The following is a 115,343-nucleotide window of genomic DNA, read 5'->3' as shown; positions in this document are numbered from 1 at the left end:
GCAGAGACGCAAGTTGCTTTAACATCGACGGGGATGGGAATGGGCACACCGCAGTACATGGCTCCAGAGCAATTGCGCAGTGCGGCGACAGTCGATATTCGCGCCGACATTTATTCGCTCGGTTGTACTCTATATTTTTTGCTGGCTGGTAAACCACCGTTTACCGGTACGCAATACGAAGTCTATCACGCGCACCAGTCGCAAGAGGCGAAATGGCTGAACCTTGTGCGAACCGATGTCCCTGCGGAACTAGCGGCCGTGGTGGCCAAGATGATGGCGAAGGAACCCTCAACACGATTCCAGTGTCCCAAAGACGTTGGCACCGCGCTAGCACCGTTCCTAGAACTCAAAGGTCCGGTACCTGCAAATATCGCGGGAACAGAGGCGAGAGTTATTGCTGCCGCCAGTGTTCCATCGGTACGGCTAGCCACGCAGTTTGAATCGGTGTCTCAAGTATTACCTTTGACACCACGGCCAGTCGTATCGCCGCAAGTGCAACCCTTAGTCCAGACTCACGCGCAACGTCCAAAGCCAGTTTCCTGGAAAAAGATCGGGGGTGGTGTCCTGGTCGCCTGTGTCGTGTTTGGTTTCATTGCCGCCGTGGTGATGCTCTCGATCCGCACGCCGAACGGCACGATTGTGTTCCAACAGTTGCCAGCGGATGCGGAAGTGATGGTCGATGGCGAATTGGTGACGGTCTCGTGGGATGGCAATCGAGAATGCGCCACGGTGGCTGTGCAGCCTGGTTCACACAATGTGGAGGTGCATCGTGGCGGGATCAAAGTTGAAGGAACCACGGTGACTGTTTCGTCAGGGGAAAACACACAACTTGTCGTGCGAGCGGAACCGCCAACACCTTCTCCGTCGGTTGCAAACACGCCGTCTGTATCACCACCTTCAAAGCCGATCATCGCGCCCGTCGTTCCATCACCCTCTTCAAGTCCGATGCGTGCTGACGCATTTACAAGTCGATCCACCGGGATGGAATTCGTGCGGGTCCGTAAAGGGACATTCACGATGGGATCGCCGGACGATGAACCCGAACGTAATACAGATGAAACGCTGCATCAAGTGACGTTGAGCCAAGACTTTTTCCTGGGCAAATATGAAGTGACGCAGGACGAGTACGAGAAGGTGATGGGTTTCAATCCCAGCCACTTCAAAGGAAAGCGACTGCCGGTCGAGACGGTCTGTTGGGTTGACGCGGCTTGGTTTTGCAATCAGTTGAGTGATCGCGACGGTCGCACCCCGTACTACTCGATTACGGAGGTGGAGAAGGACGAACAAAGCATCAAAAACGCGACGGTAACGATCCAACCGGGAGCAAACGGTTATCGTTTGCCAACGGAGGCGGAATGGGAGTACGCCTGCCGCGCTGGGGAGACGACTCCGTTCAGTTTTGGTTCGAACATTACACAGCAGCAGGTAAACTACGATCCGTACTATGGTGCGAGCACTGGAACGATTCGGCAACAGACAATTGAGGTCGATGCGCTTCCCGGCAATCGATTTGGATTGCACCAAATGCACGGCAATGTTTGGGAGTGGTGTTGGGATTGGTATGGAAATTATTCGACTGAAAGTACTGTGGATCCGATTGGTCCTGACGCCGGCCGTGGCCGCGTGAGCCGCGGCGGGGGCTGGTGGTTTAACGCCAAGACCTGCCGGTCGGCGAGCCGTTCCAGCGGTGTGCCCGACAGCCGGAGCCGGGACTTCTGTGAGGGCTTCCGCGTTGCCGTGAATGACAGCTTCACCAACAGCCTAGGTATGAAGTTTGTTTTGATACCAGCCGGGACGTTCATCATGGGTGCGCCAGAAACCGAAGCAGGTCAAAATCCCTTCTATGATAACCAACATCATGTGACACTGACCAAAGATTTTTATCTTGCGACTACGGAGGTTACGCAATCGCAATGGCAGTCATTGATGGGAACGTCGCCGTGGACCGGACTAGCCTATTTAAAGGAAGGTGCGAACTATGCGGCGACGTATGTGAGTTGGGAAGACGCGGTGGAGTTCTGCAAACGGTTGAGTGCCAAAGAGAACAAGGCATATCGATTGCCGACCGAGGCGGAATGGGAGTATGCGTGCCGAGCAGGGACGACGACGGCATACAGTTTTGGTGACGACGGGTCGCAATTGAGTGACTACGGCTGGTGGGGTGGACTTAATGGCGGAGGAAACGCAAAGTTGGAGCCATACGCACATGAAGTTGGGCTGAAACCCGCAAACGGTTATGGGCTTTTTGATATGCATGGCAATGCCTGGGAGTGGTGTTCGGACTATTATGGAAAGTACTTAAATGGAAACGTGACGGATCCTCAGGGACCATATTCAGGCTCGGACCGCGTGAACCGCGGCGGGAGCTGGTGCCGCGACGTCCAGTCCTCCCGGTCGGGGGAACGTTGGAATAATAAGCCGGACTACCGGGATACGGACCTGGGCTTCCGCGTTGCCGAAGGTCGGTAACGCTGAGCAAACAGGGATGCAATCGAAGCTGAGATCGCGCGCACAGTGGAACGTAGGCGATACCCGTAGTGACGAGGTTGCCGTAACGGAAGGCGTCGCGTTTTATTCAGTTTGGCGATATCAGTGCGCTTGCCCCGTTTGAACCAGTTTTACTTGATGTAAATATGACGATACCGGTATTCACGATCCCGGCGCACGAAATCGATGAAGTTGTGTGCAAAGGTTTCCGGCAACCGACTACAGCGATCATCGGAAAACCCTTGTTGGACTCCGATGTGATTTGGAAACACAGGTCTACACTATGTGAATTCGTCGATGATGCCACGCGCTTCGAGACGGGCGCGCCGGAGGATGCGAGATTTGGCCAACATGATCGCATTGGGGGAAAGTGCTAGATCGACCGCTACCTTCGCTAACGGCTCGTTGTTCAAGGCATACCGCTGAAACGCTAGCCATGTCTTCGCTTCAAACTCATGGCTGATAATCTCCAGGATATGCAGCATCACGAGTCGATCGTGTTCGAGATCCCATTGGCTTGCCGCAACGCTGTTCGGATCGGCGAACTCTTCGATTCGTTGTCCGATGTCAGACGCTTGACCTAATGCTTGCGGACCACGCCTGTGTTCGCGTACAGCCGTGCGCAAACGGTTGACGATCACAATGCGCAGCCACGCGCGAAACGAACCTTTGCGTTGACGCTGAAACACGGGTAGTTCGCGCATTAACACCAGCGAGACATCCTGCGCGATGTCGTCGGCTTGATCTTTCAGATCAGGATAAGTGGCAACGAGCTTTTGAATCAACGGACGGTACAACGTCAGCAATCGCCGCCAATCCGAATCCTCGCCGCCGCGTGCAAGCCGTTCCAGCAAACTAACAGATGTCGTGTTGGTCATAGGAGCATGGTTTATCTTTGTGATGGCAAAAATCGCGTCGATGAAATACGAAAGTCGCTATGACATTCACTGGCTTAATGAGATGCGACATCGAGCCCTCGCCGCTGCAATCCGCAACTCCTCACTATATCGTGCCACATACCGGCCAGTAAAGCACGAACTGCGGCGATAGCTTAATCCTCTATTAGCCCTTCGTTTTGTTTGTTGACAAACTTGCGTGACGAGTACGTTTAAAAAATGCTATGATGAGTTACCGATCGCTTGCTGCGGTTTCATCATCCTTCGTACTGCTCCTATGCGTGCGGCCCCTTCCTCCGCTACTCAACCGGCGATCCTGGGCGAATGTAGGTTGCGTCACTTCGTTCTGAATCGCTGGACCAGTGTCGAACACACTCGGATCGAGATGGGAATGGGTTTGGAACACTCTCGGTGACTTGCGTAAATCGATCGGCCTCGTCTCGGCTTGGCCGCGTTCGATGGCCTCGCCGAGCGAGTACCCCTGCTATCTTTTATATGCTGCATCGTTTGTCTATCCCCACGGGCGTTTCTAACGGATCAGATGCGATAGCTGCCGTGCTTCGCAGTGTTCATGCAGCGAACCGTGCCCGCCTGAGACAGAATCTTGTGCAAGCCTGAGTGCAAGAGAATCGGACTCGCAACGCACCTCTAGCGACGGTGGGGCAGCCAACCGACCAACTGCCGCTGCCTTCTGTTCCATTTGAACGTGGCTGTAAACGTTCATTGTCAGATTTACATCGGAATGCCGGGCAAGCGACTGAGCGATCTTTGGATTAGTGGCCGAAAGTGCCAGGTTCGTTACGAACGTATGGCGATTGCTATGGAAGTCTGCAAAGGCTCCGTCGGCATCTTGGTAGGTCAGGAAATTGGAGTCGGATCGACGCTCCTTTTCTTGGTCGGTTTCGCCTTCATCGACCCAGCGTGCACGCGCTACGGCCAGGTCTCGTTTCATCATCTTGGCGGTTTTTCGCGGGTAGCCTGCAGGCGTCGACAGGGTGAACAGGCAAGCCCCTTTGGCGATTTCCTTCTGGCTACGCCAGGACACGAACCGTTTGGCGACTTCTTCGTGCAGCGGAACGCAATCGCGCTTCCTGCGTTTGCTGTTGCGAGCGTGGATCGAAACCACTGGCGGTGTCCCGTCCAAATCAAAACTTGCATCTGTCAGTGAACTGAGTTCTTTGCGGCGGTAGCCTGTCCATGCGGCAAGGATGTAGAGCATCGCGCGATCGGCCCCGCTGAGCCCTTCGACGACGTTCCCGGTTTCGGCAGCTCGCACAAGACGCGTAAACTCGTCGGCACTCAAACCGTCGCGGGAGGAACCTGCCCGTGGCTAACTTCTACCACGAAGCCGAAGCGAAGTTTCGGCGACTGTTGCGGACCGGTAAGCCGATTGCGTTTGAAGATGCTATTTGCGACGTGAATACGCCCGAGGGTTTCGACCGCCGGGCGCTGGGGGCGATCCCTGCCCAGATGCATCGCGCCGGTGAGATTGTGAAAGCAGGCTTCCGCCAAAGCGATTCCGCAAAGCATCACTGCGGAATCAAGCAGCTTTGGCGGTTGGCCGTCCCATCGGCTGCTGGGGAGGGTGGACAATGATTGACGCCCAAACGTTAACCCCCGCCGAGCTGAATCAACTGGGGCTTGTGATCGCCGAGCGATTGGCAAAGCAACCTCTGTTGGTCGATTCGGTCGACCTGGCACCGCTGTTGAGTGTCAGCGTCGAGACCGTAAAGCGGTACACAGCCAAGGGGCAGATACCATGCGTGCGGATCGGCCGCCGTGTGCTGTATCAGCCCGAAGCGGTCATTGATGCATTGGCTCAGGCATGCAGCAATGAAAGAGGGGACGCCGATGAATGAACATCAACGCCCCCCAAGGTCTGGCGACCTGCATTCTAACATCAATTGCGATCCGGCGGGTTACATCGCCGCCGGGTTATCGATCATTCCGTTGAGGTTGGACGGATCCAAAGCCCCGGCAATCAAGAGCTGGTTGCCCTATCGCCAGCGGTTCGCCAACCCCGAAGAACTGCGGGCATGGTTCGCCCAACCCGCTGGCATCGGTTTGGTATGCGGCCTGCAATCGGGCGGACTGGAAGTGTTCGATTTTGACCACGAAGCCGACGCGACTTTTACCGCTTGGCTGGAACGCTTGCCAGCGTCAACGCGTGGCCGGTTGTGCGTTTGCGAAACCGGCGGTTATGGCTTCCATGTTGTCTATCGATGCCGGGAGGTTTGCGGAAACTGCAAGCTGGCGATGACCGATGGGAAACCGGCGAAGGTCTTAATCGAAACGCGCGGGGAGGGTGGCTATATCGTCGCTGTCGGTTCACCGGCTGAGGTCCATCCGTCCGGCAACCTGTATGCCCAAGTGTTAGGTGAGCTGCTGCCCAGCGTGCCCACATTTAGCCCCGATGAACGCAAGGCGATGTTTATTGCTGCTGCCGCTTTGGATCGCCGCGCTGATCCGTTGGCTGAGTACCGCCGCCGGGCTGATCGTCGAGACACGAGCCCCACGACGGTGGACACGTCCACGCCCTGGGGCGACTTCGACGCGCGGGCTGATTGGTTGGACATCTTGCAACCAGCGGGCTGGAACACAACCGACGGAATCACCTGGACACGACCGGGCAAGAGTTTCGGGACGTCGGCAAAGATCGTCAACGCTGAAAATGGCGTCCAGGTGTTAACCGTGTTTTCATCGTCCGCCGAGCACCTTGCCGCTGAGGGCGTTGGACATCGGACGTGGGGACCGTTTGCAGCGTATGCGGCAATCAATCACGGAGGGGACCGCCGAGCGGCTGCCCGAGCTATCAGAGCGATGGGATACGGGGGAGCCTCAAAATGAGTAACGATGCAATCGAAGTGCAAAAGCTACCGCCGCATGTAGACGCTGCGGAAGCCGAACCGCAACCCACTTGGAAACCGAGGTTATTGCGTATGTCGGATGTTGAATCGAAACCGATCAATTGGTTATGGCAAGATCGTATCGCGGCCGGTCGCATCTCATTGCTGGTCGGTCAAGCTGGCCTGGGTAAGAGTTACCTAACGACGGACATGGCCGCACGCATAACGACGGGTACAACGTGGCGTGATGGTAACCCCTGCGATCGTGGTAGCGTACTGCTACTGACCGCCGAGGATGACCCCGCCGATACGATACGACCACGGCTAGACGCCCATGGGGCGGACGTGTCCCGCGTCCACGTGCTGACCGGTGCCTATCGACCATCGGACGCTGCCGATACATCCGACGCGATGATAGGGCTTGGCGACGTCGCCTTGATTGAGGATGCGTTGCGGGAGATTCCTGACTGTCGGTTGATCGTGGTGGATCCAATCGGATCATTTATGGGCGGTCGGACCGATGCTCACCGAGACAATGAAGTACGTTCCGTGCTGGCACCAATCGGCAAGATGGCAGAAAAATATGGGCCTGCCGTCCTCTGTATCGCCCACCGCCGCAAGGCCACCGCCACGGCTGCCGATGACATGGTGTTAGGCTCTCGAGCCTTCACGGGTCTGGCTCGCAACGTGTGGCATCTGTACGCAGCCAAAGACGATGAAGACCTACGCCTATTGCTACCTGGCAAAAGTAACCTTGCCCGTCGTGCCAGCGGTCTGGCGTATCGCATCGCTGGCGACCCCGGTGCAATCTGCTGGGAGGATGCCCCGGTAGACATGAGTGCCGATGAAGCACTGGCCCAAGAGAATGCCACGACCCGAGACGGCAAACACTCCGCCGCCGATGAAGCTGAAAGCTGGCTGCAAGATACGTTGGCCGCTGGTTCGCGACTTGCAAAAGAGGTCAAAGACCTAGCCCGTCGTGATGGCATCGCTGAGCGAACGCTTGACCGAGCGGCTGGCAATCTAGGCGTCATTCGGGGACCGGATGGATTCGGTCAACCGTGGTCATGGCGATTGCCGGACGCTTCACAGTCTCGCCAAGATTCGTCCAGTATCCCCCAGTCTCGCCAAGGTGAATTTATTGGCGAGACTGACGAGACTGTGGCGAGACCGGACACGGACCACGCAAACAATGGACGGCAGAGGGTGACGATATGAACATCGACGCATTGCTAGACAACCTTGCCGAGCTGGGGGCGGTGTTGTCGATCCGTGGTAACGATCTGGACATCGACGCACCGGCCGGGGTGCTGACCGATAGGGACATTGAAGCGTTGCGTGCTGCAAAGCCCGAGCTGTTGCGGTTGCAACGGATCGCCGAGGGCTTGCCGCCGAGCGAAGCCGCTGCCGAGTGCCTGGAATGGATAGCCATAGATCCAGCTGAATGGAAAAGCGATCGCCGCACGGTCTAAACCGTGCCCAATCCAGCTTGCTCGTTCCTGACATCCAGCAATCCGAAAAAATATACTCACCCAGTATGTTCTGGAAAGTCGCCTAAGTCTGGTTGCAAGGCACGTTCAGTCGAGGCCGGTTACCCGAAGTTTCGGATTGGAACGACTCACTACTTGTGGCGTTAAAACCAAACCACAATGCAAGGATGCGGTAACATGATGCCGAAACTCACTTTCCCCACTCAGGAGACCCAAATGAATAATTCGAGTAACGACGCAACGTTTTCGCCATTATCCGAGGAAGGTGACGGCGAACGTGTGAGGACAGCAATTTCTAGCACTGGACTTAAAGCAGGTTTCCACGAAGCAAGGCTCGACAATCACCCAGTTGGCTATGCGGTGGTCGTCGAAGATATGAAATCCAAACATCAAGTCGTGGCGACGGCCTCTGTGCTGGTGGAAATTATCAACGAAGCAAACGGGGACATCAGTAGATTCCTTGACCTATGCAGGGAACGGAAACTGGAAGTCATATTGCCACCCGATACAGAATAAAACTTGAACGACTGAGCGCAATCGCTGATACATTTAGAACACGCCACGGCTAGGCTGATCCCCGAAAACCGGTCCCCCATGACCGGCCCGCCGTGGCGCTTTCATTCATCATGGGACAACTGTTGGGAGTTGGAATCAATGGCTTCTTTGCATGAACAGCGCGGCGATCGGCCCGGCTGGAAGATTCGGTTTCGTGACTGCAACGACCGGCCGCGCGTGCTGTGGCTGGGTAAGTGCTCCAAGCGATCGGCTAACGATACGTTTCGCCATGTTGAAGAACTGATCCGCGCCACGCAATTAAGCGCCGGTGCTGATCCCAAGACCGTGGCTTGGGTGAATGCGTTGGAGGACCCGCGATTGTCCAAGCGATTGTTTACGCTGGGGCTGGTCGACGATGAGAACGGCAACACGTCCCCGAAAACGGTTCTCGCGTTCATGCGTGCCTACATCGAGAGCCGCACCGATTGGAAGAAACCCGAGAACTATCAACGGTCTGTTGATCTGCTGGAAGAATACATCGGCGACGATCGACCGCTTCGGCTGCTGTCGCTTGGCGATTGTCAGCGTTGGCACCGATGGATGATGGACACGACCAAAAACGGCGACAAGCCAAACGGCAAAGCGTTGTCCCCTAACACCGCCGGGCAACACGTCAAACGTTGTCGCCAGATGATGCGGCAAGCGATGAACGATCGTCTGATCGAACGGAACCCGCTGGATGGCATCAAGGTTGATCTGAGAAGCGACACAAGCAAGAACCGCTTCATCGATGCGGCAATGGCTGCGGCGCTGCTGGAAGCTTGCCCCGATCAACAATGGCGGACTCTGTACGCCCTTGGCCGCTGGGGCGGCCTGCGTTGTCCTTCCGAAGTGCTACGGCTGCGATGGTCGGACATCCAGTGGGACCGAGGCCGGTTCAAGGTGACGGCTCCCAAGACGGAGCGATACGGCAAGGGGGAACGAATCGTGCCTCTGTGGCCTGAGTTGGCCGCCGAATTGAACACGTTGTTTGCAATAGCTGGACCTGGATTGAATTGCCCTGCTGATGCCTACGTGATCACCCGCTATCGATCGGCTGAATGCAACCTGCGGACCACGTTTCACAAGATCATGGATATTGCGGGCGTCGCGCGGTTCCCGAAGCCCTTCATGGCATTGAGAGCAAGCCGCCGGACGGAATTGGAACGATCGGGCCGCCATGCAAACCACGTCCTGAACGACTGGTTCGGGCACTCGGGGGCGGTTGCTGAAACGCACTACCTGCAAACGACCGAAGCCGACTTTGCCGAAGCGGTGAAAACACCGGAAGAACCCGGCACAAATGAAGCGAATCGACCCCCGCGCCGTGGTAACGCCGGTGGTAACAACTCTGCCGGGTCAGGAAGTGTCCCGAGGGGGCACGATGGCAAAAAGCCAATAAAAAACCCACCCGAGACGTTTCAAGACACGTCAGGAGTGGGCATTTATACACCCCAGTGGATTCGAACCACTAACCTTCGGTTCCGTAGACCGATGCTCTATCCAATTGAGCTAGGGGTGCGCTGCTGCGGTGAAGCATAGCTTTTTCGGTTTCCGCTGGCAAGCCATCCTCCCGATTCTATCGCCCAATTCTGCTTTTCTTGCAGCGCTCGTTGCCGCAATGACCGCCGTTGACGCTGCAATCGGCCGCTCCCAAACGCAGCTGCCCTGCTGGCCTGCAATTTGTTGAGACGTTGCCGCCGGTGGTGGTTCGCGGAAATCGAGCTTTTTGCTGTCGGAGCGGTTGGCGCGGCCATTCCGATGGGAGGGGGCTAAAGGCTAGCAAAAGCCTGTATTTTCAGGGGGAATCGGCGTAGATAAGTTCGCGGCGGGAATTGCTTGATTCATCGCTCCTAAACGATTTAAATAGAGCTTCGCTCTTTGCCGTTTTTGAGTTTTTGCGCGGTCCGATTTACGTCTTGCGGGGTTGTTTAAGATTACCCACTGCAGGGATGTGGTGCCGATTGCGATTCCATCGGCGAGAACGCCTCCGCTGCAAAAGCTCTCCCCGCCTCGCTCCCACCAGCCTGCCATGCATGTTCCCACGCTGTCGTTTACCGTTTCTCCTCGCGCGCACTGCATCGGTGTTGCTGCCTGCCTGGTCCTGCTGATGGCAGCGACGGGCTGCGATTCTCCCGCAGCGGCAATGAAGTCCGAACCGAAGCCGGAACCGTTGGAGACGATCGAGGCGGAGTTGATGACGGTGGCACTGCAGCCGTGGCCGACGATCGTCCGCAGCCAGGGGAGTTTGGATGCCGACGAAGAATCGGTCGTGGGAGCGAAGGTCGCCGGCCGCGTGGCCGAGGTGCATGTCGACCTGGGCGATTATGTCAACGTCGGCGATCCGTTGGTGACGCTGGACCAAGCCGAATTTCAACTGAAGGTCGACCAGACCGAAGCTCAATTGGAACAAGCCCGCGCGGCGGTTGGGTTGCGAGCTGGCGTGCCGGTCTCCGAATTGAATCCCGAAAACGCTCCGCCGGTTCGCCAGCAGCGGGCGCTGTGGGAAGAAGCGCAAAGCAGCCTCAAGCGACTCGAGAGCCTGAGAGTTCAGAAGGCTGTCTCCGAAGGGGAATACGAACTCGCCGCGGCCGCCGAACGAGTCGCCGAAGCTCGCTACGCTTCGGCACTGAACGGCGTCTACGAAAAGATCGCCGCGATCGGCAGCTACCAAGCCGAACTGTCGCTCGCTCGCAACCAGTTGACCGACGCGATCATCCGATCACCGCTGGAGGGCTTCATTCACCAGCGGCTGACCGCCCCGGGGTCCTACATCTCGGTAGGCCAGAGTATCGCTGTCGTCGTCCGCACCTCGCCGCTGCGTTTCCGCAGCTCGGTTCCCGAGCGACGCGCTCAGGCACTTTCGTTGGGCCAACAGGTGCGGCTGCAAATCGAATCGGTCCCAGAGCCGCGGACGGCAACGATCACGCGAATCAGCCCGATGCTGGATCAGCAGAGTCGTTCGTTGGTCTTCGAGGCGGAGATCGAAAACGAGGGCCAGGAGCTGCGAGGCGGGCTGTTTGCCGAAGCGGAGATCGTGGTCGACGACGACGCCACCGGCTTGGTCGTCCCGCAATCGGCGATCAACGAATTCGCGGGAGCGGAAAAGACATGGAAGGTTGTCGACGGCGAACTTGTCGAGCAGGAGGTGCTGATCGGAAAACGCCGCGACGGACAGCTGGAAGTTCTGCAGGGGCTGCAATCGGGAGATGTGATCTTGCGCGACGCGTCGCAGGGTCGGATCGCCAAGATCAAGCCTTAACGTAACAAGACGATCCACCGGCGGGCGATGTCTTTCAACGCTCTTCGGAATCCCGCCCGCCGTGTAATTTCTCTGGGGCTAATCCCCCAACTCAAAATAGTCGCTCATAGGGAACGAGAGCTTTGTATTGGCTAGCTGAAGTTTGCGTAAAGCGTCCGGTCTTCGCTTTGATGTTGATCACTGCGTTGGTCGTCGCTGGAGCTGTTGCGTTTCCACAGCTGGGCGTCGACAGGTTCCCGAACCTCGACATGCCGCAGGTCTTTGTCCGCACGACGTATCTCGGCGCGGCGGCAGAGGAGGTGGAATCGGAGGTCAGCAGCGTCATCGAAGACGCGGTGGCGACGGTCGCGGGGATCGACGAACTGCGATCGATCTCGGCCAACGGTCGCTCGTTTGTGATCGTCACCATCGAACTGGATCGCGACATCGATGCGGCGATTCAAGACGTTCGCGATGCGGTGGCGGGAGTCGCCAATCTGTTGCCGCCGGGGATCGATCCACCGATCGTGCAGAAGCGTGATCTCGATTCGTCGCCGATCATGACGCTGGCCGTCTCCGGCCCGCGGTCGGCTCGCGAGCTGTACGTGATGGCCGATCGCTACGTCAAAAACGTGATCGAGTCGTCCAGCGGCGTCGGCGAGGTGAAAATCTCCGGAGCGGCCGACCGGGCGATCCAGGTCGACATCGACGCTCGCCGGCTGGCCGCTCACCGGTTGTCGATCCTGCAGGTTCGCGACGCTTTGGTCCGTCAGAACGCCGAGGTGCCGGGCGGATTGATGAACGAAGGTCAACGCGAACGGTCGCTGCGAACGCTGGGGCGAATCTCCGAATCGCATCGTTTTCCCGATCTGACAGTCGCCACGGTCGGCGACACTGCCGTGCGGTTGAGCGAATTGGGGACGGTGACCGACGGCACCAAAGAGGTCCGCACCTTAGCTCGACTTAACGGCGAACCGGCGGTCCTGTTGGAGATCCAACGCCAGAGCGGCGAGAACACGGTCGCGGTGATCGACGCGATCAAAGAGCAACTGCCGCGCAGCCAGGAACTGCTGCCCGACGACATCCGCGTCGAAGTCATCCAGGATCAATCGCGTTACATCGTCGAAGCGTTACACGAGATCGAACGCCACCTAATCTCCGGTAGTATCTTGGCCTGTTTGACCGTGATGTTGTTCATGCGATCGTGGCGGTCGACGATCATCGCGTCGGTGGCGATCCCGGCATCGATCATCGCGACGTTTGCGTTCATGAAATGGTTCGGCTTCACGCTGAACAACGTCACGATGTTGGCTTTGGTTTTGATGGTGGGCGTGGTGATCGACGATGCGATCGTAGTTCTCGAAAACGTTTTCCACTGCATCGAAGAGAAGGGAATGGCGCCGGCGGAAGCTGCGGTGACGGGAACGAAAGAGATCGGCCTGGCGGTCCTGGCGACGACGATCTCGCTGGTGATCGTCTTCCTTCCGGTCTCCTTCCTGTCGAGCGTTACCGGGCGGTTGCTGTTCGAGTTTGGCGTGACAGCTACCGTGGCGATTCTGATCTCGATGCTTGTCAGTTTCTCGCTGACGCCGATGATGTGCAGCAAGTTGTTGCGTCCGATCGACAAGCCGACCGAAGACGAGTCCGGCAAGTCAAAAAATGGTGCGGCGGTCAAATCGCGCGGCGGCGTCTACTCCTGGATCGAGGGAGCTTATCTGTGGATGCTCGCCCGGGCGCTGCGGTTCCGTTGGCTGGTGTTGGTCGTTGTGGTGCTGGTGATCGCGTCGAACATCCCGCTGAGCCAATGGGTGCGCCGTGACTACATCCCGTTGAACGTCGACGAATCGGAATTTGAGATTCGAGCGGAGGCGAAACCGGGGGCGAGCTTGCTGGCGATGCGGGAGACGATCGATCGCGTGGAGGCGGAACTGGGGAAAATCGATGGGATCGAGACCGTGATGACGACGGTTGGAACCGGCGGCTACGGCGATGTCAATCGAGCGCAGATGTATATCCGACTGCAAGACAGTCGCGAGCGAACGTTTTCTTTCGGGCGATTGTGGGATGGCTTGTTGGCCGGCGATCCGAAAGCTGCGTTCCGTGGAAACTTCACTCAACGCGAAAAGATGGGAGAGATCCGCAAGCGATTGTCTCCGATCAAAGATCTTCGGCTATCGGTCCGCAACCTGACTTCGCTGCGGCAGGGAGCTCCCGTCGACATCGACTTCGCGATCATGGGCGCCGACGCAGAGAAGCTGCTGGAGTTCAGCGACAAGATGAAGGCTAGGGTCAAAGAGATCCCTGGGATCGTCGACGTCTATTCGACGCTCCAGATCAACAACCCAGAACTGCTGGTATCGATCGATCGCCAACGGGCGGCGGCGCTTGGGGTTGAGGTGCGTGAGATCGCCGATACGCTGCGAGTGGCCGTCGGCGGCGACGACCGCGTCTCACGATACTTGGATCAATCAGCTGGCGACGCTTACGATGTCGAACTGCGGCTTGTCGGCCTGGACCGGAACGACATCCAATCGATCTCTCAATTGTATGTGCGGACCAATCCGTTGCTGCCGACCACGTCGGCGAACGATTTAGTCGTCGCGGCGATCGAGACGGGGCTGAGTGGTTCGATGACGCGGATCGATAACGTTGTCGATTTCGAATACAGCCAGGCGGCGTCGCGGATCGATCGCTTGAGTCGCCAGCGGATGGTGTCGGTGCGAGCGAACATCGCCAACGGTTACGCGTTGGCCGACCGGATCGAAGCAATGGAGCAAGTGGCCAATGAAATCGGTCTGCCCGAAGGCTTTAATTACGAGATCCTCGGCGGCGGTCGCGAGCTGGAACGAACGATCACCGACTTCGGTTGGACGTTTGTGTTGTCGTTCATCTTCATGTACATCGTGCTGGCGGCTCAGTACGAGAACATGGTCTACCCGCTGATCATTCTCCTGTCGCTGCCGCTGGCGATCCCGTTTGGTTTGATCAGTCTGTACTGGGGCGGCGAGACGTTGAACCTGTATTCGGCGCTTGGCATCTTGGTGCTGTTTGGCGTGGTCAAGAAGGCGGCGATTTTGCAAGTCGATCACACCAACGCGCTGCGATCGCAAGGGATCGGCCGGCACGATGCGATCATGCAAGCCAACCGCGACCGCTTGCGTCCGATTCTGATGACGACGGTTTCGTTTGTCGCCGGCCTGCTGCCGCTGTTGATCGCAACGGGGCCGGGAGCTGAGGAGCGGCGTTCGATCGCCGTGCTGGCGGCCGGCGGCCAGACGCTGTCGTTGATCCTGACGCTGCTGGCGATCCCCGTGCTGTACACCTTCTTCGACGACCTGGGCAAGCTGCCCGGTTGGTTGATGAAGCCGACCAAAAGCGAACCGGCACGCGTCGACTCCGCCAGCAGCATCGCGTCGTAACATTCCTCTTCGGCGTCGTGGATCTTGTTAAAGCTGTTGATTGCCCACAAGTCGCAACCACGCCGAAGGCGTTGCAGCCATTAGCCGGTGGTTGAGCGTACGCGATACCACCGTTTTGTAGTGAGACGCGACTTTTCGACCGCGAAGGCGGTCGCAGCGCACGAGAATTGGATTCTGTGACCGTCTTCGCAGTCAGCGAGATGGTGGATTGAGGAACCGTGGGTGGCGCTTACGCTTACCTACCGCTAATTGCTTGAATCCCTTCGAGATATTTGAAGGTAATCAACAGCTTTGCCAGGATCCACGATGGGGTGAGGTCGCGTGAGATCAACCGATGATCTCGCGGCGGTTGCTGACGTAATCCCAGATGACGAAGCGGTCGAGGTCTTTGCCGCTGGTAAAGATCACGCGTCCCTTGGTGCTTTCGGCTAATCGATACGCAAACCGGATGTCCTCTTCGCTCTGCGACCAACTGGGGATCAAGAAGATGTTGATCGTAATCCCTTCGCGATGGCAGAGCATCGCTTCGCGCATCGTCGCCTGTTCGGTCTGCGGATCGGGGGGGTAGAGCATGAACAGGTGGTTGTCTTCGAAGTGAGCTGTCGGCAGGCCGTCGGTGATCAATACGATCTGACGGTTGGGCGTGTCGGTCGTCACCAGATTCTGCCGAGCCAATTGCAGCGAGCGTTGGATGTTGGTGAAGTGAGGATGGATCTGCGATTCGCTGATATCCTCGCGACTCATATCCGCCCTCAACCGCACCCAAGGATCGTGGATCGTGACCGGCTTGGGCATCAGTTCGATCAACTCACTGGCGTGCCGCATCTTGGCGAAGGTGTACATCTCGATGAACCGCAAGAAGTCGCCAGGGTATTCGCTGGTGATCAGGCCCTGCAGCGCCAATGCCATCCGTTTGACGTTGATGTATTGCCCGTCGTACCGCATCGAACCACTCATATCCATGATCACGCACGTGGCGCACTTAGGATGGTTCCGCGTCTTGTGGACTTCGATATCCTCGCTGCGCAACTGTAGCGGCCGCGTGTCGCCATGCCGCAACAGGGCGTTGATGACCGTTTGCGGGAGGTCGATGTTGGCAGCACTGTCGCCAAATTCGTAGGGCTTGGTTTGCTGTAATTCGACAGCTCCGTCCCCTTCGACCGCGTCGGGATGCCGGCCGCTGCGAGAGGCTTGCAGGTCGCTGAAGATCCGCGACAGCAGCTTCCCCTGAAACAGCTTGTAGGCCTGCGGTGTCAGCCGGTAGTTGCCGGTTTTGTTATCGCGGTCGAGCCCCTGGCGCTCGGCCTGTTCTCGCATGTAGTTCTCGACCTGCTGGCGGAGTTCTTCGAGTTGATTTAAATCGCCCGGCTCGGCGAACTCCTGTAACAGATCCATATCGATGATTCCGATCTGCGCGGTCTTGGCAGCCTCTTCCAGCTGCCGCAGCAGTTCATCGATCTTCTCCAGCTCTTCCTTGATCTCCAACGCCTTGGGGACCGACATCGGTTCGCGTCCGGTGAACTCGTATTTGCTGACCAGTTCGGCGATCTGCAGCTTGTCGTTCATCCGCTGCATCACGCCCAGCAGCCCGCGAGCAAAAGGAGAATGATCGCTGTCGGCTTGATACCACAACCGCTCCAGATCGTAGGGTTGTTCCTCCGCGATCCCGCGGCGGTACGCCTTTTCAAGATCCTTGGGCGGACGGACTTCGCTGGCACTCTGTTGGTACGCGCGGCGGGCACGCTTTTGAGCGGCCGCGGTTTCGTAGGTCTCCAGGATCTTGCGTTTCCGCTCTTCGAGCATCTGACGCAACATGTCGATGCTCGGGCCAAGGCCGGCGATCTGGCTGGGATCGAGTCGCACCGCGCGGGCCAATTCCTCTTCGGACAAATCGCGATAGTTGCCGAACATCATCGCGTGTTCAAACGCCGACGAGACCAGATCGGGAGGGGGCTGCGTCGGGCTGGGGAATTGCGCCGGATCAAATTTCTGATACGAATGGATGATCCCGCCAGGACGTTTTTTCATAATGATCTTCTTGTTGCTACAGGCCCCGTTACGGCGCAGTTGCTGACTTAAGCAGGTCGCATCGTTTGTTCGTTCATCCGCCATCGGGCCGCCCCGCCCGTAAAAAACGCGGGGCGATTCCCGCGCGGTGAAACGAGAAAACTTTGTGCTTGCTGGCTTAGATTTCGTATTCGATCGATCCGTGTCGCTGGGAGCGACTGATGTGGTCCATGCTGTACAGTCCGGCCAGGACAAATTCGACGCAGCTGGCGCGGACCGGTTCACTGGCGCTGGCGTTGACTTCAAACGCCTTCTCCCAAACCGGAGGGACTCGTTTTAGTCGCTCGGCATAGACCGACGAGGGCAACATGTCACCGACCTCGACGCGAACGCCCTTCTTGAAGATCTCGCCGATCTCGGCGGTGCCATGCTGTTCGACATACTTCTGGAAGACGACCTGAATCGCTTCGGCGACGACGGCGTCCAAGACTTGGCGTTCGCTCATTTGGTGGCTGCCCATCAGATCCAGCTCCAACTTCCCCAGAGCACTGCTGTAGATGTGACCGAGGTCGCTGATCCGCGGCACCGCGGGGGATTCGCCGAGGACGACCGAACGCTGCCGCGCCGAGGCGACCATCGTGCGGAAGTTCGCTAACGAGAACCTCGCCGACACGCCCGATTGATGATCGATGAACTTGCTGCGCCGCGCCTGGTTGGTGATCTCTTCGACCACTTCGTACATGAAATAGGGAACCTGAACGGGGAACGGTCCGCCGAGATCGTCGTTGACTTCCTGCTGCAGGATCGCAATCCCCTGGTCGCGGTCGCTGGGGTAATGCGTTTGGATGATCGACCCGATCCGATCCTTCAATTGTGGAATCACCTTGCCCGAGCGGTTGTAGGTGCTGGGGTTGGCGGAGAAGAGGATCATCACATCGAGATCGAATTTGATCGGATAGCCGCGGATCTGGACATCGCGTTCCTCGAGGATGTTGAACAGACCGACCTGCACGAGATCGTCCAGTTCGGGCAATTCGTTCATCGCAAAGATGCCGCGATGCATCCGCGGGATCAAGCCAAACGCGAGGGCCGCTTCGGCGTTCATACTGACGCCGCTTGTCAGTTTGCCCGGGTCGATCTCACCGATGATGTCGGCGAACTTTGTCCCGGGACTCAACCGTTCGCTGTACCGATCGATGCGATGCCACCAAGCGATCTTGATCTGATCCTCGGGCAGCTCCTTGATCAAACGTTTGCCCAGCGAGGTGATCGGGTCCATCGGATCTTCGTGGACCGGCAATTCGGGATGATCGATGTAAGGAGCCCACTCATCGAGAAAGCGGACCAGCATCCGCATGATGCGGCTCTTCGCTTGCCCCTTTTCGCCCAGGAACAGCATGTCGTGCCCCGCCAGGATCGCCAGATTGATCTCGGGGATGACCGTGTCGTCGTAGCCGACGATGCCGGGGAACAGTTCGTCGCCAGCCTGTAACGCCACCAGGAAGTTATCGCGCAACTCGTGTTTGACGGTCTTCGATTTCCAGCCCGATTGACGCAGTTCACTGAGATTCGAAATGGAGGGGACTTCGCTTGGGGTACTCATGCAGATCGGTGACCTGGGGATTCGATTGAGGCGGAGACGGATGACGCAGGTGGGTACTGGAACATTATACCCGGCCGACTAGGAAGGAAAGCGAGAAGGGGATTCGCCGAGGAGTCTGCCGACTGGAGTCCGCGGTGTTCGAGCCTGTCGACGACCCTCCTCGGAAACCTCGCTAAACGCTTGTTCTCCAACCCTTCCGTTTTTGCCGGGCGGGTGAAGACGGAATCGAGGCGGTGAAGCTAACTTTCACTTCACCCTCCCCCAAACGCAGTTTGCGGGGAGGGTCGAACCAGCGCAGCGAAGTTCGGGGAGGGGGGTCCGCGGGTGTCGAGCGATGATGCTTGATGGAGTTTGGAAGACCCGTCGCCGGACAACTTCCTGCTCGTCCTTTCCTACTTCGCCGGGCGGAGGAGCGAGGGCTTAGTTGGCTCGGATCACGTTGACTCGCAAGCGAGCCGGCGCGACGCTGAGGACTTGTTCCAAGAGAGCGGGCGTGTGGCGGAGCGTCAGCGGTTTCTTCGCGCGATCGTCCTCAACAACTAGGTGGCAGGTGGCGAGTTGTTTGCCGCCAAACTGCCAACGGACCATGTGGCTGCCGGCGGGCAGGTCGAGCGTACCGGCTCGACGATTTTGGAGGCCGTCAACCGATAACGCGACCGGTTGGTTGTTGACCGAAATCACCACCGCATCCGCTTTATCGGTTCCTGTGCTGGTGACAAACCGGATCGTCGAATTCTCGGGAAGATCGATCAGGCCGACAAATTCGAGCGAGATCGCTCCCGCCTGAATCCCCAGTTGGTCGAGGATCTGCGAAAAGGCGTCGTGGGTCAGGCTTAGGCCCGCGTCGTAGCGGATCAGGGCACTGACATCCAATCCGTCCGCTTTCAGCCGCCCGAGCATGCCGGTCAGGTTGCCCGCGGGCATTGCGGCGATGGGGGCCGCGGCAATCGACGGTGTCGGTGCGACGGTCCGCAAATCGGCTGGAAGCATCGCGTCGATCTCGGCTAGCTTGCGTTCGAGGTCCTTCGCTTTTAAGCCGGAACTCTCCACCATCGCTTCGGCGACCAGATCGCGTGCGTGCAACAAAATCGCTTCGCCGCTGCGACCGCGAAGGTCTGCGGAGCATTCGATCCATTGGTCGACCAACACCAACTTGCTATCGGGCACCGTGGCGGTATCGATCTCCAGTTGGGCTGTTTTAGCCAGTTTCGCTGTCGATGCCTTGGCCAGCCAAGGCAGTCCTCGTTCCCAATCACCTAAGTACAGGCAGAGATACCGTCCAACCGAATTGGCGGCCGAGGAGGAGGCGGTTGCCGCAGTCGATTCGGCCAACGTCTTGGTTGCCAGCGGCGCGATCCGCTTAGCTTGTTTGATCGCATCGGTTTGCGAAATTAGCCGCGTTCGCAGATCATTACCGCCCAGTTTGACCGCAAGTGTCGTCGCCCCACGCAGCGTGGTGGCGGCCGAATCAAAGTCCTCGCCACGCAATAATTGTTCGCTGGTCGACAACGCCCAGCCGATCACGCGCTCTTTTTGCGTGATGGTTCGGGCACTGCTGAGCACTGGATCGAGCAGTCGTTGGCGGAGCTGAAGCTCGCTGGCCTGATACTCGGTCGAAAGCTCAAATAGCGTTTGTTCCGCCTCGGCAGTGCGTCCCATCATCAACAGATGTTGCGACGATTCCAAAAGCAAGACCCATCGGTCGGCTGATCCGGGCTCGCTTTCAGTCGCTGTCTGCAGCAACTTGCGAATGTTGGTAATCAGGTCCACGTCGGTATTTGCCGCGGGCAGGTCGGCACGCAATCGTGCCAATCGTTCGGTTGCCACGGCGATCGCTTCGGGGGACGGATGCGGAAAGCGACCATCGTTGATAGCCCGATCCGGATCGGCGACCGCGGGCGCGGCAACTTGAGTCAACGAATCCATCGCCGCATCGACGGTGGGCATCCCATCGGTGTCGGAAAGGTTTGGCTGCGAAGCGGCGATCGGCGGAGTCTCTTCGCTATTGCGATTCGGCGTCGGTGCGATGGGCATCGTGGGTTCGTCCACCGTCGCGTCGTCGTCGGAGATGACGGGCGTCGGCGCCATCGGACTGGCGGGAAAGGGATCGATCAACGGCATCGGATCGGCTTCGGGAACCAGTGCCGTCGATGCGTCGGTTGCCATCGATTCGACATCGTCGATCGACGGGGTATCGAGCCCGGCGGTCGGTTCCACATTGGGTACAAAGGCGCGTGGGTCGGCTGAAATTGGAGCGGTCCCCGGCAACACGGTCGGCGTCGATGGAGCGGGTGATGCAGGATCGGAGGCTGCATCCGATGGGATGGGGGACGGTGCAAAGGCCTCTGCAAACGGACTCACCGGTGCCGCGACAGGTTCGTCGACCGTGGGGCTGGCGAAATCGGTCGTCAGCTGAGACGCCGCGTTGCCATTGCGGAGGGGGCGTGAAACGGGTTCGCCGCCTGCCGATACGGTGGTTGCCGGAGTTGTCAATTCGCCGCTGGGCGGAGGGGCGTCGGATCGCATCGCAAGCACGATTGGTAACACGATCAGCGTCGAAATGCTGGCAATGGCCGAACCCGCCCCAACGCCGCGTCGAGACAAGGGGAACAGTCCCAGACGCCGTGCTAACGCTTTCCAAGGACTTTCAGCCCGCAGTCCCATGGGTAGGTAGGTATCGTCGGCCGCCGAAGGGTCGAAGCGATCGCGGAGCTGACCTTGTGTGACGACGGTGGTATGACGCGGTTTCCACCAAGGTTTCACTTGGGCTGGCGGCGATTCCAATTGCAGTAATTGGATCCGCTGCATCAGTTCGTTGCGACCGCGGGGATCCAACAAACGATAGGTCGAGGCCGCAATCCGCGCAATCCGGTCGTCGAAGTCATCACGCTGGCCACTTGGTTCGTCCAGAGCCACCGCAGCGGTTGCATCGATGGCCGCGCGGCGAATCACACCCACACGGGCTTCGCGAACACCGATACCCAAACGAACGAAATCATCCACGCGAACACGAGGTCCGACCGAGGAGGCTTCGTCGATTCGTTCTGCGGTACGGGTGGCCATGGCGGTGTTTTCTTGACAGGCAGACATTCGCCCGTCAAACGAATCCTTCGTTGATAGGTTACGCGATGCGAGTGGCGGGGAAGTGTACAGCCTTCCCCACGATTATAGACAGCGCAATCTATCGGCAGGTTCCGCCCTCGAATAAAAGCGAGATTTTGCTTTCAGGCGAAGCTACACATCGCACACCCTTGCGGCCTCGCGAAGGGATGCGATCGGGTCCTTGCTGGTTGGGATGAACTCTTGCGCGACGTATTGAGAATATCCAGTTTCTAGAATCGCCCGCATGACAGCTGGGTAATTGATCTCTTGGTCCTCGTTTAACTCACCCCGCCCCGGAGCGCCAGCGGTGTGGTAATGACCAATAAGTGGATGATACTCTCTAATACGGCGAATGATATCCCCATTCATGATTTGCACATGATAGATGTCAAACAACAGCTTAAAGCGGGGCGAATCGAGCTGTTTTACCAGGTCGACACACAGCTCCACATCGTCGCCCCAATATCCAGGATGTCCCTTCATCGGGTGTGTGTCGTCGCGGCTGTTCAAATGTTCCAGTACCAGCGTGATCTGGTTCGCTTCGGCATAGGGAAGGACACGTTTCCAGAGGTCCAGGCAATTTTTTGTCGCCTGGCGATCGTCGATTCCCGCCTTCCGCATCCCCGTAAAAGTAATCACGCTGGGGGCGCCAAATTCAACGGCGGTATCGATCGCTTCGCGCAGCTTCGCCTCGTTCATCGCATGGTTCTCGGGATCCAACGGTCCCGCCTGGAAACCGTGGCTGCCGACCAACGAGATCTTCAAGCCGAGCTTGGTGACAGCGGGATAGTCGCTTGCGGGTATCCCTTCGATCGCTTCGATACCAATCGCTTTGCAGTGCTTGGCCAGTTCGATCGATGGCATCGGCTTGAAGCACCAGCCCATCACCGATTGGTGAATCCGTCCCTTGGTGATTGCGGGGCTCGAAGCATCGCCAGCCGTTTCCTTGGCAACATCCTCGGCATGGGAAACCGTTTGCCGCGTGGCAACCGTCGCCAGAGCCGCCCCGCCGGCGGCCAAAAGATTACGTCGCGATAGACTCATGTTCGAACTCCGATCTGGATTTATAGAAGGACAGCTCCTCCTACCAGCATCGCTGCGAGTTCGAACGATGGTCGCGATCGGCTGGTCGGACGCGTCTGTCGCTGTGCGAAAGCGCGTCCAGCCGACCGCACTTTCGCGGAGCGAAAGGCGACCCATAGAACGACCTCGGTTGCCAGCCGACGACTACTCGTCGGTGACGCAACCTTCGGAGGCACTCTTTACATTCTTAATGTACTTGTAAAGCGTGCCGCGTGTTGCCTTCAGTGGCGGCGCGACAAATTCCTCGCGTCGCTTGGCCAGTTCTTCGTCGCTGACGTCGATGTTGATCTCCAGCTTTTCCGCGTCGATCGTGATCTTGTCGCCATCGCGAGCCAGGGCGATGGGGCCGCCCTCTTGAGCTTCGGGAGTCACGTGGCCGACGATAAATCCGTGCGACCCGCCCGAGAAGCGTCCATCGGTCATCAACGCCACATCGGCGCCCAAACCGGCACCCATGATCGCGCTGGTGGGGGTCAGCATCTCCGGCATGCCGGGGCCACCCTTCGGACCTTCATAACGAATGATCACCACGTCACCCTTAACGATCTTCTTTTCTTCCAATGCCGTCAGCATCTCTTCTTCGCTGTCGAAGCAGCGGGCGGTGCCGGTGAACAGCAGTCCCTCTTTGCCAGTGATCTTGGCAACGGCTCCTTCGGGCGCCAGGTTGCCGCGCAGGATGCGGATGTGGCCGCTGGCTTTGATCGGTTTATCCAGCGGGCGAATGATCTCTTGACCGGGATCGAGATCGGGAACGTCGGCGAGGTTTTCGCCGAGTGTTTTGCCGGTGACGGTCATGCAGTCGCCGGTGATCACGCCTTCGGCCAACAGATACTTCATCAACGCGGGCGTTCCGCCAACGCTGTGCAGATCCTCTTGAACGAACTTGCCGCTCGGCTTGAGGTCGGCGATATAAGGAACGCGATCGCTGACCGATTGGAAATCATCGATCGTCAAATTGATGTCGACAGCGCGGGCCATCGCGATCAGGTGCAACACGGCGTTAGTGCTGCCGCCGACGGCCATGATCACAGCCATCGCGTTTTCGAATGCTTGGCGCGTCATGATGTCGCGCGGCTTGATATCCCGTTCCAACAGGACGCGGATCGCGGCACCGGCACGGCGGCATTCGTCTTTCTTGGCGGGATCTTCGGCGGGGATGCTGGCCGAATAAGGGAGCGTCATGCCGAGGGCTTCGATCGCGGTCGCCATCGTGTTGGCGGTATACATACCGCCGCAAGCACCGGCGCCCGGGATGCTGCACTTGACGATGTTCTGGCGTTCGGTTTCATCGATATCGCCCGACAGGTATTGGCCGTAGCACTGGAACGCGTTGACGATATCCAGCTTCTGCCCGTTCCACTTTCCGGCTCGGATCGTGCCGCCGTAGACCATGATGCTGGGGCGGTTCAAACGTCCCATCGCGATCAGACAGCCGGGCATGTTCTTATCGCAACCGGGCAGCGCAACCAACGCATCATACCACTGGCCACCCATGATGGTTTCGATGCTGTCGGCGATCAGATCGCGACTCTGCAGCGAAAAACTCATCCCCTCGGTTCCCATCGAGATCCCGTCGCTGACACCGATGGTGTTGAACCGCATCCCGACCATGTCGGCGGCGCGGACGCCTTCTTTGACTTCGCTAGCGAGGTCCAACAGATGCATGTTGCAGGTGTTGCCTTCGTACCAGACGCTGCCGATCCCCACCTGCGCCTTGTTCATGTCTTCGGAGGTCATTCCGGTGCCGTAGAGCATCGCTTGCGAGGCGCCTTGGCTCTTGGGTTGAGTGACTCGACTGCTGTACTTATTAAGGGGAGCATTCATGATCGCGGCGGTTCTTCTTCTGTGGGGGTAGTTCCGTAAGGGGCAGAGGGCATGGTGGCGATTTTGGAGATCGGTCGCCAAACCACGACAAACGCAAGGGGCTCGATTATGATCTGTGAGTATCGAATTATGAATGGGTGGGATTTGCAGAGCAATGCTGGGGCTGGCGGTGATCGATCGCTCGAATCGGCTGCGATCCCGATTCCGTCCCCCCATTGCGCCCCCAACTCTCTGGAGAAGCTCCCGATGCGCCGCGTGTTCGCCTGTTTTTTGCTAATTTTCCCAATCGTTGCTGTCGCCCAATCGCCGGCCCCCGAATCGGACTTCACGCCGCTGTTCGATGGCAAATCGCTGCAGGGGTGGGAGGGAGACGCGAACTGGTTCCGCGTCGGCGACGGTGCGATCGTCGCCGGTTCGGCCACCGAGACGATCCCGAACAACTTCTTCCTGGCGACGACCGAGCAATACGAAGACTTTGAGCTGCGGCTGGAAGCCAAGCTGGTTGGGGCGGGGCAAAACGCGGGGGTCCAGTTCCGCACCCAGCGAATCCCCAATCACCACGAGGTTTCAGGATATCAAGCCGATATGGGGACGGCGGGTGACAAGCCGATCTGGGGTTCGCTGTACGACGAATCGCGTCGCAAGACGATGTTGGCCGTCCCCGATCCCGGGGCGGTTGAAGAGGTGTTGAAATCGGACGACTGGAATCGGATCCGCGTCCGCTGCCAGGGAGCCCGCATCCAGATCTGGCTCAACGATTTGCAGACCGTCGACTACACCGAAAGCGATCCGCAGATCGAGCGGACGGGGATCATCGCGTTGCAGATCCATGGTGGTAAACCCGCAGTCGCCTCCTATCGCAACATCCGCATCCAGCGGTTGAAGTAAGCGACACGCAAACCGTTGTGCGGACGCAACGCGCCAAAACGGATGCGTTTTGCCGCGTCTGTGTTATCATGCAACGTGCGATCGGCCTCGCGTTGCCGACGGCGACGTTCATCGGCTAGCGAATGAGGTGCCGAGATGATAGCAGCCCGCAGTGCTTCTCTTTTCTTGCTCTACACGATCGGCTTCACCGCAGCGGCAGCTTTCGCTCAGGAAGAATCGCCGACACCGGACCAGGCCGCGGCGATCGCCACCGCAGCCGAAGGACTCGGTTCTCCTCGTTTCGATGTTCGCGAGCGGTCGATGCGTGAATTGTGGGAGATCGGTTTGCCGGCCCGCGCGAAACTGGAACAGCTTGCGGTCGAGGGTGGGGCCGAAGCCCAGATGCGCGCCCGCCGTGTGCTGCGAGATTTCCAGTACGGCGTGCTGCCAACGACCCCGCCGCGGCTGCGTCAATTGATCGGCAAGTTTCGCGACGGGCGAGGCAAGCAGCGTTTTGAGGCGATGGAGGGATTGCGCGGCGAAAGGGCGCTGGAGGTGATTGAAAACCTGATCTCGCTGGAACCGAACGCTCCCCTGCGAACCGCCCACCTGATCCAGTTGGTGTCCGACCCGGCGATCATCGACGACTATGCGGGTCCACAACAAATGGTCGATTTGGTCCAGCGTGTCGGCGGCGATCAAGATGCCGGTTGGCAACGCGACACGACGGCAGCGCTCGTCTTTTCACCGCTGTTGGTTTCGACGTTAGCCAAAGACGACCAGCTCGATCAGCTGGACCAATTTGTCGCCGATCAAAAGCCGGAAGACCGCTCCCGTTATCTGACAGCGTTTTACACCAATTCGTCGAGTCTTCAGATTTTGATCCAAGCCAGCCGGCATGGATTTCTGTTGAAGATGCTGCAACACGAAACCGATTCCTCCAGCCGCAACACGTTGGCGCTGCGGCTGTTCTCGCAGCAACAAGTCACCCAGCGACTGGCTCAGCGCGGCGGATTGATCGACACGCTCGGCGAACTACCAAACCATGTCGACGCCGCGACGATGCAAACGTTGCTGCAGGTGATGTTGCGGCAATCGGGGACGATCTCGGCGATCTTAACGCGGTCGGGCTTCGATGGTTTGTTGCAGTTGTCCCAGCAGATCGAAGATCCCGACCAACGCGTCGATGCGTTGGCGATGATCGTCGCCAACCGAACCGTGATCGCGCAACTGAAGTCGGAAGACAAGTTGGGGAAAATCGTCGATCTGGCGACCGATCAACCCGACGACGTGCGGCGGTTGGCGTACCTGAAAGCGATCGTCAAAGCGAACATCTTGAACACGTTGGCGGCTGCCGATGCGATGCCGATGGTGAAGGATCTGTGGCGTCGAATCGAAGCGTCGGAGGATCCCACGCTGCAGCACGATGCGATCTTGCGGATGGTGCGAATCCCCAACTTGATGGAGTTGATCAAAGATCGCGCCGCGGCCGAGAGCCTGTTGGAAATGATAGGCACGATGGACAAGAACCTGTTACCCAACGTGCTGCCGGTCTTGGTTCACAACGTCGATCTGATGCGATTCCTTAGTAACGTTGACCTGATCGATAAATTGGTCGCAATTCATTGCGACGTTCCCGAACCGCACCGCACCCGTGTGTTGGGGCAATTGGTGACCAAGATGGCGAGGTGGGAACGCGATCCGGAACAGCGGATGGCGTTGTTGTGGCAGACCGTCGATCGATTGCCCGCGGAGGATCGGCCCAGCTATCTGGCGGCGCTCGGCCGCTTGCGACTGGACCCGGCGATGGCGCGGCAACTCGTTTCGCGGCTGCTGCATGAAACCCCCGACGATCAGCGCGATGCAGCGATTGAAGCGATCCTGCAATCGCGGGCGTTATCGTCGGTGGTTCGCGAACCGCGGGACTTGCAAGCGCTGGTCGATCGGTTGCCGAGCGTCGACGAAAAAACGCTGGCGATGTTTTCTACGTTGATTTCGACCGATCAATCCTTTCGCCGGGCGATCTTGGATGCGGGGCATCTGGCAACGCTGACAGCTCAGTTTTGCCGACTCGATCCCAAACCAAGCGCCGCGGTGATCTCCCGTATGCTGCAGTCGCGCGAAGCCCAAAACGAGATCGCCAAGCCGGAATGTGTTGCGCGGCTGATCGAGATCGGTACGCAGTTATCGGAACCGGACCAAAAGCTTCCGATTTTCGACGCGATCGTGGCGAACAAAATGGGGATGCAGCAGTTGTTGGAAGCCGAGCGGCTGGAACCATTGATCGAACTGCTGAAGTTGCCGCCGACGCCACAGCAGAACCAGTCGTTGTCGAAATTGTTGGGCAATACCGCGGTGCTGACTTATTTGGTCCAGCACAACCAGTCGAAGCTCATTGTGGCGATCGCCCAAGAGGACTGGCCAACGACGGCGTTGCAGCACCTGGCGTCCCGTTTGTTTTGTTGGCAGTTCGTTGGGTTGATTGAAAAAGAGGACAAGCTGCAGGACGTTCACGAACTGCTACAGTCGGACATTCCGCCAGCGGTGGCCGCTGCGTTGGCGAACCAAGTTTTGGCCGGGAAAGGCATGAGACGCGGCTTCGCAGAACAGGGGTGGCTGCTGCCAACGTTTGATATGGCGTTGCATCGCGATGGGTTGAGCGATCCGGCAGTCCACGGGCTGATGGGGGACCGGGATGCGTTGCAGGTGTTTGTCGATGCGATGCGGGTGAAGGATCTGATCGAGGCCGCGCTGGAGGATCGTCGGGAGTTATCGGTCGCGCGGCGCGGGCAGGGATTGTTCATCTCGACCGCTTTGTTGAATCAATTGTTGGAAACCCAACAGATCGATGTCTTGTATCGAGCCATCCAATCGCAGCCGAACGCCGACGATAAATCAACGATCCTCAGGGCGATGGTGGGCCAGCGATATTCGATCTCGCGACTGATCCAGGCGGGCCAGTTCGAACCGCTGTGGGACTTGATCCAAACCGAGGCATCGCAAGAGATGCAGCCGTTGTTGCACAGCTATGTCCTGGCAGCCGCGGTGGACGATTCGCGGGCGTGGGATGGCAAGCTGCAACCGCTGTACGTCGCGATCGATGGACTGGCCGAAAATCCAACTCGCCGCGAAGCGATTGGCGTGTTGGCTGGGGCCGTGTTGAGCGACGATTCCGAGAGCCGGCAGTCGCATATTGCGCAGATCGCCCGATGGATCGACCAGCAGACCGATTCCGCCGTCGCGAAGCTGTGGAGCACGCGGCTAGTCAGTGCGGCCGGGGCGACGACGATCGTTAAAGCGGGGCGGACCGACCTGTTGGCCGAACTGATTAAAGATCGGGCACTGCAGCAATCGACCGTCGCCATGCTGACGACGCAGCCCGAAACCGTCGCTGCGCTCCAAGAAGCTAATCTGTTGGTTGCGCTGGTCGAAGCTTGCAATCGGTCGCCGCAGCGGGCCGCGTTGCGCAAGGTGTTATTGCAGTCGCCCGCCATGGCCGAACGGCTGGACTTAGAAAACCAGATTCGCCCTTGGCTGAAGGAACTCTTTTCAGTCGAAGGGGATTCGCAGCGAGACGACGCGCTGCGAAGCGTGATGCGGCGCAAGCATCTGATCCGCTTGGCGATTCAAGAGGGACACTTCGACACCTTGGCCCATTGGGTGCAGGCGTCGGGACAGTCGCCATCGGCGAGGTCGCGAGGCGGTGCCCCGGCGTTGCTGTTCGAGTTTTTGTCGCAACCGATCTGTATCGAGGTACTGGAGAGTGAAAAGCGGGAAGACGAATTGGTCAAGGCATTGGTCGAAGTGGGCGATCCGCGACAGCAGTATCGGCTGTTGAGCGAGGGGATCCACCTGCGCGGTGCTATCGAATGCATCGCCCGCAATGGCGGACTCGATCCGGTGATGGACGTTGTCGAAAAACTCCCCGCAACGATGGGCTCCGCACTGGTGCAGCGATGGATCCTTTCGCCAAACACGCTGGCAGGCTGGATCGATAACGCGACGCCAGCGGCTGTCGACCGGTTGCGCGCTTCGCTCACCGAACAACAGATGAAAGCGTTCATTCAGCTAGCCAGCATGCGATCGGAAGAGTCGCTTCGATCGAAGCTTGCTGCGGAGTTCGTGTTGCAAATTCTGCAGACGGTTCCGCAAATCGATCGCCAGATTTTTACCCAGCGAATCGTTCCCAACCCAAAAGTTCGTTGGCGTCTTTTGGAATATGGTCACTATGAAACGTTGCTGCAGATGATCGATCAACTGTCCAGCGCCGCCGCGTTTCGAAAAGAACTGATCTATTCCGACGCCGGCGTGCTCGCGCACAAGATCGCTCATGGTGAATTCGACGAGGCGGAGCGGTTGTTGCAGGAAAACACCGCGGGCGAGATTGGACGGAGCGATCTGGCGGCGTTCTGGTTGCAGCGAGGTCTCTTGCCCCAGCGGCTTGCCGAACACAAGGATTCGCCCCAGCTTCCGTATCTGTTGCGTGCCAATGGGCAACCCGAAGAAGCGGCCCAGTGGGCACGGGAGCAAAAGAATATCCCGCTGGCGACTTGGATCGACGCCGGCGCAGGACGTTGGGATCGCGCCGCCGATCAACAACAACAGATCCTCGACGGGCTGGTCGCGGCGGGGCATGACGACGACATGCTGCGGTTGAGCGTGTTGTGTGGCTTGGCCAGCTACCAACACATGGCGAAGCGTGAGGCCAACGCCGACGAGACCCTTGATCGAGCGGAGCAGTTGGCGGACAAGATCGAAACGCCTGCGGCTCAGGTCGCACTAATGAATTGTCTGTTGGTCAACGATCGGGTCGATCGCGCGTTGGAGATCGCCAAGACGCATGCGCCGCAAACGCACTTCGAACTGCTGCGGACTCGAGGCGACTACGACGCTGCACTACAAACTGTCGCTTGGAAGCCAGACGATCCGGCAGCTTGGGTTGCCCAGCGGTTGAATGTCGATATGCAGCGAACGATTCCAATGGAAGCGGTTCAGATCATTGCAAATGTCGGTTGGATCTTGGATCAGCGGGAAGCGTCCGTTCGAGCCGATGCTCTCTACGCAGCCCTATCGGAACAGATTCACTCGCAGCAGAAAAACCCGCGTCGCAGCAATCTCCTGCACCAGAAGGAATTGTTTCGCATCCTGCGAAGCAGCGGGCGCATGGCACTAGCGGTAGAACCCTTGCTCGACGAAACAAAGCGAATCGGTCGTGCCAATGGTTTTTACATCTTCGGACCCATGGGCCAACACACGACGGCGTCTCGGCGCGCACTGGAACGGATGGGATACCTGAACACACCGCGGATCCTGCAGCCAGCGATCGCCGATCTCGTCACCGAATTCGACGGTTGGTGGAGTCACTTTGCAGCGAAGTCGCCCAGCGACGCCGACGATCAATTGTTGCAGCGGCTGCAGAACGTCGATGCGATGCTCTCAGGCGAAGGGACGGTCGCGATCGATGGTCAAACGATGTCGCCGGAAGAATATTTGGCAGCGGAATTGAAGAACCTGTCTGAGACGACGCTGACGACGGAGCAGTTGTCCGCTTTTGTTGGATCGATGCTGCGGTTCGACCGGACGCAACAGGCATTTGACTTAATGCAGCAGCAACGCGAAATCGAGCTGCCGGCGGCGCAGGCCGGGATCATCTACCGGCGACTGGGTAAGTGGAGCGAAGCGGCCGAAGCGTTTCAACAGGCGTGGGAGGACGACGTCCTGCAGCTCGAATTCCGCTATCTCGCCGCTGACGCGGTCGCTCGCAGCGGCGATCGCGAAGCGGGAGCCAAACAGATGCAAACCGCATCGATGATGGCTGTCAACTTTCGCATTCGCAACGCGCTCACGCATCGCTTGGGCGAACTGGGAGCTCAACCGCTGGCAGCCGAAGAGGCTCGATTGTTGCAGGCGGTTTCGCCGATCGGCAGCTTCACTTGGTACAAGTCCTGCCAACGGCGAGCCGACCTGGAAACCGATCCCGCCACGGTCGCCGATCTACAGCAGACGACGATGCTGCAATTCGCTGGCGGTTGGACCAAAGAGATCCCGCTCTCCGATCTAGCATCGCTGCACACGATCCATCGCCTGCGAGCCGCCGCGGCGATCGAAGCCGACGATTTTGAAAAAGCTCAGCAGCACATCGACCGGATGTTCAAGCTGAACCGCATCGATCCGCAAAACGGCGAACAGTTGATCCCACCGTTGCGGGCCGCCGGCCGCGACAAACAAGCCGACGCCCTGCAGGGCAAGTTGATCGCGACGTCGCGTTCGATCGATTAACGGCTCGATCGGCTGTTGTTTTGCGAGCGGGCGTTGCGCTCGGCCATCATCTCGGCGCGGCGTTTGGCGTAGGCTTGTCGCTTCGCCTCGGCAGCTTCTTTGCGTTGCACGAACTGCATCACACGCGACGCGTTGACCAGGTACATCTCGGGATCGTCGATCACGACCGGGGTCGACCAGGTGCGGCCGTCGTTCACGTTGCAGAAGTTGAAGAAGAACGACGTGATGCGTTCGGCGCTAAAGCCGTAAGGCGTTTGGCTGGTCAGTAGATCTTGTGGCGTCAGTGGATCGACGCCGGGGCTGGCGTAGTAGTGGATGCGGCCGTCGGGAGTGACGCTGATTCCAAACGTCCACCAACCGAACTGCTCCATCTCGGCAACGCGGAAGTCGCGGCCGCGGTTGTCGCCGCGAACAGCCAGATAAGCCGAACCGGCGGGGCCGCGTTGGTCGGCGGTGTGGCGATAGTGAACCCAGATCCCAGGCCAATACGGTTCGGGGCCCATCTCGGTTCCAAAGGCCAGAAAGCCTTCACGCTCCTGTTCGGCGGTGGTCGAACATCCCAAACGGAATCCGAAGTGCGGCCCATTTCGCTTTTCCCAACGATCAACTTCGGGGAAATAGATCCGCACCATGCAGTTGGGCGATTCCGAAGGTCGGAAACTGGTTCCCAATCGCGAGGGACAACTGACGATCAAATCATCCTGTTCGACGGTCCGGGTGTTTTGCCCGGGGATGCCGCTGTGCAACGTCGAAACCCACAGCGCGTTCTTGCTGTGCGGCAGACCGCCGGCCGGAGTCGGGATGATCTGCATGTGATCGGGCTGGCCGCGCTCGGGCCCTTCGATGAAGCGGCGGTTCTTCGAATAACCCGACGGCCCGTTGCGACGTTCGTTGTTCTCGTGCGACCCCTTGGGCATGTTGTGAACAAATTCCCAAGCCGGTTCTTCAAAGTCGTCGCCAACGTAATCGATCTTCGTTCCGGTACCCGGCACCACTTGTGCAAACACTGGGGCGGCCGTCAGCGTCAACATGAGCAAAAGTTGAGGGCAAACGAAAGCTTTCATCAAGGCAGTCTCACAGGCGAAGAAGGCAGGAGCGCGAGCAACGATCGACATCGGTTCTATCGGTAATCGCCGCGGTCAACCTTACCCTTCGGCTGGGTAGTTTGATGAAAACGCCGAAACGCACCCTCGCTGAAGCTGCTAGCGTCCACAGCTTGGGGAAGGTGGAGGACTGTGGTGCTTTGCCTCAAGTTGCTTTCGCAACGGTTATGTGAAGCTTAACTGTGGATGGTGCGTTGGCAATCAATCTTCGCTTTCGATCGTCAGTTGAGCGTGGGAGAGTCGGAAGCGGCGTTCGATGCTGTCGACAAAGAAGTTGACCGTTGCCGTCCGTTTGCTTGCTGAACCCGAAAGACTCTGGATCCGGCCGCTGCCATATTCGGGATGGCTGACGATCATCCCCACCGTATAGATGTCCGGATCGATCGTGTTGGCCATCTGCTGTTCGAGCATCTGAGCCGCGGTGGTGACCGACGCCAGCGGAGCCGTTCGCGGGGTGGATGTGGTTTCCGGCGTCCGTTCTTCGGGCGGCAATTGATTCAGATCGTCGTCGTGATCGGCATGCATATCCCATGCCTCGGGATATTCGACGTCGACATCGAAATCGTTGTCGTCGCCGTATTGCGTCGGTTGATGGGCATCGATCACCTGCATCTCTTCGCGAGGCAGTTCCAACAGGAATGGGCTGGCCGCGGCGGGACGCATGCTACCGCGAGCCGATCGCAGCTTGGCCATGCTCAACTGCAGCGTCTGTTCGGCGCGCGTGATCCCCACGAACAGCAACCGCCGCTCCTCTTCAAACTGCATCGGATCATCGTGGCTGCGATGGTGCGGCAGCACTTGATCCTCGACGCCGATGATGTAGACGCAAGGGAATTCGAGCCCCTTGGCGGCGTGCAGGGTCATCAGCGTCACGCGATCGCTCGATTCTTCCCAGGCATCGGTGTCGGAGATCAACGCCACCTGTTCCAGAAAGGTTTCCAGCGATCCATCGTCGGGATGCTGGCGATCGAATTCGACGGCGGCGGAAACCAATTCGTCGACGTTGGCAAGCGCATCGTTGTCCTCCCCTTCGACTGTCGAAAACCGCAGGTAATCGCTGTACTGGGTCTGTTCCAAGACGAACCGCAACAGATCCTCGAGGCTGGACGAAGCCTTGCGGCTGAGCGCGTCGATGATTCCGACAAAACGTTTCAACAGCCCACGGGTTCGCGGTTTGATCGATTCAATTTCATCGCAGCGGCAGATCGCTTCGAACAGTGGAATCCGGTGCCGAGCGGCGTATAACATCACTCGGTCCATCGTCGTCTTGCCGATCCCGCGAGCCGGCGTGTTGACGATTCGCGACAGCGCGGCGTCGTTGGCTGGGTTGTTGATCAGTTGCAGATAAGAGAGCAGATCCTTGATCTCTTTCCGCTGATAGAACTCGACGCCCCGAACGATCGTGTAGGGGACGACGCGGGAGCGGAGCGAATGTTCCAACGAACGGGTCAGATAATTCATCCGGCACAGGATCGCAAAGTCCTTCGGGCTGCGGCCGTGGTTCTGGATCTGTTCGACGATCTGGTCGGCGATGTCGTCCGCTTCCTGATACCCGTTGGCGTAGATCCGCAACCGCACCGCCGCTCCTTCGGGATTGTGCGTGTACAAACCCTTGTGCTTGCGGCGGGTGTTGTTGGTGATCAATTGATCGGCTACGCGCAAGATGTTGGGCGTGCTGCGGTAGTTCTGTTCGAGCCGAACGGTTTTGACTTGCGGGTAATCGTTTTCGAAGTCGAGGATGTTGTTCAGATTCGCTCCACGCCAACCGTAGATCGATTGATCGGGATCCCCCGTCACCGCCAGGTTCTGGTGGACGACCGACAGCGAACGGACGATCGCATATTGAGCTAGGTTGGTGTCCTGGTATTCGTCGACCATGATGTAGCGGAACCGCGAATCCAAGGCTTCCCGCAACTCGGGGTTCTCGCGCAACATCCGGGCGACGTGCAGCAGCATGCAATCGAAATCGACGGCGTTGGCGACCAACAGCAACTGTTGGTAATAAGGATAGACCTTGGCGGCGAGCATTTTGCCCGCCGGCAGATTCGCCCCTTCCATCGACTCGGGCGTCAGCAATTGATTCTTAAAGTGGCTGATCGCGTTGGCGATCTGATCGGGCGACGTGTGACTCAACGAGATCCCCGAGACTTCGATCGCCCGCTTCATCGTCGCCTTGGCGTCGGCCATGTCGTAGATCGAATAGTTCTCTTGCAGGCCGACCAGGGACGAATATTGTCGCAGCATCCGAGCGCAAAAGCGGTGGAACGTACTCATCCAAACCGGTTCGCCGGGAGCGAGTTGTTGGACGCGGGCCAACATCTCCTCCGCCGCTTTGTTGGTGAAGGTCAACGCCAGGATCTGCGACGCGGGGACTCCTTCCCGCAACAGATGTGCGATCCGATGGGTGACCACGCGGGTCTTGCCGCTGCCGGGGCCAGCGAGCATCAACATCGGACCATCCATGTGCGTGACCGCGGCCCGCTGCGGGTCGGTCAAGTTGTCGAGAATTAAGTCCATCAAACGCCTTCTTATCTGCTATCGATTTGGCATCGCGAGCGGGCCTAGGTGCGGTGGGCCCGAGTTGATTTCAGGTTAAAGCAAAAATTGGCTCGCGACGACCCCGAGCCGAGGGTTGCGGGAGGCCGCGGTCGCGGCCCTTCCTGCGGCATCGATTCCAGCAAAACCGTGGGCTGGTGGGGAAAGCCCAATCGCGTGAGCTTTCGGACATCGGGGGTTGGTGGCACAATGGACGCTTCGGTTTCGGAAGCTGGCGTCGTGGCCCCGGATGGCGGGACGCAGTATCCGCCGTTGGAATCGCACTGAACACACAGGAAACGAACTTTGAGCAAGGCAAAAAACGTCTTGGGCACGCCGATGCAATCGTGCAGCGTCGACCCGATGACTGGATTTTATCGCACCGGTTGCTGCGATACGGGGCGTGAAGATGTTGGGTTGCACATCGTCTGCACACAGGTCACGGCCGAGTTTTTGGAGTTCAGCAAATCGGTCGGCAACGACCTCAGCACGCCGGTCGACGAATACGGTTTCCCTGGCCTGAAGCCCGGAAATCGTTGGTGTTTGTGTGCGTTGCGGTGGAAAGAAGCGTGGCAGGCCGGAATGGCTCCGCCGGTCGTTCTGGACGCTACGCATATCTCGACGTTAGAATTTATCGACTTGGAAGTTTTGCAGGCGCACGCAACCGACGGTTGAACCGGCGGGATCACGATCGCGTATTGACGCTAAATCCCTCCCCTTTCTATACTTCCGCACAGTCCCCCCTAGCGACGAATGCAGTTCCAGATGTGTCGCTGACCACAATAGAAACATCCACCGGATCGGAAGAATTGATGAAGAGCGAACATCGGCACGAATTGCAGCAAAACGAACTTGCGGATGCTTTAGGCAGTGGGATCCACACCATCACGCCCTATCTTCGCGCGATCGTGATCGGTGTGATTGGATTGATCGTGATCGTATTCGCCTACAATTTTGTCAGCATGCGGAACCAGGCGCACGATGCCACCGCAAGCCTCGACTTCTTGCTAGCAACCAGCAACGAGGACCCCGAATCGTTCAAGCGAGTCAGCCAAGACTTTGCCGACACGATGCCTGGCCAGTGGGCTCAAATTGCCCAAGCCGATCACAATCTGGGTGCGGGGATCGAGTCGATGTTTGTCGACCGCGATGAAGCGACCGGATTTTTGGAAGCTGCCACCGAAAACTACAAGAGCGTACTCGCAACGGCCAAAGACCCGTTGTTGAAGACGCGAGCCAATCTGGGGCTGGCCAAAGCCTACGAAGCTCAAGGCGACCTGGACCAAGCGATCGCGACTTACGAGATCGTCGCGGACAACACCAGCTCCGAAGCCTTGGCCGAACAAGCCAAAGAGCGAATCCGGCTGCTGGGAACCGATGACGTTCGCGACTTCTACACCTGGTTCCGCGAAAACCAACCCGTCGCCATGGCCTCGATCGCTCCCGGCTTGCCCGGCCTGGAAGACCTGCCAGACGGCCCAACCGAGGGTTTGCCACCGGCGGAGACTCCCGACCTGAAGGATGTCGAAGTTAGCGACGCTCCCGAAGCGGAAGTCAAAGAAGAGGCGGCAGCAGCTCCAAAGGAAGATGCAGCCGAAGCCAAGGAAGAGGCTGCTGAAGAGCCAGCGAAGACCGAATAGTCCGCGATTCGCAATCGAAATCAAATCGAGCCCCGGGAACCAAGTTGGTCCCCGGGGCTTTTTTAATGCGCTCGATGCTTGCCTTCCGTCCTTCCCAGCTCTGTCGGACCTGTGAAGGCGGCCGTCACTTCACCCTCCCCAAAACGCAGTTTAGGGGAGGGTCGAACCCGCGCAGCGAGGTTCGGGGAGGGGCGTCCGACGTCGTGAGACCATCGTGTTCGCTCCCGCCACAACACCCTCCCCGGAAAACTCGCTAAACGCTTGTTTCCCGACCCTCCCTGCTTCGCCGGGCGGGTGAAGAAGGACGTTCGGCAAAAGGGTGAAGTCGGCGGTGTCTGCTTCGCAATCGCGTCTTTTCGCCGCCGATCTGCGGCAGCCCCATTGCCGGGGGGGCGAGGTCCCGGAAAATCGAGATGCGTTACAATGACGCTCCGAGGGGCCAACAGATCGCTGGCTCCTCTGCCTCCAATTCGACAGCACCCCCATCAAAAGACTGCTTTGAACGACCACTCCACCGACGAAGAACCTGTCGACGAAGAACTCCTGGACGAAGCGACTTCGGAGGATCAGGAATCCGCTGCCGAGACAACTTATCGGTCGATCCATGTCCCCGAGAGTGCTCAGGGGGAGCGGATCGACATGTATCTGACGCAGGTCTTGGACGGGGTCAGCCGCAATCAGATGCGAATGCTTGTCCACGAGGGGGGAGCTCAGGTCGATGGCCGGACGGTCCGCCCCAGCTTTCGGCTGCGCCCCAACCAACAGATCCGCTTTCGGATGCCCGAGCCTCCCGAAGACGGCACGATCCCGGAGCCGATGTCGCTTAATATCGTCTTCGAAGACGATGGGATGGTCGTGGTGAACAAGCCGCCGGGGATGGTCGTCCATCCCGCCAGGGGCCATTGGTCGGGGACGTTGACCAGCGGGCTGGCTTATCATTTCCAATCGCTCTCGGACATCGGTGGCCCGACGCGGCCGGGGATCGTCCATCGACTGGACCGCGACACCAGCGGCGTGATCGTGGTCGCCAAGACAAATGCGGTCCACATGAACCTGGCGGCTCAGTTCGCCGACCGGACGGTCAAGAAACAATACGTCGCCGTCGCGTGCGGAGTGCTTAGCCGCGACCGCGATCAGATCGATCGCCCGATCGGACGCCATCCGTATCAACGCGAGAAGATGGCGATCCGCGCCAATCATGCGACCAGCAAAGAGGCGACCACTTTTTATGAAGTGATCGAGCGGTTCCGCGGCTTCACTTATGTGCGGCTGTTTCCCAAGACCGGGCGGACGCATCAATTGCGAGTTCACTTGGATCATCTGCGACATCCGATCCTGTGCGACAAGCTTTATGGTGGTCGTTCGCGGATCACCGCCGACGACTTGGCGGGCAATTATCATCCCCAACCCTCGGCACAACGGGACACGATCGAGCCGTTGTTAACGCGGCAAGCGTTGCACGCGCAGCGGCTGGAATTGGATCATCCGCAGAGCGGCAAACGGATGGTCTTTGAAGCTCCCGTCCCCGACGATATCGAAGCGGTTCTGAAGTGCTTGCGCTCGTTAAACCCTAGCGAAAACGGGGCATGAGCTAATTTCTCAGGAAAGTCGAAAACCAACCTTGACCCCTGTCGGCGGTTGCCTCTATTCTCCCGCCATGGCAGTGATGGTTAGCCAACACGGCCAAGCGAATGAGCGGTCCAGCACTGGGACATTTGTCCTGCGGACACGAAAATTGATCTTTCTTCAAGGATGAAGATTGACTAATAATCGGCTCGTCGCGAAGACAACGTTGGTGATTGAACGGCAAGGATGCCCGCCAATTGCTAACGCAAAGAACCACCGGCTCCCGGATCCATAGCGCGCTGTCCTCCGCCCCCCTGGGACTCGTACTATCCGGGAGCTTTTTTTATGCGCCGACCCAACGGTCGGCAACTTTGTTGTGCCGCGAGCGATCGATCAAGAGGGATGTGATGTGTGGAATTCTGGGCATCCTCGATCGCAGCGGCGCCGCCCCGACGCTGACCGATCCGCAAGTGATCGCGATCCGCGATCGGATGGCTGCTCGAGGACCCGACGATGCCACACTGCTGCGTCGCGATAATCTGATCCTCGCCCACCGCCGGTTGGCGATTCGCGATCCCGATGCCGGTCGGCAACCTTGGGTTTCCGAAGACGGATCGTGCGCGTTGGTCTACAACGGCGAGATCTATAACGACGACGTGCTGCGACACACGCTGCGATCTCACGGGTTTCGATTCCGTACGCAGTGCGATACGGAAGTCCTGATGGCCGCTTGGCTGCACTGGGGTGAAAAGTGCGTCGAACAGCTGCGCGGCATGTTCGCCTTTGGCGTCTACGATTTTCAAAAACGGAAGCTGTTCATCGCGCGGGATCGCTTCGGCGTCAAACCTCTCTTCTACGCCGAACTGGGGCAACAGTTTGTCTTCGCCAGTTCGATCGCCGCGATCACCGCCCATCCCGACTTCCGGCCCCAACCGAATCTATCGACGATCCGTCACTACTTGAGCACATTTCGGATCACGTTGGATACCGAAACGGTCTTCGCGGGCATCCAGGGCGTGCGTCCGGCGGAGACGTTGACGCTGGCAGACGACAAACTGACGTCCTCGATCTATTGGACTCCTCCACCGCGCGAGACGACGGGGCTGGCGTTCGACGACGCCGTCGATCGATTCGAAGAGACGATCAGCGAAGCGGTCTCGATCCGATTGCGCAGCGACGTCCCCGTCGGGATGATGCTTTCGGGTGGCGTCGATTCGAATCTGCTGGCTGCGCTGCTGCATCGCAACGAAGGTGTTTCGATGACCGCGCGGTGCGGCGGTGGGATCGATCCGGAACTGGACTCGGCGGGGAATGATTTTGAGTACGCGCGGCGCTGTGCCCAGCACGTCGGCTTCGATTTCGATCAGGTCACGGTTTCGGCGAACGATTACCATCGGACCTGGATGGAATTGATCGCAGCGTATGAGACGCCGATCTCGACGCCAACCGACGCGATCATCTATCGCGTCGCCCAACAGTTGAAGCAACAGGTCGGCGTGGCGCTCGGCGGCGAAGGAGCCGACGAAGCCTGTTGCGGATATTTGATTCCGCATTGGTCGGGGAACGATTTTGATCTCGCGCGAGCGCTCGATTCGCTAGCACCCGCGGCGGCGCAGACGGCTCGCGACAGCTTGCTGCAGCAATACGGCACCGCTGCATTTACTTCGGCGGGGGACCATTATCTGGCGGCCAACGGATTGATCCCTGCGGCCACGCAGGCTTCGCTGTTTCATGACGTCGCCTGGCCCGCAGCGTTTGCCGATGGCAGCGTGGAGCGATTTTATGATCGTCAGTTCCGCCAGTTGGGCGATCTGTCGGGAGTGGAAAAGACGGCGCATCTGTTGTTACGCGTCAATCTGGAATGTTTGCTGTCACGGCTCGACAGCGCGACGATGACGGCTGGGTTGGAATCGCGGGTCCCCTACACCGACCATCACTTCGTCGAACAGATGTTTCGCCAACCGATCGGCCACTGCATCGATGTTGCCCCTGGCGAAACGGATCCGTTCCGCACCGCAAGCGCCTTGGCTGCGGCAGGGTCGCTGCGCGGCAAGCGACTGTTGCGCGCGGTGGCGGGAAATCGGATGCCCGCCGAACTGGCGCAGCGTCCCAAAGCAAGCTTCCCGACACCGGTCCCGCACTGGCTGGGCGGACAATGGCAGCCATGGTTGCACGAGCTGTATCGAACCAGTTCGTTCGCGCAACAACTGTTCCGCCGCGAAGCGCTCGACGAACTGTGCAACCTGCCGAACCATCTGGCCAGTTGGCACTGGCCGATCGCCAACACCATTCTTTGGGGTGATCGGTGGTTCTCGTAGCGTTGCGTGCATGGCCACAATAGCGGTCGTGCCGCGTGTTGCGAATTCGTTGGTCGACGGGCTGGGGGAATGGGTAGTTTGTAACGTCAGGGGTTTCCGGTTGGGAAGCTTTTGGCGTGGTTTGGTTGTTCTGGTTTGGTGGAGGGTGACGATTGGAACGATTGTCCAATCAATTTCCACTCGACGAGTGAACTGTCATGCTGAACCGAACCTGCCTGTTGCTGATCCTTGTATTAACGCTTGTGTCGCAAGCAAATGCTCAGCCTGCTGCCTCCGGCAACGTGTATCCGATCCAGCATGGACCTGCCGGTCATTTGGCCCCACGCGTTCGGCAGATGCTGGCGCAAGCGAGCCAAGTGGGCGAGGTGGTGATCGATCGCACGAACAATCGTTTGATTGTGCGTGGCGGTCCGGAAGCGCAGCGTGTAGCCGCCGAATCGATTGCGGCTTTGGATGTCGTGCAAACGATCACCGCCGATGACAAGCCGGTGTTGCGAGCGCTGCCGGTTCCGGCGAATCAATTGCACGAGATCGAACGGAATGTAGGGTTGCGATACCGCAACAACGTCGACGTGCGGATCACGGGAGACGAAAAGACGGGACAATTATTGGTTATGGCCCCGGCGGCTTTGCATGATGAAATCGGCCGAAACGTTGTCCAGGCGGTGAAGCAGTCGCCAGACATTCAACAGGTCAGCGCGACCGTCGGCCAACCTGTTCGCGCTCAATTCGCGTTGCAAAACGCATCGTGGCGTGACTTTGAAGACGGACTGGCTCGTTTGGCCGGACGCAAGCTGCCGGTGACCACACAACGAAACGGCGAACTGGCTAGCTTCGACATCATCAGCCAACACGCCGGCAACACCAAAGTGCAGGTCGATCGTCGTGACAACCAAGTCACCGTCGTTGCGCCCAAGACGTCGATCAACGGTTGGCAGCGCGTGATCGAAACGATCGATCGCCAAGACAATCGCCCAGGCGTGGCAACCCAGTTAATGCGGATCGAAAATGCCGAACAAGCACCGATTCGTCGCGCTGTCCGATTGCTATCGGACATTCGTCCGGTCGTCGCTCAAGAGGACGACACGATCGGCGTCGCCGGTGGCGGCCGCGACAATCCGTTGTTGCGAGCGGTGATGCAACGGCAAGCCGCCGCGGCCAACGGACAAGCCGGTGGCGAGGCTGGCGCCGCAGGCGAAGAGGGGGGCGACGACGCCTTCAGCGGCCTGTTTGGCGATGTGCAGATCGAGTTTGTTCCCGAACTGGGAGTGATCATTGTTCGCGGTGCGAAACGCGATGTCGAACGGGTGATGGAAGTCATCAAACAGATCGAAGAGCAGAGTGCGGTCACGCAGCCGAAGGTCGAAGTCGTCGCGCTGGATCATGCCAACAGCAATGCTGTCGCTGAGATCGTGAACCAATTATACGAACAAGTTTTGGCACCTCGCCAAGGCCAGGTCAGCATCACCGCGTTGGACAAACCCAATGCGATCCTGTTGATCGGCCGTGAAGAAGCGGTTGCTGGGGTGATCGATCTGATCAAAAAAGTCGATCAACCGGTGGATGTCGCTACGCAATTCCGCGTCTTTAATTTGAAACACGCATCCGCCCTGGATGTCCAAGCCACCGTGCAAGGTTTCTTTGTCGATCGACCCAGCGGCAACGAAGACCTTCGCCCCGGCTTGGGCGCTAGGGCGCGGATCATCGCCGATTATCGATCCAATTCGATCATCGCCCAGGCGTCGCCTCGGGACATGTTGGAAGTGGAACGGATGATCCAACAGTTAGATGCTCCGGCGACCGGTGCCGAGAGTGAGCTGAAGGTCTTCAAGCTGAAGAACGCCTTTGCTGAAGACCTGCAGCCGGTTCTGCAGGCGGCGATCTCGGGACAACCCGAAGACGTTCCCGACAACACCACGATCCCTTCGAGCACGCTGTCGATCCTGTCGGTCGACGCCGAAGGGAACAAGACGCTCGATTCGGGAATCCTGTCGGGAGTGGTCGTCACGGCCGATCCCAACGTCAACGCGATCGTCGTTCGCGCTCCGGCGGCCAGCATGCCATTGATCGGCGAATTGATCGACCAGTTGGATCAATTGCCGGGTGCCGAAAGCGTGGTCAAGGTCTTTACGATCGTCAACGGCGACGCCACGCAATTGACGACGTCGTTGCAAGAGTTGTTTTCCGCCGACGGACAGACCAACAACAGCGGGGTCGGAAACCTGGCTGCGATGACGCAGACCAGCAACAGCGAGACTTCGTTGATCGCGCTGCGATTCGCCGTCGACATCCGGACCAACAGTATCATTGCCAGCGGCAGTGCGACCGATTTGGAAGTGGTCGAGAGTTTATTGATCCGATTGGATACCGAAGGCTTTTCGTCGCGGATCACCGAAACGATCTGGTTACGGAACGCTGCCGCGGCCGACGTCGCGACCGCCCTGCAAGACTTTGTTAACCAACAATCGCAATTGCAATCGCGGAACCAGTTTTTCAGCCAAAGCCTTGGCCCCTACGATCTGCCCGAACGCGACCTCGTTGTCGTCCCCGAAGCGCGTACCAACAGCCTGGTGATCAGTGTCTCGCCGCGACTGTATGAAGACGTTCGTCGCGTGATCGACCAACTGGATCGTCGGCCACCGATGATCATGATCCAGGTGGTGTTGGCGGAAGTCACCCTCACCGATGGCTTCGAATTTGGCACCGAGCTCGGCTTACAAGATTCGGTGCTATTCGATCGTGGCGTCGCGGGAACGACCACCAACACGCCTGGTTTCAACTTCCTTCCGAATTCGAGTTCGTCACCGGGCCTGCCCAACGCGAATCAATCGAATCCAGGACACGTTGCCGAGCAGATTACCAGTGCGTTTGCACTGGGGCGTCAGAGCAGCGAGTTTGGTTACGGCGGCTTTGTCCTGTCGGCGGCTAGCGAATCGGTGAACCTGTTGCTGCGAATGCTGCAGGATGCCGGGCGGGCTCAGATCCTCAGCCGCCCGCAGATCATGACGCTCGACGGAACCGAGGGTTACGTTCAGGTCGGTTCGCTGTTCCCGCGGATCGAATCGGTTCAGGCTGCCAGCGTCAACTCGGGAACGATCATTGCCACCGAAGACATCAACCTGGGTTTGATTCTGCGGGTCACTCCGCGAGTCGGACAGGATGGATTGATCGTGATGAACGTCGACGCCCAGCGATCAAACGTCGATCCGAATCCAAACAACGGTCAACCGATTGCCACCGACACCAACGGCAACCCGATCATTTCGCCACAGATCTTGATTACGCAAGCTCAATCGACTGTCACCGCACTGTCGGGCCAGACCGTTGTGTTTGGTGGATTGATCACCAAGAGTCGTCGTCAGTTCAGCCGCCGCGTGCCGGTCATTTCAGACATCCCGATCCTGGGGCAGTTGTTCCGATACGACCAAGAAATCGAAGAGCGGACGGAAATGTTGATCGTGCTGACACCTCGAGTCGTCAATGGCGAAGAGGACATCCAATTGATCAACGATGCTGAATCGAGCCGTATGAGCTACTGTCTGGCCGATGTGGTCGAGATGCATGGCGACGCGGGCTTGCGTGGCGGATACGGTCTCTGGGGGCCTGCCGTTGGGGCGATGATCTATCCCGACATGCATCCTACCGTCGATCACTTCCCGACCGCACCACAGGATCCATTGCTGGGACCGGGAGAACAGATGGTGCCCGGAAGTCTGCAACAAACCCCGATGGATGCGAACCAGCAACCAGTGCAGACGGTTCCCTATCAATCGAACGGAAGTGCTCCGGCAATCCCGCAGCCTGCGGGGATGATCGAACAAGCGGCTCCCATTCATACGACCGAATCGGCAATGAACATGCAACCACAGCAACGCATTCCATTGGAAGTCTTCTCGATGCAAAACGAGTCGACTTCCAGCGAGTACGCGATGCCGCCTGGATATGCAACGCCGGTGCAATACAGTGCTCCGATGGCCGCTCCGGCTGTCGAAACGCCTCGCCGCTAATGAACGATCGCCCGCCATGGTGATCTGAACCAAGCTGTCTCGCTTCGCTGGGACGGCTAAATGGAAAGCGTTCCAAGCGTCGTCCGGCACGGGCGACTCGCCAACCCGATCTCGCAGTGAAAACCTTTTTAGGTAGTTCTCCGATGAAAAACGTCCTCTTCATTCTGATCATTGTGGCATGTCCCATCGCCACGGGGTGCGCAACGGCTCCCAAGAGTGATTCGTGGTCGGCCAAGTTGCCGTGGAACAAAGACAAGCCACCCAAACCATACCCCAACCCCGTGAAAATGGCGGTCACCTGGACGCCGGATATTTTGGTTCAACCAGGTCGGACACCGACACGTGGATTTGGCGGCCGAGTCTACTTTTACAACGAACACAGCCAAGCGGTCCCGGTCGAAGGGGAGCTGACGATCCATGGCTTCGATGAAGCTTTGGCCTCGGCTCAGCAATCCGATGGAGTCAAGCGATTCCGCTTTACCAAAGAACAATTCACATCGCACTTCAGCGAATCGGATTTGGGCGCGTCGTACAGCATCTGGATTCCGTGGGATGCGGCCGGTGGTGACCAGAAGAAACTGTCGCTGATGTCAACGTTTAAAACCTCTGGCGGCAAGGTGGTGCAAAGCGAAGCGGCGATGGTGTTGTTGCCCGGTCGCAAGGTCGACCTGAACGCATCGAAGCGGTCTGCCGTCCCGGCGGTTCGTCAAGTCGGCCACTACCTTGGCGGCACCGAAACGCATCAGGGGCTGAACGCCAACAGTGCGATGCAGACGACGACGATCCCGTTGCCCAGTTCGTTCCAACAGCGACTGGCGCGGATGCCTGAGCAAACCAAGCCGTCCAAACGCGTGACAGCGCGACTGCCGGCCGCCCAGGAAACGGCGCAGCCGACGCCGCTGCCCGCTCCCTAATCAATGGTAGCGCCGTCGCCTGAACCCCTCGCCGAGCGTGTATACTGGTCGATCTCAAACCGATCTTCCTGCTTCACCCTCGGCGAGACTCTTCCCATGCATCGAATCTGTTGTTTTGCTCTTCTGACATTTGTCTGCTGTGCCACCACCTATGGGCAGAAGGATGCTTTGACGCCGATCAAAGATCGCCCGGGTCTGCCACGGGTGCTGTTGATCGGCGATTCGATCTCGATCGGGTACACCCTGCCGACACGAAAGCTGTTGGCCGATAAAGCGAACGTCCATCGGATTCGGGCCAACGGCGGACCAACGTTCCGAGGGCTGGCAAATATCGACAAATGGCTTGGGGATGGGAACTGGGATGTGATCCATTTCAATTGGGGCATCCACGATTTGAAGCACCAGGCCGATGGGACGCGGCAAGTCGAACCGGCCAATTACGAAAAGAACTTGCGGTTGTTAGTCGCCAAGTTGAAAGCGACCGGCGCGAAGTTGATCTGGGCGTCGACGACACCGATTCCCAAGGGCAAACTGAACCCCGACCGAACGTTCGGCGACGAAACCCACTACAACGAAATCGCCGCCCGAGTGATGACCGAACTGGATGTGCCGATCAACGATTTGCACGGCTATATCATGCCACGCTTCGAAGAATTCCACCGACCACAGGATCTGCACTACACGACTGCTGGTTCGGCGTTTTTGGCACAACAGGTGGCTGCGGCGATCGAGCAACAGTTGCCGGAATGAGCCGCGGGTTCCAGCGGCCCTGTTCAACCGTCTAGACGCTGATGGGTTCTTCGGCGTCGGTTGCTTGATTCATGGCGATCGTCCGTTGCATCGCTTCGTCGAAGGTTTCTGTGGCGGTGGCGCTGGTCGTGGCAATCTGAATCCGCCACGCCGAATCGCTGACCGTGTCGATGCTTTGGCGGATCGCTTTGGCGCGTTCTTTCGCGATCGATTCGTCGGTGCTCGGGAGACAGACGACAAAGGTGTGCTCGCCATCGAAGCCGATCCGATCGGCATCGATCCCACGGACCGAAGCGTGCAAGCTGGCCAGGATGACCTGCTGCCAAGCGTCGTCGGTGGTGTCGGATTCGACGTGAATCGCCATCAAGCAGAAAGGGATCCGTTCTTCTTGCAGTTTCGCAAATCCGTTGCCAACGTTTTTGCTGAGCGTCTTCAGGTCGGGCAGTGCGACAACATCGGGATCTTCCACGGACGCTTTAGGTTCGTCGACGAAAATCTGCTCGTCGGCCGTTTCTTCCGCATCCTCATCCTTGACCGGAAACGCGACGTCGCCGTCCATCCAGTAGGCTTGGTCGCGACCTTCGTCTTTCGCGTTGTAAAGGGCGTTGTCGGCGCGCTCGATCCACGATTCGATCGACTCTCCCGGCTCCAGTTGGGCCAAGCCCGCGCTGGCGGTCACTTGCAGGCATTGATCGTCGACGAAAAACTCTTGTTCACCAAAGGTCGCTCGGACCTCATCGGCACGGTCTTTGATTTCGGCAACTTGCATGTCGCTAAACAGTACGGCAAACTCTTCGCCGCCGTACCGGGCGACGAAACCGACGTCCGAGAGGCTGTTGGTCAGCAGGCGTCCGACATGCTTGAGCACTTCGTCGCCGGTTAAGTGGCCGTGGAGGTCGTTGAAATTCTTGAAATGGTCGACGTCGATCAGCATGAACGTTGTCGGATGGGCCACGGTGTCCCCCAACGCATGGCGTTGCTTCATTTGGCGATCGAGGGCGCGGCGATTGTTGAGGCCGGTCAGGGCATCGGTGAGGGCAAGTTCTTCGGCGGTTTCGATCGCTTGGGCTTGGCTGCGGATTTGGTTTTGGGCCTCGCCCAATTGCTTCTGCATCAATTCGTTGGCCGCGATCAGGCTCGCGACTGCGTCGAGAACGTGATCCTCATCGGAATCGGTCAGGCTGTCCGATACCTGCTGGATTTTTGTTTGATGGGCATCGACTTCGGCGGCAACGCTGGTGGTCACATTCCGCAACGAAGCTGCCAATTTTTCCAGCCGCACCCGTTCGGTGCGATTCTGCTCCGCATCGGCGGTCCGTCCCGGATCGGCTGCACCGTTGGACGTGTTCAAGAACCATCCACACAGCAAGCCTGAACAGCCGCAGCTGAGTGCGATCAATGCGACAAGTTGAATTCCCATTGCGATAAAAACCGTGTTCCTGGTCGACCCATTGCGAGGTGCGCTTCCCGCCTTGTCTCGGTGCGGCAGTGAAGACGCATGAGTGAGCGTTCGCGAGGCGTTAAGCTCGGGTGGTCCGTCACAGCCCTCGGTATCAATCTCTACGTCACAGACGCAAACGTGTCAAATTGGGCGGTTAGGGGTAAACAGTAATCGCGGTTGCGTTAAGGGAATCCCGCCGCCCTTAGAGCGTTTGGCGGTCCTTCGGAACCCGCCTACTTTTGACGTTCCGTTGCGCATTTCCCGAAGGGAATGCGATCCGACAGGGTGGAGGACGCGACGCACGGGTTTCTCAGGATTAGCGTCGCCGAAGGCTGGCCTGCTCGCTATAGTTGTTGTAACAAGAATGCAGTTCGTTTCCCGCGCCAGGAGATCCTTTTGGCCTGGATTCCCGATCCGGTTGCTGCTTGCGGCATCGATTCGGCGGCCTCTGTCTCCAGCGAGGAAACACAGCGTATCACCCCCCATTGGCTGGTGTTGTCTCACTCCCCCCGTGTCAAACTCCCCTTTGAAAATCGCATAGGTATCAAACCGTGAAAGCAAACTATGACGTTGTCGTAATCGGTGGTGGCCCCGCAGGCAGTTCGGCTGCCGCGCTGACCGCACAGGCCGGACACCGCACACTGTTGATCGAACGCGAAGCGATGCCGCGCTTTCACATCGGCGAATCGCTGATGCCCGAGGTGTATTGGCCCCTGCAGCGATTGGGGGTCCTCGATCGGATGGAGTCGCTGGGATTTCAAAAGAAGTTGAGTGTTCAATTTGTCACCAACAGCGGCAAGGAATCCTCGCCGTTCTATTTCAAACAGCACGATCCACGGGATTGCAGCAGTACGTGGCAAGTCGAACGGTCGCAATTCGATCAGATGTTGTTCGAACGGGCGGGCGAACTGGGGGCCGATTGCTATGACCAAACTCGGGTGTTGGACGTCCAAATCGACGACCAGGATCGGGCCACGGGGGTCCGCGTCCGCGACGCGCAAGGCCAGGAGCATGAAATCGCCAGCCAAGTGGTTGTCGACGCGACGGGGCTGCAATCGTTGATCGCCAATAAATTGGGGCTCAAGGTGGTCAATCCCGATCTCAAAAAGGCGGCGATCTGGGGCTACTGGAAAGATGCCCGACGTGACGACGGCGAAAACGAAGGTGCGACGATCATCATGCAGACCGAGAACAAGGACTCCTGGTTCTGGTTCATCCCGCTCTCCAACGGAATCACGAGCATCGGGTGTGTGGGCAACAATGACTACATGCTCAAGCAGGGGCTTAAGCCGGAAGCCAAATACGAATACGAATTGAGCATCTGTCCGGGGCTGCAGGAACGTCTGAAGGACGCGGACTTCCAAGGGGAGATCCGCGTTGCCAAAGAATTTTCGTACACCACCACACGTCATGCCGGCCAGGGCTGGGTGCTGATCGGCGACGCCTTCGGCTTCATCGATCCGATCTACTCCTCGGGCGTCTATTTTGCGTTGGAGACCGGCGTGCGGGCGGCCGACGCAATCAACGAAGGCTTTGCCAACGGCGACCTCTCGGCGAATCAGTTGGCCCGATGGGCCGACGACTTCAAGGAGGGCTCCAGCTGGATTCGCAAATTGGTGCACGCTTATTACACCAACGAATTCAGCTTTGGCCGGTTCATGAAAGCTCATCCCGAACATACCGGCAACCTGACCGATCTGTTGATCGGGCGGATCTTCCACGATCAAGCAGGCGCGATCTTCGACGATATGGATGGTGCCATTGCCACCGCTAAACGGGACGCGATGTCGATGTAAGACGGCTCCGATTTTTGCGAATCTGCTGAATTGTCGGGCCGTGTTCGGACGATCCAACGGTAAGGGTTGGGCTCAGTTCGTTTCTTCGCCCTTCGACGATCATCACCCTCTGTGTCGCTAGCATTTCCTGCGAGCGGCAGCATTATGGAGCGGATTCTGCGATGGATAGCAAACTAACGCGACGCGAGTTGCTTGCTGGACTCTCTTTGACCCTGACAGCCGCCGCGCCGCTATCGGCATCTTCTCTCGACACCGTGCCGCTGTTCTCGGATGCTAGCCATGCGCTGTACCGGGTCCGGATCACGGTGGGGGTCGAAGGCAACGCAAAGGTTCCTAAGAGCGACCTGACCGTCGACGCCACACGTCAATTGCCGGTCAAAGCCGAGTCGGTGATCGATTACGAAGAGCGTCTACATCGCGATCGCGACGGCATTGCCCAAGCCGCCCAGCGGTACTACTACGAAGCGACGACCAAGGGGCAGGTGCAAACCAATGACCACGCATCCGGATTGCGCGACGAAGCGCGGCACGCGGTCATGCACATCGCCGAGACTCGCTCGGTCGTCTACGCGGCGCAGACGCAATTGACGGTAGAGGAGTTGGAACTGTTGAAGGTCCCGGTCAATTCGTTAGCGATCGATCGCTTGCTTCCCAACAAGAGTTTGCGAGTCAACGAAACTTGGGAGATCGACGAAACGGTTTTGGCGACGTTGTTCGACATGGACGCGGTCCAGAAATCGGCGGTCGTAGCAACGCTGGTCTCTTTTGATGATGCGGCCGCGAAAGCGCAGTTGCTGGGAACGGTCAGCGCGTCGGTCGACGGCGTGCCGACATCGATCCAATTGCGTGGCAAATTGACTTACGATCGAAAGCTCCGCTCGGTATCTTGGCTGGCACTGGCAGTCCGCGAGGATCGGGAACTGGGCAAAGCCGAACCCGGATTCGAGATCGCAGCGCAGATTCGAGTTATTCGGCAAGCGATCGATAAGCCCAATGCGGTTCATCAGGGCGAAGCGGTCGACTTGGCGATCAAGCCCACTCAAGACAAATTACTGATCGACATCCACAGCGTCCCGGGTGGCTTCTCGGTTTTCTGCGATCGTGGGTGGCGGATGATCCACCAGAACGATCACTTCACGCAGCTCCGTTTGATCGACAACGATCGCGTGATCACGCAATGCGACGTTCGCTCGATGCCCCAATTGAAAGACGGACATCAGCTGACGTTGGAAGCCTTTCAAGAAGACATTCAACGCACCCTGGGGGATCGCTTTGGCGAACTGCTGGAAGCCGAAGAGAAGGTGACCGGCGGAGGGCTGCGGTTGCTGCGAGTGGTCGCACAAGGGGCGGTCGAAAAGATCCCAGTCCAATGGATCTATCTACACTTCTCCAACGATGAAGGACGTCGTTCGGCCGCGATCTTTACGTTGGCCGATCAACAGGTCGAAGCATTTGGTGGCGGCGACCATCAGTTCGCCGAAGGCTTTCGCTTCCTTCCTACCGAAGGCACGCCTGACAAGCAAGTCGCAAGCGTGTTGGTCGATCAAATCAAGAGCAAGTAGTGGCGGCAGGCGGGAAGCGATCGCGACACGAATCAACGCGTCGCGGTATCAGGCACCGCCGCGATCACGCCTCGCGGCGCATGTTCGCTGCTGTCGAAGACCGCCCAGACGGGGCGGTGGTCCGAGATGCGGTCGGCAATTTCTCGTGGCAGTTTCAGGTCGCGTTCGTAATTGATCACGCCTGCACCGCGGAATTCGGTGGTTGCGGTGCGGTCGATCAGCAAATGGTCGATGCTGCGACTGCCCGCGGTGTTGGTTTGTTCGCGGTTGACCGATTCGACTCCTTGGATCTGTCCCAGTTCGCCCAGTTGGGCGATCTCGACGTTTAGATCGCCCGCCAGGATGAAGTCGTCTTCGGAGAATTCATAGGCCCGAACGCTCTGGAAGACATCGTCCAGGACGTTCAATTCTTGGTCGGTCTCGTCGGGATCGGTATGCACGTTGATGACCGTAAAGCTGAACGGTTGACTCCCCACCACGCCCGCTTGCAGCGCGCGGAAACTGGCGACAAAAGGTTCGCGATGCATGTAGTCGGCGCTATCGTTGACGAGATAGGCCGAACCTTCCAGCATTTGCACGCGACGGCTGTTCCAGAAATAGGCGTACTGCTCTTTGCTGTCCGTTCGCCCCAGGCGTTCGCTGAGCACGACCTGGTACTGTTCCCCGGTCGAATTGATCTGTTCTAACAATTGGTCGACGGGTGCCCGTTCCATGCTGCGGATCTCTTGGACCGCGATTACATCGAATTGGCGCAGGATCAACGCCAGGTACTGCATCACCTCCGCGTCTTCCGCTTTCTTGACACCAAAGACTTCGATGTTGAACGTGGCGACCGTGATCGTGTCGGTAGGTTTCGTTGCTGCGTCGCCGGTGGAGGCCAGTTGGAATGGCGCCCCGACAAGCGAATCCGCGTCGGTTGTCGAACCTGCGTCCCGTCCGGACAGGAACGGCAACCGGCCGGTCATGGCGAGATAACCAACGACCAGGAACAACACGATCGTTAACGGCGGCCCGATGAACCGGCCGATGGGAAGAGAGGTTAGTTTTTTGCGTCGGGTGGCCACGTCAGGCCTCCTTGCCTGGTGTGCAACATGGGATCAGTGGGGCTGGGGCGACCGGCGCGCTACGCGGCAGCGGTGCCAGCCATCGTCGACAGTGCCTGCGATGCCAACCGCTGCAATCGCGGCGGGCCTTGTTCGGCGGCGGCTTGCAAAACGGCGGTCGCACCAATCGCGGCGGGACCGATTTGCCCCAATGCCCAGGCGGCTTTTTCACGTACGTGCAGGAACGACGAATTTGCCAGAACACCGGCTAAAGTTGGCACCGCATCGGCGGCATCGGGGCCAATGCGTCCGATCAACGTGGTGGCCCAGTAGACCGTTTCACTGTCGGCGGGACGCTGGGCAAAGCTGACGATCTCAGAGACCTGCGACGCATCGGGCGCTCCCATGTCTTCCAGCGTGGCAATCGCTAATTCGCTGACCGAAGCGTGAGGGTCGTTGGAGGCACGCAGTAACGCGATCGCCCAGTCGGCCAAGTTGGGACTGCTATCGATGAGCGCTTGCAACGTTTGGCGGCGAATTTCAGGATCGGCGTGCTCGAGATTCGACAGATCGAGGTTGGATTGGTTGGTCATCGCTTGAGTCCCCTGTTTTTTTGACGATCGACGCTAAGCCCTTACACGACGGCGGATAAAGGGATTAGAATCGGAGGTTCGCGGTTGTTCTCTTTGCGTACCAAAAACATCGTATTGAGAGCAACAGCGATGATTCCAACCCGAAACGTCATTGAGGAAAGTTGCTGTCGATGCAAAGCCCTCGCTGACGCCTCGGGTTAGTTTCTCACCGGACCAAAACTTTGGCACCTGAGGGCTAACATTGCGCTATGACTGACGAATTTAATGGGCCTCCGCACGATTGCGAAACGCTCCCGTCCACAACTTCGGTCGGCTCCGACGATTGTCGCGACGATGCTTTGCTAGCTGATCCGTCAGCCTCCGCTTCCAAGCCCGCCAAGGGCAAGCCGCCGAAAGCTGCGGCGGTCGCCGCGCTGCCGCAAGAGGAGCTGACGACTGAGGAACGCTTGGATTTGTGCGAATCGATCGTCGGTCATGCGTTCTCCGACCGCGAACTGTTGCTCGAAGCGTTGACGCACGCCTCCGGAGCCTCGCACCGGCTGAAGTCGAACGAGCGGATGGAATTTCTGGGGGATGCGATCCTCGGTGCGGTCGTCTGCGACTGGCTGTATCACGAGAGGACGGATCTGAACGAAGGCGAATTGACGAAGATCAAATCGAACGTCGTCAGCCGACAAACCTGCTCCAAAGTTGCCAAGCGATTAGGGTTGGATCGCTGCTTATTGGTCGGCAAGGGCGTTCGCAAGAACCGCAGCTTTCCAAAGTCGCTGACGTCGGATGTCTTCGAATCGATCGTTGCGGCGATCTATCTCGACGGCGGCTTCGATAAGGTGCGCCAGTTGTTGCACCTGTGGTTGGCGCAAGAAGTGGCCGAGGGGATCGACAGTCGGGGCGACGAGAATCATAAATCGAACCTGCAGCAAGTGGTCCAACGCGACTTCAGCACCACGCCCAGCTATCGGTTGCTCGATTCGGTGGGTCCCGATCACAGCAAAAAGTTCCAGATCGCCGTGCTTGTCGATGGTCTGCTGCGAACGCCCGCCTGGGGGCGTAGCAAGAAGGACGCCGAACAACGTGCGGCCGCCAACGCGCTGGCGGAGATCTCGGGCAAGGAGCCACCGTTTCAGGGTGACATGCCCTGATGCGGAAACAACAACGTGCCGAGATCGTTCACGATCGATTGGCCGAACTCTATCCCGACCCACCGATTCCGTTGGACCATCGCGATCCGTTCACGCTGTTGATCGCGGTCCTCTTGAGCGCGCAGTGCACCGACAAAATGGTCAACCGGGTGACTCCCGCGTTGTTTGATTTAGCCGACACGCCGGAGAAGATGCGGCTTCAATCGGTCGATGCGATCCTCGAAATCATTCGTCCGCTGGGGCTGGCGCCGAAAAAAGCAGCGGCGATCGCCGGGCTCAGCCAACGGTTGGTCGACGAATTCGACGGCCAGGTGCCCTGCGATTTCGCCGGCTTGGAATCGTTGCCCGGCGTGGGGCACAAGACGGCCAGCGTCGTGATGAGCCAGGCTTTTGGGCACCCGGCGTTTCCTGTCGATACGCATATCCATCGCCTTGCGCAACGCTGGGGACTAACCGATGGCAAAAACGTCCAACAAACCGAACGCGACTTGAAATCGCTGTTTCCCGAATCCAGTTGGAATGCATTGCATCTGCAAATCATCTACTACGGTCGCGAACATTGTACCGCCCGCGGCTGCGACGGCACCCGCTGCGAACTGTGTTCGACGCTCTATCCGAATCGTCGCAAGCCAGTCGAAACGAAGAAGGCTTGATGTGCCGATGGCTGGCGGCTGCGAAAGTTAACCTGTTGCGCGGACGCTTGTCGCGGCGGAATTCGACTCGCGATCAATCGCTTGTTGGGACTTCAGTTCCAAGGCTTCAGCGTAGTGCAACAGAGGAGCGTAATCGGAATCCTTCAAGACCTCGTCCAGACGGATTCCGTATCTGCACGTTCCCAGCCCCAACGGCGTGCGGTTGCGGCAGGTGCCCCGCATCACTTTGCGATGTTTGGGATCGCCGATCAACACCACGACCTGGTCGAGATTCATCGTTTCGGGCAGGAGCAGTGAGATCCCGTAACACGAAACATCGACGGTGAACCCCGTTTGAATTGCAGGGGGCACATTGTCGTCTGCCGTGGCACAAGCGATTAGGAACACAGGCAGCGTTCGCGTCAGCCGCGATTCAGCGCGGTTCTGAGCTCCATCTCGCGGTTCGCTATCGGTGAAGGACGAGTAGTCGAGCGTTTGGTTGATGAGCCGAGTCATCGCGCAACGTACGTCGATTTGGTTTCGATTCCCCATTCCAAACATGATTTTTCTCATCCAATCTCGATCTGCCTGTTTTGTTGTTGTGTAAAGCTAGGGTGTAGTTAGGCAAGTTGTCATGTGTGCACTGGTTCTTTTTCAGATTGCCACCGTGCCGAGTCCCAGATGCGTCGGTCCTGCGGGTTGTGAGGGACGTCGTCCGTTGGATAACGGCCTCGGGCGTATAAATGTTCACAAAACGCACACCGGAACTTTATCGGTTCTTCAGCCAATGCGGGGGGCCAATTGATTAAATGGGCCTGTCCGATACCCGCCGGATCGTTTGGGCCAGTCGCCAATGCGGATGGGTTTCGCCGTTTGGCCAGCACGTCTCCGCAAATGCTTCCCATGAATCGTCCCCTCGCGCCCTCCGAATCGTCTGCCGATGATGAACTGGATGCCGACACGATTGCCGGAACCGATTCATCCGTCGCGGGGGCGCGGTTGCTCGCAGCACCTCACCCCGGCACGATTATCGACGACTACGAGATCATCGATGAGATCGCTCGTGGTGGAATGGGAGTCGTCTACCGAGCGCGGCAACGGAGCCTGGGGCGGATCGTCGCCTTAAAAATGGTTTTGCCAGGAGAGGCGACAACCGACAAGGACCGCCAGCGGTTCGCCAACGAAGCCCGCGCCGCAGCCGATCTGGATCATCCCGGAATCGTGCCGGTCTTTGACGTCGGGGTCTATGGCGGCCAGCCCTACTTCACGATGGCGTATGTCAACGGTGAGAGCCTGTCGGCTAAACTGCACGATGGTCCGCTTTCGCCACCGCAGGCAGCTGCGATCGCTCGCGATGTCGCCCGCGCGATCTCAACGGCACACGATCGCCAGATCGTTCATCGCGATCTGAAGCCGGCAAACATCTTGATGGAACCCGACGGTCAGCCGCGGATCACCGACTTTGGCGTTTGCAAATCGATCGGCCCCGACACCGCGGAACTGACCCTCCACGGTGGCATGATCGGCACACCGCACTTCATGCCTCCCGAACAAGCTCAATCCACCGACGAACCCGTCGGGCCTACCGCCGATGTCTATTCGATTGGCGCGGTGTTGTACACGATGCTCACCGGGCGGCCACCATTTCTTGCCGCGTCGGCGATTGAAGTCGTTGCGCAAGTGATCGCCCAGGTTCCGGTACGTCCCAGCCAATTGAACCCGCGGCTCCGCGGCGACTTGGAAACGATCACACTGAAGTGCCTCGAAAAGCGTCCCCGCGATCGCTACCCAACCGCCGCCGCATTGGCCGAAGACTTACAGCGTTATCTCGATGGCGATCCGATCCAGGCACGCCCGCCGGGACTGTGGCGGATGACCACGCATTTGATTCGTCGCCAGGTGTTGTTGGCAAGCGTTTCCGGTTCGGTGGCGCTACTGATCACGACGCTGTGCGTTTGCTTGTCGTTCGCTTTTTTCGACGCGCGACAGAGGTTGTTCGAGGTGACACAACAGAAGGAGCAGTTGCAGCGCCAGTTGACATCCGAGCGTAGCGCGGCGCTGGCCTACGTGCGGCGGACCGACACGACCGGCGATGCGGTGTTGCGATATCGGATCGAGCGTTGGCAACAGATCGCCGCGGCGCTAGCGGTCGAGCAGTCGGAAAGCGCGTTGCCGTTGGCCCTTCACGCCGCCCAAGTTTCCTTGGACGCGGGGCTCCCGATTTCTGAGCCCTTGCGGACGTTGCTTCGCGACGCGGTCGCCGATGCGGACGCTGAAGCCGTACCCGAATTGTCCGACCGGCAACTGGTGGAATACGCCGCACTCAGTGCGCCCCACGAATTTACCGATTCCGACCGAATTCGGTTCGATCTTCCCGACCCTCAACCCCAATAGACGCATGGCCGACAAGCTCTCCATTATCGAAGGTCCTGATCAAGGACGTTGGTTTGAGATTCCCCAGAACCAAGCGTTGATTATCGGTCGCGGCAGCGACAGCGATACAAAAATTCGCGATCCGCGGTTGAGTCGAATTCACTGTGAATTGACAGCCCACGATGGAAAGTTCCTGCTGACCGATCGCGGCAGTGCCGCGGGAACCTTTGTCGACGCCATGCCGTTGTTGGTCCCTCGCGAGATCCAGCGTGGCGACACGTTCCGGATCGGCGATACGTTGTTGCGGATCGAATCCGGTTCGTCGCTGGACGCATCGACGATTCGCTCGCCTGGCATACCAACCCACGCCCTCACCTCACCTCGGCCGATGCACGAACTGGTGGGTGAAGTCCTCTATCGTTATCGGTTGGATGAATTGGTTGCTTCGGGAACCAGCAGCGCCGTCTTCCGAGCTTGGGATCAACGTCGCGAGCGACAGGTTGCGTTGAAAGTCTTGAAGCCCCAGATGACCTCCAGCGAACAGCAGCAGGACCGCTTCATCCGCGCGATGCGCACGATGCTTCCGATCCAGCATCCCAACATCGTGCGGTTGCGGAAAGCGGGACGTACCGGTCCTTACTGCTGGGCTGCGATGCAATGGATCGACGGGATCAGCGTCGATCGCTTGCTCCAACAGATTGGCGTCGGTGGGATGATGGATTGGAAAGACGCTTGGCGCGTCGCGGTGCACATCGGTCGCGCGTTGCAAGAAGCGTCGATGCACCACGTGGTGCATCGTAACATCACGCCATCGAACATCCTCCGCCGCGATTCCGACCAAACCTATCTGTTGTCCGATTTGATCTTCGCGCGCGCTCTGGAAGTCACCGATTCAGCGCAGATCACTCGCCCAGGCGACATCGTTGGACAACTGCCTTACATGGCACCGGAACTGCTTCTCGATCCCGCCAATGTCGACGGTAGGTCCGATCTGTATGGGCTTGGCGCCACGCTCTACGCGCTGGTGACAGGGGTTCCGCCGTTTTTTGGACTGACCGTCGGCGACCTGTTGGACAAGATTCGCGGTTCCGCTCCCCGGTCACCTCAGGAACTTCAACTGGGGCTCGATGAGCGATTCTCGGATGTCGTGATGAAATTGTTGGCCACCTCGCCACAGAATCGCTTCGCCACCCCCAGTGAACTGCTTCGCCAATTAGCGAACGTGGGCAAATACGGCGGTATCGAGATGGATTGATCGCGCCGCACGGTCGTCCTGCCGGGCTGGGAGCCACGCGGCGATGTCGGGTTCGCTTACCGAGCAGCCACGGAAATCAATCCGATCACCCTGGGGTCGGTCGCGACGGGATCGGGCACTGGGGCCGGATCGAGCATCGGGGATTCTTCGACGGGCCAGCTGAGCGCTGAGGGTACCAGCATCACCAACCAATGAATCGCCGTGCTCGCGTCGCGAGTGAATTGCTGCATGCCATCCCAACCGCCGACGGCGAAACTGGCAACCAGGCCGATGGCGCAGAGGTTGGCCGAGGGCAGAAAGGCGAGTGTGAACCAGCGGCCCGCCTGGTCGAAATCGGTCTGTGCCCCATGGGTTTCGGTCCACGTCGATCGAACGTGATAGGCCATCGAAAAACCGAGAAACAGCCCCGTCCACGGCAGCAACGTTCCCAAGGGCATCAGGATCGCAAACAGTAACAGGATTAACGGGGCGGTCGGGAAGAAATACGGGGCCAACGCAATCAACCAATTCGATCCTCCCACAACTTCCACTCGGCCCCCTTTGCGGGTCACTTGGAAGCTTTTCACGCGATGCCCGGTCAGCACGGCAAACAACGCGTGCGTCAGTTCATGTTCGACCGTCAGCATCCAATCGCTCTTCAACCATTTCCGCATGAACGGTCGCCATGCGAACGCGTAGGCGAGGATCCCGGCGACGAACCAGATCAGGCTCCAGGGGTGTTGCCAGATCCGCCCGGCGAACCGTAGCGTGGCGTAACATAATGGGCCCAACATCAGTACCGCAAACGCTCCGATCGGCCACTTCAGTGCGTCGAGAACGCGATCGATGCTGCGGCCAATGACCATAAAGTGCGTTGGGGAGGAAAGACATGGAAGGGGAAGCGTCATCGAAGCGGAAGCACCCTTTGTACCGACGCCCGTTAGTTTTGTCGAACGGAGGTGTCACGGCGTCGCTTGCAAATCCATCCTCGGGGACGATCATTCACGATCGCGAATCTGTTGCAATCTGCCACTCAGTTCCGCCACGACCTCGGGGTGCTGATCCCACAGGTTCTTGGTTTCCGAGGGATCATCGCCCAGGTGATACAACTGACCGACAGGACCTCCCTCTTTGTCGGGGTCGATCTCTCGCGGACGCGTAAAACCGCCCGATCCGCGTTGCGGGATCATCTTCCACGGTCCTTGCCGGATCGCAAAATCTCCCCACAGTGAATGGTGGACCGCAAATTCGCGGACCGGCTGCGGTGGCTTGGCGGCCAACAGCGCTGGCAACATGTTAAAGCTGTCGGGGCCCGCCCCTTCGGGTAGAGGTTTTCCAAGCATTGCCGCGCAGGTGGCGATCAGATCGGTCAGCTCGATCAATTCATCGCTGACAGTTCCCGCAGGCGTCTTCCCCGGCCAACGGACAACAAACGGCACGCGGTGGCCCCCTTCCCAGATATCGGCTTTGGTGCCACGCAGGTGCCGGTTCCCCTGATGCCCCATCGCTCGAACCGACTCGCCGCGCTTGCTGGGACGGTAGTGCTTCACGTCATCCGCTTCGGCAGCATCCCAGGCGTGATACAGACCGCCGTTGTCGGAAGTGAAGATCACCAACGTGTTGTCGGCGATGCCGCAGCGATCGAGTTCATCGATCACCGCGCCGACCAAGGCATCGGTCTCGACGACAAAGTCGCCATAGAGTCCGGCTTGGCTGAGTCCCAGATACTCTTGATTGGGGACGACGGGCAGATGGGGCGAGGTGAGGGGCAGGTAGAGGAAAAAGGGCGTGTCGGGAGTTTCGCTAGCTTGCCGAATGCAGTCGGTCGCTTCGCCCGCCAGGCGCGGCATGACGCTGGCGATCGTGAAATCGGGAGACCGCATCCCGGCATCGACCGAAATGAAGTCGGTCTTCATGCGAGGCGAATCGATCGTCGGTAGGATCACCGGACGATCGTCGCGCAGAAAACACAACGGCGGCATATTTAAGGAAGCCGAGATGCCAAAGAAGGAATCAAACCCGCGGTCGATCGGACCGCCTGAGATCGGTTGTTCGTAATCGACATCGCGGCCCGGACGCGGCGGCGTGCGTCGATCGACCGGAACCGCCGGCACGGGCTTGCCCTCGCGATCGGTAAATTGCATCCCCAGATGCCACTTGCCGACGCAGTGTGTGCTGTAGCCGTGATCGCGAAGAAAGCCGGGAACCGTGACTTGATCGACGTCGATCAGCGGCGGATCGAGTCCATCGAGCACACGTTTGGTCAATCGAGTCCGCCAGCAATACCGGCCTGTCAAAATTCCATAACGCGTCGGCGTGCAAACTGCCGACGGCGTGTGCGCGTCGGTAAAACGCATCCCTTCGGTCGCCAAGCGGTCAACGTTAGGGGTCGGGATCTTCGACTGCTCGTTGTAACAACTCAAGTCGCCGTAGCCGAGGTCGTCGGCCAGAATGTAAACGATATTGGGCCGCGAGGGATCGGCGGCAACCAAGACCTGAGCGAAGCTGAGGGTTGCAAAAACGCAGCCTGCCAATTGGCAGAAGGTTCGCAGGAAGAAGGGCTTCATCGTGGGGCTCCCGTTGCAGTTCTAAAAGAAGGCAGGCCTGCCGTTGGTCGCCTTTCGCTCCGCGAAATCAGCGTTGTTTCCCGGGCGTACTTTCGCGGAGCGAAAGGCGACCAACGTGAAGCAATACTAATAGACGCGGCACCATATTCTAATCGCAACAGAACATCGCCAGGCCGTTCGAGACGGTATTCCGTTGGCAATCCCTCTGCCCAAAACCCCTTGCGACGATGTTGTTCGCCTGGAGCCAGCATCATAAAAAAGAAAAAACGCTGCATTTGCGGCAGCGAATGCTTTGGCATCCTGGTGGCCGCTATTTGTAGCGAATGGTGCGGAATGCCCCGCAGGGTAATGTGAAGTTAGCGATCACCGATAGTTTGAGGCTGTTAGCCATGTGAATCTTTTGACAGAAAAAGAACTCGTGATAACTTCATCCATCCACGACTTGCGATGTATTTGTCATGTACATGTTGCACAAAAACGGTGAGCAAATGCGAATGTCCCACGCTGTTCTGCCAATGTATAGGCCGCAGGTCATGAAGGAAAACAGGTCCGCAATTGCCGCGTCAATTCACGCGATCATGATGCTCGTTGTGCTGTGGGAAGTGACGTGCTGTGATTCGCACTGCGCGGTTGCTCAACCGATACCTCAACAACGCGTCGTGAGGATCGGGCCGAATGTCGATGCTTCGCAATGGAAAAGCCGTACTTCTTCGGTGATCGATTTGATGGAGCGACATGCTGGCGAGATCTTGCCATTTCTTCAGTCGGATCAATTGTCGAACTATATCCAGAAGGAGTTCGATGACTACAAACGCGAGGAGGTCGAACATCTCAATCGATTCGCACGCCTTCGGCACGACGAGAGCCCCGAAGGTGTAGGCCGCTACAACACAGCGATCCAGCAGGCGGTCGAAGCTGCGGAAGCGGAGGAGCAGCAGTTTATCGAGTCGATCACAACGCTTGGCAATCACAGTGACCTGCGGGTGTTTGTGATGATTTTGATCCAATCCAAGCGGTTGGAGGCAATCACCCATCCGCTTTGCCAAGCCTATTGGCAACTCAGCGACGATCAAATTGCGGAACTCCAACGCATCCAATCGGCGCACGCATCGATCCAAGCCCGGATGAATGCGGCCTTCGTTAAAGCCCGCCAGATGGGCAAATCTCCGCAAGAATCCTTTGCGGCGGTCGCGGCCAGCGACCGCCACCAACATCTCGCCAATTATGGGCAGGCGTACGATCTGCTGACCGAACAGCAGTTGAAAGAATATATGCAGTACGCACGCATTCTGCGCCCCGGCGAAAGTCTTCGCGACTACTTGTCGCGGATGAGTCCAATCGAACGCAACGCCCTCCTCTCTACATGCAGCGTGCTCAGAACAATCTGGCAGCGCGAGGAATAGCCCTGTCCAATACGTTTGATTTTTCGCAGCACGAATTCTGCATTGGCGTGTATTTTGGGCGATCTGCGTTGGGACGGAGCAATGCGTTGCGGCACCATATTCTAATCGCAACAGAACATCGCCGGGGACAGCGTTCTCGTGGGACAATTTTGCAACAGCCCACGTCGCCCAGGAGCCTGCCACCAACCATCCACGGCAAGCGCTGTCGGCTCCAACAAAAATTCACTCTGTCCCTCCAACAGCCCTACTCGCTGTTGGTGGGCGGTTGCGACTGAATCCATCCGGAGCCGGGAGACCAGGTGGCGGCGAAAGGCTCGTTTGACTCGATTGCTTTTGCGATGGGGTTCAGGAAACCAGCGATCTCACGAATCGCGTCAGCTATAGCATCGGGAACATCCGAAAGCTTCGATTTGCGAATGAAGCTGGCCCACTGGATTTGCTTCCCTGGATCGTTGGCAAACTCATTGGAGAATGCCGGCGGATTCGCCTTGGCCATCGTCGCTCGATTTCGAAACGTCGCGGAGATCGCTGTGGCAAGCGACTCGCCATCGAAGGCAAACTGCCGGGACAAGATAAGGATGTCGTAGAAGTCTTTCATGCGACTGTTGAGTTGCCCGAGCTTTACCATCGCTTCAAACTTCTCAGCGATCACGGTTTCTCGTGGGTAACCGATCAGTTTGGCCGGTTCAAAGTCGAGCATCGTGGGGTAGGCGATCGTTATTGCCGCTGGATTCACAACGTCCCCAAACCCAATATCGATTTGCATCGGCAACCGAGCGTTTTGGATCGTCGCCAGAAACGTCACGCGTACGCCTAAGTAGTCGGCATCTTCTTTGATCGCGATGCCTTGCACGCTCTCGCCGTGAAATATAACGCCATCGGGTGCAACCGCATGTTCGCAAACCGACCGCATGATCTGTGTCATTGAGTCGACTGAATTGTCGGCCCGAGCCAGCAGGTCGATATCGCGCGTCGCACGTGTCTGGGGTGTGCCCCAAACACGAAACATGAGCGCTCCCTTCAGGACGAAACGATCGACGTGTTCCGATCGAGACAACCGGAACAAGAAGCGTTCCATCGCAAAATACTGAAGCAATTCTTGCAGCGGCCGGCCGGATTCTTTTGCCTGACGAAGCAGACGCCCGCGAACAGACGCTGCCAGATCGCGCGTCACAACAACGCCTCCAGATAGGGCCGCATCGTCTTTGCCGCTCGTAGCTTCTTGGCGTAGTCCATGACCAAGTCAAAGTTGGTCCGCTTCTGAGTCCGGTATGCCTTGACCGCTTCGATCGCGACATCGAGTCCGATCTCGTTTCGGCGACAGAAACAATCGACGAGCGTTTTTTCGCGAGAGTAGACCTTCACGGTCACGCCATCGCAGTTGTGTCTTTCGATCCCAAGTTGATAGGCGATGTCGCTGAGCCGAGCCGCTCGCGTCGGAGGAAAGGCCAGCCGGGGCGGTTCGCTATTGCGCGGTATCGCGATCCACACTTCATGCGGAATCTGCGTCGTCAGCCCATGGAACGCGAGTGCTGAAATCAGGTAGACGACTCCCTGGGGGACCTTCTGTGCGACCGTGACTAGGTCGGGTTCGCTAAGCGGCGGCAGGTCTGCGATCCGATAGAGTCCTCGGGCCAGCTGCTCCAGCTGTCCAGAGTCTCGCATTTGGTACAGCGTTCGACGACTGATCCCCACCCGCACGGCATCGGCCATCCTCATCATGCCGCCATGAGCGCGAAAGATCTCCGTCGCGCGAAGCGTTGATGAAAGACGAGACGACGGTTTGGCGTGTGTCACAAATGACCTCCTGGAAAACGAACCGGGAGGTGTTTTGTACCATGAGCGATCAACCATGTCGAACACAATGATGCAGACGAAGCAAACCCCGAGTCGTCGTGCCCCCAGCGAAAAAGCCGCCGCCTTCAAGTCCAAGCCGCGGATCGGCAACGATCCCCCAATCGCTTTGCTCTTGCTCGGCAACGTCCGCGTCGACGTGTGAATCACGCACGCTTGTGCATCTCGGGCGATCTGCGTTGGGACGGAGCGGTGCAGTTAAGTTGCATCGGCGGCATCGCGAAAGGTGCTGCGGTACAACTCGGGAAACCGCTGGTGGAGGTCGTCGCACAGGCCAGCGTAAAACTCCTCCCACGCCTCCTCCTGCATCTCATTCGCAGCTAACCCCGACTCTAGCGAAACTGCAAATCCCGTGCGGCGGTCGATCGGAATCCCCAGCTCCTTTTCCGCTTTCATGCGCCGCACCGACGACCACATCTGTCCGGCCGCGGTGTGAGGAACCAGCGGATACTTCTCTCGCAACATTTGCAGCTTCTCTTCCAGCGATTCCATCAGTTAACTCCTCTCGTAACAGCTTCGAGTTTCAGGGCGAGGTCGTTGCCCTAGATACAAGAACTACACCTAAACAGACCGTTGTTGTGGAAAAACGTTCGCACCCGATCTGGCGGTAGAGCAACGTTGCCCAGGCGACACCGCGACACCGCGACACCCCCGCCCCAAATGGCCCGCTTTTTTTGTTTAACCGCGTGCCCAGCGGGCCGCGCGTTCGATCGACCGGAGACGCAGAAGCAGATGCTTGTGCGATTGGGCCAAACGATGCTCGGGGTGGCAGGATGGTTGAGGCGGGTTGATCGCCGGGTGGAAAGGACGAGAGTAGAGAGACGCAGAATGGCCCCGATGGAAATAGGGTTTCGCGTTCGGCAACCGCGCTCACGCGATGGCATTTCAGTGGCGGCGGTTTTATACTGTCACGTCCGACTGCCAAGAGGAGCCAATCTTCCCTTGGCGATCCGATTGCAATGCCGATCCAACCACTACGCCTCCATCCCCTGGAAAGTTTCCCACCCGATGTTCGATCGTTTTCGATGCGCCGCCGCGACGTTGATGCTGGCTTGGATTGGAGCCCTACCCGCGTTGGCAGCTGACGATGAAAGGCGGCCGGTGCCGCTGATTTTCGATACCGATATCGGCAACGATGTCGACGACGCGTTGGCGCTGGGGATGATCCATGCGTTGCAGTCGCGCGGCGAGTGCGAGCTGTTGGCCGTGACGATCACCAAAGATCAGCCGCTGGCCGCTCCGTTTGCCGATGCCGTCAACACGTTTTATGGACGTGGCGAGATTCCGATCGGTGTCTGCCGCAGTGGAAAAACTCCCGAACCGGGGCGATTCACGCAACTGGCGAAGCAGAAAGAAGGCCAGCGGCTCCGCTACCCGCACGATCTTTTGTCGGGAGACGATGCTCTCGATGCGGTCTCGGTTTTGCGAGAGACGTTGGCTGCGGCCGACGACCACAGCGTCGTGATCGCTCAAGTTGGCTTTTCGACCAACCTGGCGAACCTGCTGAAATCAAAACCGGACGACGTGAGTCCGTTGGACGGAGAAGCTCTTGTCAAACAGAAGGTCCGCTTGCTGTCGTTGATGGCTGGCGCATTTCCCAAGCCAGCCGAAGCGGTCGGTCGGCTGAAGGATCACAAGGGATACAACATCATCAAAGACATCCCGTCGGCGCAGGCGGTGGCTCACCACTGGCCGACGCCACTTTTGTGGAGTGGTTACGAGATCGGCATCTCGCTCCCCTACCCGCACCAAAGCATCCAGCAGGATTACGGTTACGTGCCGCATCATCCGCTAGCCGAAGCCTACGTCGCCTTCCTGCCGCCACCGCACAATCGTCCCACCTGGGATCTGACCAGCGTGCTGCAAGTCGTTCGCCCCAATCGCAACTACTTTGGTATCTCCCAACCCGGCAGCGTTGCGGTCGCCGACGATGGATCGACCCAGTTCACGCCGTCGCCCGACGGCCGCCACCGATACCTCACGCTGACCGAGGACCAAAAGCTCCGCGTGATCGAAACGCTGGTCCTCTTGTCCAGCGAACCGCCCCAACGTTGAACGCTACGAAACCCGACACCCCAGAGGTTCTTCCCATGATGATCGATCGTTCACGCTCTCTCGTCCTGCCGCTGTTGCTGGTATCGCTGTGCTGCTTGCCAGCGTTTTCGAATGCCGACGATGAAAAACGTCCCGTGCCGTTGATCTTTGACACCGACATCGGCAACGACGTCGACGATGTGCTGGCGTTGGGAATGATCCATTCGCTGCAGTCTCGCGGCGAGTGCGAACTGCTGGCCGTAACGATCACCAAAGACGATCCGATGGCCGCTCCCTTCACCGATGCCGTCAACACGTTTTATGGACGCGGAGAGATTCCGATCGGCGTTTGCCGCAGCGGCGTGACGCCTGGCACCGGGCGATTCAACGGCTTGGCATCGATCAAAGATGGCGATGAGTTCCGTTTCCCACACGACCTGGAATCGGGCAAAGACGCTCCCGACGCGGTGACTGTCTTGCGAAAGGCGCTGGCCGACGCGGAGGATGGCAGCGTGGTGATCGCTCAAGTCGGCTTTTCGACGAACCTAGCAGATCTGCTGAAGTCAAAACCGGACGATGTGAGCCCGTTGAACGGCACGGCCCTTGTCAAAAAGAAGGTTCGCCTGCTGTCGGCGATGGCTGGCGCATTCACCAAGATCTCCGGTTCCAAGGGCCCGTACGACCACAAGGAATACAACATCATCAAAGACATTCCGGCGGCTCAAGCCCTCGCCACCGATTGGCCAACGCCGATCCTCTGGAGCGGTTTTGAGATCGGTTTGGCTGTCGCTTACCCGCACGAAAGTATCGAGCAGGATTACGGCTACGTGCCGCATCATCCGTTGGCCGAAGCCTACATCGCTTACAATCCGCCACCCCACAATCGACCGACTTGGGATCTGACCAGCGTGCTGATCGCCGTCCGTCCGGGTCGCGATTATTTTGGGCTCTCCCCACGCGGCACGGTCACCGTCGCCGACGATGGGCTGACGACCTTCGCACCGGCGGAAGATGGCTTGCATCAATACCTGACGCTGACCGACGCCCAGAAGATCCGCGTCGTCGAAACCTTGGTCCTGTTGTCCAGCGAGCCACCGAAGCAATGAGCACGCCTGAGTCAACGAATCGAGGGGCGCAGATCGTGGTCCTCGGTTCGATCAACATGGATCTCGTGATCCGTTGCAGTCAATTGCCGCGGCCGGGGCAGACGATCATCGCCGATTCGTCGGCGGAAGTTCCCGGCGGCAAAGGGGCCAACCAAGCGGTCGCCGCTGCGCGAGCTGGCGGCAACGTGTCGATGATCGGCCGCGTTGGTGACGACGCGTTTTCGAGCCGCTTGGTCGAGAACCTACAACGCGAACAAGTCGCTACGGATGGAGTGCTCCCCACAACGGAAACGCCCAGCGGGCTGGCGATCGTGGCTGTTGAAAGCAGCGGCGAAAACTCGATCGTCGCCGTTCCCGGGGCCAACGCGCGGCTGTCCCCAGCCGATGTCGCGACGTTTGCCGATAGGATCTGCGCCGCCGATGTGCTGATGCTGCAACTGGAAGTCCCAATCGAAACCGTCCAAGCCGCGATCGAGGTCGCGCGACAAGCCGGAGTCAGGATCGTGCTGGACCCCGCTCCGATGCCAGCGACGTTGGACGACTCGCTACTGCAAGTCGATCTGATCTGCCCCAACGAATCGGAGACCGAGGCGATCGTCGGGCATCCGGTTTCAAGCGACGAAGAGATCGATCGCGCGATCGCCAGCCTGCACGCTCGAGGAGCCCGGCAGGTGATCCTGACGCTTGGGTCGCGCGGCGCGGTCGCTAGCGATGGGACGACAATTCGGCGGATCGATCCGACGCCGATCGATCCGGTCGACACGACAGCTGCTGGCGATGCGTTTGCCGGCGCGTTGGCGGTTCGCTTGGCCGAAGGAGCCAACTTGTTTGAAGCCGCCGGTTTTGCTGCCGTCGCCGGCGCATTGGCCGCGACACGCTCCGGAGCTCAGCCGGGCATGCCGACACGAACTGAAATCGATCAAATCTTGCAAAGTCAAAAATCATGAAAACGAACAAACGACGCTCCCTGCCGTTGATCCTCTCGGCAATCGCAATGATGGTGTTGGCCGGCGGATGCAGTTCCAAAACCGCGACCAACGAATCGGCCGATCCCGCCGCGGCGGGCAAGCCGCGAATCGCATTAGTGATGAAGTCGCTGGCGAACGAATTCTTTTCGACGATGGAAAAGGGAGCCGAAGCACACCAAGCGGCGAACAGCGATCAATACGAACTGCTGGTCAACGGCATCAAAGATGAATCCGATCTCGGCCGCCAAGTTGCGTTGGTCGACGAGATGGTGGCGGCGGGAGTCGACGCGATCGTGATCGCTCCGGCCGATTCCAAAGCGTTGGTCCCGGCGCTTCGCAAGGCTCAGCAGGCTGGCGTGGTTGTCGTCAACATCGACAATCGCCTGGATGCCGAAGTGCTGAAGTCGGAAAAGGTGACGATTCCGTTTGTTGGTCCCGACAACCAAGCCGGCGCAAAACAGGTCGGCGATCTGCTGGCCGCTTCGCTCGCCAAAGGGGATCAGGTCGCAGTCCTCGAAGGAAAGACGACCGCCTTCAACGGGATCCAACGTCGACTCGGATTCGAAGCGGCGATGAAGCAGGCTGGGATGGAAATCGCCAGCAGCCAATCGGCCGACTGGGAAACGAACAAGGCGAACACGATCGCCGCTTCGATGCTCAGCGAACATCCGCAGATCAAAGCGATCCTGGCGGCCAACGACTCGATGGCGCTAGGCGCTGTGGCGGCGATCAAGTCGGCTGGCAAAACGGGCGAAGTTCTGGTTGTCGGTTTCGACAACATCGGCGCGGTTCAGCAATTGATCCGCGAGGAGAAGGTCTTGGCCACAGCGGATCAGCACGGCGACCAACTGGCGGTCTATGGGATCGAGACGGCGCTGAAGATTTTGAAGGATCCGGCGGCGGCGACCGAAGACGTTCAGACGCCTGTCGATCTGGTCACCAAAGAGACGTTGGCCCAGTGAGTGACCCGCTGTTGCTTTCGGTCCGAAACCTGACCAAACGTTATGCGGTCAAGGTCTTGGACGATGTGTCGATCGATTTCCACGCCGGAGAGATCCATGCGCTGCTGGGCGCGAACGGGGCGGGCAAAAGCACCCTGTGCCGGATCATCGCCGGCTTGACGCGATCGACCTCCGGGACGATGCAGATCGCTGGCCATGCTTTTGCGCCGGAGAACAAACGGGCCGCCGAGGCGGCCGGCGTGCAGATCGTCCAACAAGAGTTAAACCAGATCGCCACGCTCTCGGTCGCTGAAAACATCATGATCGGCCGCTTGCCCGCTCGGTTTGGCGTCGTCGATCGGGGCGAACTGCACCGCCGCGCCCGAATCGCCTTGGATCGCTTCGGCTTGCAAGAGATCGACACCCACGCGATCACTGGTTCATTGGGCGTGGGGCGGCAGCAGATGATCGAGATCGCCACGGCGCTAGATCGCGATTGCCGTGTGTTGATCCTCGACGAACCGACAGCGGCGTTGAGCGCTGGTGAATCCGAAACGCTCTTCACGTGGCTGAACAAGTTGCGGCAACAAGGCGTCGGGATCATCTACATCTCGCATCGACTCGACGAAGTGGCGAGGCTCTCCGACCGGATCACGGTCCTCCGCGATGGAAAGTTCATCTGCACACGGCAGACTGCCGATGTCGACCGTGATGCGATGGTCGACCTGATGACCGGTGAAAGCACCGAAAACCAGGCGGGCGACGAGTATGTGTCGCATCAAACCGATCGTGTTGCGATGCGAGTCGAAGGAATGTCGCGCGGTCGCTGGGTTCGCGACGTTTCGTTTTCGGTAAATCGTGGCGAACGCTTGGGAATCGCCGGGCTGGTCGGCGCCGGGCGAACCGAACTGCTGCGACTGATCTTTGCCGCCGATCGCGCCGATAGCGGCGCAGTCTACCTCAACGACGAATCGACGCCGCGTCGCTTCGCCGATCCGAGCGATGCGGTTGCGGCGGGATTGGCGATGGTGACCGAAGACCGCAAGGAAAACGGACTGTTGCTGTCCCAATCGATCCGCGCCAACACGACCCTCGCCTCGATGAACCGACTCTTTTCCGCGGGTGGATGGATCCGCGGTGCCGCTGAACGGCAGATGGCCGATCGGATGCGCGAGTCGATGGAGACGCGTTGCACTAGCATCGAACAGACCGTTGGGACACTCAGCGGCGGCAACCAGCAAAAGGTTGCCGTGGCGAAGTGGTTGGTCCGCGATGCCGATATCTTTTTGTTCGACGAACCGACGCGTGGGATCGACGTCGCCGCGCGGCGGCGGATCTATCGGCTGTTCGAAACCTTGGCTCGCGAGGAAAAGTCGCTGGTGATCGTCAGCAGTGATCTGGAAGAACTGCTGGAAACCTGCGACCGGATCGCCGTCATGTCGGCAGGCAGATTGGTCGCCAGTTTCGCTCGCAGCGATTGGTCGACGGAACAGATCATGCAAGCCGCCTTTGCATCCCCAGACACTGTTGCTGTCGGCTGACCATCTCGATTGCCGAAAGCCTGTTGCGTCGCAAGCTGCTTTATCCAACCCGACAACTACCGCCTCGATGAAAAACACCGCCGCCTATCGTTCGTTGATCCAATACGCCGGCCTGCTGGGCGTGCTGGCGTTGCTGATTGTTGTGTTCGCTTCGTCGAGCGAGAACTTCCTGCAAGCCCGCACCTTCATTTCGATCGCCAACCAGATCCCCGACCTGACTCTGGTCGCCGTTGGGATGACGTTGGTCTTGGTCGTTGGTGGGATCGATCTGTCGGTCGGTTCGATCCTCGCCTTCTCCTCTGCGGTCTTAGGCGCCTTGATGGTCGATTGGCAATGGTCGCTGTGGGCATCGATTCCGTTTTGCATCCTGGCCGGCGCGGCCTGCGGATTGTTTAACGGTTGCGTTTCGGTGCTGGCAAGAATCCCATCGTTCATCGTCACGTTGGGGATGCTGGAGATCGCGCGCGGCGGGACGAAACTGGTTACCGATTCGCAAACCAAATACATCGGGCAGGCGGTCGAATCGATCGGTCAGCCGATCGCTGGGCTCTCGCTGTCGCCAGCTTTCCTGATGGCGATCGCCGCTGTCGTCGGCGGGCAACTGCTGCTGACGCGGACCGTTTTCGGGCGTTACTGCGTCGCGATCGGGACCAACGAAGAAGCGGTTCGGATGTCGGGAGTCCGCCCGGCACCCTATGCGATCGGCGTGTTTGTCATCAGCGGCGTGATGTGTGGACTGGCCGGATTGACCTACGCTTCGCGATTGTCGACAGCCGACCCTAACGCGGCGATTGGCTTGGAGCTATCCGCGATCGCCGCCTGCGTAATCGGAGGGACGAGCCTGATGGGCGGCCGCGGCAACGTGATCAATTCGTTCTTAGGCGTGCTGATCATCGCCGTCCTGCAAACGGGGCTGGCTCAGATCGGCGTTTCCGACCCGATGAAACAGATCATCACCGGCAGTGTGATCGTCGTCGCCGTCTTGCTGGATGCGATTCGCAGCCGCTGGGGCAACACCGCCGCCAGTTGATGCTCCTGCGGATTTGAAGGCGATCATTTTTAAACGTAGAGCCGCCGAGAACGCAGAGTTCACGTGATGTATGTGTAGGCACCATGCCCTTCGGTAGTATCAAAATGTTGCGCCGACCCACGCGCCCAGGACCGTACTGTTCGCGATATCGCCGGTGCCGCCGGGGGTGACGATGTATTGCAATGCTGGCTGGATGTAGGCCGAGGGCAAGACCTGGAATCGATGCCCCACCTCGTAGACGATTTCATGATCGACAGCTTCACCGATCGAATCGCCGTAGTCGTCGCTGAGATCACCACAAGTTGCAAAGAACATCGTGTGGTCGTCGGGGCGACTGGAGAACATTCCCTTGCCGTTGATGCCGAAACTGATTTGCAGCGGCGTCAACGCGACCTCATCCTGTTCGGAATTGGCAGCGAAACCAAAAACGGTCAGATTGGGAACCACCTCGACCGCGAGATGCGCATAGACTCGCAGTACGTAGTCGGTGGTTCCCACGCTGTCGTGGTTGTCGAATTCAAAAAAGGAGTTGACCGCGCCGACGAAAAGATGCGTTGGACGTTCGCAAATCGTCGACGTCCAGTCGTATTGCATCAGGATCGAAACTCCATCGTCGCTGCGGATGCTGAAGTCGAGCCCATGTTTGGTGAAATCAAACATGCCGTCGCCGATTTGATAGGCGCCGACTTGAAATTGATGTTTGTCGTCGGGCGTGTATTTGACGCGGCCACCCCAAACAGGAAACGGAAACGACGTGACCGTGCTTTCCAGAAGCGTGGCGCGAATAGGGCCGTTGATGGCCGTGCTAAGCGAATAGCGGTAGAGACCATCGTTCAGGAAATCGGTGTCTGCGGAGACGCGACCTGCCTTGATCGACCAGTTGTCGCAAACCTCTTTCTCCAGCCAAAGCTGGTACAGGAAAAGGACCTGTCCTCCGAAGATACACATCGGATCGTAGATTCCGCCGACCGATGGGCTGATGCTGTCGCCGTGCCGCTGGACCGTGGAGATCTTCAACGTCGTGCGGTTCCATCCCAGTAGAGTCTCCAGGTCGAGATCGGCACCCGCGTAAACCTGCCCGGTAAAGTCCTGGTCTGCTTGATTCCACCATCAACATTTGCCGCAGTGATCGAATCGTAATAGAGAAACGGAGTGATGCCGGAATCTTGAAGGCAGGGGCGGGCGCCACACCAGTCGCCCAATAGGTACTCCCGTGGACAGATGGCCTCTTCCGTCGGATCGTCACAACACCATGTTGCCACGTCACAATCGACACTCCTCTCATCAGCTCTGACCGAGAGGACTCCCGTTACCGCAATGATGCTGGCGATGGCGATCGCGGCATGACTCTTTGCAAGAGAATGCATCATTTGTTGCAGGGGATTGGGGATTTGACATAAGTTTCTTCTCGTTCGCTCCACACCTTGTTTATCTATCGGTTTGCGTTTGTTCCCCATCGAGCGTCCTGCCGATTTTAACGATTGTGGCAATTCGCGAGGGCAATCGAGGTGCGACCAGGCAGCGGTCGAGGTTTGGCAGACGGTGGGCACGACGCGGTGCGGTTGCGTCCGATGCGACGATCCCGAAGGGATGCAAGAAGGTAGCCGGAGGTCGTCGCGCAGCGGCGCACCTCCGGAATGCGGCGTCAGAAACGCGTGTTGATCCCGGAGGGATCGCAGATCGAGGTGCGCCCCCGCTGGGGGCGGTGATTTGAGGGTCGTTGGGTTTCCGGTGGTGTTCGCTGCGCTCAAACCACCGGCTACCTTCTGGGGCCGCGTTGCGATCCATTTGTCGCCGAGACGTTATGGATTTCCGGTGGTGTTCGCTTCGCTCGAACCACCGGCTAACGTCTATGATCCCTGCCGGGATCGGTTCCCCATCCTGGGTAAGGCGATTTGCTGGGGCTCTAAACCGTCTAGCGCAGCGGGGGCTGGCTGACGAGGCAGCGTTGAGCCTCGATGACGCGGATTCGCTGTTTCGGCGAAAGGGTCATGTAGCGATCGCGGCCGTTTTCCGAAGGTTCAAACCGCGTGAAGCCGTCGTCTTCCACGACGACGCGGCCGCGAGGGGATAGGCCGAAGAAGTTGTCCTCGGGACGGACGGCGTACAAGACACTGGTCAGATCCCAGCTGGGGCGATCGTGATCGGGACCGCAGTACATCAGATACGCTTCTTTAACGATGTGATGCTTGCGATATTCGAACTCCCGCGCGATGCTCTCCCGTGGGAACGCCGTGGCGACGCCGATCGGATAGCCGCTCCAGATCGCCGGCACATCGTCGGGCCATCCATCGACAAACCGCTGCATCGCGCCGATCCCATTGCGGACGTTCGCCTCTAGAAAATGTTTGTTCCCGTTGACCGACACAAATGCGCCTGCCATCAACGACACCAAACGGACCTTCTTGCGAACCAATTCGGTTCCCGTCAGCGGGCTGATCGCGTCAGCTGGCGATTCGATTAGATCGGCGAGATTCGACGCGAGGCCAACTTGGACCAAGGTGATCGAGCTGTCTTCGGCGGCAGCCAACGTCCGCCGCAAGACGTCGACAGCGGTCGGGGCGTCCTCGCTGGAGAGGAGATCGTGGGGATAGCGAAATTGATCGCCATCACGCGTCTTGACCAATGACAGGTACTTGCTGTCCCGTTTTTGAGCGTCGCGTGTCGCGCCGATCGGGATGTCGGGACGTCCATAAAACGTGTTGACCGCGTCGACGAAGGGAGCTGCCAGCGGATTGATCTTCGAGACCGTGACCGCTTCGATGACGCATTCACCTCGATCGGCCAAAGTATGCAGCATCGCCAGCGCCAACACATCGTCGACGTCGCCGGTGATGTCGGTATCGAAGATCACACGGACCGGACGCTGGAACGATTCTTCCGGTTGATCCGCATTCGAGGCGGTGAGTGCTGCAACAACGATGCAGAGCGTCGAGAGAGAGCGGAGTTTCATGGTGAGGCTCACAGTCAGGTAGGTTTTGGGGGGAGGGAACGAACTCCGGCGAGACCGCTCCAGCCGCCATTCTACTTGCTGCGCGAGAGCTCGGGTGTGTCTTCGCCATCCCGAATTTTCTGCTGCCACTGCTGCAGCATCTGCAGCGCGTCGATCGGTGTCATCGCATCGATCTGCAGGTTGCGAAGCTCATCGACCAGCGGATGATCAACGTAACCAAACAGCGTCATCTGCATCGCACTGCCACTCTTGCGGCCGTCCGGCGGAGCGATCGTCGGGCGATCGAAGGCGTCGCGGTGGTCGGATTCCAACTGAGCCAAAACGTCTTTGGCTCGTTCGTTCACCGATTGCGGAACGCCAGCCAAACGTGCGACGTGGATTCCGTAACTCTTGTCCGCACCGCCGCGAACGATGCGATGCAGGAAGACAACTTTGTCGCCCCATTCGCGAACCGAGACGTTCAGATTCTCGACGCCGGGGAGCATATCGGACAACTGAGTCAGTTCGTGATAGTGGGTGGCAAAAAGCGTTCGGCAACCGATCTGATCGTGCAGGTGCTCGGTGATCGCCCAGGCCAGAGAGAGGCCGTCGTAGGTGCTGGTGCCGCGGCCGATCTCGTCGAGGATCACCAGGCTGCGCGGCGTGGCGGTGTTCAGAATCCGAGCCGTTTCGACCATCTCGACCATAAACGTACTCTGCCCGCGGCTGAGTTCATCGCTGGCACCGACGCGAGCGAAGATCCGGTCGGCGATGCCGATCGTCGCACACTTGGCCGGCACAAACGAACCGACCTGAGCCATCAGCGTCAGCAGCGCGACTTGCCGGATGTACGTACTCTTACCCGCCATGTTCGGGCCGGTGATCAACAGCACCATGCCATCTTCGGGCGACGACTTGATATCGTTGGGAACAAATTCACCCTGCGGCAACGTGGCGTCCAACACCGGGTGCCGCCCCTCTTCGACATCCATCACCGGTTCGTCGGTCAACTTGGGACGAACATAGTTCCGCTTCGCCGCCAGTTCAGCCAGCGAGGCCAAGACGTCGAGATCGGCGATCGCGGCCGAAACAACTTGCAAGATCTGCAAGTGCTGATGCACATCGGCTCGCAATTGGTCGAACAGATTCAATTCGCGGATCTGGGCCTGGTCGTCGGCGGCCAGCACCTTCTCTTCGTATTCCTTCAGTTCCGGTGTGATAAACCGCTCCGCATTTTTCAGTGTCTGCTTGCGGATGAACGTCTCGGGAACCTTGTCGCGGTGGGCGTTGGAGACTTCCAAGTAGTACCCAAACACCTTGTTGAACCCGACCTTCAGGTTCTGGATGCCGGTCTTCTCCATCTGTTCGGCTTGGTAGGTCGCGATCCAACGCTTGCCTCCCTTGGCCAGTTCTCGCAGCGCGTCGAGATCGGGATCAAAGCCTTCGCGAATGAAGCCGCCATCTTTTGTCGACATCGGACAATCGTCGGCCAAGGCGGCTTCCAAACGCGACCGCAGCTCGGGGCAGAGATGCAGGTTCTGTTCGAGCGATTGCAGCAGTTCACTTTTGCGGCCGGTCAATTTCGCTTTCAGCGGCGGCAGCATAGCAAGCGTTTTGCCGACGTATTGCAGGTCGCGCGGGTTGGTGCGTCCGGTGGCGATCCGCCCCAGCAGTCGTGCCAGATCGTAGACGCCTTTGAGGGTGGAGCGGATGTTTTCGCGAAGCGGTTCCCCGTGCCGGAACTCTTCGACAGCATCGAGCCGCCGCCCGATCGCTTCGATGTCGATCAACGGTGCCGCGATCCAGGCACCCAGCTGGCGAGCGCCCATCGGAGTCAAGGTTTGGTCGATCACATCCAACAGCGAACCGGTTCGGGAACCGGATCGCAAGGTCCGCGTGATCTCGAGGCTGCGTCGCGTGGCGGCATCGATCTGGACCGAGGGGCTGTTGTGGTGAGCGATCAAGGAATCGAAGTGGTCCAGCCCACTTCGTTGCGTTTCCGACAGATAGGCCAACACTGCACCGGCGGCTTGGATCGCGGGGCAGTGTTCGTCGTTGAATCCGAAGCCCTCGAGACTGCGGACGCCAAATTGGCGGCACAGCAGCTGCATCGATTCATCGAAGGCGAAGGTCCAGGCCGGGCGACCGGTCACCGACCAGGTGGCTGTCGAATCCAACGAGGTGCGGACGTCGTCTTCGCGGATCAAGACTTCGGCTGGACCGATGCGAGCCAGTTCATCCTCCAAGCGTTCGGCGGGGAACAAGCCGGCTTCGAAGCGACCGCTGGAGAGTTCGGCCCAGGCGATGCCGACGACTTCGGGAGCACCGGCGGCCGCTTTCCGCTTCGACTCCGCCGGCGGCTTGTAGACGGCGACCAAGTAGTTCGCTTCGCGTGGGTCCAGCAATTGGTCGTCGGTCAGCGTCCCGGCGGAGACGACGCGGGTGACCTCGCGGCGGACCAAGCCCTTGGCTTCTTTCGGGTCTTCGACCTGTTCGCAGACCGCGGCGCGGAAGCCGGCGGAGATCAGTTTCCGCAGGTAGGCATCCAGCTGGTGGTAGGGGAATCCAGCCATCGCCGTGGGGTTGGCCGAATCCTTGTCGCGGCTGGTCAATGTCAGCCCCAGGACCTTGGCCGCCTGCTTGGCATCCTCGGCAAACAGCTCGTAGAAATCGCCCATGCGAAACAGCAGCATCGCGTCGCCGCACGCCTGTTTCGCCTCTTCGTATTGTCGCATCATCGGTGTTGTCATAGCGGCCTAATCTATCAGGCTCAGCCAACACTCAACAGAGCCTCACCGCTTCGCCGCGATGAAACCGCCGCGCCGACAAACCGCCTGACCGGCAAGCTCGCCAAACTCAACGCAGTCCCTTTTCGGGATCGATATCGGAAAAGCTGGCCGCTTGGATTTCAGGCAGTTTTTTCACGAGATAGCGATGCGTTTGATAGGCGTCCAGCATCGCCAGGATCACGATCAGAAAGACGACCAAAGGGACTGCCGCCCAGATCAAAAAGAACGCCCGCCCCTGGCCAAGCACCCCCGCGGCGATGCTCAGCGAACCGATGATCCCCAACAGCAGATGGACCATCCGGCGGCGGCGGGTACGAATGCGGTAGTATCGCGTGTCGAGTTCGCTCAGGGGCTCTCCACCAGTGTCCCCCTGCGGGGTTCGCCACTGGAGCAAGATCGCGGCCAACAGCACCAACGCGCCGAGGATTAAGCTGGAGACATCCATGGTCTGAAACCTTCTGTCGCGAGGTGTTTCGAAGTGATTGGCCGCCGGACCGAGACGAAGCAGCAAGCCCGGAGTTTTCTAGTTTAACCGCAATACCATTCAACGAACGGTAGTGGACGAGGCTACGAGTCCTTTTGCATGCATCAGCCCAGATCGCTGGGACTCGTAACCTCATCCAATACATCCCGCCGCTAATTCTTTCGACGGTCCGAGGCTCCTTCGTTGAACGGTAGTGGACGAGGTTACGAGTCCTTCTGCATGCATCAACCCAGATCGCTGGGACTCGTAACCTCGTCCAATACATCCCGCCGCTAATTCTTGCGACGGTCCGAGGCTCCTTCGTTGAACGGTATTGAGTTTAACCGCGCGGGTATCGCTCCGCGTTATTCGGGGCCGCGCGGCCCGACGGGCTCGCGGTTAAACGAAAAAACACAAGCGACCTGCTTAACATTCCTGCTGTGTCGCGTGGACGGTCGAGGGAGGATATTGGCCGGGTCGATCCTGTCGATAATATTGATCGAGCACGGCGACAAATTCCTCAGCCGACTTGAGCCGCGAGAACGCGACTTTCAGTGCGTCGAATTCGGGGTGGCTGGCGGAATATTTGATGGCAAACTTCCGCATCAGCATCGGAGCCCGATCGCCATACATCTGCTGCATCAGGTCGTAATGCGATTCCATCACCGCACGCTGCTCCAGAACGGTTGGCGGGGCGGGCAGTTCGAGCCCTTGCGCCAAGGCTCTTGCCTGAGCAAAGATCCACGGATTGCCGATCGCACCGCGCGCGACCGTGACGCCGTCGATCCCCGTTTCGCGGATCATCCGCAGACAATCGTCCGCGGTAAACAGATCGCCGCTGCCGAGAATCGTGCGATCGCCCACATGCTGCTTGACCTCTTTCAAGAAGCTCCAGCGACTGGGACCCTTATAACGTTGTTCCACCGTCCGGCCGTGGACGGTGACCGCGGCGACACCGGCGTCAAACGCACCATCGATGATCGTGAAGAAGTTATCGCGACTCTGTTCGCTGTCGTCGATGCCGCGTCGCATCTTGACGGTGACGGGGATCGGGTCGGGGACGATATCGCGTGTCCGACGAACGATCTCCAACGCCACCTCGGGCTGCGACAGATGAAAGCCGCCGCGGCAGCGACCTAGCACCTTCTTGACGGGACACCCGAAGTTGATATCGATCACGTCGAAGCCAGCTTCGACCAACCGCAGCGCTCCGGCGGCAAACTGCTCCGGCTCGGCTCCCATCAACTGGCCGCCGACCGGATGCTCTTCGTCGCTGATGTGCAGGAAGTGCCGCGTCTTATTGCGTTGCTTGACGGCCAATAGGAACTGGTCGAGCATGACTTCGCACAACGTGTACGATGCCCCGGCGCGACGCGCGATCACGCGCATCGGCCAGTCGCTGTATCCCGAGAGAGCCGCTTGGACGACCGGAAAACCGATCTCGACGGGACCGAGGGAGAGTGGCGGAAGGTGGGGAGTTTCCGTTAGTAAAGCGGAATCGTTCAATCGAAATCACCTGGGTTGGGTTGGATGCGATCGAGCTTGCGTCGCAATTCGTTAAGTTCGCGGCGCAATTCGTCGATCTGCGACGGCACGGCGTTTTCTTCGTCTAGTGGTTCGAAGCCTCGCGGAGCTTTCGGCTGTTTCAACGACGGAGGATCGATGCTCCGCGGTCGTTGGCCATCGAGGTCGATGTGGATGCCGCCGAAACGGAAGCTCTTGCCGGTTCGCGGTTCGCCGACCAACTCCGCGATCGTTGCCCGCAACTCTTGCGGCAGTTGGTCGAGGTGCTTGGCATCGGTCTTATATTGTTCACCATCGAGTTCGACAAAGATCTCCGCGGGATCGTCGCCACGCCGATCGATCGTGATCTTCAACTGGCGGTCCATCAACGGTTCATTCTGGCCGAGATTATCGTTCAGCAGTTGATCGGCCAACCCGCCGAGATCGCGGAGCGTCCGCCCGTCGAGACTTTGGCCAAATTCATTCATCAATTGACGGATCAAATCGCCGGTGATCAGCGGATCGCGATCGCCCGGTGTGGAGTCCTCGAATTCGTCCATGTCCATCGGCGCGATCGGCTCTTCGGCGACCATCACCGGTTTGACTTCCACGGTCCGACGCCCCTTTTCGCCTTCGAGCGTCAACGAGATTGTTTCGCCATCGATCTTGGCCACCGCAGCCATCAGATCCGCAATCGTGGCCACCTCGGTTTCGCCGACGCGAACGATCACATCTCCCGATTGGACGCCCGCCGTTTCCGCCGGGCCATCCTGTTCGACACTCGCCACGTAGACACCTCGGTCGGTGCGCAGGTGTTTGGCCAATTGCGGCGTCAAGTCCTCGACAACCAATCCCAGCCGGGGCTTCTTTTCCGGCCGCAGATCGTTCAGCAGCGTTGTATCGACCGGAAGCCGCGGTGGTTTGAGCTGAGGGGTGGGGATCGTCGGCAGATCGTCTTTTTCCTGAGCTGTCGCAAGGGGCGATATCACCAACAGTATTAGCACGCAGGGCAGGCGTAGCGGAATCCAGGAACGTTGGATGGATTGCCGGACTGCGTGTTTTGCTTGCTGTTGTGGTTTTCCGGCCCACTGGCCAAATAAAGAGCGTTTCATCGTTTGAACTCCAAAAAGCACGTAGGTTGCATCGTCCAATTCGGTTCCGTTGAACGGGGCTCGTTGCCGAGGCTTTCATTATTAACGTTTTGCCCTGCAGGGAAAGGATTGGAGTGAGCTTCCCACCGATTTTCTCTCAGATGCCGAACGTGGTTGGGTGAGAGGCAACGTGGTTAGCAGCCTTCCCGGTCGAGGACCGCTCAAGCGTTGGGACGCATTGCCGGCGACGTTGCCGCAACGCCACGTCGAGCGATGCGTGGCGTCAACATCCCGCATCGGCATCGGGTGTGTCGGTTCGACTTTCCGCAGTGCGAAGACAAGTTCGGGGCGTGCTTTTCTCGCTTTTTCATGCCCGCACCAAATAGTGAGCTAAGCTAGGTATTAGTTCCGGCGATTGAATTCGGCCGACGCGCAAGCTGTGCAAACCGGTGCTGGCTGCAAGCGGGCCAAAATAGCGTAACACAGGGGCTCCCGACGTGAAATATCGGGAAGCAATGGGCAATGAAGCTAAGAGATCTGCAAACGCTCACCGACAGCAAAGATCAGTTTGTTTTACTGGAATTCTATGCCGATTGGTCTCCTTGCCGATCGCTCACTCCTTGCGAATTGACGGCGGTCGCGGCGGCCCACCAAACACCTTTGGTTGTGGAGCATATCGACGTAACACAATCTCCCGGTGCGAGCGAGGCCTTCATGATCGATACGGTTCCAAGCGTCTTGTTGTACCGGGGCGGAACGCTGTTTCAACGTTGGGACGGCCCCTGCAATCCGTTGATCATCGTGCAGGATTTCGAACAAGTGATCACGGAGTGGGCCGTATGCGAGGCGTGCCATGAATGATCCTCGATTCCGTCGCGATGCTTGGCGTCGCCAGCCAATTCAGCCCGCCGGAAAATCGTTTGTGAAAACGATCGGCCTGTTTCGACATTTCATTCCTGTTGGCACTTGGCATTTTCCTTAGCGGACCGGTTCGACGTTCCAAACACCATCGCTGCATCTCTCGGTGACGCACTGTGACCCCCGTTCCACGAACTCTTCACCCCCACTGACATCTGTGAATTCGATACGATGAAAAACACAATCAAAAAACTACTGAAAGCGTTCTCAATCGACACCGCGGACACTGACGAGATCGAATCGGCTCCTCGCAAGCCTTGGATTTCTGACCTGGAGACGGTGGAACCGATGGTGTTGATGTCGGCGAGTCCTCTCGAAGGAATCGAACCGACCGACGTGGCGGACGGTGGTGATTTCGAATCCACCATTCCAACAGATGACAGTCCGATCGCCCTTGCTGAAACGCCCGTCTCAGATATCTTCGACGTGACCGATCAAGACGCTGCCGATCAAAATGACTTGCTGAGCGAAAACACCAATGCGTGGGGCGTCACAACCAGCGTTTCAGCCGATGCTGGTAGCGCACAAGAGGCGAAGATAGCCGTGAGTGCCGAAACGGGGACTCCCGGGCAACCAATCGATGTGGTGATCAGCGCTGAGCCCGAACCAGGAGATCAGGTCGAGAAGGTTGAGTTGTCGGGCTTACCCGAGGGAGCGCAGGTGCAAATCGGCGGTAGCCTGGTGCAGCCGGTCGATGGTAAGGTCGAGGTCGCATTTGATAAGTTGGATGAACTGAAGATCGTGCCCCCCTCGGGGTCGGCCGATGACTTTGATGTCACGATTTCGGTAACGACAACCGATGGCAACGACCGCAACGTTACTGAAGAAACATTCACCGTGGAGATCGATCCTACCGTGGATGTTACGGCTGCAAACGTTTCTGGGAACCAAGGGGACGCGATCGCTGTCGATTTGAAAATCGACAGCGAAGCGGCAGACCATTTGTTTGCTGTCATCAGCGGATTGCCTGACGATTCGAAGCTCGTAGTCGGCGAGACGGCGTTGGAAGACATTGGCGGGCAAACGCTTGTGCAACGTGACCAATTGAATGACTTGCAATTTGTTCCCGCCGACGGTTTCTCGGGCACGGTCGATTTGAAAGTCACCGGATTGGCAACCGATGGGGATTCCGATGCGGCTGTGGACCTGGCCAAGTTCACTGTCGACGTGGCTGCCAAAGCCATCGCCATCCCTGATGATGGTGTGGAGGCGGCTCAGTTGAATGCCGTCGCTGACACTGCGGTTGTAGGCCAGAAGGTCGACTTGACGATCAATGCGGCAGCAGTTGGTGACGATGCGATCACGGCGGTGGCTATTGAAAACCTGCCGACGGGAGCCAAGGTGGAAGCGGGCGGGATCGTCCTCACACCGATCAACGGCAAGGTCGGCTTGAACGCCAGCGACTTTAATAGCGTGAAAATTGTGCCTCCCGCTGGGTCGGCCGACGATTTTGATGTCACCGTTCGTGTGACGACGACCGACAACGGCGTCTCTCGCGATGTCACCCAGGTCGTCAATATCGATATCGATCCCGAGGTGAAAGTCTCTGCGGACAATGTCGTCGGAACCGAAGGCGGTCCGATCGATCTAAATCTGAAACTGGAGACTCAAGGGGCGGCTCAAACGACAGTTGTCATCAAAGGCATTCCCGATGGTTCGACCCTGGTCAGCGGCGGCGTCTTGATCACACCCAACAATGGCGAGGCATTGGTTCGCGCCGAGCAGTTAAATGGCCTCGCACTCAATCCAGCCCCCGGACTGAAAGGCACAATCGACCTGACAGCGAAAGTTGTGGCGGTCGACAACGACTTGGATGCGGTGAGCGTCAAAACCGACTTCAAGGTCAATGTCCTGGAATCTAACGCGGGCGACGCCCCCAGCAATGCACCACAGCCCAGCAAAGATGCCGTTCCTAGCGTCGACGACGTCAAAGAAGTGGTTGTTGAGAAAGTAGTCGCTCCGGTTGGTCACACGAGCGATCCTGCCGTCGTCACGCCTGCGGAACCTGTCGCTCCAGTGAAGGAAGTAGTCGTTGAGAAAGTAGTCGCTCCGGTCGGTCACAAAAGCGACCCTGTCGTCGTCACGCCTGCGGAACCTGTCGCTCCTGTCAAGGAAGTGATTGTTGAGAAAGTAGTCGCGCCGGTCGGTCACACGAGCGACCCTGTCGTCGTCACGCCCGCGGAACCTGTCGCACCTGCCAAGGACGTAGTCGTTGAGAAAGTAGTCACTCCGGTCGGTCACACAAGCGATCCTGTCGTCGTCACGCCTGCGGAACCTGTCGCATCTGTCAAGGAAGTAGTTGTTGAGAAAGTAGTCGCTCCGGTTGGTCACACGAGCGATCCTGTCGCCGTCACGCCTGCGGAACCTGTCGCACCTGCCAAGGATGTTGCAGCTGACCTTTTGGTCCAGACGGGCACCGATGGAAATGACAAACTCGTCGGCACCAATGGCAACGACAAAATCGATGGCGGGAAAGGTCACGATACGATCGACGGCGGCAAGGGGGATGATCTCCTCAATGGCGGCGACGGCAATGACAAGATCAATGGTGGTGACGGCAACGACCACATCGATGGCGGAGCTGGCAACGACATCTTGAACGGTGGCAATGGCAACGACAAGATCGACGGCGGTGCGGGGAATGACACCATCGACGGAGGCAAAGGGGATGATCTCCTCAACGGTGGCGACGGCAATGACAAGATCAATGGCGGTGACGGCAACGATCATCTGACCGGTGGTGCTGGGACCGATACGCTCAACGGCGGGAACGGGAACGATGTCCTCGACGGTAGCGACGATGCAACGCGTGATACGCTCAACGGTGGCGCCGGCAATGACAAGATCATCGCTGGCAAAAATGACGTCGCCAATGGCGGAGCGGGTGACGATGTGATCGTCGCCAAAGCTGGAAACGTGAAGGTCAACGGCGGTGCGGGCAACGACACGCTGGACCTATCGGAACTGCCACCCGACGCGCATAAGCCAGCGGAGATCAACGTTCCGGGCGGCGTAGCGAACGTGGGTGGCGAGAAGGTCACATTCCAGAACATCGAGAAGGTGATCGGCACCGCGGGAGATGACAACTTCTCGTTCAGCGGAGCCGCGAACGGCAATAAGTTCAACATCGACGGTGGTGAGGGTCACAACACGATCGACCTTTCAAACATTCCGGAAAAGGACATCACAATCGCCGACGGCAAGATCAGCATCAACACGATCATGTCAGCTCGCGACGGCCACGGTGCGTTGACCAACCAGAAGATGAGCTTCGAGATCCACTTCGACAACATCGAGAACGTCAAGGTTCAGGGCGGCAAGGTCTTGGATATCGAAGGCGAAGTCGCTCGACATGAACAGAACCAAGCGACCGATGGCAACGATCATCAAGTCGGCAGCGACAACGCGGACGTGTTTGATGCTGGAGCGGGTGATGACAAGATCGAAGGTGGCGCCGGCAACGATAAACTCAACGGCGGCGACGGCAACGATGTCATCGACGGCGGGAAAGGGAACGATGTGATCGATGGTGGCAAGGGGAACGACAACCTTAGCGGCGGCGATGGCAACGACAAGATCGAAGGTGGTGACGGCAACGACCACATCGACGGCGGAGCTGGAGCCGATACGATCAATGGCGGTGACGGTAACGACAAGATCGATGGCGGCGATGGGAATGATCGCATCTCCGGCGGTGCAGGTGACGACGTCATCGAAGGTGGTGCCGGCAACGATGTTATCGATGGAAACGAAGGCAACGACACACTGACCGGCGGTGAAGGATCTGACACTCTGCGAGGGGGCAAAGGCGACGATGTCATCGATGGCAGCGACGATGCAACGCGTGATACGCTCAACGGCGACAATGGTGATGACAAAATCATCGCTGGTAAAAACGACGTCGCCAATGGCGGAACGGGTGACGACGTGATCATCGCCAAAGCGGGAAATGTGAAGGTCAACGGCGGTGCGGGCCACGATACGCTGGACCTTTCCGAACTGCCGCCCGACGCGCATAAACCAGCGGAGATTAATGTCGCCAGCGGCGTAGCGAACGTGGGTGGCGAGAAGGTCACATTCCAGAACATCGAGAAGGTGATCGGCACCACGGGCGATGACAACTTCTCCTTCAGTGGCGCCGAAAACGGCGACAAGTTCACTGTCGACGGTGGCGAGGGTCACAACACGATCGATCTTTCAAACATCCCAGAGAAGGACCTCACGATCGCCGATGGAAAGATCACCATCAACACGATTATGTCGGCTCGCGATGGTCACGGCGCGTTGACCAACCAGAAGATGAGCTTCGAGATCCACTTCGACAACATCGAAAACGTCAAGGTTCAAGGTGGCAAGGTCTTGGACATCGAAGGCGAAGTCGCTCGTCATGAACAGAACCAAGCGACCGATGGCAACGATCATCAAGTCGGCAGCGACAACGCGGACGTGTTTGATGCTGGAGCGGGTGATGACAAAATCGAAGGTGGCGCCGGCAATGACAAACTCAACGGCGGCGACGGCAACGATGTCATCGACGGCGGGAAAGGGAACGATGTGATCGATGGTGGCAAGGGGAACGACCACCTTAGCGGCGGCGATGGCAACGACAAGATCGAAGGTGGTGAAGGCAATGACCACATCGATGGTGGAGATGGAGCCGATACGATCAACGGCGGTGACGGCAACGATAAGATCGACGGAGGTGACGGCAACGATCGCATCGCCGGCGGTGCAGGTGACGACGTCATCGAAGGTGGTGCCGGCAACGACATCATCGATGGCAATGAAGGCAACGACACTCTGACCGGTGGTGAAGGATCCGACACGCTGCGAGGCGGCAAAGGCGACGATGTCATCGATGGCAGCGACGATGCAACGCGTGATACGCTCAACGGCGACAATGGTGATGACAAAATCATCGCTGGTAAAAACGACGTCGCCAATGGCGGAGCGGGTGACGACGTGATCGTCGCCAAAGCGGGAAATGTGAAGGTCAACGGCGGTGCGGGCCACGATACGCTGGACCTTTCCGAACTGCCGCCCGACGCGCATAAACCAGCGGAGATTAATGTCGCCAGCGGCGTAGCGAACGTGGGTGGTGAGAAGGTCACATTCCAGAACATCGAGAAGGTGATCGGCACGACGGGAGATGACAACTTCTCCTTCAGTGGCGCAGAAAACGGCGACAAGTTTACTGTCGATGGGGGAGCCGGTCACAACACGATCGATCTTTCAAACATTCCCGAGAAGGATATTACGATCGCCGATGGCAAGATCCGCATCAACACGATCATGTCAGCTCGCGATGGCCACGGCGCGTTGACCAACCAGAAGATGAGCTTCGAGATCCACTTCGACAATATCGAGAATGTCAAAGTTCAAGGTGGGAAAGTGCTGGACCTTGAACCTGTAGAAGCGGCAGAACCTGTAGAAGCGATCAAGGAGCATCAAAAGCCCGTCAAAGGTTGGTAACAAGACCTTCGGGACTGATTCGACTAGCGACTTGCAGGCCTGAGGCCTGACATCCGCGTTGCTTTGGTACGATCAAGCGTTCTCAAGTCAGGGAACGCTTTTTCGATTCATGAGACCCGAGTGAATTTTGCATCCTAGCCCTGCCCTCGACGCGGTGGGCATTCCACGATTGGTCGCTGCGCGATCAAGATCGCGAGCGCTGGGAATCTGCTGGCAAATCGACCACATTGGTCGTTGATGCCACGATTAGAGCCTTGACGTCATCTTCCTCCCAGTGGCTGGTCTTGTTTGCGCCGACTTTCACGTACGGCGGCACGCGACGTGCAACGATCTTTCAGTTTGCCAGCACGTAGCACGACGGCGATCAAAATGGACGGTGTGCTGGACCAATGTTACGCACCGAACGGTCGCCGGATTCGACTCGAAGGGAAGGAAAGATTGCCATGCAGCCTCAGCATCGAGAACCGCCACTGAATCACATCGCGTGTCCGAGGTGCCATCGTGAAGTGGACGATCGAGCTGTCGCTTGTCCCCACTGCGGCGAACGAATCTACGTGGAGGTCCCCGGCGGAATCACTCCAACACGCCATCCGCCGCTTGACTTTCCGGGGACGGACACCCACGCGTCGCTTGAAGATCCACTTAATGCTAAGGAGCAACCTGAGATGAACGATGAAAAAGAAACCGATCACTGTGTGATTGCCGAATTTGACACATTGGATGACTTCGCCACAGCGCTGCAGGTTCTGGAGAAAGCCGGCTACACGGAGCACGAGGTGTCGACAATCACCAGTGTCACGGATCCTCGGTTCGCCGAGCTGAAAGAAACCGAACAAGGAGCGGGACTCCAAGCTCCGTCGGGCAAAACGACAGGTGTTGGGACGCTCGTCGGTGGCGCATTGGGAGGGCTGTTGGGCACCGCCACGATGGTCGGACCCATGTTGCTGGCGGGGCCAATCGTTGGCATGGCCGCCGGCGCAGTGGGCGGCAGTGTTTGGAGTGCGATGGAGAACCATGGCGTGCAAGCAAAAGACGCGTCGGGCTACGCAGCCAGGGTGCACGACGGAGCTTTGTTGGTCGTCGTGACTGGCTCGGAAGTGCGCGTTCGTGAGGCGGGCAACTCGCTGAAGACCGTTGGCCCGCGATCGCTGGAGCGTTTCGACAACCCTGTTGCAGGATAGGCCGTCTGTCGCCGAAACGAGATCGGAGTGGGAGCGAGGCGAATTGTGAGTGAAGCTCGACACGGGGCGAACAGCTTCTATACTGGCAATCCAATCTTTTCTCGCGGTCGCTGCACCATCCGTGGTACCACGAACTGTCGTTCGCCCTCTGTTCTTTTATAGAAGCCCAAGCCGATGCCAAATCCGTTCCGCACGCTTCCGCTGTTGCTGCTATTGTTGTCGACTCCCCTTTTCGCCGACGACCGCCCCAACGTCCTGCTGATCCTGGCCGACGACATCGGTTACGAAGCGTTGGGCTGTTACGGTGGCCTCGATTTCCAGACGCCACGACTGGACGCGATGGCGGCCGAGGGGCTTCGATTCTCCCGCGCCTACGCGAGCCCCGTCTGCACGCCGACGCGAGTCAGTTTGCACACCAGCCTCTACACCACGCGGCACCAGCACACGATCGTTTTGCCGGTCCATCACGGGACAAAAAAGACTGTCGATTTCCAAGCGATGCCAACCTTCGCCCAATCGATCCGGTCGACGGGATACGCCACCAGCGTGACGGGCAAATGGCAACTGGCGACGCTCGAACATTGGCCCAACCATATCCGCGACGCCGGTTTCGATTCGTGGTGCATCTGGCAGATCTGGCTGCAGGGCAAGAAGACGCTGCGGCACTGGAACCCGACGCTGAATCAAGATGGCCAGGTCCGCGACGACATCGCCGACCGCTTTGGCCCCGACGTGCTGGTCGATTACGTGATCGACCAGATGCGAGACGCTCAAGCCAAAGAGCAACCGTTTCTGATCGTCCACAACGAAATGCTGCCACACGATCCGATCATCGCCACGCCAGAGGATCGTCGACTGGGTCGCCCCGCGAAACTTGATCACATGATCCACTACATGGACCACCTGGTCGGTCGCCTGTTGGATGCTGTCGATTCGATGGGGCTGCGGGAAAATACCTACGTGCTGTTCATGGGAGACAACGGCACGCACGAGGAGGACTTTCGCAATCCGCAAGCCAACGAACCTGGGCAGCGGCGGCACACGCGGCACACCCGCGCGGGGAATGTCAACGGTGGCAAGCGCACACTTGGCGACGCAGGGACACACGTCCCTCTGATCGTCTGGGGACCACCTGGCGTTCCGGTGGGGCAGGTCTGCGACGACCTGGTCGACGTCGTCGATCTGTTTCCGACCTTCTGCGAACTGACCGAAACATCGATCCCCGAGGGACTGTCGATCGACGGGCGCAGCATCGCCGCTCAAATCCACGGCCAACCTGGACCAACGCGTCCATGGACGCATCAAGGGATCGGCAAAGAAGAGAATCTATTCGACGGCTCTTGGCGGCTGTTCCGCCAATCGGATGCCTTAAAAGACGCCCGATCGCTTCCCGCCGAACCCAATGCGGACAACCAAGATCCGCAATCGCAAGCCGCCCGCGAGCGACTGGAAACCGCCTTCCAAGCCATCACGCCCTAAAGCGCTGGAGTAAAGGCTTTAGCCGATCGCGTTGGAGTCAAGGCTTCAGCCGATCGCGCGCAATAAAACCGCTTTCCAATCGCCCGCCTAACGCAGCGACTGCAGATACCCGATCAGATCGGCCATCTCTTGGTCGGTCAATGATTCGTGCAGTCCTTGCGGCATGATCGAGACGCTGCCCGGTTTCATCTGTTCGATCTCGTCGCGATCGATCTCGATTGGATCGCCCGTCGCTCCTTGAAGCGTCACCGTGTCGATCGATCCGGTTTGCTTCAGAAGTCCGTTGAGCAGCTGGCCCGAGCTGGTCAACACGCTGTACGGTTCGAACTCGCGAGCAAAGCTGGCCGACGGAAACAGGATCGCTTCCAACAGATCGTGCGCGCCGCGGATCCGGCCGATCCGCGACAGATCGGGCCCGATCGGATTCCCCTCGACCGCGCCGCCGGCAAGCGAAGTATCGCCAACGCGGTGACAGCTGGCGCACTGAGCCTTCTTACCAAAGAAGACCTCGCGTCCGCGATCCGGATCGCCGCTGGAGAGCTTTGATTTCCAGCGAGCCAGTTTTTCCGAAGTCGTCTGGGCGTGCTGGCGGATGCGTTCCAACAACGGATCGGCAGCAGCTCGCACCTCGGGAGCATGCCCGCCGATCGCCACGGTGACCTGTGCCTCGGACAACAGCCCGCCGTGAGTCGACGATTGCAATGCTTCGATCAGGGCCAACGCCACCTCGGGGTTTCGGTCGCGGCTGTAGGCGACCAACAGATCGGCCAGCGATGTGGGACTGAGTCCTCGCAACTGGCGGCTTAGTGCGATCAGTTGTGGCGAGGTCAGGTAGGCGCGGCTGAGGATCGCAACGGCACTGCTGGCGTCGGTTCCGGCAGCTTCATCGGCCAACGTCTCGATCAACAATTCAAACGATTCGGCGTCCAACGACTTGTTGTTTGCCGAAGCGGCGGCGACGGCGGCCAACCGAACCGAGGTCGATGTTTTCGAATCGTGAGCAATCGCGGCGAGCGATTCGACGATCTGCGGGCTGCGCAAATTACCCGCTGCAGCGATCACCAGCATCCGCTGCGAATCCTCCGCGTCGGCCAATTGCTTGACGACCACCGATGCCAACGATGCGGAATGAGGCGATTCGGCGCGGGCGATCGCGGTGAGCAATTCGCGGCGCTGCGAGTCGTTTAACGACGGCGAGCTGAATTGCTCCGCAGCCCAGGCGGCGATCGAGGGATCCGAGAGAAAGGCTGCTAACAGTTCGGTGACATCGCGGCCGTCGCCGAACCACTGCTGCAACGTCGCCAGCGCCGCGTCGCGGAACTCTGCATGCTGGCGAATAATCTGCAGCGCCGCGGCGCGAACGGCATCGTCGGGATCATCCAACAGACGCGTCATCTCTTCGGCCGTCAGGGAGCCGGAGTCGAGCTGGTCGATCGCGATCAGAGCCCCCAACCGCGTCGCAGCCGATTCGGAAACCAAGCCCTTGCGCGTCGGATCGATCGCATCAATTTCGATCAATGCGTAGATGATCGCGTGCTGCTCGGAACGATCGACGCTGTGCGATAGCGATGCCAACAGCGGACCGACAGCGGCCGGATCGGCGGTTCGCCCCAACGCCTTCGCCGCCACGCGGCGGATCTGGGGCGAATCGTCTTGCAACAATTCGATCAGGCCGGCCGTTGCCTCGGAATCGGGGTTACTCGCCAAGATCTGGCAAGCCGCTTTTCGCATCGGTGCAAATGGATTGGTCAACGCCTGGCGGACAACCGCTTGAGCGGCGGGAGTGCCGATCCGCGCTAGCGCCCACAACGCACCAAGGCGTCCGTCGGGATAAGGCTGCCGATCGATCGTCGACTTCAGCGACGCAACGGCTTGGTCGCCGCGAGCCGCACATTCGGCGATCGCTCGCTCGCGAACCTTAAACCGCGTGTCTCGCAACCGTCGCACCAAGTCGGAGATCGGTGGATCCTGCCAATCGAGTTCATGCCCCCAAGGATCGGGAAGGTTTGTGACGCCATCGCGAGTGATCCGATAGATGCCGCCAAACTGCTCCGGTTTCGCGATTTGTGATGTCGGGCAACCGATGCGAAACCAGCCGCCAGTGTCGACGACCAACAAGCTGCCATCGGCATCTTCCAGGACATCGGTCGGATGGAAATCGGGGGAGGAGGACTTCAGGAACGGAGCCATCTCCGAACGGAAACTCGATCCCTCTTCGTTCCACGTGCAGCGGACCACCTCGCCGGTGTTGAAGATCGTCACAAAGATGTCGTCGCGGAACGAACGATCGATCACGCCACTGCGATACCGAGCCATCCCCGAGACCGCGACATGGCCAAAACTAAAAACTGGTTCCAGCAGGTCGCCGGTCCGCTTGAATTCACCCAGCACCCGCTGCGAGTGAGGATAGGTGCCGCCGTGCAGCCAGTGAACCAAGCAGTCTTCGCGAGGCGAGGTCTTGAGAATATTGACGGTTCCAAAAACGTCGCCCGTTTCGGTGAAGTCGACTTCGACAGGATTGTCCATCCCGCCGCCGCTATGGGCTCGAACATCCGAACCGTCGGGACGGCAGGAGAAGATATAAGATCCCGAACCCTTGCTGGTGACGTTCCCGGCGTCGTCTTTGACTTCGTGCCCGTGCCGGCCATCGCACCAATAGATCCGTCCGTCGGGCGAGACGAAGCAGCCGTGAATACTCGCCGCGTTCCCGTTGTAACCAAACCCGCTGACCAATTTCTCGCGGACGTCGGCGACGCCATCGTCGTCGGTATCCTGCAACCGCCAGATATTTGGTGGGGCGGCGACGTACAGCGATCCGGCGTGCCAGGCGGCTCCCATCGGCAGCGTCATCTCGTCGGCAAACAGACTGCGTCGATCGAACCGGCCGTCGCGATCGGTATCCTCCAACATCACGATCGAATTGGGGAGCTGTTCTTCCAAGTCGTCGCTGCGCAGGTTCAGCCCCGCGCTTTCGGCGACGAACAATCGCCCGCGATCATCGAACGAAGCCATCATCGGATGCTGGATCATCGGCGGACCGGCGACCAGTTCGACGCTGTAGCCCTCGGGAACCGTGAGCTCTGCCGGAGCGTAGCCCTCGGACAGGGCTGGCGGTTCGACGGCGGGCAACGGCTGCTTCTTTTCCGGTACCGGCTCGAACAGCACCGTCTGCGCATCCCCTCCATTCCAGAGGTCGTACTTCGGATCGGCGTGCTCGTTGAAGAATCGCTCCAGCCGCGCCGACAGAACGCTAGCGACTTGCGGTTGTTCTGCGATCCGGTTGTATTGCTCTTCGGGATCGTTTTTCAGATCGAACAGTTCATCGGGGCCGTTGGGAAAGCGTCGGATCAATTTCCAGTCGTTGGTGCGGACCGAACGAAGTGTCTCGAATTCGAAGAAGACCGCATCGTCGACCGAACGCTGCAACGGCTGGCCGCGCAGTTCGCCGCTGGTATCGCGGCCGGGCAAATTGGTCGATTCCGGGATCGAATCGCCGAGTCCCAGATAGTTCAGCAGCGTGGGGGCAAAGTCGTAGTTGCAGGTCAGCAGATCGCTGGTCTTCCCCGCATCGATCGCACCGGGGTGACGCCAGATCAACGGCACCTGCATCATCGGATCGGTCACCATCGTGGGACGCGTGTGATCGCCCATGCCAAACAGCCCACCGTGGCCGCCGGCCCAGCCTTGGTCTCCGGTAAAGATGACGATGGTGTTTTCATCGATTCCCAGTTCGGCAAGCGTCTGCATGATCTCGCCAACGCCATCGTCGACGCCACTGACTTCGGTCGCCACGCGGGAGATCGAGACCGGATTGTTTTGGAAGTCCTTGTTGTTGTATTGCCATGGATGCGGCTTGCCATCGGGGAACGAATCGAAGTTCTTCCCGCGATACGCTTCGACGTGTCGGTTCTTCCCTTCGCGCAGCAACAGATTGCTCAAAGCATAGGGACCGTTGTAGGCGAGGTACAAGAAAAACGGCTTCTCGACCGCTGCCTGCTGGCGGATGAACTTCACCGCGTGGTCGGTCCACAGGTCGGTGGTGTATTGCGGTTCGCTGCGCTGTTTGCCATTTTCGATCACTTGGTCGCCATAAAACGTGCCGCTGCCGCCAACAGGTTTGGTGATCCAATAATCGTCCAGCCCACTCTGCGGACTCATGTTGCCGCCCAGATGCCACTTGCCGACCAAGCCGCACGCGTAGCCGGATTCCTTCAAGACCGCAGGGACCGACAGGAACGGGGCGATCGTATTGCGAGCTTCAGGTCCGGTTTGCCAGCGTCCGCCGTGCAGGTAGCTGTGCACGCCATGTTGGCTGGGAATCAAGCCGGTCAGCAGCGTTGCCCGGTTGGGCGAACAGACCGGATTGACGGCGAAGGCGTTGTCGAAGCGAACACCTTCAGCAGCCATCTTGTCCAGATGTGGCGTTTTGATCTCTTGGTTGCCATAACAACCAAGCGTCCATGCGCCATGGTTGTCGGTCAAGATAAAGATCACGTTGGGACGATTGTCGGCAGCGACTCGGGTACCGATCGCAAGACAAACAATCCCAATCGCAAGCATGCAGCGTCGAAGAAACATTGGCGTACTCTCGAAGTTAAGGCGGGCGAGGGCCGCGCCAAGGCGCAACCTGCGTGATAAGGGGGGGATTCGGTCGTTCGCGTCAGCAATTAAATGTTGCTACCGCCGTCGCACGAATCGATGTTGGGAGAGGGCTGACCATCAGCATGACACGACTGGCGGCGAATGCAAGCAGTCAGTCACCTGACGGGCTCTCGGCGTCGCAAAAATGCGGGGATTGCCACGAGGTAGCTGAGCAACTCCACCCCCGCTGCGGTGATCAACAGCCCGTAAACGGCGACTTTCGTTGGTGGCGAGGGGAAGTTGAAATCAAAAAGTCCCTGCTGTGAAAACGCTGCGTACATAAAAGCGGCCAACACGATGAAGCAGGAAAGTGCAGAAGGCCAAAACGGCCAACGACTGCCTCGGGCCAATCGGAAGCCAAGCCAAGCCTTGGGGGCATGAAGCAGGATGGAGACCGAGACCGCTTCGGTGGCATTTTTGACCAGCAGGTCATGGGATACCACGTCCATGGTCGCGAGCACCGTGTTTTGCTGGATCAACCAAACGATCAACGCCGTATGCAGCCAACATGTGTAGACGCCAGCAAAACGGATCCGCTGGGATTGATGGCACCATTTGAAAAACTTATCCCGAAGCGTGGGGACACGAGCTAAAATCGGTTGCCCTTCGAGAAAACGTCTTAGATCGTCTCGCAATTGGCCGACAGTGTCGTAGCGGTCGTCGATATCCTTTTGCAGGCACTTGCTGCAAATGATCGAAAGATCGACAGGGACACGTTCATCCAACTGATGTGGCAACTCAGGATCCTCGGTCGTCAACCGGTGCAACAATTGCCCAAAATGGGCTCCTTCGATTGGCGGCTTTCCAATCAGAAGTTCGTACAGCACCGCGCCCAAGCTGTAGATGTCGGCTGATACCGAGGGCAATTCCTCGCTGGCGGTAAGGCATTCGGGAGCCATGTAGAGTGGAGTTCCCAAGACGACGCTGGTGCGGGTGACCGACCAATCGCTCGATTGCATCGACGCTAATCCAAAGTCGGTCAACCGAGGCTGGAACGGTAGGTTTCGAGAGGGGGATTCCGCTTGGGGCGAAGCGACGGGAAAAAGAAGCACGTTGCCCGGTTTGATGTCGCGATGCAGGACACCATGCCGATGCGCGTAGCTCAATGCATCGGCCAGTTGGGCGATCAGTTCGGCAGCCCCAACGCACGACAAGCGATTGGTTGGATCGAGCAGCCAAGTGCGGAGATCAGGGCCATCACACAACTGGGAGACGATATAGGAGAGTTCACCATCGGTCCCCGCTTCGTAGACTTTCACGATCCCTTCGTGATCCAATGCCGCGACGATCTTCGCTTCCCGATACAGCCGATCGGTTTGGCCCGTCATAAAGTCCGCTCGGGGAACTTTGACGGCGACGTGCCTTCCCAGATTGGGATCCAACGCTTTGTAGACGATGCCAAATCCGCCGCGACCAACCTCCCGCTGAATCACAAAGCGATCGACCTGCATGCCGGGCAACAACAACGTGCGATCGACACATGGATCGTGCGCGGTGACGTACCCGTGTTCGGTCGTATGGTTTTGGCGAATCGGAGTCGCTTCGGACGCCTCGACGCTAGGATCTCGTTCGTCAGCCAAAAATTTACTCCAACATCAACCTCGTATTTTTTTAGATACGTTGTCTCGCTAGCATCGCGCAGCCTTATTCATCGGTTGCATCTTCATGCAATTCCTCATCATCGGCTCGCATCAACGCGACCGCTTCGTTCATCTCCGCTGCAAACTCGCGCAGTTCGTTCGTCTTGTCACGGGTCATATGCAGGTACTCGATGATCGGCGTCTCGTTTGCTGTCAAATTCCCCTCTTTATCGACCGCATAAACGATCCCCGATATCAGCACGTGATCGCCCGTTTCACATTCGGGACAGGTCGCCAGATCGATGCGGACATGTCGGTCTTCGGCGGGATTGATTTTCAAGTGCCGCAAGGCTTCCAGTCGGCCATCGCGAACTTCGGCCCAAGCGGGATCGTCAGCATCGACCGGCAGTTCGGCGATCCCCACATCCAACGTCGTCCAACGTTCACAGGCTTCACAAAACGGCCGGAACCCATAAGTGCCAAGAGCCAACATCCAGCTGGTGATGAACAGCGTCGCCGCTTCGATTCCCCACAACACCACCAAGGGCCAACCCTTGATCGTGTCGGCCCCCCCTCGCATGCTCCACAATCCGTTTTCGAACAGCCAGGTAACCCAGGCTGCCAGCGAAAGCGGCAGCAGATCGGCCAAGCCGACATTGTCGATCGCCCCTTCCAATCCCAACTCGCCTACCACTAACCAAAACCGCTGCACTCCCCATGATACGTAGTAGGCAAGTCCCATCGTGGCGACGGTGGCCAAGATCACAAAGCCGCGATTGCGGATCTTGGCTGTTTCGCAAACCTTGCCGACGACAAACCCAACCGCCGAAGCGAACAGCAGGCTGATTAGCCACTTCAGTTTGATGAACGGCAGGAAAACCATCGCGGCGCTATAGGCGGCACCTCCGATGAGAGCTAGAGGTGTCAGCAGCAAGATGCACCAAAGTAGCCCGGCGACGGGAACACGGCCGCTATGACGGTACAGACCCATGCGAGGCACCTGAGATGTGAATAGCAAGAGGAGGAAAGCTTGCATTCTAGTGCATCGCCCCCGTCGATGCACGTCTATTGGTATCCCCGATTTCTCCACAACACAGGCGGCGTTCCTCCAATAGAACAGCTTGCTTCACCCACCCGAGGCATCGGCCGTATCGTTCACTATCAGTGACAGATCACGATCAGCTTTACCCGTCCAGCGCAGCCGGAAGGGGCGGGAGACGAGTGCGAAGTGAGTTTTTTGGGGAGGGCACGTTCACCGGATCGAACGCCCCGAGATGAGAACCGGCAGGCTCCCATCCTGGAATCGCGGTACCCTGGTCTGGCCCTCCTCCCGCTAAACTGCGTTTTGGCAGGGTGAAGTGACGCCCGACTTAGCCCCTCCGGCGAAGCCTCGAGAGGGTCTGGAAACTGCGTTTAAAGAGAGTGCTCGAATGGTCCTCGGCGGCTCAGGAGATCGCTTCGCCCAGACCGATACGCTCTGCCGCTTGTTCATATAAAGTCCGCGCAGCGGGCAGTAGGGCTTCGAGATCTTGGGACCGGCGTTCATCCGATGGGTGGGTCGATAGGAACTCGGGTTGCTTCTCCCCCGTACCGGCGGCGCCAAAGCGGGTCCAGAATTTGGGAGCCTCCGCAGGATCGTAACCGGCATTGGCCATCAGAGTGATCCCGATCTCGTCGGCTTCGGATTCGTGTTTGCGGCTGAAAGGAAGCAGCACGCCATATTCGGTCGCCATCCCGTAGGCTTTGAAGATCATCTCCTTTTTCGTCTCTTCCTGATTCTGAAGGATGTAGCTGGCCGCTGTCTGAACGCCCTGTACCGCGGCATTTTGGCTCATCCGTTCGCCGCCGTGCCGTGCCAACGCGTGGGCGATCTCGTGCCCCATCACCACAGCCAAGCCCGCTTCATTCTGGCAGATCGGCAGAATCCCTTCGTAAACGGCGACTTTGCCACCGGGCAGACAGAACGCGTTCTGCTCTTCGCTCTGCAGCGTCTTGAATTCCCACTCGAAATCGCTGCGGCCAGCGACCGCCGCGATCCGCTGGCCGACGCGTTGGACCAACGCGGTGTATTGCGGGTTTTCGCTCAGTGGCGTTTCTTTGGTGACTTCGCCATACGCCTCGGAGCCCAACGACATTTCTTTCCCTTCGGGATAGATCAGCAATTGTTTGCGACCGGTGATCGGCGCGGTGCGACAGCCGCACGCAGCGACTCCGGCCACCGTGCCTGTCATCAGCAGCTTATGGATGCACTGGCGGCGATTGATTTCTTTCATAACTGACGTCCGGCGAAAATTCATGGAACCGTTGGCCCTCGCGATCGCTGAATTGCACGAGCGATCGGCAGCAGGGCATACCCAGGGAATCTATTCGCCGAAACCGCGACGCGATGTCAACCCGGAAATCGAATTGCCAAGGGCCTCAAAGGCTGGATGATCCCCCCAATGGTTAGCTTTTCCGAACGACTCTTCGCGAAATTCACCTTGGCAGGTTATGATGTTGGGTTCAGCCACTGCTTGATCGTCGACTCGCCGGAACCCCTTTCGAAGTAAGCGTGCATCGGGCCGTGAGACTTCGAAATCGAAACTGAAGAAAAGGCCTCCCATGTCGGAAATGCACCAATTGTTGGGACTGGACCCGCGAATCGAGCGTCCCAATGCTTACCAGATTTTTGGTCTGGAGGTCCTGGAGTCGGATGACGCGAAGATCCGCGCGGCCGTTCGATCGCTGATCGCCCGTTTGAAGGCCTCCAAAGCCGACGCCGATCCTGCCGCCTGGGCCCAGGCCGCCAAGAGCGTCAACAAGGCCCAGCAGATCCTTGGCGATCCGGCGCAGAAGACCAATTACGACAACCGTTTGCGGAGCACGTTCGAATCGGTTGCGGTCGGCGCACCACAACGCGAACTCGCTACCGCCGCTACCGCCGCCGCGCCGCCGGCGGGACCGATCGATCCGTTGGCCGCTTGGCTGCCCGACGCCGACCCTTTTGCCGTGTTTGACATGGCCGCCGCGTTTGAGGCGCTGTCGTCGGATCCCGAGCGGATCGATCAAGAAATCGAAGACTCTTTGGCGGCGGCCGATGAAAATTTGGCGACCGCCGCAATCGCTCCGAACCCCGAAAATCCGTTCGGCAACGCCGCTGCACCGGTGGCTGCGGTCGTTGCGGAACCGATCGTCAACACGCCCAAGTCACGCGTTCGTCGCAAACGCGGGTTCCCCGTTGCGGGCGTCCTGATGACGCTGTTTGTTTTGGGGTTGTTTGGCGCGATGGGCTACTGTGTCAAGCTGCTGATGGACCGTGAACAGGACCATGCAGCGCAGATTGCTCAGGCACGCCCCGCAGCGACAGCTCCTCCCGTTGCGGCTCCCCAGCGACCACGCGACAACGTGATGGGCGATCTTTTGCCCGCAGGATCACCGACGCAATCGACCGAAGAGGATTCGGGCATCCGAATGGGCGTGCTGCTGACCGACGACGGAGCCGCTTTGGACCAGGACGGATTGGGAGACCGAGGCTTCAGCCCAAACGATATGTCGCCCTCGATGGAGATGAATCAGCCGATGGGCATGTCGCCCTCGATGGAGATGACGACCGTCGAAGAGATCCCGATGGCGGAGGCTCCCAAGCCAACCAAACCTCCCAAGCCGGAAGCCCCTTCACCGGCGATGATTCAAGCCGCGACGGCGGCAGCGAAGCAGGCCCGCGACGCGATCGCCGCCGGCGACTGGGATCAAATGATACCGCTGGCTGAAAAAGCAAACGATCTAGCTCAGACACCGGAGCAACAACAATCGGCATCGGCTCGCCGCCGGTTGGTTCACTACGCTGGGGAGTATCAGGCTGCGATCGACCGCAGCTTGGACCAACCGCTCGATACGTTGGAGATCCGCGAAGGTTTGACCGTCGCGGTTGTCGAAGTCACTCCGACAGAACTGACGCTGCGGCTTCCCGGACGCAATAAGACCTACCCGCGAGCGACGCTTCCCGCCGTGGTTGCCAACGCCTTGGCTCCGCTGTCGCTGCCTAAAGACGACGCCTTGGTGACCACGTTTCGATCCGCTTGGCAGTGTCTTCAAAAGGAAGCGACACCCGCCGATCGCGAGCTGGCATTCAAGGATTGGCAACGTGTTGCCGGACAATCGGCCGACGCGGACGTCTCCGGATTGGAAGCGGAAGTCAAAGCGATCTTTCCTTAACGACAACCTGCCCGTCGACAATGGCCTCGGCGACCGATATCCTCACGCGCGGGCGAACCTTTTGACCTCCCAAGGTTCTCTTGTTCCATTCCGTCGCCCCCTCCAAAGGTTTGTTTGATGTCGCCCGTCGTCGACCTAACGTCCGATCTGATTCGCTTTCCATCGGTCAGCCACCGCTGCAACGAAGATGTCGCTGCGTTTGTTCAGCAGCAATTGGATCGGTTGCAATTCACCACCGAACGCGTCTCGTACGTCGACCCCGCGGGTGTCACGAAGGTCAGTCTGGTCGCGCGCCGCGGCGAGGGAGTCGGCGGAATGGCCTACTTCGCGCACAACGACGTCGTCCCGGCCGACGACTGGCAGGGCCCCGGCAGCAACGATCCCTTTGATCCAATCATCGAGGGCGGGCGGCTGTACGGCCGCGGCAGTTGCGACATGAAAGGCTCGCTGGCCGCGATGTTGATCGCCGCCGAAAGCGTCACGGCAACACAACAGCAAGCGCCGCTGTGGATCGTCGTCACCGCCGACGAGGAGACGGGTTTTGGCGGCGCGCGGAACGTCGTTGACCAGTCGCAGCTGTATCGCGAAATGGTCGAACAACAACCGGTCGCCGTGATCGGCGAACCGACTTCGCTGGACATCGTCCACGCCCACAAAGGGATCGACGGCTTTCGACTGACCAGCCGTGGCAAGGCGGGGCACAGCAGTTCGCGCGATGGCGTCAACGCCACGCTGCCGATGATCTCGATGCTGCAACTGTTGAAGTCGATCCACGAACGCACTCAAAGCGATCCCACTCTGCAAGACGCCCGCTTCGATCCGCCCGACCTCTCCTGGAACATCGGCATCACCGGCGGTGGGACCGCGATCAACGTGACTCCGGCGAAGTGCCAGGCTTGGGGCAGCATGCGAACCATGCCCGGGATCGACGGCAGCGAATTGATCGAACAAGTGCAGGCCAAAGCCGCGGAACTGGGGATCACATTCCAACGGATCAACGGTTGCGGCCCGATGTGGATCGACGCCGATGCCCCTTTCGTTCGCGAGATGGTTGAATTAACCGGGACGGAAAAACCGAAAACCGTATGTTACGGAACCGATGCGGGCATCTTCAGCGAGTTCGAACAGATGGTCGTCTGCGGGCCTGGCGATATTGCTCAAGCCCATACCGTGGACGAATGGATCGATCTGCAGCAGCTTGATCGTGGCGTGGAAGTCTATCAACAAGTGATTCAGCGTTGGTGTTGCGAACCGCACCCACGTCGAGCGTAATCTTCGGGGTATCTTGATGAGTGTAACCATTCGTGAAGCGGCAGTAGACGATGCTGCGGTGATCTGGGAATTCCTGGAGCCCTTTTTCGCCGATCGGCTGCTGTTGCGGCGCAGCGAGGAAGAGGTCCAAGTGCTCAGCAAACACGGCTTCGTCGCCTTCGAAGCCGACGTCTGTGTCGGTTTTGCCGCGGTCGAAATCTACAGCCGCAAGCTGGCCGAAATTCAGTGCCTGGCCGTTGCCGAAAGGTTTCGCAACCAAGGGATCGGCCACGAATTGGTCGGTCGCTGTGCGATGCGAGCTCGGGAATTGGGGGTGATGGAGGTGATGGCGATCAGTTCGTCGGAACGGTTCCTGCAATCGTGCGGCTTCGATTACGCGTTGCCCGATCAAAAGAAGGCGCTCTTTTATCAGTTGCGTCCGCGCGAGTAAATCGCGCCCGCCCAGGGCGCCGATCGATGTGATGCTGCGCTGCCGATCATCGCAGCCCGCACAACGCCTCGGCCAAGCGATCGATCTCCTCGTCGCTGTGGCTCGACGACAGACTCACCCTCAATCGCGCCGTCCCCTTGGGAACCGTCGGGGGTCGAATCGCGGGAACAAACAGGCCGGCATCGGCCAGCCGCTGCGAGGCCCGCACCGCTTCCTCGTTGCTGCCAACAACAAACGGTACGATCTGTCCGGGCGTCGACATCGGGGGCAGCCGCCACTTGCTGGCGACGCGATCGCGCAGCCGCTGGGAGAGTTCAAACAGCTGCGCCCGCCGCTGCGGTTCCTCTTGAATCTGGATCACGTTGGCAAGCGCCGCCGAAACGAGCGCCGGAGGGAGGGCCGTGCTGAAGATCATCGATCGGGATCGGTTCACCAGATAATCGGTGACGACCTGTGGCCCAACGACAAAGCCTCCCATCGCACCGATCGCTTTGCTGAGCGTGCCGATCCGAATCGGCACCCGATGCTTCACTCCCAAGTGCTCGCACAATCCGCTTCCCGAATCTCCAAAGACTCCCGTTCCATGCGCTTCGTCGGCGATCAAGATTGAATCGTACCGGTCGGCCAGATCGCACAACGTTTCCAGCGGGGCGAAGTCGCCATCCATGCTGAAGACGCTGTCGGTGACGATGAAGACCCGCGCAAATCGCCGCCGATGGGTTTCCAATAGCGCGGCGACGGCCGACGTGTCGTTGTGCGGGTAGACGAATCGCTGCGCCTTCGACAATCGGCATCCGTCGATGATGCTGGCGTGGTTGGCGGCGTCGCTCAGGATCAGATCCCCCGCTTCGGCCAAAGCGGAGATCGTCCCCAGATTAGCGGCAAACCCGGTCGGAAATAAAACGCAGCTATCGGTCGCTTCCCACTCGGCGAGACGTTGCTGCAACTGCAACGCAACGGGAGAAAACCCGGTCACCAGCGCGCTCGCACCACTCCCCATCGATCCATGCTCAGGCCGCTGCGTCGATTGCTCCGCCGCCATCCCCAAGTAATCGTTGGAGCCAAAATTGACCAGGTCGATGCCGTCGGATTGGATCACCATCCGGCCGGGCTGCGACTGCCGAGGCATCAGCTGTCGCGTAGCCCCTTCGCCGTCGAGCTGCTTCAGTTGTTTAGCGATCCAGTCGAAACGTGCGTCCATGCTGCGGAACTACCTGACGTTGAGCTTGAAATTGATGAGGTCATTGATCGCGGTTCTGCGCCCAGCCCCCGGATGTAGCGCTAGCAATACTAGCACGAAACGCAAGCGAGTAAATACGAACCACTTTATCGGTCGCGAATCACTCAATTGCTCGCTGGCGCGTGGTGCTGGTAAATGGTTCATGCACGCTCTATCGCGGAGCGAAAAACGCCCTCCTACAACTGGGTTCCGCTGGCCACGAGGTGTCCTTGGGACAGCTGGATCTCGATGCTGTGAAACAGCACCGGCATCTGGTCGGTATACCATTCTTCATCTTTACCGACCAAGACGACGCGTCCGCCCGAGCGAAGCGCTTTGTGCGCGGTCGCCACGAACAATTCGGCGATCCGAAAATCGGCGTAGAAGGGAGGATTGCCGAGGACCAAATCGAAGCTCCCCGGCGCATCGATCTGCCTGGTACCCGAACCGCTTGCCGTCACGATGGTCAACGGGTTCAAGTCGGCTCCGGCCAACACGCGCTGCACCTCGCGGGAGTTGCTGTCGATGCAATGGACTGTCGCATCATCGGCCCCGTTGCGCATCGGCATCTCGTGATCTCATGCAGTGCAGCTCCAGCGAAGTGCTGACTACTCACGTTGCATTCGTAGGATTACGAAGCAGGGATCACGGCGCTTCGATTTGCGCGATGCATCGGTCCACGTAAGCTGCGCACCCAAGAAACGCGATCCACGAGGCAAAATTGAACTGCAGGAGCGAGCTTCCCAGGCGTACCTGCGAAGCTCGTCCTCGAAATTGCTCCGGCAAGCAAAACGCTCCGCCGTACCGCTACATTCTCTCCGATAGCCGCCAGGCGTAAGCTATTGCAAGTCAAAGTCGAATGTGTTTGAGCCACCTTCGACTTCGGCGGTCAGCTCCGTGTTTTTGTTGTACTTGGCGGGCAGTTGAACGACCTTTGCGGCAGGAGTTACCTCTTCCTCACCGACCTGCACACCGGTCTCAACTTTGACAGAATGCGGCCCCACGATGGCGCCTTCTTTGAGGCCGGTGAACATCAGGGTGTAGTGGCCAGCCGCGTCGGTCATGCCGTGGGCCGATCGCTCGCCCGAGGTCGGGTAGAAGCTGACCATGGCGTCGGGTAACGGCTGCCCGCCGAGTGTGACGGTTCCACTGACCTTCCCCAAGGCTGGCCCGCTATCTTGGCCGCACCCGACCAAACTGACGACCAAGCAAACCATCAGCGACAATGTAATGCGCTCTCGATGCATTCCAGCTCCGCTCCATTTATCTAGCGTGTACAAGTTATTTAGACCCATCGTAAAGAGACGACGTTGTTTTGCATGAATTGGATCACCAAATAGCGACACAAGCGATCGTCGCTATCTGGTGCATTGGTGAGAAACTGCAGCGTGACTTTGGCTAGAGCCCAAAAACGCCACAAGCTTGCGGTTCATCGAACGAATCAGTATTCGCCGATAACCTCGCCCCAGTCGATCGTCCCCAACGCGGCATACGTTGGCAGGTCGATGGTCTCGGGAAGCAAGGTGACCGAGCCGTCGCCACGCAAGAATTGGGCACCGCCGGGATGGGCGCTACTGGCGGCGTAAGAACTGCCGCCGCTGATAGGGTAGTCTGTATCGTTGGAGAATCGATTGATCCGCGTTCGAATTGAAAACTGGTAGCTATTGTCGATTGGCCCGGGCAGGTTATGCCAGCCCATCCACATCGAGCTGTTGTAAGGAGCCAGGCCGGCACGTTCGACCATGACAATCGTGTTGCTGGTTCCATCGGTGATGTCGCGGAACCGGACTTTCGAGTCTTCGTAGAAGGTCGCTTTGCGATCAGCAGTCTTTGCACCAGCGGCGTCGTAGCTGACGGCCGTATAAATGCCGACATAGTTCGCCTTGGCGAATGCGCCGCTGTCGTTTGACTTCATCCGCTCGTTCAGATCGGAACTGGGGTCCGATGGGCAGATGTAGGCGGGGATTATCGTTTTTGCCAGGGGGGTAGTGCCGGTCGACACAATGGCCGGGTTGCTATGCCAAGCCGGTGCTGTCGCGGTGTTTCGACCAATGTAGGCGCCTGCAGCGGAGAGTTGATCGTGCAGTGGGCCTTGCTCGATCTGTGGCAGGATGAGAGCCAGCACGCCGAGTCGGCTCACGGTGAGCTCACCCGGCGGAAACGACCGATAGGTATCGTGATAGTTGTGCAGCGCCAGACCAATCTGCTTGAAATTGTTGCTGCATTGCATCCGCCGCGCCGCTTCACGTGCCGCTTGAACCGCCGGAAGCAACAATCCGACCAAAATACCAATGATTGCAATAACGACGAGCAGTTCGACGAGCGTAAAACCCGTGCGGGAAGAGCTAGAAACCTTCTTGAAACACTTCATGCAGATACCCTAGGAGGACGTGATATTGGCATGAGACACCCTCAGCCAATCACTCGTGTTGTCTAGTTATAAAACCCATCAACTTCCGCCTAGTCAGGAACGATGGTAACACGTCAGACATGTGACATCAACCAAAATAAGGGAAAGGTGCTCAAAAATGCTGGCAAAAGATGGGGTTCGATCGAGAGCAAGAAGATCGCAAAGAGACGACTAGGCACGGGCGTTGGCCTCGAACCGAGGTCCGATTCCGATTACGAACCCATATAAGGACAGTCACGGGGTTTGGTGCAACAAGAAATAGCTAGAAGAACAACGCAGGCCAGCAGTCGACTGGGCGAATCACCTGTTTGAATCACACGAACATGTCGCAACTCTCAGGGCAGTCGACACGAGCGGAGCTTCACAAATGGGATTGGCCCACGTCAGACCATCGACACCACGCCTCCTGCGAACCAGCCGCTCTCAGTGACCGTAAGACATTGCCCAAGCAGGGCTTAAGGAAGGCGGACACGCAACGCACCCCAGCCTGCCTTGCCTCGACAACCCATGGCTCGTTGGACACGTTTTCGCGGAGCGAAAGGCGACCTTCTACAACCGGGTTCCGCTGGCCACGAGGTATCCTTTGACCGGCTGGATCTCGATGCTGTGAAACAACACCGGCATCTGGTCGGTATACCATTCTTCATCCTTGCCGACCAAGACGACGCGTCCGCCCGAGCGAAGCGCTTTGTGCGCGGTCGCCATGAACAATTCGGCGATCCGAAAATCGGCGTAGTAGGGTGGATTGCCGAGAACCAAATCGAAGCTCCCCGGCGCATCGATCTGTCCGGTGTCCGAAACGCTTGCCGTTACGTTGGTCAACTGGTTCAATTCGGCTCCGGCCAGTACGCACTGCACCGCGCGGGAATTGCTATCGATGCAATGGACCGTCACCTGATCGGCCGCCGTGGCGGCGGCCAGCGAAACGGTTCCGGCACCACAGCCAAGGTCCAAGACACGCATTCCCGCTTCGATCGGCATCGCGTCGATCAGATGCCGCGCTCCCGGATCGATCCGTCGATGCGAAAAGACGCTGGGACGCGAGTAGACCTTCAACAGCCGACCGCGATCGCGGATCGCAAACTCACAGCCGTAATTCTTCTGTTTCTTAAGCTCCGCCGTCTTCACGCAACCGTAAGCGATCGAATCGCTGCCGGAGATGATCGTCGGCTTCACGCCCAGCTTAAGTATCTGCTCGTGCACCCATTTGTCGGTCGGGTTGTCGACAGCGACCCACAACTGGCCACCGATCTTCATGGCATTGAAGAAGGCTTGCAATTGATCGCGTACCAATTCGGTCTCGCCGCGGCGGCCCAGTGGCAGGACCGCCAGATCGTACTGGTGTTCGGGAGGATCGGGGTCGCAGAGGATGTTCAGCGACGCCGGAGGATTGGGGTGATCCCCCCTCGCGTGATTCGCTTGGTATAGGTCGATGTACCAACAATCGACGCGGTTGTACTGGTTCGACGCGGCCAAGGCAGCCGCCAATTGAGCGCGCCCCAACGACGTGGTGAGCACGTCTCCTGCGGCAGGCAGCAGTTTGCCCTCGCTGAACTGTTGGATCAGAAACTGTTCCGCTGGCCGAGCGGGCAAAGCGTGAGGCGATGGTTCGGGAAGCGGGCTGTCAGGCATTGGGTTCCGTGAGGGTTGGGTTACGCCGGGGACCAGGTGAGTTGCCGGCCGCCGAGCACGTGGAAGTGTAGATGCAGCACCTCCTGGCCTCCCTCGGGGCCGCTGTTGGTGATCACGCGATAACCTTTTTCCAGCCCCAATTGCTCAGCAACTTGGCGGATCACACCAAACAAGTGACCGATCAACGCGTGATCTTCCGGCTCCAGATCGGCAACGCTGCGGATCGCCTTCTTCGGGATCACCAACACGTGAACCGGAGCTTTGGGAGCGATATCGTGAAACGCCAGACAGAGATCATCCTCAAAGACGATCTTGGCGGGAATTTCCTTGCGGATGATCTTGGAGAAAATGGTTTCAGTCATCGGTCGGCTCGTGAGGCAAATAAAACACGGCGGATCAGAGGCTGCCAAGCCTCTGCAGGGGACTGGCTTGACCGCCGTTGAACGGTCCGCGTGTTTATTCTACCCGGGCGTCGCCGATTCGTCACCGCGTGCGAAGAACGCAACGGCTTGAACCCTACAATCCCTTGTAGCCGGCGAAACTGCGTCCCGATTTACATGCTGGCCCAGCGACTGCCGGCGTAGCGGTCGTTCAGCAGGTTCCGCGCGGCGACGGAGCGGTCGGGATTCTTTACCTGTTCCCAAAGCTTGCTCAGCTGATACAAGGCTTCGGCGTGGATGTCGGGTTCGCTGTAAAACAGTACGTCGACATGCAGGTAGGCCATCAGGGCTTCTTTGGGCTTGTTGGCCTTTAGATAACAGGCACCCAATGCGTTATAGGCGCGGCCAAACAATTCCGCGTCCGATTCGTCGTTGTCGGCAATCAACTTCTGGATCGCAGCGATCGCGGCATCGGCTGCTCCCGTTTCCGCTTGGCATCGCGCCACGCCTACTTCCGCTAGTAACTGCTGCCGTTTGATCTCCGGCGTGGCAGCGGAAACGCCCGCTAGTGAGGCAAATTTCTTTTGTGCATTGGCGTAGTCCTGCTGTGCCAATAAGGCGCGGGCTTCCAGCATCACCGCGTGCATCTTGTATTCGGGCCAAGGAGCCTGCGCCGAGATCGCGCCGTAATATTTGATCGCTTCGGGAGCCTTGTTCAAGGCCACGGCCAGATCGCCCAGCGTTTCCGCCGCCGCAAAGAAGTGATGGCTTTTGGAAGCTTTCCGAACGAAGGCCAACATCGCCGCCGCAGCCTTTGCCTTGTCGCCACCGCTGGAAAGGGCTAGCTTGCCTTCGCAGAGCGCCAAATAAAATTGCAGGTCTTGCAAAATGATCGTCCGTGTGACGCTGGCCGGATTGATTTTCTTCAGCTCGTCCATCGCCGCTTGGTAGTCGCCCGCCGACACGCGGGAGCGCGCTTGTTTCAGCTCCGGCGGATCTTCCTTAAAACCAAGCCGGCGAATTTCGTTGACCGCGATCTCTCGGTCGCTTCCTTGGACCTTGATCGTAACGGTTGTCGGTGTGGAATCGACGAATTCGCCATTCATCGGGGCGCCACGCAGCGGATAAACTTGGTCGAACTGGGCGTTCACCTCAGTCGAAGCTCCGAGCAACAACAAGACAAGGCAGGCAGCCCTTCGTATCCGGCCAGCCATCGGCTTGTCGCAGCGAGCGCTCCGAACGGTTCCGTGGAAACCAACGTTCTCAAAACTCATTGACCTTCTCCGCTGTCCGCATCATTGGTGGGTTGTGGGATGTTCGGAAGTCCAACAGCGGGTTTGCCCTGCGCCGTTTGGATTTCCTTTAGTGTTTCGTCGTATTTGGTGGGCCACTGATCGCCACCGAGCGTGGGATACAGCCTTTGCGTTTGGGAAAGACTGCGTTCGGCATTGCTCAGCAGTTTGTCTTTGTCGGCACCCTGACGCGACGCAGCCAATGCCAGCGCGCTGCGGGCGTATTCGTAACGCGCTTCGTAAAACGTGTTCCGGAATTGTGGATAGGTGATCGTCGTTTTACCGATCTTCGCCCAACCCCAGACCGAAGGTGCGGCGCTGCCGGGACCATTCATCGCTTCCAGATATTTGTCAGCATCCTGCTGGCCCCAGTCTTGCAACAGCTTGGCCGCTTCGACCTGCACGTTCAACATCATCGCATTTTTTGCCAATACCTCTTCGAAGATCGCCAGCGCTGCATCGAAGGCGCCCGTCGTGGCTTGCACCTGCGCCATCCGCAATTTGATCTGCGTTGCAGTCCCCTCGGGCAGGTCGGGACGCTGCAACATGTTGTCGAAGGCGGCGATCGATTGATCGTAATACTTCTTCGCATCGGGACCGATCGCGCCGTCGGTCGTGAATCCCGCCCCCAAACTGGAGAAGGTTTCGGCAACCCAGTTCAAGACGTTCAGGTCGCTCGACCCGCTGCTCAGCTGTTCCAAGAACGCTTCGAAAACGACCGACAACGCTCGCTTGTCTTCATCCGACTGAGCGGCTTTCATCTGGCGTTCGATGTCTTGGGCCAAGCTGATGTAGACGCTCAACATCCGCTGCGTGCCCGCTTCGTCGTCGGCGACCGCCTGCTGCATCGACGTCATCACGCCTTTGGCTTTCTCCATCATTGCATCGCCGTTTTCGCCCAACGAACCGATATAGGCACGAAGCGCGGTCCGGTAGGTCTCTTCGATCATCACCGGATTGCTGACCGATGGATCCTTTTTATCGACCAGCGTCAGCGGGCCGACTTGCCCGTTCTCAAGGACTTCGACAGCTTTGGGGCCTTGCAGCGTTTCGACGTAGGCCTGCGCCAGCGACAGCATTGCAGTGACCGTTGTCGTGTCGGCGGGGCCTTTGGCCGCCAGACTGGCAAACGCAGCGGACAACAGTTCGATCGTCCCCTTCTGCAGCGTCTCCAACTCCGCTCGCTCCTTGGCCAGATCGGTTCCCTCGGGAGCTCCCTCTTGTTCCCATGTGCGTACTTGTTGGGAATGTGTGATGTATCGCCCCCACATCGCCTGGCCGGTTTGCAATTCAGCCAGTAAACGCCCCGCCGATCCGGCAGGTATCCGCTGCGTCAGTTGTTTCGCGAGGGGCAGATCGCCATCGTTGATCACAAACGGGATCACCGTCGTCAACGCTTCGGCAGCTTCGGGACGCTTGGGCCAGGTGTCGGCGATGTACATCGCCAGCGTCGTGATCCGTTCGGCTTCGAAGTCGGCATCGGCCGCATCGGCTTGATCGTACAGGGTGACATAACTGGCCAGCGCGATCTTGGCCGAAGGGACGGCGCCGGCGGAAGTGGGGTGCCGGCGGGCGACAAATTCACCCATCAACGCCGCTTCGAATGGCTTTTGTTCCAGGTAATACAAATAGCACATGAAGTAGCGGACAAAATTGACTTCCGATTGCGGCGTCTCGCGATCGGCCAGCGAAAGGGCCGTTCGGAAGAATCGCATCGCTTTGTCGCGAGCCCCTTGCGCCGCCGCTTGGCTCGCCTTCAACTTCTCTTGCAACGACTTCTTGGCAGCTTCGTCTTTTGCTGCCGCTAATTCGCCGGCGACTTGTTGGACCGCCGCATCGCTGCTGGCGATCGCTTGCAACGCCTCCTGGCCAGCAACCTTGGCGTCTTCAAAGTTCTCAGGGACAAATTCGACTTGCGCGTCCTCGGGGCCGCCCAAGCGAGCGGCCAGTCGGCGGGCTTCGTCTTGGAATTCGGAGCGTACTTTGGCGACCGCCTCCGCATGCGTACGGGCCTCGGCGATCGACCGGCTGACCAATCGTTTGTCGCTTTCCCCCGCGTCGTCGGCTTGCATTTTGTAAGCCTTGGCGAGACTCAACCGGATCGCGAGCCAATCGGGTTCGCGGTCTTCGTGGGGTCGTGCCAATCCGATCCAGCGATCTCCCTGCTTGATCGCTTCAAGGTATTTTTGTTGCGAGTTATCGAGCCAGCACTCCATTGCCAATCGGAGCGTCTTGGTCTTGAGAACGCGAAATGCATCGGGTTCGTCGGGCTGGTCTAGCAGTTCGCCGTAGTAGCCCAGTGCATCGCGAAGTCGTCCCAATCGCTGGTTGCAGCGGCCTTGATACATCCGCGCATACAAGCCGGCCAAACGCGTGCGATATTCTTTATAGATCTCGTCGTACAGCGTGGCCGCTTCGATCAGATACTTCTTCTGCTCGGGCGAACCCGCCGGCACGGTTTCGGCAGATTCCTCGCGAATCGCCGCGGCCAGCAGTTGGGTTTGCAAGTTATCGGCTCGCAACTGGGTTCGCTGCTGGATCAATGCCGCCTGCTTGCGATCCTTGGAATCGAGGACCTTGGGGATTTTGTCCAGCTCCGCATTGACCGACTTGTTCAGTTCCGCCAGCACCGCGGCGGCTTCGTTATATTGTTTGGTTGCCTGCTGAAGCAGCTTGGGCCCGCCGCCGTCATTGGCTTGCTGGACACTCATCCGCGCCCGTTCGGCGATCAAGCCTGCCAGTTGGCTGCGGGCGGCATTAACTTGCGGGCTGTCTGGTTTCGCTTTCGCAAACGCCTTCAGCGCCGTTTCGGCATCGCTGAGATATTTAGTTCTCAGTTTGGGATCGTTCTGCGACCGCGAGGCGTCGATCAGCGTCACGCCGCGTTCGTATTCGATTGCCTCTTTCAGGTCCTCTGGGGCCGCCGGATTGGTTTGCAGCGACTGCAAATAGTCCAGCGCGATATCGTGATAGCCGCGTGCCCGAAGCCCATCGAGGAAGGCGCGGGCAGGCTCAGCCGCCGAGGCGGGGATCACCATGCCAATCAGCCAGCAGGCGATGATCTGTAAACAAAATCGTTGCATTTTCTTAGATTAGTCGTGCTGCTAGTTGGATTGCGTAAAGCCGGGAGCCCGTGCAAGTTAAGCTGAAACCGGATGTCGAAGCAAGCATATTACGATGCTCCAAGCTTCGACTTCCCCTTGAACTTCCGTAATAATTAAGCGGAACATGATCGACGACGCGGAAACATCGCGCCGTCGACGCACTATACTTGCGTCCCAGGGCCGCTCCCTTCCCACATTTTAATAGGATTGAATTGGTGGACGAGCAAGACTTCATGGACTTGTACGGTTTAATGCGAGGTAATTCCGACGCGACCTCCGTGATGGATGCTCAGGGCCTGTTCGCGCTAAAGGATTACCGACAAACGCTCGAAAAGCTGCAAGGGATCCAACAACGCTACGAGTCCAGCAAAATTCGCGTGATGCGGACGAAGATCGAAGAGACTTCGGGGCGGAAGTCGAGCGAGCAGGAAGCGAAGGAGCGGCGGCTGCAGAAAAAGCAAACCCGTTACCGCGAGGTGATGGAAAAGTTGGATGAGATGCAGGCGGCGCTGCCGGCGTTGATCCAACGCGCCGAAACGCGGAAGGCGCGCGAACTGCAGGCGCAACAAGCCGACGCGGTCGATCAATCGCACGAGGATACGCTCGATGTCCAGGCGAGCGAGGAATTGACGCACAGCGGCGAAGAGGAGATGCCTTCGCTGGAGGAGTTCATTCGCGAATTTGTCGCTGCGCCGGCAGCAATCAGTCAACGTGAATTGATCGACCGCTGCTTCAAGGTTCGCCCCGTCGGCAATGTCAAAGACGTGCGAACCGGTGAACTCTATTTCATCGATGGTGGCGGACAGACCTACCTGGCGATCGTTCGCAAGTCGGACAACCCGCAGCGTGTGCGTCTGAAGTCGGCGATCACCGGAGAGCGGTTGCGAACGATCGATCTTCCAACTTTTTTAAAGTTAGGGCAGCGCGACCGGGTCGTCCGGCTGAAGGCGCTTCCGCAGCGCGCCGGCGACAACGAGGCTTCTCAAATTTCGACACCAGCTCCCGTTCAAGAATCAACGCCCGCGGCACCGCCCATCGAAGATGATGACGACGTCGTGATCGGTGGCAATGCGCTGCAGGAATCGGCAGAGACGGCGAAGATCCTGGACAAGGGAGCGTTCTCGCAGCTTGCCGACGCCGCAAATCGGTCGGGGATCTGTCCGGGAGCCGACTTGATCGCCCATGTCCGCGATCGCGATTTCCGGCTCGGAAATTTTCAAGACGCACTGCAGACGATGGAAGGGATCTACGGCAAGTTCACGGCCGCAGCCGCTTCGCGAACGGCACAGCTGCGGCAAGAGGATGCCGCGATCCAATCGGGACGCGTGAAAATGTCCCCTAAGGACCTGGCGGCGAAACGGGCTCGCGACGCAGCGCAAAATCAATTGATCGAACGGGCTCGCAATCGCTTCTCCCGCGTCTTGGACGGATTGCGCGTGCTACTGAGGAAAGAGACTGGCGAAGACTGATCGAAAGCAATCGCCGCTCGCCGTTTCGCGATTCCATTCACTCTTCGTTTGTATCGTCGCCAAATTGCATCGGTGCGACAGGATCGCCCGCCGGCTGGAAGAAAACGTTGTCCGGCGGTGTTGGTTCTCCGCCCTGCAGGCACTTGGCTGCTTGCCGTCGCATCTGGCGAACCAGCTGCTGACGCTCAAGGTCGCCTTGGCCCGGCAGTGCGGCGAGCATCCGCGACGTCTTTAACAGCATCTCGGCGACGCGATAATGCGCGTCGGAGACCGCGGTCGATTCCGCCTGCTCCGGTTTGGAATCGTCTTCGGTGTCCAGAGTCGATCCGTCGAGGATGCTTCCCTGGCGACGAATTAAATCCAGCACGTCGCCCAACAGCGGCTCTTCCGCCGGCGCGGTCGACGATTCGCCTTGCAGCGCGCTGCGGATCGAATCCTGGATCTTTTGATCCGCGTCGGGGGCTGGCGATTCCTGTCCATAAGCTCTCAAAATGACAAGCGACGAGAACATACCGATGGCGACCAACGTCACGAGCATCCACTGCGCCGAACCGATAATTTTGTTGTGCGACATCTTTCCCAACTCCTTGGCTACATCTTTAACGCTTCGTCGTAGACCCCAAACACACTCATGGCCATCTTCAAAATAATAGCGACCAACAGGATGGTTACGGCAGCCCAGATCACGCCGGTCATCACACCGACCAGGACTCGCGTGGCCGTTTTGGCGCGTTGATCGTAGATGTCAGCGAGGTTTCCAAGCGATTCGGCGTCGGTTCCCGAGAGTTCGGCGACCTCGACAAAGTGCAGGAATTCTTCGGGGAAGATGCCGGTGGAGGCAAATGATTCGGTGAGAGTTCCGCCCGATTTGATCGTTGCGATCGCAGTGTCGGCCCGCGAGGCGAAGTGATCGTTCTGCGTGCTCTGCAACGCCATCTTCACGCTCCGCATCGCATCCATCCCCGAGTCCAATGCTAGCGAAAGCGTCCAGCAGATCCGCGACAGCGCGATCGTCTGCAGCGCTTCCCCCGCCTTGGGAATCCGATAGACGAGGGCGAACAATCGGTGGCATCCAAACGCGTTGAACTTGATCGCCAGCACCACCGCAGCGATCGAGCCGAAGAACAACGTGACCAGCGTGAGATACTGTGTCATGTTCAAACCGACGGCGTTGAATTCCGATCCAAGCATCTGCGTGATCAGAATCGCCAACCCGATCACCCCGATCCCGGCGATCAATTGCAACATCGGCCAAGCGATCCCCATCAGAAACATCCGCTGCATCGCGATCCGATGGTCGTAGTGATCGGCCAATTCCTTGAGCGTTCGTTCCAGCCGCCCCGTCGTCTCGCCGATGTGAACCATTTGGATCATCAGCGGCGGGAAATATTTCCCCTCGGCAACGTCGATCATCGCGCGAGCCATCGGCGTGCCGTCGCGGAGCTGGGCGGCGACCGCTTCCATCGCCGCTTTGTGCTTTGGCGATCCGTGCTGCGCTTCCCGCTGACACAGCTTCAGCAGGTCGACGCCGGCGTGAAACCCCGTCGCCATTCGGCGACAGAACCTCGCCGCTAACGCTTGGCTCATCCCTTTCGAAAACACCCGCTATCGACTCCGTTGGATTGGTTGAAACGTGGCGAACTCAGCGAACAATTAAATCTTCGCCAGCTGCCGGCACGTCGCTGACAGTTGACGCAATGAAACGTGGCGAACTCAACTGAAGTTTAACCGCAGTTCGCGCGTCGTGCCCTGGTGACCTTCGCCGCAAAATGAATGACCTCACTGCAGCGGCCAGACCCAGGGGATCATGACCATCGCCACGGCGAACACGATCAAATCCAACGGCCCGCCAAACCGCAGGTAATCGGTGAAGCGATAGCCGCCGGGGCCGTAGACCATCAGATTGGTTTGATATCCAAAAGGCGTGGCAAAGCCGGCCGATGCGGCGATCATCACCGCGATCGCAAAGGGCAGCGGATCGACGCCAGGCATGCTCGACGCCGCGCTCCAAGCCATCGGGAACATCAGCGCCGCCGCCGCGTTGTTGGTGATCAATTCAGTGCAGAGCATCGTCGATAGATAGACCGCTGCCAGGACAAACATCGGGTTGTTGCCGGCGAG

80 protein-coding genes, 1 tRNA gene and 1 pseudogene (2 of these 82 running past the window's edge) are annotated in these 115,343 nt (G+C 58.7%); 41 read left to right on the top strand and 41 right to left on the bottom strand.

Translation table 11 applies throughout. The features are described 5' to 3' along the window. Positions 1–2,469 carry the 3' portion of a bifunctional serine/threonine-protein kinase/formylglycine-generating enzyme family protein gene (locus Poly24_RS26375; protein ID WP_231753365.1) on the top strand. 885 nt of this gene lie to the left of the window's left edge, so 2,469 of the gene's 3,354 nt are visible here — the last part of the coding sequence; its start codon lies off the left edge, out of view; it ends in the stop codon at positions 2,467–2,469. 299 nt (positions 2,470–2,768) lie between these two features. Here Poly24_RS26375 and Poly24_RS26370 read toward each other — a convergent pair whose 3' ends face one another. After that, a complete protein-coding gene (locus tag Poly24_RS26370; protein ID WP_231753364.1) occupies positions 2,769–3,293 on the bottom strand; it encodes a sigma-70 family RNA polymerase sigma factor in 525 nt (174 codons plus the stop codon). Positions 3,294–3,912: 619 nt separating this feature from the next. Continuing rightward, entirely contained in the window at positions 3,913–4,686 is a 774-nt protein-coding gene (locus tag Poly24_RS26360; protein WP_145102450.1) for a tyrosine-type recombinase/integrase, read from the bottom strand. A gap of 23 nt (positions 4,687–4,709) precedes the next feature. Here Poly24_RS26360 and Poly24_RS26355 point away from each other — a divergent pair, with 23 nt between their 5' ends. The 7 genes and pseudogenes from Poly24_RS26355 to Poly24_RS27735 all read left to right on the top strand — a co-directional run. Continuing rightward, on the top strand, positions 4,710–4,979 hold the full coding sequence (locus Poly24_RS26355) for a hypothetical protein (RefSeq protein ID WP_145102449.1): 270 nt from the start codon (positions 4,710–4,712) through the stop codon (positions 4,977–4,979). Continuing rightward, positions 4,976–5,242, top strand: a complete 267-nt coding sequence (locus Poly24_RS26350) for a helix-turn-helix domain-containing protein (protein ID WP_145102448.1) — start codon at positions 4,976–4,978, stop codon at positions 5,240–5,242. The genes Poly24_RS26355 and Poly24_RS26350 overlap by 4 nt, the downstream gene beginning before the upstream one ends. Next, entirely contained in the window at positions 5,235–6,230 is a 996-nt protein-coding gene (locus Poly24_RS26345; RefSeq protein ID WP_197452185.1) for a bifunctional DNA primase/polymerase, read from the top strand. Before Poly24_RS26350 ends, Poly24_RS26345 begins: the two co-directional genes overlap by 8 nt. Next, positions 6,227–7,447, top strand: coding sequence for an AAA family ATPase (locus Poly24_RS26340; RefSeq protein WP_145102446.1), 1,221 nt, complete (start codon positions 6,227–6,229; stop codon positions 7,445–7,447). The genes Poly24_RS26345 and Poly24_RS26340 overlap by 4 nt, the downstream gene beginning before the upstream one ends. Continuing rightward, positions 7,444–7,701, top strand: coding sequence for a TubC N-terminal docking domain-related protein (locus Poly24_RS26335; RefSeq protein WP_145102445.1), 258 nt, complete (start codon positions 7,444–7,446; stop codon positions 7,699–7,701). Before Poly24_RS26340 ends, Poly24_RS26335 begins: the two co-directional genes overlap by 4 nt. 234 nt (positions 7,702–7,935) lie before the next feature. Next, entirely contained in the window at positions 7,936–8,235 is a 300-nt protein-coding gene (locus Poly24_RS26330; protein ID WP_145102444.1) for a hypothetical protein, read from the top strand. Between the two features lie 78 nt (positions 8,236–8,313). Then, a pseudogene (locus tag Poly24_RS27735) lies at positions 8,314–8,892 on the top strand (hypothetical protein); the annotation flags it as partial. Between the two features lie 809 nt (positions 8,893–9,701). Here Poly24_RS27735 and Poly24_RS26320 read toward each other — a convergent pair. Further along, positions 9,702–9,775, bottom strand: a tRNA-Arg gene (locus Poly24_RS26320). Positions 9,776–10,285: 510 nt separating this feature from the next. Here Poly24_RS26320 and Poly24_RS26315 point away from each other — a divergent pair. Continuing rightward, a complete protein-coding gene (locus tag Poly24_RS26315; protein WP_145102443.1) occupies positions 10,286–11,515 on the top strand; it encodes an efflux RND transporter periplasmic adaptor subunit in 1,230 nt (409 codons plus the stop codon). Between the two features lie 122 nt (positions 11,516–11,637). Beyond that, positions 11,638–14,913 carry an efflux RND transporter permease subunit gene (locus Poly24_RS26310; RefSeq protein ID WP_145102442.1) on the top strand — a complete coding sequence of 1,092 codons (3,276 nt, stop codon included), beginning with the start codon at positions 11,638–11,640 and terminating at the stop codon, positions 14,911–14,913. A gap of 327 nt (positions 14,914–15,240) precedes the next feature. Here the strand turns inward: Poly24_RS26310 and Poly24_RS26305 are convergent, their stop codons facing one another. The 5 genes from Poly24_RS26305 to ilvD form a co-directional block, all read right to left on the bottom strand. Beyond that, positions 15,241–16,941 carry a vWA domain-containing protein gene (locus Poly24_RS26305; RefSeq protein ID WP_145102441.1) on the bottom strand — a complete coding sequence of 567 codons (1,701 nt, stop codon included), beginning with the start codon at positions 16,939–16,941 and terminating at the stop codon, positions 15,241–15,243. A gap of 157 nt (positions 16,942–17,098) precedes the next feature. After that, positions 17,099–18,523 carry a magnesium chelatase gene (locus tag Poly24_RS26300; RefSeq protein ID WP_145102440.1) on the bottom strand — a complete coding sequence of 475 codons (1,425 nt, stop codon included), beginning with the start codon at positions 18,521–18,523 and terminating at the stop codon, positions 17,099–17,101. 420 nt (positions 18,524–18,943) lie between these two features. Beyond that, entirely contained in the window at positions 18,944–21,586 is a 2,643-nt protein-coding gene (locus tag Poly24_RS26295; RefSeq protein ID WP_145102439.1) for a hypothetical protein, read from the bottom strand. Positions 21,587–21,757: 171 nt separating this feature from the next. After that, positions 21,758–22,669: a TIM barrel protein gene (locus Poly24_RS26290; RefSeq protein ID WP_231753363.1), complete on the bottom strand. Its 912-nt coding sequence runs from the start codon at positions 22,667–22,669 to the stop codon at positions 21,758–21,760. 183 nt (positions 22,670–22,852) lie between these two features. Further along, entirely contained in the window at positions 22,853–24,532 is a 1,680-nt protein-coding gene (ilvD, locus tag Poly24_RS26285) for a dihydroxy-acid dehydratase (protein ID WP_145102438.1), read from the bottom strand. A gap of 246 nt (positions 24,533–24,778) precedes the next feature. On the opposite strand from ilvD, the gene Poly24_RS26280 reads away from it, so the two are divergent. Continuing rightward, a complete protein-coding gene (locus Poly24_RS26280; protein ID WP_145102437.1) occupies positions 24,779–25,420 on the top strand; it encodes a 3-keto-disaccharide hydrolase in 642 nt (213 codons plus the stop codon). A 135-nt stretch (positions 25,421–25,555) separates the two neighbouring features. Beyond that, positions 25,556–31,678 (top strand): hypothetical protein, encoded by a 6,123-nt coding sequence (locus tag Poly24_RS26275; RefSeq protein ID WP_145102436.1) that lies wholly within the window; start codon positions 25,556–25,558, stop codon positions 31,676–31,678. Here the strand turns inward: Poly24_RS26275 and Poly24_RS26270 are convergent. Both Poly24_RS26270 and Poly24_RS26265 read right to left on the bottom strand, forming a co-directional pair. Next, positions 31,675–32,709 (bottom strand): hypothetical protein, encoded by a 1,035-nt coding sequence (locus tag Poly24_RS26270; RefSeq protein WP_145102435.1) that lies wholly within the window; start codon positions 32,707–32,709, stop codon positions 31,675–31,677. The genes Poly24_RS26275 and Poly24_RS26270 overlap by 4 nt on opposite strands. Before the next feature lie 273 nt (positions 32,710–32,982). After that, entirely contained in the window at positions 32,983–35,298 is a 2,316-nt protein-coding gene (locus Poly24_RS26265) for an ATP-dependent helicase (RefSeq protein WP_145102434.1), read from the bottom strand. Between the two features lie 324 nt (positions 35,299–35,622). Between Poly24_RS26265 and Poly24_RS26260 the strand changes: the two genes are divergently transcribed. From Poly24_RS26260 to Poly24_RS26230, 7 genes are all read left to right on the top strand, one after another. Beyond that, positions 35,623–35,991, top strand: a complete 369-nt coding sequence (locus tag Poly24_RS26260) for a DUF2237 family protein (protein ID WP_145102433.1) — start codon at positions 35,623–35,625, stop codon at positions 35,989–35,991. A 137-nt stretch (positions 35,992–36,128) separates the two neighbouring features. Continuing rightward, complete coding sequence (locus Poly24_RS26255; RefSeq protein WP_145102432.1) at positions 36,129–36,956, top strand: tetratricopeptide repeat protein; 828 nt, start codon at positions 36,129–36,131, stop codon at positions 36,954–36,956. Between the two features lie 498 nt (positions 36,957–37,454). Beyond that, complete coding sequence (locus Poly24_RS26250) at positions 37,455–38,546, top strand: RluA family pseudouridine synthase (protein ID WP_315852225.1); 1,092 nt, start codon at positions 37,455–37,457, stop codon at positions 38,544–38,546. A gap of 383 nt (positions 38,547–38,929) precedes the next feature. Then, positions 38,930–40,840: an asparagine synthase (glutamine-hydrolyzing) gene (asnB, locus tag Poly24_RS26245; protein ID WP_145102430.1), complete on the top strand. Its 1,911-nt coding sequence runs from the start codon at positions 38,930–38,932 to the stop codon at positions 40,838–40,840. A 197-nt stretch (positions 40,841–41,037) separates the two neighbouring features. Then, on the top strand, positions 41,038–44,847 hold the full coding sequence (locus Poly24_RS26240; protein ID WP_145102429.1) for a secretin N-terminal domain-containing protein: 3,810 nt from the start codon (positions 41,038–41,040) through the stop codon (positions 44,845–44,847). A gap of 143 nt (positions 44,848–44,990) precedes the next feature. Continuing rightward, a complete protein-coding gene (locus Poly24_RS26235) occupies positions 44,991–45,761 on the top strand; it encodes a hypothetical protein (protein WP_145102428.1) in 771 nt (256 codons plus the stop codon). Positions 45,762–45,857: 96 nt separating this feature from the next. Beyond that, positions 45,858–46,511 (top strand): SGNH/GDSL hydrolase family protein, encoded by a 654-nt coding sequence (locus Poly24_RS26230; RefSeq protein WP_145102427.1) that lies wholly within the window; start codon positions 45,858–45,860, stop codon positions 46,509–46,511. A gap of 31 nt (positions 46,512–46,542) precedes the next feature. On the opposite strand, the gene Poly24_RS26225 is transcribed toward Poly24_RS26230, so the two are convergent. Next, a complete protein-coding gene (locus tag Poly24_RS26225; RefSeq protein ID WP_145102426.1) occupies positions 46,543–47,931 on the bottom strand; it encodes a GGDEF domain-containing protein in 1,389 nt (462 codons plus the stop codon). A gap of 572 nt (positions 47,932–48,503) precedes the next feature. Here Poly24_RS26225 and Poly24_RS26220 point away from each other — a divergent pair. Then, the gene (locus Poly24_RS26220) at positions 48,504–49,748 is read left to right on the top strand and encodes an NAD(P)/FAD-dependent oxidoreductase (RefSeq protein WP_145102425.1); all 1,245 of its coding nucleotides are present in this window, start codon (positions 48,504–48,506) and stop codon (positions 49,746–49,748) included. A 161-nt stretch (positions 49,749–49,909) separates the two neighbouring features. Then, entirely contained in the window at positions 49,910–51,310 is a 1,401-nt protein-coding gene (locus Poly24_RS26215) for a hypothetical protein (RefSeq protein ID WP_145102424.1), read from the top strand. A 32-nt stretch (positions 51,311–51,342) separates the two neighbouring features. Here Poly24_RS26215 and Poly24_RS26210 read toward each other — a convergent pair whose 3' ends face one another. Continuing rightward, positions 51,343–52,374 (bottom strand): endonuclease/exonuclease/phosphatase family protein, encoded by a 1,032-nt coding sequence (locus Poly24_RS26210; RefSeq protein ID WP_145102423.1) that lies wholly within the window; start codon positions 52,372–52,374, stop codon positions 51,343–51,345. Positions 52,375–52,433: 59 nt separating this feature from the next. After that, a complete protein-coding gene (locus Poly24_RS26205) occupies positions 52,434–52,946 on the bottom strand; it encodes a HEAT repeat domain-containing protein (RefSeq protein ID WP_145102422.1) in 513 nt (170 codons plus the stop codon). 248 nt (positions 52,947–53,194) lie between these two features. On the opposite strand from Poly24_RS26205, the gene rnc reads away from it, so the two are divergent. Both rnc and nth read left to right on the top strand, forming a co-directional pair. Continuing rightward, positions 53,195–54,088, top strand: a complete 894-nt coding sequence (gene rnc, locus Poly24_RS26200) for a ribonuclease III (RefSeq protein ID WP_145102421.1) — start codon at positions 53,195–53,197, stop codon at positions 54,086–54,088. Continuing rightward, positions 54,088–54,741, top strand: a complete 654-nt coding sequence (gene nth, locus Poly24_RS26195; RefSeq protein WP_145102420.1) for an endonuclease III — start codon at positions 54,088–54,090, stop codon at positions 54,739–54,741. Before rnc ends, nth begins: the two co-directional genes overlap by 1 nt. Positions 54,742–54,768: 27 nt before the next feature. Here the strand turns inward: nth and Poly24_RS26190 are convergent, their stop codons facing one another. Further along, positions 54,769–55,236 carry a PilZ domain-containing protein gene (locus Poly24_RS26190; protein WP_197452184.1) on the bottom strand — a complete coding sequence of 156 codons (468 nt, stop codon included), beginning with the start codon at positions 55,234–55,236 and terminating at the stop codon, positions 54,769–54,771. 387 nt (positions 55,237–55,623) lie between these two features. Between Poly24_RS26190 and Poly24_RS26185 the strand changes: the two genes are divergently transcribed. Continuing rightward, on the top strand, positions 55,624–57,114 hold the full coding sequence (locus Poly24_RS26185; protein ID WP_197452183.1) for a serine/threonine-protein kinase: 1,491 nt from the start codon (positions 55,624–55,626) through the stop codon (positions 57,112–57,114). Between the two features lie 4 nt (positions 57,115–57,118). Then, positions 57,119–58,348, top strand: coding sequence for an FHA domain-containing serine/threonine-protein kinase (locus Poly24_RS26180; protein ID WP_197452182.1), 1,230 nt, complete (start codon positions 57,119–57,121; stop codon positions 58,346–58,348). Positions 58,349–58,404: 56 nt separating this feature from the next. On the opposite strand, the gene Poly24_RS26175 is transcribed toward Poly24_RS26180, so the two are convergent. Then, the gene (locus Poly24_RS26175; protein WP_145102416.1) at positions 58,405–59,235 is read right to left on the bottom strand and encodes a M50 family metallopeptidase; all 831 of its coding nucleotides are present in this window, start codon (positions 59,233–59,235) and stop codon (positions 58,405–58,407) included. A gap of 90 nt (positions 59,236–59,325) precedes the next feature. Continuing rightward, positions 59,326–60,894 carry a sulfatase family protein gene (locus Poly24_RS26170; RefSeq protein ID WP_145102415.1) on the bottom strand — a complete coding sequence of 523 codons (1,569 nt, stop codon included), beginning with the start codon at positions 60,892–60,894 and terminating at the stop codon, positions 59,326–59,328. 713 nt (positions 60,895–61,607) lie between these two features. Between Poly24_RS26170 and Poly24_RS26165 the strand changes: the two genes are divergently transcribed. Next, entirely contained in the window at positions 61,608–62,297 is a 690-nt protein-coding gene (locus Poly24_RS26165; RefSeq protein WP_197452181.1) for a hypothetical protein, read from the top strand. Between the two features lie 244 nt (positions 62,298–62,541). Here the strand turns inward: Poly24_RS26165 and Poly24_RS26160 are convergent, their stop codons facing one another. After that, complete coding sequence (locus Poly24_RS26160; RefSeq protein WP_231753681.1) at positions 62,542–63,375, bottom strand: nucleotidyl transferase AbiEii/AbiGii toxin family protein; 834 nt, start codon at positions 63,373–63,375, stop codon at positions 62,542–62,544. A 92-nt stretch (positions 63,376–63,467) separates the two neighbouring features. Beyond that, the gene (locus tag Poly24_RS26155; RefSeq protein WP_231753362.1) at positions 63,468–64,094 is read right to left on the bottom strand and encodes a type IV toxin-antitoxin system AbiEi family antitoxin domain-containing protein; all 627 of its coding nucleotides are present in this window, start codon (positions 64,092–64,094) and stop codon (positions 63,468–63,470) included. Between the two features lie 55 nt (positions 64,095–64,149). Here Poly24_RS26155 and Poly24_RS27245 point away from each other — a divergent pair, with 55 nt between their 5' ends. After that, positions 64,150–64,296 (top strand): hypothetical protein, encoded by a 147-nt coding sequence (locus Poly24_RS27245; RefSeq protein ID WP_197452180.1) that lies wholly within the window; start codon positions 64,150–64,152, stop codon positions 64,294–64,296. A 53-nt stretch (positions 64,297–64,349) separates the two neighbouring features. Here Poly24_RS27245 and Poly24_RS26150 read toward each other — a convergent pair whose 3' ends face one another. Then, on the bottom strand, positions 64,350–64,643 hold the full coding sequence (locus Poly24_RS26150) for a hypothetical protein (RefSeq protein WP_145102411.1): 294 nt from the start codon (positions 64,641–64,643) through the stop codon (positions 64,350–64,352). A gap of 516 nt (positions 64,644–65,159) precedes the next feature. Here Poly24_RS26150 and Poly24_RS26145 point away from each other — a divergent pair. The 6 genes from Poly24_RS26145 (at position 65,160) to Poly24_RS26120 (ending at position 71,771) form a co-directional block, all read left to right on the top strand. Continuing rightward, positions 65,160–66,206 (top strand): nucleoside hydrolase, encoded by a 1,047-nt coding sequence (locus Poly24_RS26145; protein WP_145102410.1) that lies wholly within the window; start codon positions 65,160–65,162, stop codon positions 66,204–66,206. A gap of 38 nt (positions 66,207–66,244) precedes the next feature. Next, positions 66,245–67,291: a nucleoside hydrolase gene (locus Poly24_RS26140; protein ID WP_145103560.1), complete on the top strand. Its 1,047-nt coding sequence runs from the start codon at positions 66,245–66,247 to the stop codon at positions 67,289–67,291. Then, positions 67,288–68,238 carry a ribokinase gene (rbsK, locus tag Poly24_RS26135; RefSeq protein WP_145102409.1) on the top strand — a complete coding sequence of 317 codons (951 nt, stop codon included), beginning with the start codon at positions 67,288–67,290 and terminating at the stop codon, positions 68,236–68,238. Before Poly24_RS26140 ends, rbsK begins: the two co-directional genes overlap by 4 nt. Further along, positions 68,235–69,221, top strand: coding sequence for a sugar ABC transporter substrate-binding protein (locus Poly24_RS26130; protein WP_145102408.1), 987 nt, complete (start codon positions 68,235–68,237; stop codon positions 69,219–69,221). The genes rbsK and Poly24_RS26130 overlap by 4 nt, the downstream gene beginning before the upstream one ends. Then, positions 69,218–70,741: a sugar ABC transporter ATP-binding protein gene (locus Poly24_RS26125; RefSeq protein WP_231753360.1), complete on the top strand. Its 1,524-nt coding sequence runs from the start codon at positions 69,218–69,220 to the stop codon at positions 70,739–70,741. Before Poly24_RS26130 ends, Poly24_RS26125 begins: the two co-directional genes overlap by 4 nt. 67 nt (positions 70,742–70,808) lie before the next feature. Then, positions 70,809–71,771 (top strand): ABC transporter permease, encoded by a 963-nt coding sequence (locus tag Poly24_RS26120; RefSeq protein ID WP_145102407.1) that lies wholly within the window; start codon positions 70,809–70,811, stop codon positions 71,769–71,771. A 99-nt stretch (positions 71,772–71,870) separates the two neighbouring features. Here the strand turns inward: Poly24_RS26120 and Poly24_RS26115 are convergent, their stop codons facing one another. The 7 genes from Poly24_RS26115 to Poly24_RS26090 form a co-directional block, all read right to left on the bottom strand. After that, positions 71,871–72,809 carry a carbohydrate porin gene (locus Poly24_RS26115; RefSeq protein WP_231753679.1) on the bottom strand — a complete coding sequence of 313 codons (939 nt, stop codon included), beginning with the start codon at positions 72,807–72,809 and terminating at the stop codon, positions 71,871–71,873. Beyond that, positions 72,785–73,141, bottom strand: coding sequence for a hypothetical protein (locus Poly24_RS27595; protein ID WP_231753359.1), 357 nt, complete (start codon positions 73,139–73,141; stop codon positions 72,785–72,787). Before Poly24_RS27595 ends, Poly24_RS26115 begins: the two co-directional genes overlap by 25 nt. 545 nt (positions 73,142–73,686) lie before the next feature. Then, on the bottom strand, positions 73,687–74,724 hold the full coding sequence (locus Poly24_RS26110) for a nucleoside hydrolase (protein WP_145102406.1): 1,038 nt from the start codon (positions 74,722–74,724) through the stop codon (positions 73,687–73,689). 71 nt (positions 74,725–74,795) lie between these two features. Then, positions 74,796–77,453, bottom strand: a complete 2,658-nt coding sequence (gene mutS, locus Poly24_RS26105) for a DNA mismatch repair protein MutS (protein WP_145102405.1) — start codon at positions 77,451–77,453, stop codon at positions 74,796–74,798. 106 nt (positions 77,454–77,559) lie between these two features. Continuing rightward, on the bottom strand, positions 77,560–77,937 hold the full coding sequence (locus tag Poly24_RS26100) for a hypothetical protein (RefSeq protein ID WP_145102404.1): 378 nt from the start codon (positions 77,935–77,937) through the stop codon (positions 77,560–77,562). A 444-nt stretch (positions 77,938–78,381) separates the two neighbouring features. Next, complete coding sequence (locus tag Poly24_RS26095) at positions 78,382–79,461, bottom strand: tRNA dihydrouridine synthase (RefSeq protein WP_231753358.1); 1,080 nt, start codon at positions 79,459–79,461, stop codon at positions 78,382–78,384. Beyond that, positions 79,458–80,570: a S1C family serine protease gene (locus tag Poly24_RS26090; protein ID WP_145102403.1), complete on the bottom strand. Its 1,113-nt coding sequence runs from the start codon at positions 80,568–80,570 to the stop codon at positions 79,458–79,460. The genes Poly24_RS26095 and Poly24_RS26090 overlap by 4 nt, the downstream gene beginning before the upstream one ends. Before the next feature lie 501 nt (positions 80,571–81,071). Between Poly24_RS26090 and Poly24_RS26085 the strand changes: the two genes are divergently transcribed. The 4 genes from Poly24_RS26085 (at position 81,072) to Poly24_RS26070 (ending at position 89,599) form a co-directional block, all read left to right on the top strand. Continuing rightward, complete coding sequence (locus tag Poly24_RS26085) at positions 81,072–81,410, top strand: thioredoxin family protein (RefSeq protein WP_145102402.1); 339 nt, start codon at positions 81,072–81,074, stop codon at positions 81,408–81,410. A 228-nt stretch (positions 81,411–81,638) separates the two neighbouring features. Further along, positions 81,639–86,939 carry a calcium-binding protein gene (locus Poly24_RS26080; RefSeq protein ID WP_145102401.1) on the top strand — a complete coding sequence of 1,767 codons (5,301 nt, stop codon included), beginning with the start codon at positions 81,639–81,641 and terminating at the stop codon, positions 86,937–86,939. A gap of 665 nt (positions 86,940–87,604) precedes the next feature. Beyond that, positions 87,605–88,120 carry a DUF1269 domain-containing protein gene (locus Poly24_RS26075; protein WP_231753357.1) on the top strand — a complete coding sequence of 172 codons (516 nt, stop codon included), beginning with the start codon at positions 87,605–87,607 and terminating at the stop codon, positions 88,118–88,120. A gap of 174 nt (positions 88,121–88,294) precedes the next feature. Next, positions 88,295–89,599 (top strand): sulfatase-like hydrolase/transferase, encoded by a 1,305-nt coding sequence (locus Poly24_RS26070; protein WP_145102399.1) that lies wholly within the window; start codon positions 88,295–88,297, stop codon positions 89,597–89,599. A gap of 87 nt (positions 89,600–89,686) precedes the next feature. Here Poly24_RS26070 and Poly24_RS26065 read toward each other — a convergent pair whose 3' ends face one another. The 4 genes from Poly24_RS26065 to Poly24_RS26050 form a co-directional block, all read right to left on the bottom strand. Next, positions 89,687–94,177, bottom strand: a complete 4,491-nt coding sequence (locus Poly24_RS26065) for a PVC-type heme-binding CxxCH protein (RefSeq protein ID WP_145102398.1) — start codon at positions 94,175–94,177, stop codon at positions 89,687–89,689. Between the two features lie 179 nt (positions 94,178–94,356). Then, positions 94,357–95,820 (bottom strand): serine/threonine-protein kinase, encoded by a 1,464-nt coding sequence (locus Poly24_RS26060; RefSeq protein WP_145102397.1) that lies wholly within the window; start codon positions 95,818–95,820, stop codon positions 94,357–94,359. A 64-nt stretch (positions 95,821–95,884) separates the two neighbouring features. After that, the gene (locus Poly24_RS26055; RefSeq protein ID WP_145102396.1) at positions 95,885–96,811 is read right to left on the bottom strand and encodes a hypothetical protein; all 927 of its coding nucleotides are present in this window, start codon (positions 96,809–96,811) and stop codon (positions 95,885–95,887) included. Positions 96,812–97,265: 454 nt separating this feature from the next. Then, positions 97,266–98,093 (bottom strand): M48 family metallopeptidase, encoded by an 828-nt coding sequence (locus tag Poly24_RS26050; RefSeq protein ID WP_197452179.1) that lies wholly within the window; start codon positions 98,091–98,093, stop codon positions 97,266–97,268. Between the two features lie 328 nt (positions 98,094–98,421). Between Poly24_RS26050 and Poly24_RS26045 the strand changes: the two genes are divergently transcribed. From Poly24_RS26045 to Poly24_RS26035, 3 genes are all read left to right on the top strand, one after another. Further along, entirely contained in the window at positions 98,422–100,014 is a 1,593-nt protein-coding gene (locus Poly24_RS26045) for a hypothetical protein (RefSeq protein WP_145102395.1), read from the top strand. Positions 100,015–100,131: 117 nt separating this feature from the next. After that, complete coding sequence (locus Poly24_RS26040) at positions 100,132–101,286, top strand: M20 family metallopeptidase (protein WP_145102394.1); 1,155 nt, start codon at positions 100,132–100,134, stop codon at positions 101,284–101,286. 16 nt (positions 101,287–101,302) lie between these two features. Further along, positions 101,303–101,716 carry a GNAT family N-acetyltransferase gene (locus Poly24_RS26035; protein ID WP_145102393.1) on the top strand — a complete coding sequence of 138 codons (414 nt, stop codon included), beginning with the start codon at positions 101,303–101,305 and terminating at the stop codon, positions 101,714–101,716. Between the two features lie 46 nt (positions 101,717–101,762). Here the strand turns inward: Poly24_RS26035 and Poly24_RS26030 are convergent, their stop codons facing one another. The 8 genes from Poly24_RS26030 to Poly24_RS25995 form a co-directional block, all read right to left on the bottom strand. Further along, positions 101,763–102,917, bottom strand: a complete 1,155-nt coding sequence (locus tag Poly24_RS26030) for an aminotransferase class I/II-fold pyridoxal phosphate-dependent enzyme (protein ID WP_145102392.1) — start codon at positions 102,915–102,917, stop codon at positions 101,763–101,765. A 215-nt stretch (positions 102,918–103,132) separates the two neighbouring features. Further along, positions 103,133–103,504, bottom strand: coding sequence for a methyltransferase (locus tag Poly24_RS26025; RefSeq protein ID WP_145102391.1), 372 nt, complete (start codon positions 103,502–103,504; stop codon positions 103,133–103,135). Between the two features lie 270 nt (positions 103,505–103,774). Continuing rightward, the gene (locus tag Poly24_RS26020) at positions 103,775–104,182 is read right to left on the bottom strand and encodes a carboxypeptidase-like regulatory domain-containing protein (protein WP_145102390.1); all 408 of its coding nucleotides are present in this window, start codon (positions 104,180–104,182) and stop codon (positions 103,775–103,777) included. Positions 104,183–104,376: 194 nt separating this feature from the next. Then, complete coding sequence (locus Poly24_RS26015; RefSeq protein WP_145102389.1) at positions 104,377–105,306, bottom strand: DUF1559 family PulG-like putative transporter; 930 nt, start codon at positions 105,304–105,306, stop codon at positions 104,377–104,379. Between the two features lie 588 nt (positions 105,307–105,894). Further along, positions 105,895–106,977 (bottom strand): class I SAM-dependent methyltransferase, encoded by a 1,083-nt coding sequence (locus tag Poly24_RS26010; protein WP_145102388.1) that lies wholly within the window; start codon positions 106,975–106,977, stop codon positions 105,895–105,897. Positions 106,978–106,997: 20 nt separating this feature from the next. Beyond that, complete coding sequence (locus Poly24_RS26005; protein WP_145102387.1) at positions 106,998–107,339, bottom strand: histidine triad nucleotide-binding protein; 342 nt, start codon at positions 107,337–107,339, stop codon at positions 106,998–107,000. A 191-nt stretch (positions 107,340–107,530) separates the two neighbouring features. Then, positions 107,531–108,631, bottom strand: coding sequence for a tetratricopeptide repeat protein (locus Poly24_RS26000; RefSeq protein WP_145102386.1), 1,101 nt, complete (start codon positions 108,629–108,631; stop codon positions 107,531–107,533). Then, positions 108,628–111,732 carry a hypothetical protein gene (locus Poly24_RS25995; protein WP_145102385.1) on the bottom strand — a complete coding sequence of 1,035 codons (3,105 nt, stop codon included), beginning with the start codon at positions 111,730–111,732 and terminating at the stop codon, positions 108,628–108,630. Before Poly24_RS25995 ends, Poly24_RS26000 begins: the two co-directional genes overlap by 4 nt. Positions 111,733–111,968: 236 nt before the next feature. On the opposite strand from Poly24_RS25995, the gene Poly24_RS25990 reads away from it, so the two are divergent. After that, positions 111,969–113,222 carry a hypothetical protein gene (locus Poly24_RS25990; protein ID WP_145102384.1) on the top strand — a complete coding sequence of 418 codons (1,254 nt, stop codon included), beginning with the start codon at positions 111,969–111,971 and terminating at the stop codon, positions 113,220–113,222. Positions 113,223–113,259: 37 nt separating this feature from the next. Here Poly24_RS25990 and Poly24_RS25985 read toward each other — a convergent pair whose 3' ends face one another. The 3 genes from Poly24_RS25985 to Poly24_RS25975 all read right to left on the bottom strand — a co-directional run. Further along, a complete protein-coding gene (locus Poly24_RS25985; protein ID WP_145102383.1) occupies positions 113,260–113,796 on the bottom strand; it encodes a protein kinase family protein in 537 nt (178 codons plus the stop codon). Between the two features lie 17 nt (positions 113,797–113,813). Then, positions 113,814–114,809, bottom strand: coding sequence for a type II secretion system F family protein (locus tag Poly24_RS25980; protein ID WP_145102382.1), 996 nt, complete (start codon positions 114,807–114,809; stop codon positions 113,814–113,816). A 192-nt stretch (positions 114,810–115,001) separates the two neighbouring features. Next, on the bottom strand, positions 115,002–115,343 hold the 3' portion of the coding sequence (locus Poly24_RS25975) for an SLC13 family permease (RefSeq protein WP_145102381.1). It continues 1,494 nt past the right edge of the window; the window shows 342 of its 1,836 coding nt (coding positions 1,495–1,836); its start codon lies off the right edge, out of view; it ends in the stop codon at positions 115,002–115,004.

It is taken from the genome of Rosistilla carotiformis (assembly GCF_007753095.1).
GTDB classification, from domain to species: Bacteria; Planctomycetota; Planctomycetia; order Pirellulales; family Pirellulaceae; genus Rosistilla; species Rosistilla carotiformis.
The sequence above is the reverse complement of the archived record's forward strand: the minus strand, read 5'-3'. Positions and strand labels throughout refer to the sequence as shown.

What these genes read in the sequence shown, in the direction of transcription:
- Poly24_RS26350 (WP_145102448.1), top strand. Translation starts at nt 4,976, where the DNA reads ATGATTGACGCCCAAACGTTAACCCCCGCCGAGCTGAATCAACTGGGG.
- Poly24_RS26345 (WP_197452185.1), top strand. Translation starts at nt 5,235, where the DNA reads ATGAATGAACATCAACGCCCCCCAAGGTCTGGCGACCTGCATTCTAAC.
- Poly24_RS26340 (WP_145102446.1), top strand. Translation starts at nt 6,227, where the DNA reads ATGAGTAACGATGCAATCGAAGTGCAAAAGCTACCGCCGCATGTAGAC.
- Poly24_RS26335 (WP_145102445.1), top strand. Translation starts at nt 7,444, where the DNA reads ATGAACATCGACGCATTGCTAGACAACCTTGCCGAGCTGGGGGCGGTG.
- Poly24_RS26330 (WP_145102444.1), top strand. Translation starts at nt 7,936, where the DNA reads ATGAATAATTCGAGTAACGACGCAACGTTTTCGCCATTATCCGAGGAA.
- Poly24_RS26315 (WP_145102443.1), top strand. Translation starts at nt 10,286, where the DNA reads ATGCATGTTCCCACGCTGTCGTTTACCGTTTCTCCTCGCGCGCACTGC.
- Poly24_RS26305 (WP_145102441.1), bottom strand. Translation starts at nt 16,941, where the DNA reads ATGAAAAAACGTCCTGGCGGGATCATCCATTCGTATCAGAAATTTGAT.
- Poly24_RS26300 (WP_145102440.1), bottom strand. Translation starts at nt 18,523, where the DNA reads ATGAGTACCCCAAGCGAAGTCCCCTCCATTTCGAATCTCAGTGAACTG.
- Poly24_RS26295 (WP_145102439.1), bottom strand. Translation starts at nt 21,586, where the DNA reads ATGGCCACCCGTACCGCAGAACGAATCGACGAAGCCTCCTCGGTCGGA.
- Poly24_RS26290 (WP_231753363.1), bottom strand. Translation starts at nt 22,669, where the DNA reads ATGAGTCTATCGCGACGTAATCTTTTGGCCGCCGGCGGGGCGGCTCTG.
- ilvD (WP_145102438.1), bottom strand. Translation starts at nt 24,532, where the DNA reads ATGAATGCTCCCCTTAATAAGTACAGCAGTCGAGTCACTCAACCCAAG.
- Poly24_RS26280 (WP_145102437.1), top strand. Translation starts at nt 24,779, where the DNA reads ATGCGCCGCGTGTTCGCCTGTTTTTTGCTAATTTTCCCAATCGTTGCT.
- Poly24_RS26275 (WP_145102436.1), top strand. Translation starts at nt 25,556, where the DNA reads ATGATAGCAGCCCGCAGTGCTTCTCTTTTCTTGCTCTACACGATCGGC.
- Poly24_RS26270 (WP_145102435.1), bottom strand. Translation starts at nt 32,709, where the DNA reads ATGTTGACGCTGACGGCCGCCCCAGTGTTTGCACAAGTGGTGCCGGGT.
- Poly24_RS26265 (WP_145102434.1), bottom strand. Translation starts at nt 35,298, where the DNA reads ATGGACTTAATTCTCGACAACTTGACCGACCCGCAGCGGGCCGCGGTC.
- Poly24_RS26255 (WP_145102432.1), top strand. Translation starts at nt 36,129, where the DNA reads ATGAAGAGCGAACATCGGCACGAATTGCAGCAAAACGAACTTGCGGAT.
- asnB (WP_145102430.1), top strand. Translation starts at nt 38,930, where the DNA reads ATGTGTGGAATTCTGGGCATCCTCGATCGCAGCGGCGCCGCCCCGACG.
- Poly24_RS26240 (WP_145102429.1), top strand. Translation starts at nt 41,038, where the DNA reads ATGCTGAACCGAACCTGCCTGTTGCTGATCCTTGTATTAACGCTTGTG.
- Poly24_RS26235 (WP_145102428.1), top strand. Translation starts at nt 44,991, where the DNA reads ATGAAAAACGTCCTCTTCATTCTGATCATTGTGGCATGTCCCATCGCC.
- Poly24_RS26230 (WP_145102427.1), top strand. Translation starts at nt 45,858, where the DNA reads ATGCATCGAATCTGTTGTTTTGCTCTTCTGACATTTGTCTGCTGTGCC.
- Poly24_RS26225 (WP_145102426.1), bottom strand. Translation starts at nt 47,931, where the DNA reads ATGGGAATTCAACTTGTCGCATTGATCGCACTCAGCTGCGGCTGTTCA.
- Poly24_RS26215 (WP_145102424.1), top strand. Translation starts at nt 49,910, where the DNA reads ATGGATAGCAAACTAACGCGACGCGAGTTGCTTGCTGGACTCTCTTTG.
- Poly24_RS26205 (WP_145102422.1), bottom strand. Translation starts at nt 52,946, where the DNA reads ATGACCAACCAATCCAACCTCGATCTGTCGAATCTCGAGCACGCCGAT.
- rnc (WP_145102421.1), top strand. Translation starts at nt 53,195, where the DNA reads ATGACTGACGAATTTAATGGGCCTCCGCACGATTGCGAAACGCTCCCG.
- nth (WP_145102420.1), top strand. Translation starts at nt 54,088, where the DNA reads ATGCGGAAACAACAACGTGCCGAGATCGTTCACGATCGATTGGCCGAA.
- Poly24_RS26190 (WP_197452184.1), bottom strand. Translation starts at nt 55,236, where the DNA reads ATGACTCGGCTCATCAACCAAACGCTCGACTACTCGTCCTTCACCGAT.
- Poly24_RS26185 (WP_197452183.1), top strand. Translation starts at nt 55,624, where the DNA reads ATGAATCGTCCCCTCGCGCCCTCCGAATCGTCTGCCGATGATGAACTG.
- Poly24_RS26180 (WP_197452182.1), top strand. Translation starts at nt 57,119, where the DNA reads ATGGCCGACAAGCTCTCCATTATCGAAGGTCCTGATCAAGGACGTTGG.
- Poly24_RS26175 (WP_145102416.1), bottom strand. Translation starts at nt 59,235, where the DNA reads ATGACGCTTCCCCTTCCATGTCTTTCCTCCCCAACGCACTTTATGGTC.
- Poly24_RS26170 (WP_145102415.1), bottom strand. Translation starts at nt 60,894, where the DNA reads ATGAAGCCCTTCTTCCTGCGAACCTTCTGCCAATTGGCAGGCTGCGTT.
- Poly24_RS26160 (WP_231753681.1), bottom strand. Translation starts at nt 63,375, where the DNA reads ATGGAACGCTTCTTGTTCCGGTTGTCTCGATCGGAACACGTCGATCGT.
- Poly24_RS27245 (WP_197452180.1), top strand. Translation starts at nt 64,150, where the DNA reads ATGTCGAACACAATGATGCAGACGAAGCAAACCCCGAGTCGTCGTGCC.
- Poly24_RS26150 (WP_145102411.1), bottom strand. Translation starts at nt 64,643, where the DNA reads ATGGAATCGCTGGAAGAGAAGCTGCAAATGTTGCGAGAGAAGTATCCG.
- Poly24_RS26145 (WP_145102410.1), top strand. Translation starts at nt 65,160, where the DNA reads ATGTTCGATCGTTTTCGATGCGCCGCCGCGACGTTGATGCTGGCTTGG.
- Poly24_RS26140 (WP_145103560.1), top strand. Translation starts at nt 66,245, where the DNA reads ATGATCGATCGTTCACGCTCTCTCGTCCTGCCGCTGTTGCTGGTATCG.
- rbsK (WP_145102409.1), top strand. Translation starts at nt 67,288, where the DNA reads ATGAGCACGCCTGAGTCAACGAATCGAGGGGCGCAGATCGTGGTCCTC.
- Poly24_RS26130 (WP_145102408.1), top strand. Translation starts at nt 68,235, where the DNA reads ATGAAAACGAACAAACGACGCTCCCTGCCGTTGATCCTCTCGGCAATC.
- Poly24_RS26120 (WP_145102407.1), top strand. Translation starts at nt 70,809, where the DNA reads ATGAAAAACACCGCCGCCTATCGTTCGTTGATCCAATACGCCGGCCTG.
- Poly24_RS27595 (WP_231753359.1), bottom strand. Translation starts at nt 73,141, where the DNA reads ATGATGCATTCTCTTGCAAAGAGTCATGCCGCGATCGCCATCGCCAGC.
- Poly24_RS26110 (WP_145102406.1), bottom strand. Translation starts at nt 74,724, where the DNA reads ATGAAACTCCGCTCTCTCTCGACGCTCTGCATCGTTGTTGCAGCACTC.
- mutS (WP_145102405.1), bottom strand. Translation starts at nt 77,453, where the DNA reads ATGACAACACCGATGATGCGACAATACGAAGAGGCGAAACAGGCGTGC.
- Poly24_RS26100 (WP_145102404.1), bottom strand. Translation starts at nt 77,937, where the DNA reads ATGGATGTCTCCAGCTTAATCCTCGGCGCGTTGGTGCTGTTGGCCGCG.
- Poly24_RS26090 (WP_145102403.1), bottom strand. Translation starts at nt 80,570, where the DNA reads ATGAAACGCTCTTTATTTGGCCAGTGGGCCGGAAAACCACAACAGCAA.
- Poly24_RS26085 (WP_145102402.1), top strand. Translation starts at nt 81,072, where the DNA reads ATGAAGCTAAGAGATCTGCAAACGCTCACCGACAGCAAAGATCAGTTT.
- Poly24_RS26080 (WP_145102401.1), top strand. Translation starts at nt 81,639, where the DNA reads ATGAAAAACACAATCAAAAAACTACTGAAAGCGTTCTCAATCGACACC.
- Poly24_RS26075 (WP_231753357.1), top strand. Translation starts at nt 87,605, where the DNA reads ATGAACGATGAAAAAGAAACCGATCACTGTGTGATTGCCGAATTTGAC.
- Poly24_RS26070 (WP_145102399.1), top strand. Translation starts at nt 88,295, where the DNA reads ATGCCAAATCCGTTCCGCACGCTTCCGCTGTTGCTGCTATTGTTGTCG.
- Poly24_RS26065 (WP_145102398.1), bottom strand. Translation starts at nt 94,177, where the DNA reads ATGTTTCTTCGACGCTGCATGCTTGCGATTGGGATTGTTTGTCTTGCG.
- Poly24_RS26055 (WP_145102396.1), bottom strand. Translation starts at nt 96,811, where the DNA reads ATGGGTCTGTACCGTCATAGCGGCCGTGTTCCCGTCGCCGGGCTACTT.
- Poly24_RS26050 (WP_197452179.1), bottom strand. Translation starts at nt 98,093, where the DNA reads ATGAAAGAAATCAATCGCCGCCAGTGCATCCATAAGCTGCTGATGACA.
- Poly24_RS26045 (WP_145102395.1), top strand. Translation starts at nt 98,422, where the DNA reads ATGTCGGAAATGCACCAATTGTTGGGACTGGACCCGCGAATCGAGCGT.
- Poly24_RS26040 (WP_145102394.1), top strand. Translation starts at nt 100,132, where the DNA reads ATGTCGCCCGTCGTCGACCTAACGTCCGATCTGATTCGCTTTCCATCG.
- Poly24_RS26035 (WP_145102393.1), top strand. Translation starts at nt 101,303, where the DNA reads ATGAGTGTAACCATTCGTGAAGCGGCAGTAGACGATGCTGCGGTGATC.
- Poly24_RS26030 (WP_145102392.1), bottom strand. Translation starts at nt 102,917, where the DNA reads ATGGACGCACGTTTCGACTGGATCGCTAAACAACTGAAGCAGCTCGAC.
- Poly24_RS26025 (WP_145102391.1), bottom strand. Translation starts at nt 103,504, where the DNA reads ATGCCGATGCGCAACGGGGCCGATGATGCGACAGTCCATTGCATCGAC.
- Poly24_RS26020 (WP_145102390.1), bottom strand. Translation starts at nt 104,182, where the DNA reads ATGCATCGAGAGCGCATTACATTGTCGCTGATGGTTTGCTTGGTCGTC.
- Poly24_RS26015 (WP_145102389.1), bottom strand. Translation starts at nt 105,306, where the DNA reads ATGAAGTGTTTCAAGAAGGTTTCTAGCTCTTCCCGCACGGGTTTTACG.
- Poly24_RS26010 (WP_145102388.1), bottom strand. Translation starts at nt 106,977, where the DNA reads ATGCCTGACAGCCCGCTTCCCGAACCATCGCCTCACGCTTTGCCCGCT.
- Poly24_RS26005 (WP_145102387.1), bottom strand. Translation starts at nt 107,339, where the DNA reads ATGACTGAAACCATTTTCTCCAAGATCATCCGCAAGGAAATTCCCGCC.
- Poly24_RS26000 (WP_145102386.1), bottom strand. Translation starts at nt 108,631, where the DNA reads ATGAGTTTTGAGAACGTTGGTTTCCACGGAACCGTTCGGAGCGCTCGC.
- Poly24_RS25995 (WP_145102385.1), bottom strand. Translation starts at nt 111,732, where the DNA reads ATGCAACGATTTTGTTTACAGATCATCGCCTGCTGGCTGATTGGCATG.
- Poly24_RS25985 (WP_145102383.1), bottom strand. Translation starts at nt 113,796, where the DNA reads ATGTCGCACAACAAAATTATCGGTTCGGCGCAGTGGATGCTCGTGACG.
- Poly24_RS25980 (WP_145102382.1), bottom strand. Translation starts at nt 114,809, where the DNA reads ATGAGCCAAGCGTTAGCGGCGAGGTTCTGTCGCCGAATGGCGACGGGG.